General features: G+C 59.1%; 108 protein-coding genes, 10 tRNA genes and 3 pseudogenes (2 of these 121 running past the window's edge). 90 read left to right on the top strand and 31 right to left on the bottom strand.

Features of this window, described 5'->3' with window-relative positions; all coding sequences use genetic code 11:
• The 12 genes from AC3WMV_RS09260 to AC3WMV_RS09205 form a co-directional block, all read left to right on the top strand.
• Positions 1–268: the 3' portion of a phage tail assembly chaperone gene (locus AC3WMV_RS09260; RefSeq protein ID WP_103368785.1), read on the top strand. 161 nt of this gene lie to the left of the window's left edge; the window shows 268 of its 429 coding nt (coding positions 162–429); the start codon falls outside the window, past its left edge; its stop codon occupies positions 266–268.
• Between the two features lie 102 nt (positions 269–370).
• On the top strand, positions 371–1,537 hold the full coding sequence (locus AC3WMV_RS09255; RefSeq protein WP_103368784.1) for a phage tail sheath subtilisin-like domain-containing protein: 1,167 nt from the start codon (positions 371–373) through the stop codon (positions 1,535–1,537).
• A 12-nt stretch (positions 1,538–1,549) separates the two neighbouring features.
• Positions 1,550–2,053, top strand: coding sequence for a phage major tail tube protein (locus tag AC3WMV_RS09250; RefSeq protein ID WP_103368783.1), 504 nt, complete (start codon positions 1,550–1,552; stop codon positions 2,051–2,053).
• Positions 2,054–2,064: 11 nt separating this feature from the next.
• Positions 2,065–2,379 (top strand): phage tail assembly protein, encoded by a 315-nt coding sequence (locus AC3WMV_RS09245; protein ID WP_103368782.1) that lies wholly within the window; start codon positions 2,065–2,067, stop codon positions 2,377–2,379.
• A 155-nt stretch (positions 2,380–2,534) separates the two neighbouring features.
• On the top strand, positions 2,535–4,982 hold the full coding sequence (locus AC3WMV_RS09240; protein ID WP_103368781.1) for a phage tail tape measure protein: 2,448 nt from the start codon (positions 2,535–2,537) through the stop codon (positions 4,980–4,982).
• A gap of 9 nt (positions 4,983–4,991) precedes the next feature.
• Positions 4,992–5,837 carry a phage tail protein gene (locus AC3WMV_RS09235; RefSeq protein ID WP_103368780.1) on the top strand — a complete coding sequence of 282 codons (846 nt, stop codon included), beginning with the start codon at positions 4,992–4,994 and terminating at the stop codon, positions 5,835–5,837.
• Positions 5,812–6,018, top strand: a complete 207-nt coding sequence (locus AC3WMV_RS09230) for a tail protein X (RefSeq protein ID WP_103368779.1) — start codon at positions 5,812–5,814, stop codon at positions 6,016–6,018. Before AC3WMV_RS09235 ends, AC3WMV_RS09230 begins: the two co-directional genes overlap by 26 nt.
• A gap of 90 nt (positions 6,019–6,108) precedes the next feature.
• Positions 6,109–7,155: a phage late control D family protein gene (locus AC3WMV_RS09225; RefSeq protein WP_103368778.1), complete on the top strand. Its 1,047-nt coding sequence runs from the start codon at positions 6,109–6,111 to the stop codon at positions 7,153–7,155.
• 34 nt (positions 7,156–7,189) lie between these two features.
• A complete protein-coding gene (locus AC3WMV_RS09220) occupies positions 7,190–7,753 on the top strand; it encodes a glycoside hydrolase family 19 protein (protein ID WP_103368777.1) in 564 nt (187 codons plus the stop codon).
• On the top strand, positions 7,735–8,277 hold the full coding sequence (locus AC3WMV_RS09215) for a lysis system spanin subunit (RefSeq protein ID WP_103368776.1): 543 nt from the start codon (positions 7,735–7,737) through the stop codon (positions 8,275–8,277). Before AC3WMV_RS09220 ends, AC3WMV_RS09215 begins: the two co-directional genes overlap by 19 nt.
• A gap of 152 nt (positions 8,278–8,429) precedes the next feature.
• Complete coding sequence (locus AC3WMV_RS09210; protein WP_103368775.1) at positions 8,430–9,224, top strand: DNA adenine methylase; 795 nt, start codon at positions 8,430–8,432, stop codon at positions 9,222–9,224.
• Between the two features lie 122 nt (positions 9,225–9,346).
• A complete protein-coding gene (locus tag AC3WMV_RS09205; RefSeq protein WP_103368774.1) occupies positions 9,347–11,167 on the top strand; it encodes a DUF4365 domain-containing protein in 1,821 nt (606 codons plus the stop codon).
• Positions 11,168–11,238: 71 nt separating this feature from the next.
• Here AC3WMV_RS09205 and AC3WMV_RS09200 read toward each other — a convergent pair.
• Positions 11,239–11,921: pseudogene (locus AC3WMV_RS09200) on the bottom strand (SOS response-associated peptidase family protein).
• A 95-nt stretch (positions 11,922–12,016) separates the two neighbouring features.
• Between AC3WMV_RS09200 and AC3WMV_RS09195 the strand changes: the two are divergent.
• The 3 genes from AC3WMV_RS09195 (at position 12,017) to AC3WMV_RS09185 (ending at position 15,283) form a co-directional block, all read left to right on the top strand.
• Positions 12,017–12,442, top strand: a complete 426-nt coding sequence (locus AC3WMV_RS09195; RefSeq protein ID WP_103368773.1) for a LexA family protein — start codon at positions 12,017–12,019, stop codon at positions 12,440–12,442.
• Complete coding sequence (umuC, locus tag AC3WMV_RS09190; RefSeq protein WP_103368772.1) at positions 12,435–13,712, top strand: translesion error-prone DNA polymerase V subunit UmuC; 1,278 nt, start codon at positions 12,435–12,437, stop codon at positions 13,710–13,712. Before AC3WMV_RS09195 ends, umuC begins: the two co-directional genes overlap by 8 nt.
• A 119-nt stretch (positions 13,713–13,831) precedes the next feature.
• The gene (locus AC3WMV_RS09185) at positions 13,832–15,283 is read left to right on the top strand and encodes an SEFIR domain-containing protein (RefSeq protein WP_103368771.1); all 1,452 of its coding nucleotides are present in this window, start codon (positions 13,832–13,834) and stop codon (positions 15,281–15,283) included.
• Between the two features lie 1,101 nt (positions 15,284–16,384).
• Here the strand turns inward: AC3WMV_RS09185 and AC3WMV_RS09180 are convergent.
• The gene (locus AC3WMV_RS09180; RefSeq protein WP_103369846.1) at positions 16,385–16,597 is read right to left on the bottom strand and encodes a hypothetical protein; all 213 of its coding nucleotides are present in this window, start codon (positions 16,595–16,597) and stop codon (positions 16,385–16,387) included.
• Positions 16,598–17,009: 412 nt separating this feature from the next.
• Complete coding sequence (locus AC3WMV_RS09175) at positions 17,010–18,698, bottom strand: hypothetical protein (protein WP_178085272.1); 1,689 nt, start codon at positions 18,696–18,698, stop codon at positions 17,010–17,012.
• Positions 18,699–19,199: 501 nt separating this feature from the next.
• Here AC3WMV_RS09175 and AC3WMV_RS09170 point away from each other — a divergent pair.
• The 5 genes and pseudogenes from AC3WMV_RS09170 to AC3WMV_RS09150 all read left to right on the top strand — a co-directional run bounded on the left by AC3WMV_RS09170 (position 19,200) and on the right by AC3WMV_RS09150 (position 23,177).
• The gene (locus AC3WMV_RS09170; protein ID WP_103369557.1) at positions 19,200–19,562 is read left to right on the top strand and encodes a DUF6124 family protein; all 363 of its coding nucleotides are present in this window, start codon (positions 19,200–19,202) and stop codon (positions 19,560–19,562) included.
• A 447-nt stretch (positions 19,563–20,009) separates the two neighbouring features.
• Positions 20,010–21,086, top strand: a pseudogene (locus tag AC3WMV_RS09165) (methyl-accepting chemotaxis protein); the annotation flags it as partial.
• Positions 21,072–21,944 carry a methyl-accepting chemotaxis protein gene (locus AC3WMV_RS09160; protein ID WP_409077692.1) on the top strand — a complete coding sequence of 291 codons (873 nt, stop codon included), beginning with the start codon at positions 21,072–21,074 and terminating at the stop codon, positions 21,942–21,944. The pseudogene AC3WMV_RS09165 and the gene AC3WMV_RS09160, both read left to right, overlap by 15 nt.
• A 136-nt stretch (positions 21,945–22,080) precedes the next feature.
• Entirely contained in the window at positions 22,081–22,860 is a 780-nt protein-coding gene (gene rimA, locus AC3WMV_RS09155; protein ID WP_103369559.1) for a S6 modification regulatory phosphodiesterase RimA, read from the top strand.
• Positions 22,861–22,961: 101 nt separating this feature from the next.
• Positions 22,962–23,177 (top strand): hypothetical protein, encoded by a 216-nt coding sequence (locus AC3WMV_RS09150; protein ID WP_027611503.1) that lies wholly within the window; start codon positions 22,962–22,964, stop codon positions 23,175–23,177.
• A 259-nt stretch (positions 23,178–23,436) separates the two neighbouring features.
• Here AC3WMV_RS09150 and AC3WMV_RS09145 read toward each other — a convergent pair whose 3' ends face one another.
• A complete protein-coding gene (locus AC3WMV_RS09145) occupies positions 23,437–24,348 on the bottom strand; it encodes an alpha/beta hydrolase (RefSeq protein WP_103369560.1) in 912 nt (303 codons plus the stop codon).
• Positions 24,349–24,509: 161 nt separating this feature from the next.
• Between AC3WMV_RS09145 and AC3WMV_RS09140 the strand changes: the two genes are divergently transcribed.
• Positions 24,510–25,361, top strand: coding sequence for a helix-turn-helix domain-containing protein (locus AC3WMV_RS09140; protein ID WP_103369561.1), 852 nt, complete (start codon positions 24,510–24,512; stop codon positions 25,359–25,361).
• On the opposite strand, the gene AC3WMV_RS09135 is transcribed toward AC3WMV_RS09140, so the two are convergent.
• The 6 genes from AC3WMV_RS09135 to AC3WMV_RS09110 all read right to left on the bottom strand — a co-directional run bounded on the left by AC3WMV_RS09135 (position 25,330) and on the right by AC3WMV_RS09110 (position 30,611).
• Positions 25,330–26,115, bottom strand: a complete 786-nt coding sequence (locus tag AC3WMV_RS09135) for a transporter substrate-binding domain-containing protein (protein ID WP_097088620.1) — start codon at positions 26,113–26,115, stop codon at positions 25,330–25,332. The two genes, AC3WMV_RS09140 and AC3WMV_RS09135, sit on opposite strands and share 32 nt — an antisense overlap.
• 58 nt (positions 26,116–26,173) lie before the next feature.
• Positions 26,174–27,043: a copper homeostasis membrane protein CopD gene (copD, locus tag AC3WMV_RS09130; protein ID WP_103369562.1), complete on the bottom strand. Its 870-nt coding sequence runs from the start codon at positions 27,041–27,043 to the stop codon at positions 26,174–26,176.
• Between the two features lie 3 nt (positions 27,044–27,046).
• Positions 27,047–27,421, bottom strand: a complete 375-nt coding sequence (copC, locus tag AC3WMV_RS09125) for a copper homeostasis periplasmic binding protein CopC (RefSeq protein ID WP_027611506.1) — start codon at positions 27,419–27,421, stop codon at positions 27,047–27,049.
• A gap of 32 nt (positions 27,422–27,453) precedes the next feature.
• Entirely contained in the window at positions 27,454–28,320 is an 867-nt protein-coding gene (locus tag AC3WMV_RS09120; RefSeq protein ID WP_103369576.1) for a copper resistance protein B, read from the bottom strand.
• An 11-nt stretch (positions 28,321–28,331) separates the two neighbouring features.
• Positions 28,332–30,038 carry a copper resistance system multicopper oxidase gene (locus AC3WMV_RS09115; RefSeq protein WP_103369563.1) on the bottom strand — a complete coding sequence of 569 codons (1,707 nt, stop codon included), beginning with the start codon at positions 30,036–30,038 and terminating at the stop codon, positions 28,332–28,334.
• A 102-nt stretch (positions 30,039–30,140) separates the two neighbouring features.
• Positions 30,141–30,611 (bottom strand): hypothetical protein, encoded by a 471-nt coding sequence (locus AC3WMV_RS09110; protein WP_103369564.1) that lies wholly within the window; start codon positions 30,609–30,611, stop codon positions 30,141–30,143.
• A gap of 165 nt (positions 30,612–30,776) precedes the next feature.
• Between AC3WMV_RS09110 and AC3WMV_RS09105 the strand changes: the two genes are divergently transcribed.
• The 4 genes and pseudogenes from AC3WMV_RS09105 to AC3WMV_RS09090 all read left to right on the top strand — a co-directional run bounded on the left by AC3WMV_RS09105 (position 30,777) and on the right by AC3WMV_RS09090 (position 34,154).
• Positions 30,777–31,442 (top strand): ribonuclease T2, encoded by a 666-nt coding sequence (locus tag AC3WMV_RS09105; protein ID WP_103369565.1) that lies wholly within the window; start codon positions 30,777–30,779, stop codon positions 31,440–31,442.
• Positions 31,443–31,578: 136 nt separating this feature from the next.
• A pseudogene (locus AC3WMV_RS09100) lies at positions 31,579–31,689 on the top strand (PAAR domain-containing protein); the annotation flags it as partial.
• A gap of 148 nt (positions 31,690–31,837) precedes the next feature.
• Complete coding sequence (locus tag AC3WMV_RS09095) at positions 31,838–32,362, top strand: hypothetical protein (RefSeq protein WP_103369566.1); 525 nt, start codon at positions 31,838–31,840, stop codon at positions 32,360–32,362.
• A 223-nt stretch (positions 32,363–32,585) separates the two neighbouring features.
• A complete protein-coding gene (locus AC3WMV_RS09090) occupies positions 32,586–34,154 on the top strand; it encodes a sensor domain-containing diguanylate cyclase (protein WP_103369567.1) in 1,569 nt (522 codons plus the stop codon).
• Positions 34,155–34,246: 92 nt separating this feature from the next.
• Here AC3WMV_RS09090 and AC3WMV_RS09085 read toward each other — a convergent pair whose 3' ends face one another.
• Together AC3WMV_RS09085 and AC3WMV_RS09080 are read right to left on the bottom strand one after the other, a co-directional pair.
• Complete coding sequence (locus AC3WMV_RS09085; protein WP_103369568.1) at positions 34,247–34,546, bottom strand: hypothetical protein; 300 nt, start codon at positions 34,544–34,546, stop codon at positions 34,247–34,249.
• Positions 34,547–34,636: 90 nt separating this feature from the next.
• Positions 34,637–35,221: a GNAT family N-acetyltransferase gene (locus AC3WMV_RS09080; protein ID WP_103369569.1), complete on the bottom strand. Its 585-nt coding sequence runs from the start codon at positions 35,219–35,221 to the stop codon at positions 34,637–34,639.
• 127 nt (positions 35,222–35,348) lie between these two features.
• Between AC3WMV_RS09080 and xth the strand changes: the two genes are divergently transcribed.
• Positions 35,349–36,143 (top strand): exodeoxyribonuclease III, encoded by a 795-nt coding sequence (gene xth / locus AC3WMV_RS09075; protein ID WP_103369570.1) that lies wholly within the window; start codon positions 35,349–35,351, stop codon positions 36,141–36,143.
• A 100-nt stretch (positions 36,144–36,243) separates the two neighbouring features.
• The gene (locus AC3WMV_RS09070; protein WP_103369571.1) at positions 36,244–37,071 is read left to right on the top strand and encodes an arylamine N-acetyltransferase family protein; all 828 of its coding nucleotides are present in this window, start codon (positions 36,244–36,246) and stop codon (positions 37,069–37,071) included.
• Between the two features lie 2 nt (positions 37,072–37,073).
• On the opposite strand, the gene AC3WMV_RS09065 is transcribed toward AC3WMV_RS09070, so the two are convergent.
• On the bottom strand, positions 37,074–37,406 hold the full coding sequence (locus tag AC3WMV_RS09065; protein WP_103369572.1) for a BrnA antitoxin family protein: 333 nt from the start codon (positions 37,404–37,406) through the stop codon (positions 37,074–37,076).
• Positions 37,407–37,409: 3 nt separating this feature from the next.
• Positions 37,410–37,694 (bottom strand): BrnT family toxin, encoded by a 285-nt coding sequence (locus tag AC3WMV_RS09060; protein ID WP_103369573.1) that lies wholly within the window; start codon positions 37,692–37,694, stop codon positions 37,410–37,412.
• A gap of 252 nt (positions 37,695–37,946) precedes the next feature.
• Between AC3WMV_RS09060 and AC3WMV_RS09055 the strand changes: the two genes are divergently transcribed.
• On the top strand, positions 37,947–39,470 hold the full coding sequence (locus AC3WMV_RS09055) for a nucleobase:cation symporter-2 family protein (protein WP_103369574.1): 1,524 nt from the start codon (positions 37,947–37,949) through the stop codon (positions 39,468–39,470).
• A 186-nt stretch (positions 39,471–39,656) separates the two neighbouring features.
• On the opposite strand, the gene AC3WMV_RS09050 is transcribed toward AC3WMV_RS09055, so the two are convergent.
• A tRNA-Asn gene (locus AC3WMV_RS09050) sits at positions 39,657–39,732 on the bottom strand.
• 228 nt (positions 39,733–39,960) lie between these two features.
• Here AC3WMV_RS09050 and AC3WMV_RS09045 point away from each other — a divergent pair.
• Complete coding sequence (locus tag AC3WMV_RS09045) at positions 39,961–40,191, top strand: hypothetical protein (protein WP_003226459.1); 231 nt, start codon at positions 39,961–39,963, stop codon at positions 40,189–40,191.
• Here the strand turns inward: AC3WMV_RS09045 and AC3WMV_RS09040 are convergent.
• Both AC3WMV_RS09040 and AC3WMV_RS09035 read right to left on the bottom strand, forming a co-directional pair.
• Positions 40,188–40,388 (bottom strand): hypothetical protein, encoded by a 201-nt coding sequence (locus AC3WMV_RS09040; RefSeq protein ID WP_097088650.1) that lies wholly within the window; start codon positions 40,386–40,388, stop codon positions 40,188–40,190. The genes AC3WMV_RS09045 and AC3WMV_RS09040 overlap by 4 nt on opposite strands.
• 225 nt (positions 40,389–40,613) lie before the next feature.
• Entirely contained in the window at positions 40,614–41,810 is a 1,197-nt protein-coding gene (locus AC3WMV_RS09035) for an amino acid aminotransferase (protein WP_027611521.1), read from the bottom strand.
• 337 nt (positions 41,811–42,147) lie between these two features.
• Here AC3WMV_RS09035 and uvrB point away from each other — a divergent pair, with 337 nt between their 5' ends.
• The gene (uvrB, locus tag AC3WMV_RS09030; protein WP_007969222.1) at positions 42,148–44,163 is read left to right on the top strand and encodes an excinuclease ABC subunit UvrB; all 2,016 of its coding nucleotides are present in this window, start codon (positions 42,148–42,150) and stop codon (positions 44,161–44,163) included.
• A gap of 114 nt (positions 44,164–44,277) precedes the next feature.
• Here the strand turns inward: uvrB and AC3WMV_RS09025 are convergent, their stop codons facing one another.
• Together AC3WMV_RS09025 and AC3WMV_RS09020 are read right to left on the bottom strand one after the other, a co-directional pair.
• Positions 44,278–45,828: an MDR family MFS transporter gene (locus AC3WMV_RS09025; protein ID WP_097088653.1), complete on the bottom strand. Its 1,551-nt coding sequence runs from the start codon at positions 45,826–45,828 to the stop codon at positions 44,278–44,280.
• Entirely contained in the window at positions 45,818–46,867 is a 1,050-nt protein-coding gene (locus tag AC3WMV_RS09020) for an HlyD family secretion protein (RefSeq protein ID WP_103369575.1), read from the bottom strand. The genes AC3WMV_RS09025 and AC3WMV_RS09020 overlap by 11 nt, the downstream gene beginning before the upstream one ends.
• A 229-nt stretch (positions 46,868–47,096) precedes the next feature.
• Here AC3WMV_RS09020 and gltX point away from each other — a divergent pair, with 229 nt between their 5' ends.
• From gltX to AC3WMV_RS08970, 10 genes are all read left to right on the top strand, one after another.
• The gene (gltX, locus tag AC3WMV_RS09015) at positions 47,097–48,578 is read left to right on the top strand and encodes a glutamate--tRNA ligase (protein ID WP_097088657.1); all 1,482 of its coding nucleotides are present in this window, start codon (positions 47,097–47,099) and stop codon (positions 48,576–48,578) included.
• 203 nt (positions 48,579–48,781) lie between these two features.
• Positions 48,782–48,857, top strand: a tRNA-Ala gene (locus AC3WMV_RS09010).
• A gap of 79 nt (positions 48,858–48,936) precedes the next feature.
• A tRNA-Glu gene (locus AC3WMV_RS09005) sits at positions 48,937–49,012 on the top strand.
• 53 nt (positions 49,013–49,065) lie between these two features.
• Positions 49,066–49,141: transfer RNA gene (locus tag AC3WMV_RS09000), tRNA-Ala, on the top strand.
• 81 nt (positions 49,142–49,222) lie between these two features.
• Positions 49,223–49,298: transfer RNA gene (locus AC3WMV_RS08995), tRNA-Glu, on the top strand.
• A 180-nt stretch (positions 49,299–49,478) separates the two neighbouring features.
• The gene (locus AC3WMV_RS08990; protein ID WP_007969225.1) at positions 49,479–50,018 is read left to right on the top strand and encodes a TetR/AcrR family transcriptional regulator; all 540 of its coding nucleotides are present in this window, start codon (positions 49,479–49,481) and stop codon (positions 50,016–50,018) included.
• 30 nt (positions 50,019–50,048) lie between these two features.
• A complete protein-coding gene (locus AC3WMV_RS08985) occupies positions 50,049–50,882 on the top strand; it encodes an alpha/beta fold hydrolase (protein ID WP_096796149.1) in 834 nt (277 codons plus the stop codon).
• 46 nt (positions 50,883–50,928) lie between these two features.
• Complete coding sequence (locus AC3WMV_RS08980) at positions 50,929–51,378, top strand: acyl-CoA thioesterase (RefSeq protein ID WP_096796150.1); 450 nt, start codon at positions 50,929–50,931, stop codon at positions 51,376–51,378.
• Positions 51,379–51,475: 97 nt separating this feature from the next.
• Positions 51,476–52,435 (top strand): tRNA dihydrouridine synthase, encoded by a 960-nt coding sequence (locus AC3WMV_RS08975; protein ID WP_003226441.1) that lies wholly within the window; start codon positions 51,476–51,478, stop codon positions 52,433–52,435.
• A 121-nt stretch (positions 52,436–52,556) separates the two neighbouring features.
• Positions 52,557–53,000, top strand: a complete 444-nt coding sequence (locus AC3WMV_RS08970) for an Hsp20 family protein (protein ID WP_007969230.1) — start codon at positions 52,557–52,559, stop codon at positions 52,998–53,000.
• Positions 53,001–53,048: 48 nt separating this feature from the next.
• Here AC3WMV_RS08970 and AC3WMV_RS08965 read toward each other — a convergent pair whose 3' ends face one another.
• Positions 53,049–56,327, bottom strand: coding sequence for a sensor domain-containing protein (locus AC3WMV_RS08965; protein WP_098964655.1), 3,279 nt, complete (start codon positions 56,325–56,327; stop codon positions 53,049–53,051).
• Positions 56,328–56,395: 68 nt separating this feature from the next.
• Complete coding sequence (locus AC3WMV_RS08960) at positions 56,396–57,286, bottom strand: LysR family transcriptional regulator (protein ID WP_103367614.1); 891 nt, start codon at positions 57,284–57,286, stop codon at positions 56,396–56,398.
• Between the two features lie 141 nt (positions 57,287–57,427).
• On the opposite strand from AC3WMV_RS08960, the gene leuC reads away from it, so the two are divergent.
• From leuC to AC3WMV_RS08845, 23 genes are all read left to right on the top strand, one after another.
• Complete coding sequence (leuC, locus tag AC3WMV_RS08955; protein ID WP_027611528.1) at positions 57,428–58,846, top strand: 3-isopropylmalate dehydratase large subunit; 1,419 nt, start codon at positions 57,428–57,430, stop codon at positions 58,844–58,846.
• Between the two features lie 13 nt (positions 58,847–58,859).
• Positions 58,860–59,504: a 3-isopropylmalate dehydratase small subunit gene (leuD, locus tag AC3WMV_RS08950; protein WP_096796154.1), complete on the top strand. Its 645-nt coding sequence runs from the start codon at positions 58,860–58,862 to the stop codon at positions 59,502–59,504.
• Between the two features lie 136 nt (positions 59,505–59,640).
• Positions 59,641–60,408, top strand: a complete 768-nt coding sequence (locus AC3WMV_RS08945) for a class I SAM-dependent methyltransferase (protein WP_103367615.1) — start codon at positions 59,641–59,643, stop codon at positions 60,406–60,408.
• A gap of 54 nt (positions 60,409–60,462) precedes the next feature.
• Entirely contained in the window at positions 60,463–61,545 is a 1,083-nt protein-coding gene (leuB, locus tag AC3WMV_RS08940; protein WP_027611530.1) for a 3-isopropylmalate dehydrogenase, read from the top strand.
• Between the two features lie 66 nt (positions 61,546–61,611).
• Complete coding sequence (gene asd / locus AC3WMV_RS08935; protein WP_003226428.1) at positions 61,612–62,724, top strand: aspartate-semialdehyde dehydrogenase; 1,113 nt, start codon at positions 61,612–61,614, stop codon at positions 62,722–62,724.
• Positions 62,725–62,994: 270 nt separating this feature from the next.
• A complete protein-coding gene (locus tag AC3WMV_RS08930) occupies positions 62,995–64,005 on the top strand; it encodes an aspartate-semialdehyde dehydrogenase (protein WP_027611531.1) in 1,011 nt (336 codons plus the stop codon).
• A 209-nt stretch (positions 64,006–64,214) separates the two neighbouring features.
• Positions 64,215–66,851: a motility hub landmark protein FimV gene (locus AC3WMV_RS08925; RefSeq protein ID WP_103367616.1), complete on the top strand. Its 2,637-nt coding sequence runs from the start codon at positions 64,215–64,217 to the stop codon at positions 66,849–66,851.
• A gap of 264 nt (positions 66,852–67,115) precedes the next feature.
• A complete protein-coding gene (truA, locus tag AC3WMV_RS08920; protein WP_027611533.1) occupies positions 67,116–67,940 on the top strand; it encodes a tRNA pseudouridine(38-40) synthase TruA in 825 nt (274 codons plus the stop codon).
• A 64-nt stretch (positions 67,941–68,004) separates the two neighbouring features.
• Positions 68,005–68,649 carry a phosphoribosylanthranilate isomerase gene (locus AC3WMV_RS08915; protein ID WP_027611534.1) on the top strand — a complete coding sequence of 215 codons (645 nt, stop codon included), beginning with the start codon at positions 68,005–68,007 and terminating at the stop codon, positions 68,647–68,649.
• A gap of 200 nt (positions 68,650–68,849) precedes the next feature.
• Complete coding sequence (gene accD, locus AC3WMV_RS08910) at positions 68,850–69,770, top strand: acetyl-CoA carboxylase, carboxyltransferase subunit beta (RefSeq protein ID WP_027611535.1); 921 nt, start codon at positions 68,850–68,852, stop codon at positions 69,768–69,770.
• Complete coding sequence (gene folC, locus AC3WMV_RS08905) at positions 69,767–71,074, top strand: bifunctional tetrahydrofolate synthase/dihydrofolate synthase (protein WP_103367617.1); 1,308 nt, start codon at positions 69,767–69,769, stop codon at positions 71,072–71,074. The genes accD and folC overlap by 4 nt, the downstream gene beginning before the upstream one ends.
• Positions 71,058–71,723: an SPOR domain-containing protein gene (locus AC3WMV_RS08900; protein WP_097088670.1), complete on the top strand. Its 666-nt coding sequence runs from the start codon at positions 71,058–71,060 to the stop codon at positions 71,721–71,723. Before folC ends, AC3WMV_RS08900 begins: the two co-directional genes overlap by 17 nt.
• A gap of 98 nt (positions 71,724–71,821) precedes the next feature.
• Positions 71,822–72,382, top strand: a complete 561-nt coding sequence (locus AC3WMV_RS08895) for a CvpA family protein (protein ID WP_007961197.1) — start codon at positions 71,822–71,824, stop codon at positions 72,380–72,382.
• Between the two features lie 41 nt (positions 72,383–72,423).
• Positions 72,424–73,929, top strand: a complete 1,506-nt coding sequence (gene purF / locus AC3WMV_RS08890; RefSeq protein ID WP_003226416.1) for an amidophosphoribosyltransferase — start codon at positions 72,424–72,426, stop codon at positions 73,927–73,929.
• A gap of 73 nt (positions 73,930–74,002) precedes the next feature.
• On the top strand, positions 74,003–75,214 hold the full coding sequence (locus AC3WMV_RS08885) for an O-succinylhomoserine sulfhydrylase (RefSeq protein WP_027611539.1): 1,212 nt from the start codon (positions 74,003–74,005) through the stop codon (positions 75,212–75,214).
• The gene (locus AC3WMV_RS08880) at positions 75,211–75,987 is read left to right on the top strand and encodes an SDR family oxidoreductase (protein WP_027611540.1); all 777 of its coding nucleotides are present in this window, start codon (positions 75,211–75,213) and stop codon (positions 75,985–75,987) included. The genes AC3WMV_RS08885 and AC3WMV_RS08880 overlap by 4 nt, the downstream gene beginning before the upstream one ends.
• 168 nt (positions 75,988–76,155) lie before the next feature.
• Positions 76,156–76,231: transfer RNA gene (locus AC3WMV_RS08875), tRNA-Val, on the top strand.
• A 55-nt stretch (positions 76,232–76,286) separates the two neighbouring features.
• Positions 76,287–76,363: transfer RNA gene (locus AC3WMV_RS08870), tRNA-Asp, on the top strand.
• A 94-nt stretch (positions 76,364–76,457) separates the two neighbouring features.
• Positions 76,458–76,534: transfer RNA gene (locus tag AC3WMV_RS08865), tRNA-Asp, on the top strand.
• A gap of 487 nt (positions 76,535–77,021) precedes the next feature.
• The gene (locus AC3WMV_RS08860) at positions 77,022–79,853 is read left to right on the top strand and encodes a xanthine dehydrogenase family protein molybdopterin-binding subunit (protein WP_103367618.1); all 2,832 of its coding nucleotides are present in this window, start codon (positions 77,022–77,024) and stop codon (positions 79,851–79,853) included.
• Complete coding sequence (locus tag AC3WMV_RS08855) at positions 79,846–80,385, top strand: (2Fe-2S)-binding protein (RefSeq protein WP_003226408.1); 540 nt, start codon at positions 79,846–79,848, stop codon at positions 80,383–80,385. Before AC3WMV_RS08860 ends, AC3WMV_RS08855 begins: the two co-directional genes overlap by 8 nt.
• Positions 80,386–80,387: 2 nt before the next feature.
• Positions 80,388–81,623, top strand: coding sequence for a c-type cytochrome (locus tag AC3WMV_RS08850; RefSeq protein WP_103367619.1), 1,236 nt, complete (start codon positions 80,388–80,390; stop codon positions 81,621–81,623).
• 1 nt (position 81,624) lies between these two features.
• Positions 81,625–82,596 (top strand): XdhC family protein, encoded by a 972-nt coding sequence (locus AC3WMV_RS08845; RefSeq protein ID WP_103367620.1) that lies wholly within the window; start codon positions 81,625–81,627, stop codon positions 82,594–82,596.
• A 145-nt stretch (positions 82,597–82,741) separates the two neighbouring features.
• On the opposite strand, the gene AC3WMV_RS08840 is transcribed toward AC3WMV_RS08845, so the two are convergent.
• Entirely contained in the window at positions 82,742–84,025 is a 1,284-nt protein-coding gene (locus AC3WMV_RS08840; protein WP_103367621.1) for an NAD(P)/FAD-dependent oxidoreductase, read from the bottom strand.
• 184 nt (positions 84,026–84,209) lie between these two features.
• Between AC3WMV_RS08840 and AC3WMV_RS08835 the strand changes: the two genes are divergently transcribed.
• From AC3WMV_RS08835 to AC3WMV_RS08825, 3 genes are all read left to right on the top strand, one after another.
• Positions 84,210–84,286 (top strand) — tRNA-Val (locus AC3WMV_RS08835).
• Between the two features lie 224 nt (positions 84,287–84,510).
• Positions 84,511–84,774, top strand: a complete 264-nt coding sequence (locus tag AC3WMV_RS08830; protein WP_146038490.1) for a hypothetical protein — start codon at positions 84,511–84,513, stop codon at positions 84,772–84,774.
• A 37-nt stretch (positions 84,775–84,811) separates the two neighbouring features.
• The gene (locus AC3WMV_RS08825) at positions 84,812–85,267 is read left to right on the top strand and encodes a DUF2214 family protein (RefSeq protein WP_097088679.1); all 456 of its coding nucleotides are present in this window, start codon (positions 84,812–84,814) and stop codon (positions 85,265–85,267) included.
• A gap of 225 nt (positions 85,268–85,492) precedes the next feature.
• Here AC3WMV_RS08825 and csrA read toward each other — a convergent pair whose 3' ends face one another.
• Positions 85,493–85,687, bottom strand: coding sequence for a carbon storage regulator CsrA (gene csrA, locus AC3WMV_RS08820; RefSeq protein ID WP_003179932.1), 195 nt, complete (start codon positions 85,685–85,687; stop codon positions 85,493–85,495).
• Between the two features lie 250 nt (positions 85,688–85,937).
• Between csrA and AC3WMV_RS08815 the strand changes: the two genes are divergently transcribed.
• Positions 85,938–86,306: a hypothetical protein gene (locus tag AC3WMV_RS08815; protein ID WP_027611545.1), complete on the top strand. Its 369-nt coding sequence runs from the start codon at positions 85,938–85,940 to the stop codon at positions 86,304–86,306.
• A gap of 86 nt (positions 86,307–86,392) precedes the next feature.
• Complete coding sequence (locus tag AC3WMV_RS08810) at positions 86,393–87,304, top strand: siderophore-interacting protein (RefSeq protein WP_103367622.1); 912 nt, start codon at positions 86,393–86,395, stop codon at positions 87,302–87,304.
• A gap of 55 nt (positions 87,305–87,359) precedes the next feature.
• On the opposite strand, the gene AC3WMV_RS08805 is transcribed toward AC3WMV_RS08810, so the two are convergent.
• From AC3WMV_RS08805 to AC3WMV_RS08795, 3 genes are all read right to left on the bottom strand, one after another.
• The gene (locus AC3WMV_RS08805; protein WP_003226397.1) at positions 87,360–88,049 is read right to left on the bottom strand and encodes an endonuclease; all 690 of its coding nucleotides are present in this window, start codon (positions 88,047–88,049) and stop codon (positions 87,360–87,362) included.
• A 4-nt stretch (positions 88,050–88,053) separates the two neighbouring features.
• Complete coding sequence (locus tag AC3WMV_RS08800; protein WP_003226395.1) at positions 88,054–88,344, bottom strand: DUF1654 domain-containing protein; 291 nt, start codon at positions 88,342–88,344, stop codon at positions 88,054–88,056.
• A gap of 177 nt (positions 88,345–88,521) precedes the next feature.
• A complete protein-coding gene (locus AC3WMV_RS08795) occupies positions 88,522–89,610 on the bottom strand; it encodes an asparaginase (RefSeq protein WP_027611548.1) in 1,089 nt (362 codons plus the stop codon).
• 348 nt (positions 89,611–89,958) lie between these two features.
• Here AC3WMV_RS08795 and AC3WMV_RS08790 point away from each other — a divergent pair, with 348 nt between their 5' ends.
• The 8 genes from AC3WMV_RS08790 (at position 89,959) to AC3WMV_RS08755 (ending at position 97,597) form a co-directional block, all read left to right on the top strand.
• Positions 89,959–90,414, top strand: coding sequence for a hypothetical protein (locus AC3WMV_RS08790; RefSeq protein ID WP_103367623.1), 456 nt, complete (start codon positions 89,959–89,961; stop codon positions 90,412–90,414).
• A 202-nt stretch (positions 90,415–90,616) separates the two neighbouring features.
• Positions 90,617–91,573: a sugar ABC transporter substrate-binding protein gene (locus AC3WMV_RS08785; protein WP_003226388.1), complete on the top strand. Its 957-nt coding sequence runs from the start codon at positions 90,617–90,619 to the stop codon at positions 91,571–91,573.
• 57 nt (positions 91,574–91,630) lie between these two features.
• Positions 91,631–93,184 (top strand): sugar ABC transporter ATP-binding protein, encoded by a 1,554-nt coding sequence (locus AC3WMV_RS08780; RefSeq protein ID WP_027611550.1) that lies wholly within the window; start codon positions 91,631–91,633, stop codon positions 93,182–93,184.
• Positions 93,181–94,158 carry an ABC transporter permease gene (locus AC3WMV_RS08775; protein WP_007961238.1) on the top strand — a complete coding sequence of 326 codons (978 nt, stop codon included), beginning with the start codon at positions 93,181–93,183 and terminating at the stop codon, positions 94,156–94,158. The genes AC3WMV_RS08780 and AC3WMV_RS08775 overlap by 4 nt, the downstream gene beginning before the upstream one ends.
• Before the next feature lie 3 nt (positions 94,159–94,161).
• The gene (locus AC3WMV_RS08770) at positions 94,162–95,181 is read left to right on the top strand and encodes a LacI family DNA-binding transcriptional regulator (RefSeq protein WP_027611551.1); all 1,020 of its coding nucleotides are present in this window, start codon (positions 94,162–94,164) and stop codon (positions 95,179–95,181) included.
• A gap of 24 nt (positions 95,182–95,205) precedes the next feature.
• Positions 95,206–96,123: a ribokinase gene (gene rbsK, locus AC3WMV_RS08765; RefSeq protein ID WP_103367624.1), complete on the top strand. Its 918-nt coding sequence runs from the start codon at positions 95,206–95,208 to the stop codon at positions 96,121–96,123.
• The gene (gene rbsD / locus AC3WMV_RS08760) at positions 96,120–96,524 is read left to right on the top strand and encodes a D-ribose pyranase (RefSeq protein ID WP_027611553.1); all 405 of its coding nucleotides are present in this window, start codon (positions 96,120–96,122) and stop codon (positions 96,522–96,524) included. Before rbsK ends, rbsD begins: the two co-directional genes overlap by 4 nt.
• Before the next feature lie 44 nt (positions 96,525–96,568).
• Positions 96,569–97,597 (top strand): nucleoside hydrolase, encoded by a 1,029-nt coding sequence (locus AC3WMV_RS08755; RefSeq protein ID WP_096796176.1) that lies wholly within the window; start codon positions 96,569–96,571, stop codon positions 97,595–97,597.
• 33 nt (positions 97,598–97,630) lie between these two features.
• Here the strand turns inward: AC3WMV_RS08755 and AC3WMV_RS08750 are convergent, their stop codons facing one another.
• A complete protein-coding gene (locus AC3WMV_RS08750; RefSeq protein WP_096796226.1) occupies positions 97,631–97,843 on the bottom strand; it encodes a hypothetical protein in 213 nt (70 codons plus the stop codon).
• 132 nt (positions 97,844–97,975) lie between these two features.
• On the opposite strand from AC3WMV_RS08750, the gene AC3WMV_RS08745 reads away from it, so the two are divergent.
• Positions 97,976–98,281: a hypothetical protein gene (locus tag AC3WMV_RS08745; protein ID WP_103367625.1), complete on the top strand. Its 306-nt coding sequence runs from the start codon at positions 97,976–97,978 to the stop codon at positions 98,279–98,281.
• 168 nt (positions 98,282–98,449) lie between these two features.
• A complete protein-coding gene (locus tag AC3WMV_RS08740) occupies positions 98,450–98,767 on the top strand; it encodes an I78 family peptidase inhibitor (protein WP_007961248.1) in 318 nt (105 codons plus the stop codon).
• Between the two features lie 72 nt (positions 98,768–98,839).
• Here the strand turns inward: AC3WMV_RS08740 and AC3WMV_RS08735 are convergent, their stop codons facing one another.
• Together AC3WMV_RS08735 and AC3WMV_RS08730 are read right to left on the bottom strand one after the other, a co-directional pair.
• Positions 98,840–99,052 (bottom strand): cold-shock protein, encoded by a 213-nt coding sequence (locus tag AC3WMV_RS08735; RefSeq protein ID WP_003179963.1) that lies wholly within the window; start codon positions 99,050–99,052, stop codon positions 98,840–98,842.
• Between the two features lie 292 nt (positions 99,053–99,344).
• Positions 99,345–99,644, bottom strand: a complete 300-nt coding sequence (locus tag AC3WMV_RS08730; RefSeq protein ID WP_003226370.1) for a hypothetical protein — start codon at positions 99,642–99,644, stop codon at positions 99,345–99,347.
• 382 nt (positions 99,645–100,026) lie between these two features.
• Here AC3WMV_RS08730 and thrS point away from each other — a divergent pair, with 382 nt between their 5' ends.
• From thrS to AC3WMV_RS08675, 11 genes are all read left to right on the top strand, one after another.
• Positions 100,027–101,949 (top strand): threonine--tRNA ligase, encoded by a 1,923-nt coding sequence (gene thrS, locus AC3WMV_RS08725; RefSeq protein ID WP_007961251.1) that lies wholly within the window; start codon positions 100,027–100,029, stop codon positions 101,947–101,949.
• Entirely contained in the window at positions 101,949–102,500 is a 552-nt protein-coding gene (gene infC, locus AC3WMV_RS08720; RefSeq protein ID WP_170929410.1) for a translation initiation factor IF-3, read from the top strand. The genes thrS and infC overlap by 1 nt, the downstream gene beginning before the upstream one ends.
• 60 nt (positions 102,501–102,560) lie before the next feature.
• Positions 102,561–102,755 carry a 50S ribosomal protein L35 gene (rpmI, locus tag AC3WMV_RS08715; protein WP_002553160.1) on the top strand — a complete coding sequence of 65 codons (195 nt, stop codon included), beginning with the start codon at positions 102,561–102,563 and terminating at the stop codon, positions 102,753–102,755.
• A gap of 28 nt (positions 102,756–102,783) precedes the next feature.
• Positions 102,784–103,140, top strand: a complete 357-nt coding sequence (gene rplT, locus AC3WMV_RS08710; RefSeq protein ID WP_002553161.1) for a 50S ribosomal protein L20 — start codon at positions 102,784–102,786, stop codon at positions 103,138–103,140.
• A gap of 109 nt (positions 103,141–103,249) precedes the next feature.
• Positions 103,250–104,266, top strand: a complete 1,017-nt coding sequence (gene pheS / locus AC3WMV_RS08705; protein WP_003226365.1) for a phenylalanine--tRNA ligase subunit alpha — start codon at positions 103,250–103,252, stop codon at positions 104,264–104,266.
• A gap of 26 nt (positions 104,267–104,292) precedes the next feature.
• Positions 104,293–106,671: a phenylalanine--tRNA ligase subunit beta gene (gene pheT / locus AC3WMV_RS08700; RefSeq protein ID WP_103367626.1), complete on the top strand. Its 2,379-nt coding sequence runs from the start codon at positions 104,293–104,295 to the stop codon at positions 106,669–106,671.
• A gap of 3 nt (positions 106,672–106,674) precedes the next feature.
• Positions 106,675–106,977: an integration host factor subunit alpha gene (ihfA, locus tag AC3WMV_RS08695; RefSeq protein ID WP_002553164.1), complete on the top strand. Its 303-nt coding sequence runs from the start codon at positions 106,675–106,677 to the stop codon at positions 106,975–106,977.
• Positions 106,958–107,314, top strand: a complete 357-nt coding sequence (locus AC3WMV_RS08690) for a MerR family transcriptional regulator (protein ID WP_003179985.1) — start codon at positions 106,958–106,960, stop codon at positions 107,312–107,314. The genes ihfA and AC3WMV_RS08690 overlap by 20 nt, the downstream gene beginning before the upstream one ends.
• A gap of 88 nt (positions 107,315–107,402) precedes the next feature.
• Positions 107,403–107,479 (top strand) — tRNA-Pro (locus tag AC3WMV_RS08685).
• A 90-nt stretch (positions 107,480–107,569) separates the two neighbouring features.
• The gene (locus AC3WMV_RS08680) at positions 107,570–108,232 is read left to right on the top strand and encodes a DUF2625 family protein (RefSeq protein ID WP_103367627.1); all 663 of its coding nucleotides are present in this window, start codon (positions 107,570–107,572) and stop codon (positions 108,230–108,232) included.
• A gap of 193 nt (positions 108,233–108,425) precedes the next feature.
• The gene (locus AC3WMV_RS08675) at positions 108,426–108,848 is read left to right on the top strand and encodes an RDD family protein (RefSeq protein WP_097088693.1); all 423 of its coding nucleotides are present in this window, start codon (positions 108,426–108,428) and stop codon (positions 108,846–108,848) included.
• A 30-nt stretch (positions 108,849–108,878) separates the two neighbouring features.
• Here AC3WMV_RS08675 and AC3WMV_RS08670 read toward each other — a convergent pair whose 3' ends face one another.
• Together AC3WMV_RS08670 and rtcR are read right to left on the bottom strand one after the other, a co-directional pair.
• Positions 108,879–109,139, bottom strand: a complete 261-nt coding sequence (locus AC3WMV_RS08670; RefSeq protein ID WP_027611570.1) for a hypothetical protein — start codon at positions 109,137–109,139, stop codon at positions 108,879–108,881.
• A 351-nt stretch (positions 109,140–109,490) separates the two neighbouring features.
• Positions 109,491–111,098, bottom strand: a complete 1,608-nt coding sequence (gene rtcR, locus AC3WMV_RS08665; RefSeq protein WP_103367628.1) for an RNA repair transcriptional activator RtcR — start codon at positions 111,096–111,098, stop codon at positions 109,491–109,493.
• 204 nt (positions 111,099–111,302) lie between these two features.
• Between rtcR and AC3WMV_RS08660 the strand changes: the two genes are divergently transcribed.
• On the top strand, positions 111,303–112,237 hold the 5' portion of the coding sequence (locus AC3WMV_RS08660) for a TROVE domain-containing protein (RefSeq protein ID WP_103367629.1). It continues 613 nt past the right edge of the window; only the first 935 of its 1,548 coding nucleotides appear in the window; it begins with the start codon at positions 111,303–111,305; its stop codon lies beyond the right edge, outside the window.

The following is a 112,237-nucleotide window of genomic DNA, read 5'->3' as shown; positions in this document are numbered from 1 at the left end:
CCTTGTCGAGCGGCCGGCGCCTAGCGCTGAGGTGCTGGCCGCCGCTGAGCGTGTTTGGCGTGATCGGCAATTGGCGGCTACTGACCCTCTGGTTTCACGCCATCGCGACGAGGTCGAGGAAGGCGGGTCGACCTCGATCACGCCTGAGCAATATACCGAGCTGCAAGGTTATCGTCGGCTGTTGCGCGACTGGCCGCAAGGGGGGCAATTCCCACTGATCGATCACCGCCCGGTCGCACCGCAGTGGCTGTCCGGTCAGCTTCAATAAGCGCTCCGCACTGACGGGGCGTTTTCTTTCCGTTACGCGTAACACGAACACCCTCACAGCCTCGCTTATGCGGGGCTTTTTCGTTTCTGGAGATTGACCTCTATGAGTTTCTTTCACGGCGTCACGACCACTTCGGTCGATACCGGCGCACGCACTATCTCGTTGCCGTCCTCGTCGATCATCGGCTTGTGCGACACCTTCAGTCCCGGGCAGCTCGGTGGTGGTACCGCCAAGGCCGGCGAACTCAAACTGATCACTACCGAGCGTGAAGCCATTGCCGCGTTCGGCGCCGAGTCGGCGATCACCAAAGCCTGCCAGGCGATCTACGCCAAAGCCAAGGCGGTGATCGTCGCCATCGGTGTGCCAAAGATGGACGACCCGGCGCTGCAGACCTCGGCCATCATCGGCGGCGTGTTAGCTTCGGGTCAGCGTACTGGCCTGAAGGCGCTGCTTGATGGCAAAAGCCTGTTCAATGCCCAGCCGCGATTGCTGATCGCGCCCGGTCATTCGGCCACGCAAGCGGTGGCCACAGAGATGGATAGCCTGGCGCAGAAGCTGCGGGCCATCGGCATCATCGACGGGCCATGCACCACCGACGAGGCCGCGATGGCCTACGCGAAAAACTTCGGCAGTCGCAACCTGTTCATGGTCGACCCGGGCGTGCAGTACTGGGATACCGGTGAAAGCAAAACCGTGGATGCACCGGGCTCGGCCTGGACGGCGGGTCTGTTTGCCTGGACGGATGCTACCTACGGTTTCTGGGCCTCGCCTTCGAACAAGGAACTCACCGGCATCACCGGTACCACCCGCGCCGTCGAGTACCTGGACGGCGATGAAACCTGCCGGGCCAACCTGCTCAACAACGCGAACATCACCACGATCATTCGCGACGACGGTTATCGCCTCTGGGGCAACCGTACTCTGTCGAGCGATCCGAAATGGGCTTTCGTCACCCGCGTGCGCACGCTGTTCATTCTCATGGACGCGGTGCAGGCCGGGCACAAATGGGCGGTCGACCGCTCGATCACCAAGACCTACGTCAAGGACGTCACCGACGGCTTGGAAGCATTCATGCGCGACCTGAAAAATCAGGGAGCGGTGATCAACTTCGAGGTGTACGCCGACCAGGAGCTGAACACGGCCAGCCAGATCGAGCAGGGCAAGGTGTACTGGCGGATCCGCTTCACCGACGTGCCGCCGGCCGAGAACCCGAATTTCCTCTTCGAAGTCACCAACGAGTGGATGACCGAAGTGCTTGAAGCCGCCTAAGGAGGCCACCTGATGATTCCTGAAGTTCTGTCCAACTGCGCCGGGTTTATCGACGGCGTGAGTTTTGCCGGCGAGATGCCGAGCCTGACCCTGCCCAAGGTCGTGCTGAAAACCGAAACCTACCGGGGCGGCGGCATGGCCGGCGAGATCGAGATCCCGACCGGTGTCGAGAAACTCGAAGCCGGATTCACCACTAATGGTGTGCGCCGCGAGGCGCTGAAATGGTTCGGCCTGTCCGACCGCACCGCGTGTACGGCGGTGTTCCGAGCCACGTTCAAAGGCCTCAAGGGCAAGGTCACTCCGGTCATCGTGACCATGCGCGGCGGCCTCAAAGAGGTCGACATGGGCGACTGGAAGGCCGGTGAAAAAGCCGAGAGTAAACACAACATGGCGTTGACCTACTACAAGCTCGAAGTCGGTGGTCGGTTGATCTACGAGATCGACATGGTCGGCATGGTGCTGGTGGTCGACGGCGTTGATCAACTGGCAGAAGAACGTTCGGCCCTGGGCCTTTAAGGACAAACGCAATGACTCAAGCAATTCAAGTTACACCCGAACAGTCGCTCCCTAAGTGGATGGAACTGACCGAGGAAGGGTTTCGTATCAGCCTCAAATACCCGACCGAACTCAATGGCGTGCAGGTCGACCGCCTGACGATGCGCGCACCTTGCGTGCGGGATGTGCGGGCCGCGCAAGCGGCCTCCAACGGTGATGCCGAGCAGCGGGAATTGTCGCTTTTTTCCTCGCTGACCCAGACCTCCGAGGCGGATCTGGTGGGACTCAAGATGGTGGATTACATGCGCTTGCAGGCCGGCTACTTTCGTCTGGTCACGGACGACTAAGTGCGACGGTTCTACGTTGAAGATCCTGGCCAAGCGTATGGCGAAAGAGACCGGATTCTCGGCGGCCGAGATCCTGGCCATGTCCTTCAACGAACTGGTGTGGTGGCTCTCTGACTGAGCCACCGCCTAACCAACCTTGAGCATAAGGTCCGCACATGGCGAAGAACCTCGCACTCGGCTTTGTCATTGGCGGCGCCGTCGATCCGACGGTAGGCAAAGCGTTCAAGGACGTCGAAAGCAAGATCAAACATTTAGACACCGTGGGCAGCAAGGCCCGCGTGTTGCAGAACACCATTGGCGACACCATGCGTCTGCGCGATGAATGGCGCAAGGCGCACACCACCGGCGCCGAAGGCGCAGACAAGCTGCTGGCGAAATACGAAAAGAACCTCGCGCTGCTCAAGAAACAGGGCGTCGAGGTGGGGCGGCTCAGCAAGGCCTACGCCACCATGGGCCGCGTGGCCGCCGGCGCCGAACTGAAAGCGTTGGGCCACCGGCAGATCGAGGAGGGCCGGTCCGGCCTGAAAAGCACCCTCGGTCAAGCCGGTGCGCTGACCGCTGCAGCGGCCATCCCGACCAAGGTCAGTGCGGACTATGGCGCGATCATCCGGGACATTGCGATCAAGGCCAACATTGCCAACACGCCGGAAGAGGCGCAGCTGTCCAAGACTGTGATCGACACGTCACGCGATACAGGCATGGCGCGTAATCAGGTGGCCGAAGTCGTCAACGCCCTGGTCGGCGCCGGTATGGAGTTGGACAAGGCGCTGTCCTATGCACCGACCGCAGCCAAGTTTGCGGTGGGCCAAGGATCGGAAGGCACTGAAACGGCGAAGATGATCAACGCATTGGGTCAGAACGCCAAGATTACCGATCCCAAAGTGATGCAGCAGGCGCTGGAGGCCATCGCCTACCAAGGCCAGGCGGGCAGTTTTGAAGCGGTCGACATGGCCAAGTGGTTTCCTGAGTTGCTGGCTGGCATGGGCAAACTGGGTATCACCGGCATGGATTCGGTGACGCAGTTGGGCGCGATGCTGCAGGTGCAAATGAAAACGGCCGGTGGTTCGGACGAAGCGGCTAACAACCTCAAAAACTGGATGGAGAAAATCGGCTCCGGTGAGACGGTCAAGGCCTACCAGAAGGCCGGGATCGACTATAAGGGGTCGATGCAGACCGGTTTGCAGAATGGCAAATCCACACTGGAATCCAGTTTTGCCCTGGCCCAGAAATACATCGAAGCGACTGATCCGAAGCGAGCCGCCGAGATGGCCAAGGCCACAGCGGCGATCAGTAAGGAGGCTGACCCCGAGAAAGCCAAGGCCATGATGAAGTCTCTGGAGGAGGCTTTGCGCACCGGTGACCTGTTCGCCGATATGCAGGTCAAGGCTGCGCTGACTGCGTACATGCAGAACAAGGATCTGTATGAACAGCTGAAAAAGGATTCCGGCGGGGCGACCGGGATCCTCGATAAGAACCTAGCCGAGCGCCGGCAAACCTCGGCGCAGAAATGGTCCGAAATGGCCCAGTCGATGGACGATGCCATGCGCAGCATCGGCGATGCGATCCGGCCGGTCACCGATTCCGTGGCCGACGGCATCAACAACGTTAGTCGCAAGCTGTCGGGCTTTGCCGACGAGTTCCCGCGGGTCACGCTCGGCATCGGCACGGCCGTGGCTGGATTGGTTGCGCTCAAGGGGGCCGTCAGCGCCTTCAAGATTGGCAAGGGGCTGATGAACCTCGGGCGCGGCACGCTGATGGGCAATCCGAACATCCCGCAAAAGGTGATCGTTACCAACCTTCCGGGTGCTGGTGGCGGGCTGAGTGGCGGTGATCTCGATGCCGGCGGCGAGGGCAAGAAAGGCAAAGGGGGGAAAGGCGGCGGGAGAGGAGGTGGTGGTCGTGGTGCCAAGATTGTTGGCGGCATGAAAGGTCCAGCGCTGCTGGCGGTGGTGGATGCTGGTTTTAAAGCCTACGACACCTATGAAAATGCCGAGACCCAGGATGAAAAGGCGGAAGGCTACGGACAAGCGGCCGGCGGTTTGGCAGGTACCCTGGCCGGCGCGGCTGCGGGAGCCGCTATCGGTTCGGCAGTGCCCATTATCGGCAACATCGTCGGCGGCCTGATTGGTGGCTATCTCGGCTACATGGGCGGCGATGCGCTCGGTGGAGTCATGGGTAAAAAGCTGTTCGGCGCTGGTGAGTCGCTGAAAAAAGTACCAGATGCCGGGCCGTTGATGATGGCCGATGCCGGGAAAAACCTGTCGCCAGTAATGGGCGATATTGCTCGGTCATTCGAACCCAAGCCAGCTGGTCCTTTGGCACCTTCTGCAGCAATGGGCGATGTGGCCAGGTCGTTGACCGCACCTATCAGTGCACCAGTGCCACCGGCTCTATTGGCTGCACCGGTTCCTGCTGCGAAAGCCGAGTCGCCGAAAATCGAGCAACAGGTCCAAATCTCGGCGCCGCTGCACATCACCGTCCAGGGCGATGCCAAGGATCCGGCGCAAATGGCGCGTGAGCTGCAGCCCTTCATCGCGCAGCAGATGCAGCAGGCCACGCAGCAGTTGCAGAACCGCAAGCTGTATGACGAACCACATGTGTAAGGAGGGCCAATGGCCTACATGGAACAGCTGCAGTCGGGTCTGAAGAATCTGGCTGCAGCGGGGGAGACTGGACGACGTAGCCTGGACGGCATGATGGGGCCGGTTAACGGTGCCATCAGCGAAATCAGCGGCGCGGCCTCGGAGTTGGAAGGTATTCCAATCGTGGGGCCGGCGGTCGGGGCAAAGCTGCAGCGTGTCATGCGCGGCGTCAACGCCGCGCAGGCCAAGGTCGGCCAGGTGGTGGCCACCTACAACAAGGCCACCCGCGCCGTGTCGCAGATTGATGAGCGGATGGGCGAACTCAAGGAACAGGCAGCGCGGGCGTCCACCGCGATCAACAAGATCGCCGGCAAGGTCAGTCCATCACTGGGGAACATTCTGCCGACCGGATCACTGGCGGGTGACGCGACACCGATGCCGGAAGCGGTGAAGCCGTTTCCGCACCTGTTAGTCGTACAGCCGCTGGATCCCAAGGCGGTCCCGTATTACTTCAACCTGGACACCGCCGCCTTCGACGAGCTGCGGCGCTCGACTGAGTACCGCTGGGCATCGCAAGAACGGTTGACCCGCCGTCCGGCGCAGCAAGCGGTGGGCATCGGCGAGGAAAAAATCACCCTCAAGGGCGCGATCTTCCCGGGCTTCAAGGGCGGAATCAAGCAGCTGGACACCCTGCGCAGCCTCGGTGCCCAGCTCCTGCCTCTGACCCTTACCACCGGTTATGGCGACGTGCTCGGCACCTGGTGCTTGAAGAACGTCGAAGAAGAACAGAGCGCGCTCCTGCAGGGCGGTATCCCGCGCAAGCAGGCATTTACATTGGAGTTCACGCGTTATGGCGATGACCTGCAGAACGTCTGACGGGGATCTGCTGGACACCCTGTGCTACCACGCCTATGGGCATTTGAGTGGAACGGTCGAGGCGGTGCTTGATGCCAATCAGGGGCTGGCCGATCAGCCGCAGCCGTATCGCGCCGGCATCGTGATCGAGCTGCCGGATCTGCCTGGTCCCATTGAAGAAGGCCTAGCGCTTTGGAGTTGATGGTCTACAGTCATAGCGTAGCCCTTGTTGTACCTGCAGCTACACCCCTTCAAAACCCGCCTCGTGCGGGTTTTTTTATGGAAAAAATAAATGACTCCTGCCTTTCGTATCGTCGCCGACGGCGCCGACATTACCGCGCTGATCAATGATCGACTGCTGCAACTCAAAACCACTGATAAGCCTGGAATGGAGTCCGACGAATTCGAACTGCGCATCGACGACCGTGATGGCGCGGTGGTGCTGCCTCCACGCGGTGCCAGCATCGAGATTTACCTGGGCTACGCAGAAACTAAACTGACGCGGATCGGCCGTTACGTCGTCGATGAGATCGAGCTGTCCGGCCCGCCGGATACGCTGGTGATCACCGGCAAGGCCAGCGACATGCGCGGCAGCGGCAAAACGATCCGCAGCGGCAGTTGGGAAAATGTGCCGCTGTCTCGGATCGTGGCTGATATCGCTGCACGTAATGGCTGGCAGCCGGTGTGCCCAGTGCAAACCAAGGTGCCGCGTGCCGATCAGTTGAATGAATCGGACTTCAACTTCATCACGCGTCTGGCCAAGCAGTACGACTGCACTGCCAAGGTCGCCGACGGAAGACTGCTGGTGATGTCACGTCAGGGCGGGCAGAGCGCCTCGGGCAAGTCTTTCGGTGTGGTTCTGATCCAACGGCGCGACCTCAGTCGCTTTCAGTTTCGTCTCGGGGATCGCAACACGCACAAGGCGGTATCGACCAAACACCAGGATAAAAAGACGGGAAAGCTCGCAGTGGTCACTTTAGACAACGACGAATCGCCGGACGGCTTACCGCCAGTGCATACCGACCGCCACATCTACCCGAACAAGTCAGCCGCCGAAGCGGCAGCCCAGGCACGTCTCACTGCGTTCAACCGCTCCACTGCCGGCGTCCGGCTGGAAATGCCTGGGCGCACCGATCTGTTTGCCGAACGATCGATCAACGCTCAAGGCTTCAAGGTCGGCCTCGATGGCGAGTACCTGGTCGACTCTGTGGAGCAGGTGTTTACCCAGTCCGGTTGGAGCACAACGGTCGAGTGCAACGGCGGCAAGAAGGGCAAGGCGAAAGCCGAAGGCAAGAAGAAAAAAGCGGCGAGGGATCTGAAGGTCGTTCAGCTCAACTAAAAGCGTCGCATCCCCACACCTCAAGGAGACATCGATGTCACTGACAGAACAGCAACTGCAACGCATCATGCCCAACGCCCGCCGCCAAGCGGGCGTTTTTGTATCCGCCCTCAACGCAGCCATGGCTCACCGGCAGATCAACACGCCGAAACGCCAAGCCGCTTTTCTGGCGCAAGTCGGTCACGAGTCGGGTCAGCTGCAGTACGTCCGGGAGCTGGGCGGCGATCAGTACCTGAGCAAATACGACACCGGCAACCTGGCTGCGAAACTGGGCAACACCCCGGCAGCGGATGGTGATGGCCAGCGCTATCGCGGTCGCGGTCTGATCCAGGTCACCGGTCACGACAACTACCTGCGCTGCAGCCTGGCACTGTTCGGTGACGAGCGATTGCTGCGTACCCCAGAGCTGCTGGAGTTGCCGCAATGGGCTGCTGAATCGGCGGCATGGTTCTGGTCGGTAAGTGGGTTGAACACGCTTGCGGATCGAAATGAATTCAACGCGATCACCCGCCGGATCAACGGCGGTCTCAATGGTCTGCAGGATCGGCTCGAACTTTGGGGGCGGGCGAGGGCGGTTTTATGCGTCTCAGCGACCTGATACCTGCTCCTTATCGGCTGCTGGGCAAGGTGGTGCTGCTGATCGCCTTGGTCGGCATACCCGCCGCCATTACCTGGCAGGTGCAGGACTGGCGCTACGGTAGTCGGCTCAGCGAGCAGTCCCGGCAGCACACCGAAACCCTAAATCAGTTGGCCCAGGCTGCGGTCGTGCAACAGCGTGCCGAACAAGACAAGCGCCTCGCGCTCGAGCAGCGTCTGGCAGCCAGCGAACAAACCCATTATAGAGCCTTGAGCGATGTCCAACGTGATCAAGGTCGCCTGCGCGACCGCCTTGCCACTGCTGATCTGCGCCTGTCAGTCCTACTCGACGCCACCTCCGACGCCGGCGACAGATCGGTGTCAGCCACCACCGCCACCGGCGGCGTGGTTCATGGCCCCACAAGAGCCGAACTTGACCCGGCGCATGCTCAACGAATTATCGGCGTCACCGATGACGGCGACCGGGGGCTGATTGCCCTCGCGGCCTGTCAGGCATACGCCAAAGAAGTCTCAACACCGAAGTGAAAAAAAGAGCGGCCGGTCCGGATGCGTCAACATCCGGATCGACCGCCGTCCCTGCAGATGGTCCCTGCAAGTCCAGCCAAGGCTCTTGCTCCGTGCACAAAGCGCGGCGAGCCTAGCACCTGTTTATCCATACAGTAAAGGTCTTGCTATCAATGTCTACACCCATCATCCCTTGGATGGGCGGCAAACGCCGCCTGGCCAACCGCCTCATTCCGCTTTTTCCGCCACACGAATGCTACGTTGAAGTCTTTGCCGGCGGTGCCGCGCTCTACTTCATGAAGCCCCAGCCATCGCCGATCGAAGTCCTGAACGATATCAACGGCGACCTGGTCACGCTTTACCGCGTTGTGCAGAACCACCTCGAAGAATTTGTGCGCCAATTCAAGTGGGCACTCAGCTCGCGGCAGGTGTTCGAATGGCAGAAAATGACCCGCCCCGAAACCCTCACCGACATCCAGCGCGCCGCCCGATTCTTCTACCTGCAGCACCATGCCTTTGCCGGCAAGGTCTCCGGTCAGACTTTCGGGACGGCGACGACTGCCCCGGCTATCAACCTGCTGCGCATCGAGGAGAACCTCTCGGCCGCGTGGCAGCGCCTATCCGGCACCTACGTCGAAAACCTCCCCTGGCTTGAATGCGCTGAACGCTACGACCGTGCCCACACGTTCCATTACATGGACCCGCCTTACTGGCAGACCGCCGGCTATGGCGTGGACTTCCCGTTCGAAAACTATGAGCGGATCGCCGACTTCATGCGCCGCTGCAAAGGCAAAGTGATGGTCAGCATCAACGATCACCCGGACATCCGTCGCGTGTTCGAAGGCTTCCATTTTGAAACTTTGGACATCCGATACAGCAACACTAATCAAAGGCAAGGCAAAGCAGGGATGAGTGGGGAACTGGTCATCATGAACTGGACGCACTACGATTTCGGTGGGCTATTCTGAGAGTTGTTTGTGCCTAAGAAATACGGGTAATCTGTCTTGATTCGAAGGTTAAATACCGCTTCGTGATTTTATAAAAAGGTTTGGGCGTAACCAGCCCGCATCGATGTACATAGGGAGGCAATATGAATGCGGGCGAAATAGGAGCAGTTGCTGGTAGGGTTTTTTTATACAAGTTGCCATCTAGTTGGATATTTAGATCTCAAGAAGATCAAAATGACCACGGGATTGATGGGGAGATTGAGTTAAAAGATGCTGCCGGCAAAGCGCTAGGGGAAAATTCAATTTTCAAAGTGCAGATAAAAGGTCAGGAGTTTTCGAGTTTTATAAATGGTGGGTCGACTGTTTCTTTTGGTTTGGGTTTGGAACGGTTAAAATACTATTTTTCATTTGGTATTCCTGTTGTCCTAGTCGTTGTCGAAGTTTCAAGCGAGCGCATTTTTTGGGTGCCGGTGACAGGAAATGAAGATTTGATTGCAAAGGCCGAAAGGTCGGCATTGAATGAAACAGTTCAAATCCACTTGCCCGTCGTGAATGAGATTCTCAAAGGTTCGCCTCAGTCTACTGATGCGCTTTTAAATGCCGTAAGTATCTGTTGGGATTATCTCGCATTCAAAGGTTTGAAATCATCGATTTCAAATCTTCATGTCATCAGTCCGGATGCACTGCAAAAACGTATTGAAGATGTCGGGGGTGCGCTTTTCAAAGCTTATCATCAACAGCTTGATAACTTGCTCAGAGGCAAAGAGTTTGGGCATGTCTATGAACTATCAAAGCAGTTGATAAGTTCGGAAATAGTTCCTTCCTCAGACCGTTTCGTTGCAGCTCTCTATTATGATCAGGCCTTTGCTGTTGCGCCTTTTACCAATATCAAAAGAGAACAGCTGCAGCAAAAACTGCTGATTTGTGATTTGCTGCTTGCATTAGCTAGGGAGAAGCAAAGCCAAGCATACCGATTGCTAGCTATAGGTAAATCGCGAGTCTTGATGTTTAGGATTCGAGCTGAGCAGCTTTATGCGATGCACAATACTAATAAAGCGCTTCCTGAAAACAGCATAGAAAAATATATGTTTAATATCGAGGAGCATAAGCTATACAGTATTTGCTGTGATAATCTGCAAAAACTTGCAGTGTTGTGTCAGCGCCTTACTAAGCTCGATCAGTTCGGGATTTTGTGTGACGTCTTCGTCAGTGCTGTAGTGTCAATTTTACTGTTTAGGGCAGTGCATGGTGATCGAGGTGATGTCACCGCTGTTTCTATATTCGATGCATGGTTTCGTAGTGTTTATTTACTTGTGTTTGCGTCCTGCTCGCTAACAGGAGAGCTGGAAAAAGCAGTGGCGCTTTATAGGTTTTTGGTTCGCTCGGAAATTACCTTGGAACAGACTACGGAAATCAAGAAATTAGTAAGGTTCAATGCTGAGTTGATTGGCCGTTTTGAAGATTTTGACGGCGAATGTGCAAGCGCTGAAAGTGGGCCGGAAAGCTTTTTTGATTTAAGTGTGTTGGAGCAAAAAAAATACTTCACATCTATTGCAAAAGATTTAGGAATGGACCCCGATGACCCGAAATGCATGTTGGGAGGGATAGTCGCTCGCGGGCTCGTTAACTATGATCCAAGTGAGATCCTAAATAAGTGCGAACATCTGTTCGTCAGTTACCGTCCCGCCGGTATGGTGGCCGAAACACTCCGTATGCACTCAGCCGGGGGGATGCACTTGTTGGTATGTTTGAAGCATGATTATGCTGCAGGGACTGGTGGGCTGTTATTTCCTTTGTACGACAACGAGTCGGAGCAAGAGTTTTTGAGAGGTTTCAAACAAAACCATTGTGATACCTGTAAAGATTGCAAACCGAGGGAGGATGAATGGAGCTGGAGTTTGCGGTGGCAGCACGATAGTGAGTCTGAACATAAAGACGCGTTAGCTAAGTTCGGATCTTGGTAAGTCAATAAATTGCAGTTTGCTATGAAGCAAAGGTGATTTTTCTCAAATTGGCGCTTGGCCACGCTCTCCAGTCAGTCTCCTGATGGCTTCAGCAGACCAGCACCCTGGTTGCGAACATTGCCTACTGCTTTATTCACCTGAAACCACTCAAAGGACTCCGTGCATTCACCTTGGTGTAGCACCATCTGTTCGGCGCGTTCTTTTGGCGTGTGGGGGTCAAGCCATTCGCGGGCTAATTTGGGTGAAAATGTCACTGGACGACGATCATGAATGTCCACCATTCCGCCGGCGCTATCGGCTGTGATGATCACAAAGCCGTCGTGCTCGCCTGGTGGATGTTCGGCACTGGGATATTGTCCAATTGCTGCGCATAGAATCGGCTCCCTGTCTCCTCGGCGAATCAAGTAGGGCTGCTTTTGGCTCCGCCTTCATTCACTTATTCAAACCAGTTGTTGATCGCGATGATAGCCCGGTGCGGCCATATTGCTCGGAAGAGAGGGCCATGCGCGACTTTCTCTACTAGGGCGTTGATCGGTGCGGCGCGATCCTTCGCCCAGTGTGGACGCCATCCCCAACGGACCATGTCGGCGTGCAGGTACTCACCTTCCTTATGAAAAATCGCCAACTGGGTGGTGGGGGCCGCATTGTAGCGCTCGAAAGGCTGGTCACCGGTGTTGTTGACAAGGGCGTTTGGCATGCTCACCGCCGCTTCAAAGTCGTGGATGCCATCATAGTGTGAAAGTCGTCCGCACATATGCTGTCCGCCTATCAGATATTTCCCACAGAAATTGACCGCGAGCGCTTCTGAAAGTTAACTGTGCATTCGTACAGTGTTGGAAGTCGTGCGTCATGAGCTATTCAATTTTAGGACCAATTGCCGAGGTAGGCCTGAAGCTGCCTCTTTGTTTATTCCAGGTGCCCGCTGGTTTTCCTTCGCCGGCCGCGGATCACATTGAGGCACACATCTCTTTAGATGAGGTGCTCAACATCCGCGCTCCGCACGTCTACCTGGTGAAAATAACCGGGGAAAGCATGCAGGGCGCTGGCATCTTTGACGGAGACTTGGCGGTTGTAGACCGTTCGCTGGAGCCGGTCCATGGCCACATCGTCGTGGCGCTGCTGAACAATGACCCGCTGTGCAAGCGACTATGCATTCGGGGAAAGGACGTGATCCTTTTGTCTGAAAACCCCAAGTATCCGCCTCGCTATGTGTTGGAAGGTGATGAGCTGGCTATCTGGGGCGTAATAATCGGCAGCGTGCGCAGCCATGTCTAAAGTAACGCCAGTATTCGGCCTGATCGATTGCAATAGCTTCTACGCCAGTTGCGAACGCGTATTCCGCCCTGACCTAGCCAAGGTGCCCATCGTGGTGCTGTCGAACAACGACGGCTGCGTCATCGCTCGGAGCTACGATGCCAAGCCCTACGTGAAAATGGGCGAGCCGTACTTCCAGATCAAGCACAAGCTCAAGCAGCACGGCATCATCCCGTTCTCATCGAACTACGCGCTGTACGGCGATATGAGCGAACGCGTCATGACTCTGATCGAGTCGATGGTACCGGCCGTTGAGGTGTACAGCATCGACGAAGCCTTCGTCGACCTCACCGGCATCAACGACTTGGACGGTCTCGGCCGCAAGATCCGCAGCCAGGTACTGCGCTGCGCGGGTATACCTGTCGGTGTCGGTATCGCGCACACCAAGACCTTGGCCAAGCTGGCCAACCACACTGCCAAACGCCTGCAGGCGCAAACCGGAGGCGTCGTGAACATCTGCGACCCAATCAAGCGCGACTGGGTGTTGCGTAACACGGACGTAGCGGAGGTGTGGGGAGTGGGACGGCGCATGAAAGTGCACCTTGACGGCATGGGTATCAGAACCGCCATGGATCTGGCCAAAGCAGACCCGTGGACGTTGAGAAAAAACTTCAGTGTAGTGATCGAGAAAACTGCCCGGGAATTGGCCGGCAAAGCGTGCTTGGAGCTGGACGAGCCAGATCCGCCCAAGCAGGAGATCTGCTGTAGTCGGATGTTCGGCAAAAGGCTGAAGGAGCTGCCACCGATTAGGGAGGCAGTGGCGACCTACATGATGCGGGCATCGGAAAAGCTCCGGGCGCAGCGGTCGCTGTGCAAGAAGATTCGAGTCAGCATCCGCACCGGCATGTTCAACCCCGATGAGGCTAAATACGCAAACGGTGTCGCAATCGATTTACCCTATCCAACGGATGACGTTCGGCTGCTAACGACGGCGGCCGTCGATGCTCTTGATCGCGTGTTCCGTCCTGGTTTCAGTTACAGCAAAGCAGAGGTCATGCTGCTGGATCTGTGTCAGCCGGGTGAATACACGGACGATTTGTTCACGATTTCCCAGCCGACTGAGGCGACAAGGGTGATGGCGGTTCTGGACGATATCAATGGACGGTGGGGCAGGGGGACGCTTCGTGCTGCAAGTGTGCCCGCCAACCCGGGCTGGGGGATGCGTCGCGAAATGATGAGCCAGAGTTATACGACCAAGCTTGATCAGCTGTGGGTGGTGGCGTGCAAATAGCGACAGGGTGATCATACGCCTTGGTTTTAATGGATTTTCATCACTATCATCAGTGTTCGTTCGCCAAGCTCAACGGTAGCCCAAACCTATACTTAAATGCGTTCATAGGAGAACTCGGAATGGATGCAACTGACACTCCCAAGCTATTTATATCCTATAGCTGGACTTCCCCAGAGCATGAGACCTGGGTGGAGGAACTTGCTCAAGAACTGGCCGCGGGTGGCGTGCATGTGATCCTAGACAAGTGGGATCTGAGGGAGGGGCAAGAATCAGCAGCTTTCATGGAACAGATGGTTACCGATCCCGGGGTGGGGAAAGTTATTCTCATTTGCGATAAAACATATGCGGACAAGGCTAATAGCCGTACAGGTGGCGTAGGTACGGAGGCACAAATCATTTCAGCAGAGATCTATCAGGCCGCCAGCACTACGAAATTCGTTGCTGTAGTGAGGGAATACGATGAACACGGTAAAGCGTGTGTTCCAAAATATTACTCATCCCGTATCTACATTGACCTGTCCGACTCACCACGATATGCCAGCGAGTTTGACCGACTGATTCGGTGGGCACACGACCAGCCGCTACATGTACGACCACCCACTGGAAAGAAGCCTTCATACCTTGAGCGCGAGAATAGGGCTATCACGCTTGTGACAAGCGCGGAGCATCGTCGAGCAGTTGATGCGATCAAAAATGATCGAACCTACGCAGATGCCGCTATTGGTGACTATTTTAAGGTTTTGGCGGATGGCGTCGAACAATTCAGAATACCAAAGCCGAGTCCAGTCGAGTACGACGAGCTGGTCATCAAAAGTATCGAAGATTTTCTTCCATATCGGAACGAAGCCATTGAGTTAATTTTGACCATCGGGCGTTACCGCGACAATTCGGATACCCGCCGGCACGTTCATCGCTTTTTTGAGCGCCTGCTGCCCTATCAAGAGCGCCCTCAAAGCGTGACGCAGTGGAACGACTCTGATTTCGACAATTTCCGCTTCATCGTACACGAGCTCTTTCTTTATGGAGTTGCTGCCCTACTGAAGGAAGAGAGGTTCGAGTTCGCAGCAAACCTTCTGACAACACCGTTTTACGTTCCCGGCCGATCTGAATACGGCCGAGATGTTACGGTCGGTTTTGAGGCATTCCGCACCTATGCCGCGATGTTTGATCATCGAAACAAGCGACTCAGCTTGCGCAGAATTTCGTTGCGAGCAGATTTGTTGGAGCAGCGGTGTCATTCGAGCGGGTTTACTATGCAGGAGCTCATGCAGGCCGACTTCGTATTGTTTTTAAGAAGTAATACGGTGCAGGTTAATCAGACGTTTCCTTGGTACCCGGAAACGCTTCTTTACGTCGGCCGTCACTCTGGGCCTTTCGAGATTTTTGCGCGTTCACGCTCTGAGCAGTATTTTGAGTCCGTAAGAAAGCTTTTGGGAATAACCACGAAGGCTCAGCTTGGAGAGCTATTGACCGATTTCGAAGAAGAGAGAAGGCGGTTGCCGCGTTGGGACTACCAATCACTTTCTCCAAGGCCGCTTACTGGTTTCGACGACCTCGGAGTCGTACCTTAAGTACACTACGATCCTCGTCTTTTTAGGGCGCCTGCCTGGCGAGTTCTTAGATGGTGCAGCGTAAGGACTATCGGTGGTCTCCAGGCATGAGGACTCCATCACTGCCAGGTTCGCTGGTGCGGGAGATATTAGGGCAAAATTAGGGCATATTCAGGACCGGTAAGGATCGCAATACGCCATGTGCCAAGGCTGAAAGCATAGATTTTTATGGTCTAGAGCGGTCCTGTTAAGGGACTGAAGGGGTTCGAATCCCTATCTAATACTTTACGGATTGATAGAGAAATAATGCAGGTTGGCTTGATGGGCGCTGGGTATGACTCACCTATCCTTTAGACGGTGAGCCAAATATATTGAGGAAATTGCAGCGTCTAAACAGGGTAAGGCAAATGCGCTCTAATCATCTGAGCGTACTGGTGAAGACCGCGTTTCTCTAGTTCGCGCACGAACACAGGCCACGGCGGAATGTTGCTCATATAAGGTTCCGGCCCGGTAGACAATCCGCCGCCCGGTCCAATTGAGAGACCGCCACCGGGCCCGATTGAGAGACCGCCCCTTGGCCCAATGGATAACCCGCCGCCGGGTCCAATCGAAAGACCTCCCCCTGGCCCAATTGATAGCCCACCGCCTGGACCAATCGACATGCCACCGCCTGGGCCAATTGACATACCACCGCCTGGGCCAATCGAAGCCCCCCCGCCCGGCCCGATTGACATTCCACCGCCCGGCCCAGTCGACAGTCCGCCTCTACGGCCAGAATTTTGATTTCTGTTCCACATACTTGGCTCTCCCATGCAGGTTGATAGAAAGTGATGTTAGCTGCAATTGAGCCTCATCACATTCGCATAGAGTGGCTGTGTAGCAATCCGCTCGGTAAGTCACGAAAAAGGTTCCCGTATGTCCAGCGAGCGTTCCAGCTATAGCCATCGTCCCCGAATTGGAAGAATCGATGGGGTAGAAATGGGGCAACTCAAATGCCAAAAAATGCCATTTAATGCCTAATACACTAACTGCCTGAGATTTAAAAAAACCGTTAAACCCTTTGTTTTCGGCACTTATGGGCCTTGCAGCGTTAGTACTCCAACACGATCGGAGTGTGGCGGTTTAGAGGCGTTTGCTTCGGAGCTTTGCCAAGCCCTGCTTTATGTGTCCGGCGTTCTCTCCAATCGCCCACAAGGCCCCCCGGACGTTGTCGCCGACCTCGGCCAAACCTTGCTGTTCAGCATGAAGCGTGAGCTCCATCAAAGCTGCTTCCAGACCGAGCTGATTCTGGTACATCCTCTCCAGCACATCCGATAACGAATATTCGTCTGCCATAGCATCGACTCCTGTCGAAAAAGAAAGAGCATAGTACCGGTAGTGCGCTTTGTGGGCGGTAAACGATGCATGCTTAGAAATTGCTACAAAGCATTGTGGTTTCGAGGGATGAGCCAGCGTGGCCGAGGGGCAAACGAGGGGCTATGCCCAATCCATCATCGGGGCGACGGAGAAGCGGCGGGAGAGTGGGGCGGGTGTGGCGGAGATAGGGGACATTGGCGGTTCTGGATTGGGTGGGGCTGGGAGGTGGGGGAGTTTATCAGGAATGGTGAGGTGGGGCTCGGGCGGCATCTGGGTGGTGTGCTGCCGAGGGCTGCAGCTTGAAAAAGGGGCGCTAAATAAATCAGGCCCCATTTCCCCCGGCTTCAAACGAGCGAAATGGAGTCTTAAATAAATCTGACCCATTTTGGGCTCAGGTGACAGGCGTGGGCTCCAGTTGTAAGCGTTCATAACTCGGCTCACGTCGAAGCGCATTTGTGGGATATGTTTTCACTAATTGAAGGTTTTCAATATCATAGGTGATTCCGTCGACTAGGCAGAATTCACCTACTTCGGGGTAGTCCTGGTGCAGCCAGACATAATGCTTTTTTGTCCAAGCCAAAATTGCTCTGTGCAAGGGTCGATTGTTTTTGTCGAAGTCACCGGTGCTTATTTTCAATCCCATGACGTTCAAGCAAAATCTTAAAATCCTTGCGCCTTTAAAATTTGGAAAGCTGTTCATGTTTATGACCTCGTTGTACAACAGTCGGCGCAATTTAAACTGAATCACTTTGCCAGCTGGCCCCTTTAGATAAAGTCTAATATGTCCCCAGATTGAGTTGTGCTGTATTGACCAGCATTCCCACTGCGGCGAGCTAACAGCAGAAGCGTGCACTATTATTTCGAAAATCATGTTGGCAAAGTGGTCGTAAAAAGATTCACTTGTGTAGCTGTGCACTTTTATCACGCGGAGTCGGATATAGTCGGGAACGCCTTTCTTATCGAGAATCTCGACCGCATTACTAATGAATTCCATGGTTGTCCGGAGACAGCTAACTTCGTCTCTGTCCCAAGAGTTGGATAAGCCATTCACTTTGTACAAATTTGATACGGCATTCTTAATGTAATCCATTGCTCGATACAGAGCCGTAGAGTGATTCCAGTATGGGCTATCTGTATAGTCGTCAAGAGTGATCAGCACTAATCCGCAGTATGCCTCCCACTGTACATTCGTCCACTTCAATTTGCCTACAATGTCAGGGTCAAGAAGTGTCCCAATTTTCTCGACCATTATGTGGCTTCCGAACATTGCTTGGCTTAGAGGTTTGTGGAATCCGAGTAACCCAGACTCATAACCTTCCGCTTCGTGGTAAAGAAACGAATTTGTGTTTAGCAGCGCTTCTCTCACGATATTTTTTGCGAAAATTTCAATCTGAATTCCATACTTTTTTGATTCGCTTATCTCTTGGAAAAATGCCAAGGCAGTACCCGGTGAGGATTCTACGATTACCTTACAGAAGCGTTTGTCGGCGATAAGTAAAATTAACTCGTTGGCGTACCCCTCCACCTTGGGGAGAGGCGATTGCGATTCGTCCTCATCTTGATTCAGGCGGTTACCATTTCGGTTTGTCGCATGGTGCACTAGAGCACGGGCTGAATATGAAAGTTCGTCAGCGATCACGGCTAACTCTGTCGCATCACCTTTCAAAATTGTTCGATACAAGGTCACCGCATAGCGCTTGGCATTCCGTTTTCCGTATGTCGGCCGCTTAATAAATGCGAACCATGCCCAAGCAAGAAATGTAAAAAAGAAGAGGCTTGCAAGCAGGGCCTGCCACAAAGGTGGCGTGAGTATTCTGCCTTGGGGAACGAGCCATCCTTCAGCGCGCCACAGATCGGTCAGCAATGTAAGTACGCCCACAGCGGCGACGACTGAAAAGGTTATGGTTTGCAAAGGGATTGGGGCGGTACGTACTCGGAAACGATAGCGGGCGTCACCAATTGTCCATGCAAGAACCATAAGAGCGAGACCTGCTAAAAACTCGGAGAAGCCGAAAATCTTGGATCCGGCGGAATCTAGCGGGATGAAGCACAATGCACCAAAGCAATTCTCGATTGCCATAGATCTTCCTTCTTCAGGTTAAGCTCACTCAAATGATTACAGGTGGTGGGCCGAGGCCCCTCCAGCTTCAATACACTGTCCATATTAAGGGGATCTACTCGATAAATAAGACTGAATATCCTCGTAATCGAGAGTATTTGGCACTCTAAATACGCCTGTTTAATTGAAGTCAATTGTCGCAGTCCCGCTCCTACACCACCTTGCGCCTCCCCCTACACCTAAGACAGAATCCGCCGGCTTGTGCGTCTAGCTCGCGGGTTCTATCGTCCCTACGTCACTGAAAACCAGTGATCGGGTTTGGTAGCCCGCCTCCGTCAGAAGCACAAGACTACTGTCTTGCGAGGGCGTTTCTCGTCTTCGTTTTATGGTGGTCATGCGCGGGGCGTCTTCGGATGCGCCGGGGTTCCTGACGACCGGTCTACCAACCTGCGTATGGCCTCCACCCTTCGTTTGGTAGCGAGAGTGATGGCTCCTTTTCGTTTATCCGTCAGGAGTTACACCATGTTCAAACCAACACCGAATCCCCCAGAAACCAACCCCGCATCCCCCTACGAATCCCTCGATTCCCGCAAACTCCACGAAGCCGCCGAGCGCGCCCTCGATCACTACCTCACCCCAACCAGCCAGATCATGGCCAGCCGTGATCAATCCAGACCAATGTTCCTCGCCAACCCGGCCTACGACACCGAATCCCTGCTCGCCAATGCCAGCGAATCCCTGGGTTCCGCCACGACCATGCTCAACGATTTCGCCGCGTTGCTGGATGTCTCGCACCGCAAGACGCTGCTCGGCATTGCGCAGGTGGTGATGTTGGGGGAGTTGGCGGTGAATCAGGCGTTGGATAACGTCGAGCTCAAGGCGTAGATCGCTGCCCTCCGTGGCGAGCGGCGAGCTTGTGATCGCGGAGGGCGTTCTGTCGATGCGCAAAACAACCGGCCAAAATGGCGTGTTTCAGCCAGTTTTCGCAGCAATAGCGATGTGCCACAAAAAATGATGGCAATGCGTCATCACGCGCTCAAAAAAGTTCAACGATTATACAAAAATATAAAGTTGTACAACTTTTCCCAAAATTTATAGCATCCGTTCCAACACCTTTGCTGAAACGATAAATCCAGCGTCAGTCCTGGATTTGTCCGCTGGTGCGTGGGCCGTCGGTACGGCTTTTCGCGTCAGGTTGTTGCAGCCGGGTCAGTGGAAGCTGCCCGTATTTCGCCCAGGACGACGACCCCGAATATGAGCGGTAACTCCGGTTATCAGAGATCTACTTTTTGTGCCTGACGCTGAATCGCGTCAGGGCGTTAGAGGCTGAACATGGCAGAAGCATCGAATTTCCTGGGCAACATCAAGGTTTCCCGAAAGTTGGGGGCCGGGTTTGGCGTTCTTTTGCTGGCGGTGGGGGCGGTGGCCTTCATTGGCTATAACAGCAGCAATGTGCTGGTTGATCGCCTGGGCACGACGCGTCTGATCGGCACGCTCAACGATGCGACGCAGGACATGCGTCTGTCGGAGAAGCAGTACGAAGCGGCGGCGGATGTCGCTTATGCCGAGGCTTATCAGTCGCAGCTGACGGTGTTGCAGGGCCTGATCGCCAAGGCGTTGCAGACCCTGACGCGGGCGGAAAACCAGCAGGCCTTGAAGCGTTTGCAGGACACCACGCTGGCTTACGATCAGCAGGTCAAGCGCTTGGTCGAGGCGGACAAGGCGACCAGCGATGCGCTGAAACCATTGGGAGCGATGTCGGACAAGTACGCCGAGACCTTCAACAGCATGTTCGAGAGCACCACGGCCAGCGCGTTGGCGTCTGCTGATAGCGCGCGGGTGGCGGATTTGCGCACGGTGGCGGATTTGCGCAATGGCATGACGATGTTTCGTCTGATGTTGCGGCGTTATATCGCGGTGCCGAGCGAGGCCAACAAGCAGGTGCTGCTGGACACCACCGATGCGTTTCTGGCCGACATGAGCAAGGCGCGCAGCGGTTTGCCGGCGGCCCTGGCGAGTCAGCTTGAAGAGGCGCAGGCCGGCATGCGCCGTTATCGTGAGGTGCTGGTCGAGGTCGCCGCGCTGTTCGAGCAGAAGCAGAGCCTGCGTCAGCAGGTGGATCAACAGAGCCAGGCGATGGACAGCATCATGACCGGCCTGATGGACACACAGCAGCGTCTGGCGCGGGACGATCAACAGCGTGCGTTTATCCAGATTGCCGTGCTGACGGTGCTGGCACTGGTGGTCGGTCTGTTGGCTGCGGTGCTGATCTCGCGGCAGATCACCGGGCCGCTGGCGCTGACGGTGGAGCTGGCGCGGCGGATTGCCAAGGGCGATCTGACGGTGCAAGCCAAATCCAGCCGCAAGGATGAGTTGGGCGATCTGCAAAACGCGATGCAGGACATGGCGCAAAGTCTGAACACGTTGGTGCAGGGGATCGGTAACGGCGTGACACATATTTCGACATCGGCCGAGAAGCTCTCGGCGATGAGCGAGCAGACCAGCGCCGGTGTGCGTCAGCAGAAAGTCGAGGTGGATCAGGTCGCCACGGCGATGCACGAAATGGCCTCGACCGTGCAGGAGGTGGCGCGCAACACCACCGACGCATCCGCCGCCGCGACCCTGGCCGATCAGCAGGCACGACACGGCAGTGCGGTGGTCAAGCAGGCGACCGTGCAGATCAGCGAGCTGTCGGTGGCGATCGAGGATCTGGGCGCGGCGATGAGCGTGCTGTCCCAGGACAGTGAGCAGATCGGCAAGGTCATCGATGTGATCAAGGCTGTCGCCGAGCAGACCAACTTGCTGGCGCTGAACGCGGCGATTGAAGCGGCGCGGGCGGGGGAGCAGGGGCGTGGTTTTGCCGTGGTTGCCGATGAAGTGCGCTCGCTGGCGCAGCGCACCCAGGATTCGACCAAGGAAATCGAAGCGCTGATTGTCACTCTGCAGCAGGGCACGCAAGCGGCATCTACGCTGATGACATCCAGCCGCGAGCGCACGCTGGACACCGTGGTGCTGGCGCAGAAGGCCGAACAGGCGATTACCGAGATCAACCATTCGATCGGCACGATCCAGCAAATGAGCCTGCAGATTTCCGCCGCCGCCGAGCAGCAAAGTGCGGTGGCCGATGAGATCAATCGCAGCATCGTCAGTGTGCGCGATGTGGCCGATCAGTCGGCCGTCGCCAGCGAAGAAAGTGCTGCTGCGACCATTGAGCTGGCGTCGCTGGGGCAGGACCTGCAACGCATGACGGCGCATTTCCGCACCTGATGGCATTTCGCAATGAACTTGGCCGGAATTGACCGGTCAGCCTGTATAAGCGGGGGCCGCCAAGCGGCGCCACCCGGTCCGTGCAGTGATTTTTTTCTGGGCCATGGATGGTTGCAACCCGCTCTCAGGGGGCGTCATGACCAATACACCAATTTTCCCCCAGCCCAGCGGGGGGTGCCAAGGATGCCGGCAAAAAGGCGAGGCCGATATGGCGTTCTCCTTCGCGTTCCAGCCGATTGTCGATGTGCGTGATCAATCGACCTTCGCCCACGAGGCACTGGTACGGGGCGTGCAGGGCGAAGGTGCACTGTCGGTTCTGCAGCAGGTCGATGACCAGAACCGCTATCGCTTCGATCAACTGTGCCGTGTGCGGGCGATCTCTACGGCAGCGCAGTTGGGGCTCACCGGGTTCCTTTCGATCAACTTCCTGCCGAACGCCGTTTATCGTCCGGACCTGTGCATTCGCAGCACGCTGGAGGCGGCCCGCGCACACGCGTTTCCGCTTGATCGACTGATCTTCGAAGCGGTCGAGGGCGAGCACGTTGAAAGCAATAAGCACTTGATGAACATCCTGCGCGAGTATCGCGAGTTTGGTTTCAAGACGGCCATTGATGACTTCGGTGCGGGGTATTCCGGGCTGAATCTGCTGGCGGACTTTCAGCCGGATCTGATCAAACTGGACATGGCGCTGATCCGCAATATCCACCGTGATCGAGTGCGTCAGGCGATTGTGCGGGGCGTGGTGGGCATGTGTACCGAACTGGGGATCGAGGTGATTGCCGAGGGCATCGAGCACCCGGAGGAGCGGGATTTTCTCGCCGATTGCGGGATTTATCTGATGCAGGGTTTCTGGTTCGCCAAACCGGCGTTTGAGGCGATGGCGCAGATTCCTGCGCAGGCGTGGCAGCCGATTTGAGGCGAACCTGAACGCGTGCTGTCGATCAGCAAAGTTTCATTTTGCCGGGTGCGGCGAACGCCTAGGATGCTTGCACAAGATCATCCCAAGGGAGCTGTACCATGCGCACCAATGTCGTCAAAGTGCTGTTGATCGCCGCAGCTGTCTCGGTATTGAGTGCCTGTTCGGGCGCCGGTGGGCTGACCACCACCAGTTGTTTCTCCTCGGATTGCCAATCGCCGGAGGGGCGCAGTCATGCGACGACCCTGAAGTTTGGCGGCAACAGCATTGGCAGCAGCTTGAATCAGTACAGCTCAGGGATGTTGCATGACGATTGATCAAAATCGAGGCTGACCCTGACCCTGTGGCGAGGGGATTTATCCCCGATGGGTCGCGAAGCGACCCCACTTTTAAAACAGCAGGACTGCTACGCAGTCCATCGGGGATAAATCCCCTCGCCACAGGTGTAATTGCCTCCACAGGTTTACTTGGCTCTACAGGTGCAATTAGCTCCATAGCTTCAATTAGATCCTCAGGTTCAGTGTACAGGCCAATAAAAAGGCGCCCATGTCGGGCGCCTTTTTTTGTGCCTGTCGCTTACAGATACTGCTTGAAGAACCCCACCATTTTCTCCACCGCCGGCCCGACGAACTGTTCCTTGTCGTACAGGTCGATGTGGCTTGCGCCCTCGATCAGCACCAATTCCTTCGGCTCCAGCGCCTTCTCGATCGCCATTTCGCTGAAGTAACGGGTGTCGGCTTCCGAGCCGGCAATCATCAGCAGCGGATGCGGCGAGATCAGTTCGATGTGCTCGTAGGACGAGTACGCCGCGATCCGGCCGATGCTGGTGAACACGTACTTGTTCGGCGAGTTGGGATGTTGCGCACGCGGGGTGCGGTAGTAGTCGCTGCCTTCGCGGAACAGGGTCGGGGTGTCGGCGTTGATATCGGCGGTTTCCGGAACGATCGGGTCGATGCACACCGGTTCGCCACGGGCTTCGCGAGTGCGTTGTTCGCTGACTTGTTCCAGCAGTTGTTTGAGCTGTTCCGGGCTGACGCTGCCGCCAAGGCCTTCGCGGTAAAGCAGGCCGATGTCGGCGGCGCTCACGGTGGCGACGGCGCGGATGCGGCGGTCGGTCTGGGCGGCGAAGGGCACGTAACCACCGGAAGCGCAGATGCCGAGGGCGCCGATGCGTTGTGAGTTGACCGAGGCGTGGTTGGCGAGGAAGTCCACCGCGCTCTTGATGTCTTCGGCGCGGACGAACGGGTCTTCGAGGTAGCGCGGTTCACCTGCGCTTTCACCCTGGTAGCTGGCGTCGTAGGCGAGGGCGATCAGGCCTTTGGCCGCGAGTTTGGCGGCGTAGAGGCCGGCGGTCTGCTCCTTGACGCCGCCGAACGGGTGGGCGACGACGATGGCCGGGCGTTGTTCACCGGGTTGCAGGTCGTCCGGGGTGTAGAGGTGGCCGGCGAGTTTGAGGCCGTTACTGAGGAAGCTGACGTTGGTTTTCATAGGTGCACTCCACGGGTTGCTGCGATGCCGCAGGTGGCGGCTGACGAGGCACAGATTGCCGCCGTGGGTGGGAGGCAAAAAGAGAGCGCGGATCCTGGGAAAAACTTTCCTATGATAAGGATTGCCTTCCCCCGGACGCGCTCGCGCGCAATGATCGCCCCATGAATACACACACCAGCCCCAACGACCTCGGCGAATTCCTCCGCGCCCGTCGTTCCGAACTCGAACCGACGCAAGTCGGTTTACCCGCCGACGCCGGTCGGGCACGCCGCGTCGCCGGTTTGCGCCGCGAAGAGGTGGCGATGCTGGCCGGCATCAGTGTCGATTACTACACACGCCTGGAGCAGGGGCGCTTGTCGCCGTCTAAATCCGCATTGGCGGCGGTCGCCCGCACGTTGCGCCTGCGCGAGGATGATCTGGATTACCTCTATCGACTGGCGCGTCTGGGGCGAACCACGGTCGATCAGCATCGCCGGCAAACCGTCGGCCCGCAGACCCAACGATTGCTGGACAATCTGCAGGGCATTCCGGCGATGGTCATCGGGCGCTACATGGATGTGTTGGCGTGGAACCCGTTGGCTGCCGCACTTTACGTCGACTTCGCCGAGATACCGATCGAGCAGCGCAACCTGATTCGGTTGTCATTTCTCGACCCGAGGTTTCGCAGTCTGTACATCGATTGGGAGAACAACGGGCGCAACTGCGTGGCGTTTTTGCGCATGGACACCGCGCGGTTTCCCGATGACCCGAGGCTGGCTTCGCTGATTGGCGAACTGTCGCTGCGTGACGAAGATTTTCGCCGCTGGTGGGCGACGCATCTGGTGGCCAGCCCGACCTGCGGCAGCAAAACCTTTTTGCATCCGCAGGTGGGTAAACTCAGCCTCGACTGGCAGATGGTGTCATGCGCCGAGAGCCCGGATCAGGCGCTCATCGTCATGACCGCCGCGCCGGGCAGCGAGGCCAGCGAAGCGCTGGAAACGCTTATTGCGGCACTGCCAGCCACTCACCAATGACCTTCTGATAACTGCCAGTGACTTTACTCAGATGCAGCCACTGATCAACGTACAGTTTCCAGCTGATGTCATCGCGCGGCAGCAGGTACGCCTTCTCGCCGTACTGCATGTATTGGTGCGGATTCACCGCGCACAACCCCGGTTTGAGTTTCTGCTGATACAGCGCTTCCGAGGCGTCGGTGATCATCACGTCGGCCTTGTTGTCGAGCAGTTGCTGGAAGATCGTCACGTTGTCGTGCAGCGCCAGTTGCGCCTTGGGCAGGAAGGCGTGGACGAAGGCTTCGTTGGTGCCGCCGGCGGGTTCGACCAGACGCACGTTGGGCTGGTTGATCTGCTCGATGGTCTGGTACTTGGCCTGCTCGGCACAGCGCACCAGCGGGATCTTGCCGTCGCTGTCGAGGGTGTCGCTGAAGTAGGCTTTTTTCTGCCGGTCCAGCGTCACCGAAATCCCGCCCATGCCGATGTCGCACTTCCCGGCCTGCATGTCCGGCATCAGGGTTTTCCAGGTGGTTTGCACCCACTCGACTTTCACTCCGAGGCTGTCGGCCAGCGAGCGCGCCATGGCGATGTCGATGCCCTCGAAGTCGCCGTCGGTGCGCTTGAAGGTGTAGGGCTTGTAGTCGCCGGTGGTGCAGACGCGCAGTTGGCCTTGTTGCTGGATGCTGTCGAGGTGCGAAGGGCTTTCCTGCGCCTGAACGCCAGCGGCCAGGGTCAGCGCGCCGCAAAGGATCATCGTGCTTTTTAGAATGGTCATGGACATCGGGCTTCTGCAGAGGACGGTAAGCCAGTGTAGTGAAAGGCCTTCGCGGGTGTCATCCCGAGTCCGGACTCAACGTGCCGAGCCACGCCACCAACGCCACGATCAGCAGGGCCAGGCCCAGTTCCAGCAGCACGCTGCGCCTGAGTGCATTCGCCGCGATCCCGTGCTGTCCATCGCGTATGGATCGCTCCAGCGCAGGCCCAAGGTGAAAGCGGTTCAGCGCCGCCAGCACCAGCATCGCGGCAAACAGCAAAACCTTGATCGCCAGCAACATCCCATAGGTGCCGAGCAGCACGTCGTCCAGCCTCGGGCCGACGATGAACAGGTAATTGACCACGCCGCTCACCGACAGCGTCAGCACAATCGCCGCGCCGATCCATTCGAAGCGTTTCACCGCCTCTGCCAGCAGGCGAATCCGTGCTTCATCCACATGACCCCGCACCAGCAGCACCAGCGCCAGCATACCGCCCAACCATGCCCCCGCCGCCAGCAGATGCAGGATGTCGCTGAGGAAATGCCAGACCCGCAGCGAGCCCTCGTCCATTGCTCCGTGCCCACTCCACGCAAGGGAGGTGAGGGCGACCGCGCCGGTCATCGACGCGAGCCACTTCCCCGGCTGAGCCAGCACCACGATCAGTGCAATCATGCGCAGCGCCCACGCCAGCCCGACGTCCGTTTCCAGCAGCATCATCTGCAGGTGCGGCCAGAGTGCGGCGAATTCGGTTTCGCCACTCATGGCGCTCGTCATCAGCAGCAATCCAGCCACCGACAGCAGCGCACCGAGCAACGCCAATCCACGCAACAGCGGCCTGAACCGCAGCGGCGCGTTCACGCTGTACAGCGCAAACAACGCCACCCCGAACAACAGCAGCAAATCCACATACAACGCCAGGCGCAGAATGATGTTGATCAGTTCAGCCATCGCTCACTGCACTTTGAACGTGACGTTGCCGGTGATCGGGTGCGTGTCGGACGACACCGCGCGCCACTCGACCTTGTAGGTGCCGGCGGGCAACGGCGTGAGCGGGGTGACGAGCATGGATTTCGGGTCGCTGCCGGCGCTGACTCTGGCCTTCATCGGCATCGGCGAATGGGCCATGCCGGGCATCTCGGTCATCACCAGTTTGGCGCCGGAGAACTGAGTCAGCAGGCTCTCGGAAAAGTGCAGTTCGATCTTGTCGGGAGCCGCGCCGTCGGCACCTTCGGCCGGGGTTGATGACAGCAGTTTCGGGTGAGCCTGAGCGAGGCTGCTCAAGAGCAATCCGCTGGCGAGTACAAGGGTGATATTCAACGTGCGCATGCAAGACCTCTGGGGTGTTTTTCAGTGGGAATTCAGAACCACAGCCGCACACCAAGCACGAGCCGTGCTTCGCTGCGACTTTCGCCTTCTTCGCGGACGTAATCGGCGGTGTTGCCGTAGGTGCGGTGCCACGTCACGCCGAGGTACGGCGCAAATTCGCGGCGGATTTCGTAGCGCAGGCGCAGGCCGGCTTCAGTGTTCGACAGGCCGGAGCCGAGGCCTCGTTGCGGGTCGTTTTTGCCGTAGACGTTGAGCTCGGCGGTGGGCTGCAGGATCAGCCGATTGGTCAGCAGAATGTCGTAATCGCCCTCCAGCCGCAGCGCGCTTTGTCCGCCCTCACCGAGAAACGCCGTGGCCTCGGCTTCGAAGTTGTACAGCGCCATGCCCTGCACGCCGAACGCGGCCCAGGTTTGCGGCGCGCCGGGTTTGAAGTCCTGACGCACGCCGCTGACCACGTCCCACCACGGCGAAATCGCGTGGCCCCACAATGCCTGGAGCTCGGCGTCCTCGGTTTTGCCGTTGTTGCGTTCGCCTTCGGAGCGCAGCCACAGGCGATCAATGTCGCCGCCGATCCAGCCGGACAGATCCCAGGCCAAAGCGCTGCCGTCATCGGCGTTTTGCCATTCGAGTTTGTCGGCGAGGAAGTAGCTGTTGATCGCGCTGTCGTGCACCTGATGGCCGGCGGGGCTGACAAACACGGCGGCGCGGTCGGCGTCGGTCAGCACCGGGATCGGCGTGCGACTTTCAGTCGGCGCGGCGGGCTGCATCATGCCGTCGTCCATGCTCTGCATCGAGTGATCCATGCCGGGCATCTGACTGTGATCCATGCCTTGCATGTCGTCGGCGGCCATGACGGAGCTGCCGAGGATTAACAAGGAGAACGCTGCGAATCGAGTCATGTTCGGCCCCTTCATTCTTCCACCCGCACTTCGCGGAACATGCCGGTTTCCATGTGATAAAGCAGATGGCAGTGATAGGCCCAGCGGCCCAATGCATCGGCCGTCACCCGGTAGCTGCGACGGGTACCGGGGGGCATGTCGATGGTGTGTTTGCGCACCTGAAAGTTGCCGTTCTCGTCTTCCAGATCGCTCCACATGCCGTGCAGGTGGATGGGGTGGGTCATCATGGTGTCGTTGACCAGCACCAGACGAATGCGCTCGCCGTACTTGAGGCGCAGCGGCTCGGCGTCGGAGAATTTGATGCCGTTGAACGACCAGGCGAATTTCTCCATGTGCCCGGTCAGGTGCAGCTCGATCGTGCGCCCGGGATCGCGGCCGTCCGGGTCTTCGAAAGTGCTGCGCAGGTCGGCGTAGGTCAGCACGCGACGGCCGTTGTTGCGCAGGCCGAGGCCAGGGTCGTCGAGTTTCGGCGCGGTGCTCATGGCTTGCATGTCCACCAGCGGATTGTCCTGTTCGCTGGCGGGGTGCGATTGCATCGGGCCCATCGCCGAGTGATCCATGCCCGCCATGGCGCTCATGTCCATCGAGCCGTGATCCATGCCGGCCATGCCCATGTCATCCATGGTCACCAACGGGCGCGAGTCCAGCGCAGGCACCGGTGCTACCAGACCGGCGCGGGTGGCGAGGGTGGCGCGGGCGTAACCGCTGCGATCCATGGCCTGGGCAAACAGGGTGCAGGCCTCGCTGTCAGGCTCGACGATCACGTCGTAGGTTTCCGCCACGGCGATGCGCAGCTCGTCGACGCTGACCGGTTTGACGTGCAAACCGTCCGCCGCGACCACGGTCATTTTCAGCCCCGGAATGCGCACGTCGAAGTAAGTCATGGCCGAGCCGTTGATCAGCCGCAGACGCAGTTTCTCGCCGGGGCGAAACAGCCCGGTCCAGTTGCTGTCGGGCGTATGGCCGTTGATCAGGAAGGTGTAGGTGGCGCCACTGACGTCGGCGATGTCGGTGGGGTTCATCTTCATTTGCGCCCACATCGTGCGGTCGGCGACGGTGGCGCCCCAGCCTTTGTCGCTGACGTCGTCGATGAAATCGCCAACGGTGCGCTTGTGGTCGTTGTAGTAGTCGGACTGCTTTTTCAGGGTCTTCATCAGGCTGGCCGGGTCTTCGTCGGTCCAGTCGCTGAGCATCACCACGTAGTCGCGGTGGTACTGGAACGGCTCCGGCTCTTTCGCGTCGATCACCAGCGGCCCGTAAACCCCGGCCTGCTCCTGCAAGCCGGAATGGCTGTGATACCAGTAAGTGCCGTGCTGCCGCACCTTGAACTGGTAGACGTATACGCCGCCGGGTTCGATGCCGTGAAAACTCAGACCCGGCACGCCGTCCATGTTGGCCGGCAGCAGGATCCCGTGCCAATGAATCGAGGTGCTGTCCTTGAGCCGATTGCGCACCCGCAGCGTCACCGTGTCACCCTCGCGCCAGCGCAACAACGGGCCGGGCAGACTGCCATTGATGGTCAGCGCAGTGCGCGGGCTGCCGGTGAAGTTGACCGGGGTTTCGCCGATGAACAGCTCGAATTCGCTGCCGCTCAGTTCGTTGATCTGCCCAGGCGGGGGCAACGCCCAGACCGGCGCGCGCCACAGACCGAGGCCGCCGAGCAGGCCGCTGGCGGCCAGGCCTTTGACGAAGGTGCGTCTTGAGGTGTTGGAAGGCATGCGCTGGAAGTCCCCGTTTGATTCATGACGGGGAGGCTACCCAGCGCTGGCTTTCAGTTGGCTGAGAGGGGGATTACAGTTTTGACAGTTTGGCCACTCGCGTTATAGGCCGAGCCCTTCCTGCACCACCTGCAACAGATTGTTCTCGGTCAGCGCAATCGCATCCAGTTCTTGCCCGGTTTCCACCGTTTGCAACCACCAATGGCTCTCATGATGTTCATCGACGGTGCGCAACAGGTAGGTGTTGCGATCCGGCAGGGTGATCTGCACGCGGCCGGCGCCGTCCTCGGTAAACCGGGCGACGGGATCAAATGTCAGGGTTTGTTGATTGGCTTCGATCACCAGTTGGTCGATCGCGTAATCGTGGCTTTCACCATCGGGTGAGCTTTCGCAAACGTGGGTCGGGTTGCGACGGATTTTCAGGCCGACTTCGGTGACGGGTTGCAGCCAGGCCTCGATGCGGTGGTACAGATCGTAGACCTGCGCCGGCCAGCAATCGATCTCCAGCGCGGCATCCGCATGGGTGTGCCGGGTTTGCTTGAGTTTGGCGGCCAGTTCGTCTGCTTTACTCATTTCGGATCCCTTGGTTTGATGTCTGCCTGTTAATCGTAGACCGTTCAACGGCGTACGGCCTTGCCTTGCGTCATGCGCTTGCAACACAAGCATGGCGAAATCCGCGCTGGCCAAGTCTGGTCAGCATCGAAAACCACGGACGCAGGCGTCCCAAGGAGCGGGTACATGAAAAAGCTGTTTACAATTCTGGCGCTGATCGCGCTGACGGCCGGTAGCATCGGCCTGAGTTCGGCGCGTCAGTCGAACGCCAGCAAGGTGCAAACGGAAGCGGTAGCGGGGCAGTTCGATTACTACCTGCTGACGCTGTCCTGGTCGCCAACCTTCTGCCTCACCCACAAAGATGACGTGCAATGCTCCGGCAAGGGCTACGGCTTCGTGCTGCACGGCTTGTGGCCGCAATACGCCAACGGCGGCTGGCCGGAATCCTGCCCACCGCTGACCACGCTGTCGGCGGCGGAAACCACCAAGGGCCTGACGCTGTTCCCGACCAAGAAACTGCTCGATCACGAATGGTCCAAGCACGGCACCTGCAGCGGTCTGGGCGCAATCGGTTATCTGGACGAAGCGGACAAAGCCGTCGGCGCGGTGAAAATTCCGCAGGAGCTGCAACCGTTCAGCTCCTCGTATTACTTCGAAGCCCAGGAAATCGCCGACCTGTTCCGCAAGGCCAACCCGGGGATCCCGGCCAATGGCATCGCGGTGATCTGCAGCGGCCCGGAACTCTCGGAAGTGCGCGTGTGCATGGGCAAAGATCTGCAGTTTGGTGCGTGCGGCAAGGGCGTGAAGACCCAGTGCCGGGCGGGGGATATTCGGGTGCCGCCATCGCGTTGATGTGAGTGGTTTGCACGAATAAAAAAGGCGCCTCGATCGGGCGCCTTTTTTTGCCTGAAGGTTTGAAGCAACCGGAAAATTCACGCATGCTTGCGCCCCCAAAAAGGATGACCCGCAACACTGCAAGGAGCTGTTCATGAGCAGAAAACCCGCCGCCCGCGTCACCGACCCAACCGCCTGCCCACTCCCGGGACATGGCACCAATCCGATTGCCAGTGGCTCGCCGAATGTGAATTTCGACGGATTGGTGAAAAGTGGCTTATCTCCTTTGGCCCTTCATTAAACGTCAATGTAGACACAAATCATGCAAATGCTTTGGGGTTGTTTACTGCCCGTATCGCCGGGGGCAAGCCGGCAGGCGATATGCTTTTTGACTCAATCATGAAGGAGTTTCCATGATGTACAGGCTACTCCTTTGCGTTTTACTCGCTATTTGCTCTGGTTGTGCGAAGAACCACGTAAAGCCTCCCGCAAACCTGAACTTCGAATCTGTGGAAAGAGAAAAGTCGCTGCTATACATCATCCGGTATCAGTCGGACGTTGATGTGTTGGATCTTTTTGATCGCGGGGAGCGAGTTGGGATGATTTCGGGCATGCTTCATTGCGCATTGGCGGATGATCATGATTTCTCAGTAGGCAAAGCCATACAGTTCTCCGCATCCGGTTTGATACGATCGGAAAAAAATGAAAACAACAAGGGAAAGTTTTCCTACCTTACTCGCGCATTCCTCAGTGAAACTTCCAGCAACCGAAGTTCTGAGAGAAATCTTTCAGTAACAGAACTGAATCAACTCCTCGCGAACAAACAACAAATCCCCTGCAAAGTCGTCGTCACCGCGTACGGCTACAAACCCTACTACTCAAAAACCATGAACCTGCCGGTCGCGGATCTGCTGCGCGAAATCAACAAACCCCGATAGGCGTCATCGGTGCCCTGCGCAGATACGCGAGGGCGATCGCCCGCAAAACCACCACTGAAAATAAATCGACGTGCGGAGGTCATCCAAATCCCTTGCGCGCCGATACAGCGGGGCAGGCGTGTGTTGGCGGGGCGGGTTTGCTGTGCGCACCCCGCTGGGCTACGCTCATGAAAAGTAAGGGTTTCGGGCTGCGGCCCCTGTCGTACCTGCCCAGGACACGTTTTTGCCAATCCCCATTCACGACCCCCATCAGACTCCCGGCACGCTTAAACGCCTGCCACTGCGCAAGGCGGCAGCGCTGTTCATCGTTGCGGTGTGCCTGTGCCTGTCTGGCTTGCTCTATCTGCAACTGGAGCAGACACGGCGTCAGGACCTGGCGAACGCGCAGATCGCGTCGACCAACCTGACCCGAGCCATGGCGCAGCAGGCCGAGGACACGTTTCTGGCCGCTGACCTGGTGCTCACCAGTCTCGCTGATTGGGTCGAGGACGATGGTTATGGCGCCGCGCAGCGACCACGTCTGCAAAAAACCTTCGCGCGTCGGGTGCAACAACTGGAGCAGTTGCACGGCATGTTCCTCTTCGATCGCGAGGGCCAGTGGGTGATCACCTCGTTCCCGGACCTGCCCCGTGGCAAGGGTGTGGCCGACCGCGAGTACTTCAGGTTTCACCAGCAAAACGCTTCTACCGTGGCGCACATCGGCCCGGCGATTCGCAGCCGCGAGAATGGCCAGTGGATCATCCCGATCTCGAAACGCATCAACGACCGCGCCGGCAACTTCCAGGGCGTGCTGATGGCCGGGATCAAGATGGCGTACTTCGACCGGTTCTTCAAAAGCTTCAGCCTCGATGACAACGGCATCATGTTTCTCGGACTCAAGGACGGCACGTTGCTGGCGCGGCGACCGTTCGACGAAGGCCTGATCGGCTCGTCGCTGGCGCAAGGCAGGATCTACCAGAAGCTGCTGCCCGAGGCCCCGGCCGGCACTGCGATGATCAAGTCGGTGGTCGACGGCGTGGTGCGCTTGTACGGCTACCGCCAGTTGGCGGCTTACCCGCTGGTGGTAGCGTCCGCCTCTTCGCGCGACACGATTCTCAAGGGTTGGTACGAGCGAGCCTTTCAGTCCAGCGTGATTGTGGCGCTGGTGATTCTTGGCGTCGGCCTGTTCGGCTGGGTGTTCATTCATCAGGTGCGCGACGGTGAGCGAATCGAGAAAAACCTGCGTAAGGCACAGCGCACACTGGAGCAGATCGCTACCCATGACAGCCTGACGGGGCTGGCGAATCGGCGGCTGTTCGAACGCTCGCTGGAAGTCGAATTTGCCCGCGGTGCACGGCAGTCGAGTCCGGTCGGCCTGATCATGCTCGATATCGATTTCTTCAAGCGCTACAACGATGCCTACGGGCATGTGGCAGGGGATCACTGCCTGACTGAGGTGGCCCAGGTGCTGAAGAACTGCTCGCAACGCAAGTCTGACCTGGCGGTGCGCTACGGTGGCGAGGAGTTCGCGGTGTTGCTGCCGGGCAACGACATCAACGGCACGCTGGCGATTGCCGGGCAGATCCGTCGCAGCGTGATGGATAAACGCATTACTCACAGCGGTTCGCCCACCGGTTACCTGACGGTGAGTCTGGGTTGCTACTCATTTATTCCGAGCGGCAATGACAGCCTCGAAGTGTTTATCCAGCGTGCTGATGCGGCGCTGTATCAGGCAAAAAATGCCGGGCGCAATCGCGCGGCGGTGTTGTCGCTGGAGGAGGGTGTTGCCGAGCTGATGCGTTCGGATCGCTAAAGCCTCCGCGCTGGATCTGTGGCGAGGAATCAGATTCCAGCGCCACAGATTCATGCCTTCATGCCGGATCACCAGCGGTCACGCTTGTTCGTTCAGCTGCCTGTGCCACCACCGGCACCGCCAGTTCCGCCGCCGGCCGAACCGGTGCCGCCCCCCGCTCCCGATCCAGAACCCATGGTGCCGCTGTTAGTGCCGGTACCCTTGCCGGCGCCATCAGTACTGTCACCGTTTTTCGGTGCTCCGGGATTAGTGTTGGGTGGCATGTTGGTGCCGCTTGTAGCACCGGATTTGGTGCCTGAGGCATCTGCCCCGTCATTGGCGGCAAAAGCGCCGACAGAGGCGGTGGCCAGCAGCCCGGTGAGCAACAGGGAAGTCAGTTTGCGCGTTGTCATGGTTACGTCTCCAGAAAGGGTCGGTTACCTGACTTTGGTCTGACGGCAGCAGCCGTTGGTGCCGATTGGCTGACGAGCGGTTGTCGAGCCTCAGCCTCGATCCTCAGCCAGCTTCTGCTCCAGCGCCTGCCGCACCTGCGGCCATTCGTCATCGATAATGCTGAAACGCACCGAGTTACGCTTGCGGCCGTCCGGCATGAGCCGCTCGTGGCGCACAATGCCTTCCTGTTGCGCACCGAGGCGCAGAATCGCGTTGCGCGACTTCTGGTTGTTCTCGTCGGTGGTGAACTGCACTCGCACGCAGTCGAGCACCTCGAAGGCATGGCGCAACATCAGGTATTTGGCTTCGGTGTTGACGAAGGATTTCTGCCAGCGTGCCGAGATCCAGCTGCTGCCGATTTCCAGTTTGCGATTGAGCGGGTCGATCTTCCAGAACCGGGTCGAGCCGATCACTTCGCCGCTATCCTTCAACACGATCACAAACGGCATGACCGTGCCGGCATCACGGCCGTCGAGGGCTTTTTTCAGATAGCTGTCGATGGTGCTCGCCGACGGCACCACAGTGACGGTGAGGTTCCACAGTTCGCCGTCGGCGGCAGCGCGGAGCAGGGCGTCGGCGTCGCTGTACTGAAGTGGACGCAGGAGGATGCGCGGGCCTTGCAGCGTGGTGAGCATGGAGGCGAGTCTCGGCAGTTTGGGGCAGTGACGAGCGCCTATTACGCCGCAGCCGGTTGATCCGATGCAACCACCGCCTTTAGCAAAGGGTCACAAATTTCACACCTTGTTCGCCGGAGCCTGGACGATGAAAAACCTGCGGATCGCCACGTTCAACGTCAACGGCCTGCGCGCACGCTTGCCGAACCTGCTGGCGTGGCTCAAGCGCGAGCAACCGGACATCGCTTGTCTGCAGGAACTCAAGTTGGTCGACAGTGCATTCCCCGCCGCCGAACTGGAGGCAGCGGGGTACGGCGCGATCTGGCACGGGCAGGCGTCGTGGAACGGCGTGGCGATTCTCGCTCGCGATGCGCAGCCGCTGGAGAGTCGCCGCGGTCTGCCGGGCGATCCCGAGGACAAGCACAGCCGTTATCTGGAGGCGGCGGTGCACGGTGTGTTGGTCGGCTGCCTGTACCTGCCCAATGGCAATCCGCAGCCGGGGCCGAAGTTCGACTACAAACTGGCCTGGTTCGAACGCTTGATCCGCTACGCCAAGGATTTGCAAAGCAGCGATCATCCGGTGGTGCTTGCCGGCGATTACAACGTGGTACCCACTGACATGGACATCTACAACACCCGCTCCTGGCTCAAGGATGCGCTGCTGCAACCCGAAAGCCGCGAGTGTTATCAGCGGCTGCTTGATCAAGGCTGGACTGATTCGCTGCGCCATCTGTATCCCGACGATCGCCTCTACACCTTCTGGGATTACTTCCGCCAGCATTGGCAAACCAACTCCGGTCTGCGCATCGATCATCTGCTGCTCAACCCGGCACTCAGCCCGTATCTGCACGAGGCCGGCGTCGACGCCTGGGTGCGCAACGAACCGCACGCCAGCGACCATGCGCCGACCTGGATTCGCATCGGTTCGCGCAAGCGTCCGTAGCGCTGATTGGCGAAATCAATTGTCGGAGTCCGGGGGCGATCCCGTATACATGTCGGCCATCGGCGCAGCAATGCGCGGCCACATGCAAAAGGACTGAGCAATGAGCGAGCCACGTCTGGCGAATCCGACGTTGTACCTGCAACACCTGGGGTTCGACGCTCCACCGGCACCGACCCTGGAAACCCTGCGGCAGTTGCAGTTGCGCCATACCGGCGTCTTTCCCTTCGAGAACCTGTCGACGATCACTGGCGCGCCGGTGCTGATCGATCTGGCGTCGGTCGAACAAAAGGTTCTCCACGGTGGCCGGGGTGGTTACTGCTACGAACTGAACAATCTGTTTCTGGCGTTGCTGCAGGAGTTGGGCTTCGAGGCCCGTGGCATCTCCGGGCGCGTGGTGCTGGCGCAACCCGAGGGCACCTGGACGGCCCGTACGCATCGCTTGAGCCTGGTGATCATCGACGGCGAGCGTTACATCACCGATGTCGGCTTCGGTGGTATGGTGCCGACCGCGCCGCTGCTGCTCGATACCGAGGCTGAACAGGCGACGCCGCACGAGTCCTATCGCATCGAGAAACAGGCCGATGGTTACATGCTGCGCGCCAATGTCGCCGGCGAATGGCGCGCGATGTACCTGTTTGATCTGCAACGCCAGGAAGACATCGATTACACCCTTGGCAACTGGTACGTCTCGACCCATCCCGAGTCACCGTTCGCCAAACGGCTGATGGTTGCGCGCACTGGCGATGGCTGGCGGCGGACCCTGAACAACGGCAGCTTCGCGATTCACCACATGGGCGCCGACAGCGAGCGACGCGAGGTGGCGGATGTCGATGAGTTGATCAAGGTGCTGGAGCAGGAGTTCGGCTTGCGCGTGCCTGACCAGCCGCATGTGCGTCAGTCGCTGGCGCGGATGCTTGTACCAGCCTGATCTCAGGGCTTGGCCTCCGGTTCCAGTACCCGGCGGATTTCCCCGACCGCCGCCGACAGCTTTTTTTCCAGGCTCTTGAGGTCGGCGGCGGTGATGCCTTTCTTGAATTGCCCGGAGTGGTGCGGCTCGACGTCTTGCGTTTTGCTGCCAGCCTCCAGCAGGGCATGGCGCAGAGTGTTGTTGATCACCGTCTGATAACCGAAGCCTTCGTTTTCCGCCACGCTGCGGGCGGCTTCGATGACCGCGTCATCGAGCATGATGGTGATGCGAGTCTTGCCCTTGGTGGACGCCAAGGCACCGCGCTTGCCCTGCGAGAAATCGTATTCGTCTTTCATTGATCAAGCCTCCAGAAAATATGCGCGACGTTCGCTCGGTGTGGCGACACGTGCAGAAATGATTCGTACGACGTTGGCTTCGCGATAACTGTACGCAACCACCAGCAAGCGCCCTTTGCCGTCGAGGCCGAGGGTGATCCAGCGCTGTTCGTCATGGTCGTTGTCCTCGATCGTCAGCGCGCGTTCGTCATGAAAGACCGGCTCGGTCTCGGCAAGGCTGACGCCCCTGTGCTTGAGTTTGTTGGCTGCGTTCTCGCTTTTGTCGTACTGAATTTCGAATGACTTCATTATGCATACTTTATATGTATAAAAAGAGCGCCGGTGCACCGCTGGTCGCCATGAACAATTCAGCCTAGTGCGATAAAAACCGGGGGCAGGAGGGGATGTGTTGCCGGATTTGTGGGAGATGGAGGTGGCGAGATAGAAGCTTGGGTGGCTACCTATCCATTATGTGACTGACAAGTTGTATACAACTCTATGGACATTTGTCCCGAGTATTGAATACAGTGTGCGCATAACAAAAACCAGGGAACCCCCCACATGAAAACGCCCCATGTTTCACACCAACGGCCCGAGGACGAAAATCTCGGGGTCGGCGCGAATATGGCTTACGGCCTGCAACATGTTCTGACCATGTACGGCGGTATCGTTGCGGTGCCACTGATCATCGGCCAGGCGGCCGGGCTGTCGCCGGCGGACATTGGTTTGTTGATTGCTGCTTCATTGTTTGCGGGGGGGCTGGCGACACTGCTGCAAACCCTGGGTCTACCGTTTTTTGGCTGTCAGTTGCCGCTGGTGCAGGGCGTGTCGTTTTCCGGTGTGGCGACCATGGTCGCGATTGTCAGCAGTGGCGGGGAGGGCGGCTTCCAGTCGGTGCTGGGCGCGGTGATTGCCGCATCGTTGATCGGCTTGCTGATCACCCCGGTGTTCTCGCGAATCACCAAGTTTTTCCCTCCACTGGTCACCGGTATCGTGATCACCACCATCGGCCTCACGCTGATGCCGGTGGCCGCGCGCTGGGCCATGGGTGGCAATAGCCACGCGCCGGACTTCGGCAGCATGCAGAACATCGGTCTGGCGGCGGTGACGCTGGTGCTGGTGTTGCTGCTGAGCAAGGTCGGCAGCTCGACCATCTCACGTCTGTCGATCCTGTTGGCCATGGTGATCGGCACGATTCTGGCGGTGTTCCTCGGCATGGCGGATTTCTCCGGTGTCACCCAAGGGCCGATGTTCGGCTTCCCGACGCCGTTCCACTTCGGCATGCCGACCTTCCACTTCGCCGCGATCCTGTCGATGTGCATCGTGGTCATGGTGACCCTGGTGGAAACCTCGGCGGACATTCTGGCGGTCGGTGAGATCATCGGCACCAAGGTCGACTCCAAACGCCTGGGCAACGGTCTGCGCGCGGACATGCTGTCGAGCATGTTTGCCCCTATCTTCGGTTCGTTCACCCAGAGCGCCTTCGCGCAGAACGTCGGGCTGGTGGCGGTGACCGGGATCAAGAGCCGTTTCGTGGTGGCCACAGGCGGTATCTTCCTGGTGATTCTCGGTCTGCTGCCGTTCATGGGCCGGGTGATCGCAGCAGTGCCGACGTCGGTGCTGGGCGGCGCCGGTATCGTGCTGTTCGGTACGGTGGCGGCGAGCGGGATTCGCACGCTGTCGAAGGTCGATTACCGCAATAATGTCAACCTGATCATCGTCGCCACCTCGATCGGCTTCGGCATGATCCCGATTGCCGCGCCGAACTTCTACGATCATTTCCCGAGCTGGTTCGCGACCATTTTCCACTCGGGCATCAGCTCCTCTGCGATCATGGCGATCGTGCTGAATCTGACTTTCAACCACTTCACTGCCGGCAACTCGGATCAGCAGTCGGTTTTCGCCGCCGCGGAAGAGCGCACCCTGCGTTATCGCGACCTGGCGGCGCTGCGTGAGGGCGATTACTTCAGCGACGGCAAGCTGCACGATTGCGATGGCAAGGAAGTGCCGGTGATCGAGCCTGATGAACACGATCATGGGCATGGTGCGCCGAAGACCCAGATGAAGAGCAGCGAGCATGTTTGAGCGCTGAATGGATGAAAGAGGCCGATCTGTTGTGAGACAGATCGGCCTTTTTGGTTTGAAGAGCAAAAGATCGCAGCCTGCGGCAGCTCCTACAGGGGATCGGAGCTGCAGCAGGTTGCGATCTTTTGACTTTTCGAGCGCCCACAAAAAAGCCCCTGAATCTTTCGATTCAGGGGCTTTGCTATTTGGCTCCACAACCTGGACTCGAACCAGGGACCCAATGATTAACAGTCATTTGCTCTACCAACTGAGCTATTGCGGAATTGGTGCGTATGTTACTGATTCAAAAAGAGAAGTCAAGCGTCGGGTGTAAATTTTCTGCGTTCGGCAGGACGGACGGTGTTTTGTCAGCGATTGGCGGTTACCAGAACCGCCTCACAGGTCTACCATGGTTGCCCGGAAGTGGTGACACGCGCTGCCGGCCATTCGCCGAAAAGGTACGCGCCATGACTCGAACCGTTATTGTTTCCCTTTCACGCGAGGTGCTCGTATGAGCGTCACGCAAATCAGTCTGCCCAAGGGCGTTGGCCCGCACGCCGAGAAACTCTTCGACGCGATCACCCAGGCCAGCACCGCTGAAGAGCTGAACCGTGCTGGCGGCAAGGCCGAAGGGTTCGTGCTCGGTCTGGAAAGCACCAAGGCGATCAAGAGCCAGATCGCCGAATCGCTCTACGTCGCGTATGACGATGCGGCCAGTCAACGGGCGACGGAACTCGCCTAACCGCCGAAGGTGATCGTACCGAGCATCAGTTTGGCGTAAGCGGCGGTGGCGGCCAGTTGCACCAGCCACAGGGCCAGGCCGCCGAGGAAGACGCCCGCTGCGACTTGCAGCACCAGGCTTTTGTCGCGTTTGGCCGGGGTGCGGGGGATGAAGTCATCCAGGTCGTCTCGGTCAGCGCGCAGGTTGTCGTTTTTCATAGGTGTTCTCGCAGAACTCTGAGGTGTACACAAAACCTGTGGGAGCGGGCTTGCTCGCGAAGGCGTCGGCCCAGCCAGTATTTTTGTCGCCTGATGCACCGCTTTCGCGAGCAAGCCCGCTCCCACAATGGAATCTGTGTGCAGTCTAGAGGGTTCGGATAGTTTTCCGGGACAAATAAAAAACGGGAAGCCCCAAGGCTTCCCGTTTTTCATTGCCAGGCGAAATCAGATGACCTGAACGATCGCATCCGTGACCGCTTTGATATTGCTCTGGTTCAGTGCCGCGACGCAGATGCGGCCGGTGTCCAGCGCATAGATGCCGAACTCGTTGCGCAGGCGGTGCACCTGTTCGGTGGTCAGGCCGGAGTAGGAGAACATGCCGCGCTGACGACCGACGAAGCTGAAGTCACGCTGCGGGGCTTTTTCCGCCAGCAGGGCAACCATCTGCTCGCGCATGCCGCGAATGCGCAGGCGCATTTCTGCCAGTTCGGCTTCCCACTGGGCGCGCAGTTCCGGGCTGTTCAACACGGCGGCGACGATGCTTGCACCGTGGGTCGGCGGGTTGGAGTAGTTGGTGCGGATCACACGCTTGACCTGCGACAGCACGCGCGCGCTTTCTTCTTTCGATTCGCTGACGATCGACAGGGCGCCAACGCGCTCGCCGTACAGCGAGAACGACTTGGAGAACGAGCTCGAAACGAAGAAAGTCAGGCCCGATTCAGCGAACAGACGCACAGCCGCGGCGTCTTCGTCGATGCCGTCGCCGAAACCCTGGTAAGCCATGTCGAGGAACGGTACGTGACCTTTGGCCTTGACCACATCCAGCACGTTCTTCCAGTCAGCCGGGGTCAGGTCGACGCCGGTCGGGTTATGGCAGCAGGCGTGCAGCACAACGATCGAGCCGTTCGGCAGGGCGTTGAGGTCGTCGAGCATGCCGGCACGGTTCACGTCGTGGGTGGCAGCGTCGTAGTAACGGTAGTTCTGCACTGGGAAACCAGCGGTTTCGAACAGCGCGCGGTGGTTTTCCCAGCTTGGGTCGCTGATTGCCACAACGGCGTTCGGCAGCAGTTGCTTGAGGAAGTCGGCACCGATTTTCAGCGCGCCGGTACCGCCGACCGCCTGAGTGGTGACGATGCGACCGGCAGCGATCAGCGGCGAGTCGTTACCGAACAGCAGCTTTTGCACCGCCTGGTCGTAGGCCGCGATGCCGTCGATCGGCAGGTAGCCACGGGAAGCGTGCTGCGCAGCGCGAATGGTTTCGGCTTCGATCACCGCGCGCAGCAGGGGAATTCGCCCCTCTTCGTTGCAGTAAACACCTACACCCAGGTTGACCTTGGTGGTTCGGGTATCGGCGTTGAATGCTTCGTTGAGGCCCAGGATTGGATCGCGGGGTGCCATTTCGACAGCGGAGAACAGGCTCATTATTACGGCGGCTCTGAATGGAGAGTGGAGGGACGTGTCGCGCTCCAGCCGAATGCACTAGAGCGGTGCACAAACGGGGAGCTAGTATAGAGGCCATCACTGAGCAATGGCGACAGGCGATTCAGCTTTTCAGGCAAGTTTTTCCGATTATTTCTTGACCGTTAGTCGATTGACTCTGTCAGAGACTTTACCGGATGTAGGACGTTTGCCTTGAAAGGCGAGGCAATCGGCTCCACATTGAGCACAATCTTCGTTTTTCCTTGGGCGACAACGGTCGTTTGCGGTCATCCCCGCGGCTCGGCTGTTTTCTGCGTGAGCCGCGATCCCAGAGGTGTGTATGTCCGAATTCCAGCTAGTCACCCGCTTCGAGCCCGCCGGCGATCAGCCTGAAGCCATCCGCCAATTAGTCGAGGGCATCGAGGCTGGGCTGGCGCACCAGACGCTGCTCGGTGTGACCGGCTCGGGCAAGACCTTCAGCATCGCCAATGTCATCTCGCAGGTACAGCGCCCGACGCTGGTGCTGGCGCCGAACAAGACCCTCGCCGCGCAGCTGTATGGTGAGTTCAAGGCGTTCTTCCCGAACAACGCGGTCGAGTATTTCGTTTCCTACTACGACTACTACCAGCCCGAAGCCTATGTGCCGTCGTCCGATACCTTCATCGAGAAGGACGCGTCGATCAACGACCACATCGAGCAGATGCGTTTGTCCGCAACCAAGGCGTTGCTCGAACGCAAGGACGCGATCATCGTCACCACGGTGTCGTGCATCTACGGTCTCGGTAGTCCGGAAACCTATTTGAAGATGGTGCTGCACGTCGATCGCGGCGACAAACTCGATCAGCGCGCCTTGCTGCGGCGTCTGGCCGACCTGCAGTACACCCGCAACGACATGGATTTTGCCCGGGCGACTTTCCGCGTGCGCGGTGATGTGATCGATATCTATCCGGCGGAATCCGATCTGGAAGCGATCCGCATCGAACTGTTCGATGACGAGGTCGAGAGCATCTCCGCGTTCGACCCGCTGACCGGCGAAGTCATCCGCAAGATGCCGCGCTTCACCTTCTATCCGAAGAGTCACTACGTGACGCCCCGCGAGACCCTGCTCGACGCCATCGAACACATCAAAGTCGAATTGCAGGAACGCCTCGAATACCTGCGCAGCAACAACAAACTGGTGGAGGCGCAGCGCCTCGAACAGCGCACCCGTTTCGACCTGGAAATGATCCTCGAACTGGGTTACTGCAACGGCATCGAAAACTACTCGCGCTACTTGTCCGGACGTCCGGCCGGTGCCGCGCCGCCGACGCTGTATGACTATCTGCCGGCCGACGCCTTGCTGGTGATCGACGAGTCTCACGTCAGCGTGCCGCAAGTCGGCGCGATGTATAAGGGCGACCGTTCGCGTAAAGAAACCCTGGTGGAATACGGCTTCCGCTTGCCGTCGGCGCTGGACAACCGGCCGATGCGTTTTGACGAGTGGGAAGGGGTGAGCCCGCAGACCATTTTCGTCTCGGCGACGCCGGGCAACTACGAGGCCGAGCATGCCGGGCGCGTGGTCGAGCAAGTGGTGCGTCCGACCGGTCTGGTCGACCCGCAGGTTGAAGTGCGTCCGGCGCTGACTCAGGTTGATGACTTGCTCTCGGAAATCACCAAGCGCGTGGCGGTCGAGGAGCGGGTGCTGGTCACCACGCTGACCAAACGCATGGCCGAAGACCTCACCGATTACCTCGCCGACCACGGCGTGCGCGTGCGTTATCTGCACTCGGACATCGACACCGTCGAGCGGGTCGAGATTATCCGCGACCTGCGTCTGGGTACCTTCGATGTGTTGGTGGGGATCAACCTGCTGCGCGAAGGTCTGGACATGCCGGAAGTGTCGCTGGTGGCGATTCTCGATGCGGACAAGGAGGGCTTCTTGCGTTCCGAGCGCTCGCTGATCCAGACCATTGGCCGGGCCGCGCGGAACCTCAACGGCCGGGCGATTCTCTACGCCGACCGCATCACCGGCTCGATGGAACGGGCGATTGGCGAGACCGAGCGTCGTCGCGACAAGCAGATCGCCTTCAACCTGGAAAACGGCATCACCCCGAAGGGGGTGTTCAAGGACGTCGCCGACATCATGGAAGGCGCCACCGTGCCCGGCTCGCGCAGCAAGAAGCGCAAGGGCATGGCCAAGGCTGCCGAAGAAAATGCCAAGTACGAAGCCGAACTGCGCTCGCCGAGCGAAATCACCAAACGCATTCGCGCGCTGGAAGAGAAGATGTACCAGTTGGCGCGGGATCTTGAGTTCGAAGCGGCGGCGCAGATGCGCGATGAGATTGCCAAACTGCGCGAGCGGCTTTTGGCTGTCTGAGCTTCATCGCCTGACCGGGCCTCTTCGCGAGCAGGCTCGCTCCCACATTGGATCTGTGTCGTTCACAAATCCCCTGTGGGAGCGAGCCTGCTCGCGAATGGCGGCAACGCGGTCTTAATGAGACTCCCCAGCCTTCAGCCCTTGCGGCAATTTTCTGGTCAGCAAAATCGCCAGCATGCTGATCCCCAACGCAATCCCGACAAAATGAAACGCGTCGTTGTAGGCCATGATCAGCGCCTGCTGATGCACGATCTCACTCAACTTGCCGAGCGCCGCCGTGTCACTGCCAAACCGGTCTGTCATCGACGCCAGCCGCTCGGCCACTTGCGGATTGGTCGGCACCACCGCTTCACGCAAATAATCGAAGTAGGTTTTGGTGCGTGCATCCAATAGCGTGGCGAGCAGGGCGATGCCGATCGCGCCGCCGAGGTTGCGCAGGATGTTGAACAGGCTCGATGCCGACCCCGCGTCCTGCGGCAGGATGTACGCCGTAGCGATCAGCGAAATGGTGACCATGATCAGCGGCTGACCCAGCGCGCGGATGATCTGGATCTGATTGAACTGCGGCCCGGCGAAATCCGGGTTGAGCACCCCCGACGAAAAACTCGCCAGCCCGAACAGCCCGAAGCCCAGGGTGCACAGCCATTTCGGCGAAACGAACTTCATCAGCTTCGGCACCAGCGGAATCAGGAACAGCTGCGGCACGCCCATCCACATGATCACTTCGCCGATTTGCAGGGCGTTGTAATTCTGGATCTGCGCCAGGTACAGCGGCAGCAGATAGATCGAGCCGTATAAACCGACGCCCATGCCCAGGCTGGAAATGCTCGACAAACCGAAGTTGCGATTGCGCAGGATGCCGAGGTTGATCAGCGGATTGGGTTTGGAGATCTGCACGATGACGAAGGTGATCAGGCTCAGCAGGGCAATGCTGCCCAGGGTCACGATCAGGTTCGATTCCAGCCAGTCCTTGCGGTGGCCTTCTTCGAGAAAGACTTGCAGGCAGCCGAGGCCGACACCCAGCGTGAGAATTCCGGTGTAGTCGGTGCTTTTCAGCACTTCCCAGTGCGCTTCCTTCTTCTCCAGCCCGTACATCAGCCCGGCGATCATGATCAGCCCCGGAGGAATGTTGATGTAGAAGATGTATTCCCAGCCCCAGTTTTCCGTGAGCCAGCCGCCAAGGGTTGGGCCGATGGAGGGGGCGAAGGTCGCGGTCATGGCGAACATCGCCATGCCTTTGGCGCGGTGGTGTTCGGGGAGTTTGATCAGGGTCAGGGTGAACGCCAGCGGGATCAGCGCGCCGCCGGTGAAGCCCTGCATGGCGCGAAAGACGATCATGCTTTCGAGGCTCCAGGCCATCGAACACAGCAAGGACGAAATCAGAAAACCCAGCGACACCCACACCGCCAGGCGTCGCGCCGAGAGCAACTGCACCAGCCACGCGGTCAGCGGAATCATGATGATTTCCGCGACCAGATACGAGGTGGAAATCCACGAGCCTTCTTCCAGCGTCGCCGACAGCGCGCCTTGAATGTCTTTGAGCGAGGAGTTGGTGATCTGAATGTCGAGCACTGCCATGAACGCGCCAAGCATCACGCTCATCACCGCAATCCAGTCCCGCCGCGTCGGTTCGCCAACGGGGCGGATCAGCGAATCACCGGCCATTGTCTGGAGCGTCTTTGATGTTCACGGTGGCGGTGACCGACATGCCCGGGCGGATCTTGCCATGCAGCGGGTTGTCGGCCTTGAAGGTGAGTTTTACCGGAATCCGCTGCACGACTTTGGTGAAGTTGCCGGTGGCGTTATCCGGCGGCAGCAGGCTGAACTGTGCGCCCGAGGCGGCGAACAGGCTGTCGACCCGCGCGTCGATCGGCGTGTCGCTGTAGGCATCGAAGGTCAGCTCGGCTTTCTGTCCGGGCTGCATGTGGCCGATCTGGGTTTCCTTGAAGTTGGCCTGCACCCAGATGTCTTCGTCCGGGACGATCGACAGCAGATACGCGCCGGCCTGCACCACTTGGCCATTGCGTGCGGCGCGCTGGCCGACCAGGCCGCTGATCGGCGCGTGGATTTCGCTGCGAGTCAGGTTGAGTTCGGCCTGGGCGATGTCTGCACGGGCGTTGGCAATCTGCGCGTCGAGGCGTTTGATCTCGGCCGTCAGTGCGTTGACCTGCTGGCGCTGGCTCTGTGCATCTGCTTGGGCCTTGGCTACCTGTGAGCGGGCGATATGGGCGTCAGCGGAGAGGGTGGTCACCCGCTCCTCGGAAACGTAACCGGGTTTGCGCAGGGTTTCAGCACGCGATAAGTCCATCTGCGAGCGGCCAAGCGTGGCCTGGGTGGTCGCCACTTGCGCGTCACTGGCGGCGATCAGGCTCGATTGCTGAGTCAATTTGCTTTGTGCCTGCAAACGCTCGGCTTCGCGGGTGGCGAGGGCGGCATTGGCGCGGTCAACGGCCAGGCGGAAATCATTGGGTTCGAGGCGCACCAGCAACTGGCCTTTTTCCACATGCTGGTTGTCCTGCACCAGCACTTCGTCGATGCGTGCGCTCAATTGGCTGGAAACGCGGGTGATCTCGCCCTGGACATAGGCGTTATCGGTGCTTTCATAAAAGCGCCCCTTGAAAAACCAATAGGCGAAGAAGCCCCCGGCAATCAACAGCACCAGGAGCAGGAAAATAAACAGGCGACGCTTGAGTTGGGCAGGCATGAGGCAAACTGTAGTCGAGGAATTGTAAGGAAAGTTATCTGCGGCTGAATCTGGCATACCGCCGATAAACGGTAAATGCCGATGGCTGATATTCGGCCCGTCACCACGGTCTATGGGCGTTACAGACGCAAACTTGGCTTAAATGCCCTGCCCGCTGGAGCGGGGCGGGTGTCGCCTGTTACCATTCGCCGCTTGATTGTTTTGCTTTTCATTCTTTTCGAGACATGCCATGACCACCGTCCGCACTCGCATCGCGCCATCGCCTACCGGGGATCCCCACGTAGGTACCGCTTACATCGCATTGTTCAACTACTGCTTTGCCAAGCAGCATGGCGGTGAGTTCATCCTGCGCATCGAAGACACCGACCAGTTGCGTTCGACCCGCGAGTCCGAACAGCAGATCTTCGACGCCCTGCGCTGGCTGGGGATCGACTGGAGCGAAGGCCCGGACGTTGGCGGCCCGCACGGCCCGTACCGGCAGAGCGAGCGTGGCGATATCTATCAGAAGTATTGCCAGCAACTGGTCGACATGGGCCATGCGTTCCCATGCTTCTGCACCGCTGAAGAACTGGATGAGATGCGCGCCGAACAAATGGCGCGCGGCGAGACCCCGCGCTACGACGGCCGCGCGCTGCTGCTGTCGAAGGAAGAAGTCGCCGCCCGTCTGGCCGCCGGCGAACCGCACGTGATCCGCATGAAAGTGCCGACCGAAGGCGTCTGCGTGGTGCCGGACATGCTGCGTGGCGATGTCGAGATCCCGTGGGATCGCATGGACATGCAAGTGCTGATGAAGACCGACGGCCTGCCGACGTACTTCCTCGCCAACGTGGTCGACGACCACCTGATGGGCATCACCCACGTGCTGCGCGGCGAAGAATGGCTGCCATCGGCGCCGAAACTGATTCTGCTTTACGAATATTTCGGCTGGGAACAACCGGAGCTGTGCTACATGCCGCTGCTGCGTAACCCGGACAAGAGCAAGCTGTCCAAGCGCAAGAACCCGACCTCGGTGACCTTCTACGAGCGCATGGGCTTCATGCCCGAAGCGATGCTCAACTACCTCGGTCGCATGGGCTGGTCGATGCCCGACGAACGCGAGAAGTTCTCGCTGCAGGAAATGGTCGACAACTTCGACCTCAAGCGTGTGTCCCTCGGCGGGCCGATCTTCGACATCGAGAAACTGTCGTGGCTCAACGGCCAGTGGCTGCGTGACCTGCCGGTGGAAGAGTTCGCCGCACGCGTGCAGAAGTGGGCGTTCAATTCCGAGTACATGATGAAGATCGCACCGCTGGTGCAGGGGCGCGTGGAAACCTTCAGCCAGGTTGCACCGCTGGGCGGCTTCTTCTTTGCCGGTGGCGTGAACCCGGATGCCAAGCTGTTCGAATCGAAAAAGCTTTCCGGTGATCAGGTGCGTCAGTTGATGCAATTGATCCTGTGGAAGCTGGAAAGCCTGCGTCAGTGGGAGAAGGACAGCATTACCGCGACGATTCAGGCGGTGGTCGAATCTCTTGAGCTGAAGCTGCGTGACGCGATGCCGTTGATGTTTGCCGCGATTACCGGGCAGGCCAGTTCGGTATCGGTGCTCGATGCGATGGAAATCCTCGGCCCGGATCTGACCCGTTTCCGTCTGCGCCAGGCGATTGACCTGCTGGGTGGCGTGTCGAAGAAAGAAAACAAAGAGTGGGAAAAGCTGCTGGGCGCGATTGCTTAAGCACGTCTGACTCTGCGGTTACCGCCGAAGGCCGGGATCGTTTGATTCCGGCCTTCGGCGTTTTTCCCCCGGATTTTCGGGGGGAGGGCGGTAAGTGATTGTTATGCCGACAAAAAACTTTGAAATTTTTCAAAAATAAGTTTGACAGGCTTTCGATACGCCCTTAAGATTCGCCCCGTCCTCAGCGATGACATCAACGATGAGGGGCTATAGCTCAGCTGGGAGAGCGCTTGCATGGCATGCAAGAGGTCGACGGTTCGATCCCGTCTAGCTCCACCAATTTACACTTCGAAGCCTGGCCACACCGGCTCCGAAGCGATCAACACTCAGCGTTGATCAGTTGTATAGAAGGGTTTGCGTCCCCTTCGTCTAGTGGCCTAGGACACCGCCCTTTCACGGCGGTAACAGGGGTTCGAGTCCCCTAGGGGACGCCAGTTTTACAGAAGCGATGTTGCAAGATGTCGCTCCGCCGCGAGGCGAAAAATCCGGGGCTATAGCTCAGCTGGGAGAGCGCCTGCATGGCATGCAGGAGGTCAGCGGTTCGATCCCGCTTAGCTCCACCAATTTTACAGTTCAAGGTCTGGCCACACCGGCCTTGAATCAGATCAGATCTCAGCACTGATCAGCTGTATAGAAGGGTTTGTGTCCCCTTCGTCTAGTGGCCTAGGACACCGCCCTTTCACGGCGGTAACAGGGGTTCGAGTCCCCTAGGGGACGCCACGATTACCCGCTCTGCGGGATTTATAAGGGTCATTCAATTATTGAATGGCCCTTTTGTTTGTCTGGCGTTTGGCCAACTCTCCTTTTCCTTACACTGTGCTTCAGACCAGCGGTCATATCCTCGACTTGCGGAATATTATTATGCGAATAATATTCTAGTCGTAATATTCGGAGGCAACGATGAACGATAAAAAAGCTCAAACCCGCGAACGCATCCTCAAGGCGGCCAGCGCCGCGCTGATGCAGCGTGGCCCGGCGGATCCAAGCGTGGGCGAAGTGATGGGCGCCGCCGGCCTGACCGTCGGTGGTTTCTATGCGCACTTCGAAAGCAAGGACGCGATGATGCTTGAGGCGTTCAAGCAACTGCTCAGCCGTCGACGCGACCTGATTGCCGACATGGACTCCGAGCTGACCGGCGAAGAGCGTCGCGCCTTGGTCGCTGCGTTCTATCTGTCACGCAAGCACCGTGATTCCAGCGATGCCGCGTGCCCGATTCCGGCTTCCATCGGCGAACTGGGGCGTCTGCCGGAATCCTTCCGCATCGCGCTGAACGAACACTTGGAACTGATGATTGCGCAGTTGGCGTCCAGCCCCGAGGACACCGACAAAGCATTGGCTGATGTGGCGTTGATGGTGGGTGGTCTGGCGCTGGCACGCGCGCTGGGCCCGGGCGATTTATCCGATCGATTGCTGCGCGCTGCCAAGTCGGCGGTGCGTTGACCTGAAGGCAACACGCCTGAGGAGAAAGCGATGAACACGTTGAAGTGGGTTCGTGGCGTTAATGGCACCTTGGGCTGGATTGCACCGCAACGAGTAGCAAGCAAAATGCGTCAGGCGTTCATGACGCCGCGCACGTTGCCGTTGCGTGATTGGGAGCTGCCGCTGCTGGCGAGTGCCGAACGCATCACGCTGCGCTTCGGCCTGTCGGCGCTGCGTTGGGGGCAGGGGCCGGCGGTGCTGTTGATGCACGGTTGGGAAGGGCGGCCCACCCAGTTTGCGGCGTTGATCACGGCGCTGGTCGAGGCCGGTTACACCGTCGTTGCCCTCGATGGCCCGGCCCATGGTCGTTCGCCGGGGCGTGAAGCCAACGTCGTACTGTTCGCCCGCGCCATGCTCGAAGCGGCCGCCGAATTGCCTCCTCTTCAAGCCGTCATCGGCCACTCCATGGGCGGCGCCAGTGCCATGCTCGCGGTGCAACTGGGCCTGCGCACCGAAACCCTGGTCAGCATCGCAGCCCCCGCACGGATCCTCGGCGTACTGCGCGGTTTTGCCCGCTATGTCGGCATGCCACCGCGGGCGCGCTCGGCGTTCATCCGCCAGGTCGAGCAGGACGTCGGCATGCGCGCCGCGACCCTCGATGTCGCGCACTATCAACTGGATATGCCGGGCCTGATCGTGCATGCCGAGGACGACACCTTTGTCTCGGTCAAGGAATCGCAATTGATCCACGAGTCATGGTTCGACAGTCGCCTGCTGCGCCTGGAAAGCGGCGGCCACCAGCGGGTGCTGGCCGACCCTCGAGTGGTTGATGGCGTGTTATCACTGTTGGCGGGGCGCAGCCTTCAAGCGCGGCAATCGGCCTGACATCCGTTACACTGCCCCGGTTGAATCATCTGACCGGGAGTGGGGCATGGGCTGGGATCGGGCAACGCCGTTCACCATTGATCTGCAAGTAGGCGCCGAGGACATCGACGGGCTGGGCCACGCGAACAACGCGGTGTACGTGACCTGGCTCGAGCGCTGCGCCTGGCGCCACTCGCAGCGTCTGGGGCTGGATCTGGTCGAATACCGGCGCCTGGATCGGGCGATGGCCGTGGTGCGTCACGAAATCGATTATCTGGCGGCGGCCTACGAAGGCGACGAACTGCAACTGGCGACCTGGATCGTCGATTGGGATCAGCGCCTGAAAATGACCCGGCACTTCCAGCTGATCCGCCCCAGCGACAACGCCACCCTGCTGCGCGCCCAGACCACTTTCGTCTGCATCGAACTGTCCAGCGGCAAACCCAAGCGCATGCCGGCGGAGTTCATCGAGGGTTACGGCCCGGCAATCCAGACTTCAGGGGTAGCGAAAATCTAACCTGTGGGAGCAGGCTCACTCCTGCAAGGGATCTGCGGTTTTTCTCGTAATCCAGTAAACTGCCGCACGTTTTTTCTTCCTGAGTAGTGTTTTCCCCATGCAAATTGCCCTGGCGCCCATGGAGGGGTTGGTCGACGACATCCTGCGCGACGTGCTGACCCGCGTTGGCGGCATCGACTGGTGCGTGACCGAGTTCATTCGGATCAACGATCAGTTGCTCACTCCGGCCTACTTCCACAAGTTCGGCCCGGAGCTGCTCAACGGCGCCCGCACCCGTTCCGGTGTGCCGTTGCGCGTGCAATTGTTGGGCTCCGATCCGGTGTGCCTGGCGGAAAACGCGGCGCTGGCCTGCGAGCTCGGCTCGGAAGTGATCGACCTGAACTTCGGCTGCCCGGCCAAGACCGTCAACAAATCCCGGGGCGGGGCGGTGCTGCTTAAGGAGCCGGAGCTGCTCAACAGCATCGTCGAACACGTGCGTCGCGCCGTGCCGGCGCACATCCCGGTCACCGCGAAGATGCGCCTGGGTTTCGACAGCCCGGACGGCTCGCTGGTCTGCGCCACTGCGCTGGCCGAGGGCGGCGCCGAGCACATCGTGGTGCATGCCCGGACCAAGGTTGATGGCTACAAGCCGCCGGCGCATTGGGAGTGGATTCCGCGGGTGCAGGACGTGGTCAAGGTGCCGGTGTTCGCCAACGGTGATATCTGGAGCGTCGAGGACTGGCGTCGTTGCCGCGAGATCAGCGGCGTCGAAGACATCATGCTCGGACGCGGTCTGGTATCGCGCCCGGATCTGGCCCGGCAGATCGCTGCCGCGCGCGCCGGTGAGGAGGTGGTCGAGATGAGCTGGGCCGAGCTGCTGCCGCTGATTCAGGACTTCTGGCTGCAAGCCAAGGCGCAGATGACCGCACGTCAATCGCCGGGTCGCTTGAAGCAATGGCTGGCGATGCTGACGCGCAATTATCCCGAGGCGACCGAGCTGTTTACCGTGCTGCGTCGCGAGACAGAACCGGATCAAGTCTCGCGTTTGCTGGGTTTGCCGGTCGCCGAAGCAGCCTGAAAAAAATCTGCAAATACTCTCTTGAAATCATTTTGGCGGTCCCTATCTAAGGGTTACGCGATGCCGAATTCGGGTCGCGGAGTCAAAAAAACTTGCTGATTGTTTTCAGGAGATTTGAACCATGAGTACTGCATTTTCCCTGGCACCACTGTTCCGTTCCTCGGTGGGTTTCGATCGTTTCAACGACCTGTTCGAAACCGCGTTGCGCAACGAGCCAGGCAGCACCTACCCACCCTACAACGTGGAAAAACACGGTGACGATCAATACCGTATCGTCGTAGCGGCCGCCGGTTTCCAGGAAGAAGACCTGGAGCTGCAAGTCGAGAAGGGTGTGCTGACCATCAGTGGCGGCAAGCGTGATGCCAACGAAGGCGTGACCTTCCTGCATCAAGGCATTGCCCAGCGTGCTTTCAAGCTGTCCTTCCGCCTGGCCGATCACATCGAGATCAAGGCCGCCGATCTGAGCAACGGTCTGCTGAGCATCGACCTGTTGCGCGTGATCCCGGAAGAAGCGAAAGCCAAGCGCATCCCGATCAACGGAGCGCAGAAGCCGGTTCTGCAATAAGGCCGAGCAAAAAAGAAGGGCGCCACTGGCGCCCTTTTTTTGTGCTCGTCATTCGAGCATCTTTTTCAACGCCTCCAACGCCACCGGCCGACTGTGCAGATAGCCCTGATACAAATGGCAGCCCAGCCCTTGCAGGAACGCCAGTTGCTCCGGCGTCTCCACGCCTTCGGCAATCACCTCCAGTTCCAGGCTGCGGGCCATGGCGACGATGGCGCGGATGATCTCGGCGTCGTTGGGGTCGGTGGTCGCGTCGCGGATGAATGACTGGTCGATTTTCAGGGTGTCCACCGGCAGGCGCTTGAGGTAGGTCAGCGATGAATAGCCGGTGCCGAAATCGTCCATGGCGAAGCTCACGCCGAGTTTTTTCAGGCGACGCATCTTGCTGATGGTGTCTTCCAGGTTCTGGATGACGATGCCTTCGGTGATCTCCAGTTTCAGCAGCGAGCAGGGCAGGCCGTGGCTGCTCATGCTGTGTTCGATGCGTTCGACGAAGTCGTTCTGGCGGAACTGCCGTGGGCTGATGTTTACGCACAGGCTGAAGTTGAGCGGGTCGACCAGTTTCAGCGCGATCAATTGTTTGAACGCCTCACAGGCCTCATCGAGGATCCAGGTACCGACCTCCAGAATCAGCCCGCTGTCTTCCAGCACCTTGATGAATTCAGTGGGCGATTGCGCGCCGAGTTCCGGGTGATTCCAGCGCACCAGCGCCTCGGCGCCAATGATGCGGTTGTCCCGCGCATCGACCTGCGGCTGGTAGTGCACGTTGAATTCACCGCGCGACAACGCCAGACGTAAGTCAGTCTCCATGCGCAGCCGTTCGCTGGCCGCCTTCTGCATGGTGTTGTGGTACATCTGCGTGGTGTTGCGCCCGGAATCCTTGGCTCGGTACAGCGCAATGTCGGCGCGCTTGAGCAGGTCGGTCGGGGTCGAGCCGTGATCGGGAATCAGTGCCACGCCGATGCTCGGTGTCACTTGCAGGCGCTGGCCGTCGAGGAACATCGGCTCCGAGAGCAGTTCGCGAATGGTGTCGGCCAGTTCCCGCACTTGTGCACTGACCTCGTTGCGCGTGCCTTCGAGGCCACTGAGCAGCACCACGAATTCATCGCCGCCGAGACGCGCCACCGTGTCCTCCATGCGCACGCTGGCTTCAAGCCGCGCGGTGATGATTTTCAGCACCGTGTCGCCGACCGGATGACCCAGCGAGTCGTTGATGTGCTTGAAGTGATCGAGGTCGAGGAACAGCAGCGCACCACGCAGGTTGTGGCGCTTGAGCAGGGCGATCTGCTGGCTCAGGCGATCCATCAGCAAAGCGCGGTTGGGCAGATTGGTCAGCGGATCGTGATAGGCCAGATGGCGGATCTGCGCTTCGGCGTTTTTCAGCAGGCTGACATCTCGCGCCGTCAGCAGCAGGCACGCCGTTTCGTTGAGGGTGATCGGTTCGATCGACACTTCAACGGTCAGCAACTCACCGCGCTTGTTGCGCCCGAGCATCTCCTGATGATGAACGCGGCCCTTGATCTGCAGTTCGGCAAGCAGCGCCGAGCGTTGTTTCTCTTCGGCCCAGATGCCGATCTGGTACACGGTTTTGCCCACCACTTCTTCGGCACGATAGCCGGTGAGGCGGCAGAAACCGTCGTTGACCTCCAGATAGCGCCCGGTGTCACGTTCGGTGATGGTGATCGCGTCGGGGCTGGAGTGAAATGCTTTGGCGAATTTCTCTTCGCTGGCCTTGAGTGCGGCCTCGGAGCGCTGTTGTTGGGTGATGTCGCGCAGGGTGGTGACGATGCACGGCTGATTGCCGACGCTGATCTGCCGGCTGGAAATCACGCACGTCAGCGACTGGCCGTCCTTGTGCTGGACGATGATCGCGACATTGCTCAGACCCTGTTCGCGAATCACCCGCTCGATGCGTTGCAGACTCTTCGCCGAGGCGTCCCACAGGCCGATGTCCTCGGCGGTGCGCCCGATCACGTCGGCGGCGCTCCAGCCGAAGGTCTGGGTGAAGCTGTTGTTGATCTCGATGAACTCGCCGCTGTCCTGGCGGGTGACGCAGATCGGGTCGGGGCTGACCTGGAACAGCGTGGCAAATTTCTCTTCGGAGGCGACCAGACGTTGCTCGCGCTCGACCTGATCGGTGATGTCCAGCAAGGTCCCGGCCATGCGCAGTGGCGCGCCATTTTCGTCGCGGTAGAGGCGGGCGCGGCTTTCCAGATAACGTGAGCTGCCATCCGCCAGTTGCACGCGATAGGTCAGTTGATAGTTGCCGGCCGGGCCTTCGCGCAGGCTGCGGTAGGCGTCGCGCATGCTGTCGCGCTCCTCGCCGGGCACGCCTTCGAAGAACTCCTCGAATGATTCGTGAAACGGGATCGGCTCCAGCCCGTGCAGTTGCGCGGCCCGCGCCGAGCCGTAGAGCATGCCGCTGGGAATGTGCCAGTCCCAGGTGCCGAGTTGCGCCGAGTCCAGCGCCAGATCAAGGCGTTCCTGACTGTCTTTCAAGGCGTGTTCGGCGGCTTTGCGTTCGGTGGTGTCGAGAAACGTGCTGAGCAGATACGGCTGGCCTTCGAGTTCGACCTTTTGCGCACTGAGGATACCGTCATGAATCTGCCCGTTGCTGGCGCGGAACTGCACTTCCATGCTGATCAATTCACCTTTGGCCTTGGTCTTTTTCACCAGCTCTGCGCGTTGTTCGGGGTGCACCCATAGGCCCAGTTCCAGTGTGGTGCGACCAATGGCGTCCTGGACCGGCCAGCCGAACAGACTTTCGAAATACTGGTTGGCTTCGGTGATCAGGCCGTCTTCCTGGCGCGTCAGCAGCACCATGTTCGGGCACAGGTGAAAAAGTGTGGCGAAACGTTTCTCCGAGCTGCTCAGAGCCTGTTCGCGCTGGCGCTGGTGGGTGATTTCGCGAATCACCCCGATCATTCGGGGCCGGCCGTTTTTGTCCGGCAGCAGGCTGCCGCTGATTTCCAGCCAATGCAGGCTGCCGTCGGGCCAGCGGATGCGGTGGTGCATCGCCTGTTCCAGCGGGGCGCCGGCAATCACCGCGTGGAAGGCGCGCACGGTTTTCGCCCGGTCTTCGGGCGGCAGCAGATCCAGATATTCAAGATCCTGCGGCAACGGTTGACGTGGATCGAAGCCGAACAGCGCCTGAGTGCCCCGTGACCAGCTGATCTGCCCGCGCTCGATGTCCCAATACCAGGCGCCGAGCCGGGCGCCGTTGAGCGCGGCGAGCAATTGCGGCGCACTCTCCCAGCTCTGCTCGGAACGTCGCGGATCAATGGCCTGAATACGCGGCATCGGCGGAATTCGGTCAACAGATTTCGGCATTGTTAACGGGCCTTGAGCTGATGGTGGCGTTAGGCACAGGGACAGCGGCTCTATAGGAGTAGCACAAGTTAGCCGGGAGTCCCTGGCAGATCGATTTGCGCATCCAGCAAGGCCATGAAAGCCCTTGCCGCATTCGACAGCGTCCGTTCGGTGTGCACGATATAGCCTAGCTGGCGACTGAGCTGTATGCCCGGCAAAGGTATGCGCGCGACCTGTTCATCAAGCATGGTGCGGGGCAGAACACTCCAGGCCAGACCAATGGAGACCATCATCTTGATGGTTTCCAAGTAGTTGGTGCTCATGGCGATGTTCGGCGTCAGCCCTTGGGCTTCGAACAAGCGTTGGACAATGTGATGAGTAAAGGTGTTGCCTCCGGGAAAAACCGCCGGATGACCGGCAATGTCCGCCAGGCTCACCGCGCCATTGCTGATCAGCGAATGTTCCGGCGCCACCACGAAATCCAGCGGGTCGTCCCACACCGGCGCGGCTTTGACCAGCGTGTGCGGTTCCGGCGCCAGGGTGATCACCGCCAGTTCCGCACGGCCATGGAGAATCTCTTCGTAGGCCACTTCCGAATCAAGGAACTGAATATCCAGCGCCACCTGTGGGTAGCGGCGGGTGAATTCCCTTAACAGGGGCGGCAAGCGGTGCAGGCCGATGTGGTGACTGGTGGCCAGGGTCAGCCGACCGCTGACTTCGCCGGTCAGGTTGGTCAGGGCACGGCGGGTGTCGTCCAGCACGTTGAGAATCTGATAAGCCCGGGGCAACAGGGCGCGGCCGGCCTCGGTCAGGCCGACTTCACGACCGAGTCGGTCGAACAGCCGCACCTTCAATTGTTGCTCCAGTCCGGCGATGCGTTTGCTGATCGCCGGTTGCGTCAGGTGCAGGCGTTCACCGGCGCCGGAGAAGCTGCCGGTCTCGGCAATCGCGATAAAAGCGTTGAGGTTGGCCAGATCCATGAATCGTATTCCAGTTGGTTATCCAAAGCATAAAAAATATGAATTTGAGTTATTTAATCTAACCCCATAGGATCGGCCTCACAAGCCAAAGGGTTATTGATAAGCCCAGGGCATAGAAACAAGCTGATGAGGAACCGTCTGATGGCCGGCAAAACGCTCTACGACAAGCTCTGGGATTCGCATTTGGTCAAACAGCGCGACGATGGCTCGGCGCTGATCTATATCGATCGTCACATCATCCACGAAGTGACCTCGCCGCAAGCCTTCGAAGGCCTGCGTCTGGCCGGGCGCAAGCCTTGGCGAATCGATGCCAACATCGCGACCCCGGACCACAACGTACCGACCACACCGGAGCGCAAGGGCGGCATCGCCGCGATTGCCGACCAGGTCTCGCGTTTGCAGGTTCAGACCCTCGATGACAACTGTGATGAGTACGGCATTGTCGAGTTCAAGATGAACGACATCCGCCAAGGCATCGTCCACGTGATCAGCCCGGAGCAGGGCGCAACCTTGCCGGGCATGACCGTAGTCTGCGGCGACTCGCACACCTCGACCCACGGCGCGTTCGGTGCCTTGGCGCACGGGATCGGCACTTCCGAGGTCGAGCACGTGCTCGCCACCCAGTGCCTGGTCGCGAAGAAAATGAAGAACATGCTGGTGCGCGTCGAAGGTCAGTTGCCATTCGGCGTGACCGCCAAGGACATCGTCCTCGCGGTGATCGGCAAGATCGGCACCGCCGGCGGTAACGGCCATGCCATCGAATTCGCCGGCAGCGCGATCCGCGACCTGTCCGTCGAAGGCCGCATGACCATCTGCAACATGTCCATCGAAGCCGGCGCCCGTGTGGGCCTGGTGGCTGCGGACGAAAAGACTGTCGAATACGTCAAGGGCCGTCCGTTCGCACCGACAGGCGCGCAGTGGGATCAGGCGGTTGAAGCCTGGAAAGACCTGGTCTCCGACGCCGACGCCAAGTTCGACACCGTAGTTGAGTTGGACGCTGCACAGATCAAGCCGCAAGTCAGCTGGGGCACTTCGCCTGAAATGGTGCTGGCCGTTGATCAGAACGTGCCGGATCCGGCGAAGGAAATGGATCTGGTCAAGCGCGATTCGATCGTCCGCGCCCTGAAATACATGGGTTTGACCGCCAATCAGGCGATCACCGACATTCAACTGGATCGCGTGTTCATCGGCTCCTGCACCAACTCGCGCATCGAAGACTTGCGCGCTGCGGCCGTGATCGCCAAGGGGCGCAAAGTCGCTTCGACGATCAAGCAGGCAATCGTCGTACCGGGCTCGGGTCTGGTGAAGGCGCAGGCGGAAGCCGAAGGTCTCGACAAGATCTTCCTCGAAGCCGGTTTCGAATGGCGTGAGCCGGGTTGCTCGATGTGCCTGGCGATGAACCCGGACCGTTTGGAGTCCGGCGAGCATTGCGCCTCGACCTCCAACCGTAACTTCGAAGGCCGTCAGGGCGCCGGTGGTCGTACCCACCTCGTGAGCCCGGCCATGGCCGCTGCGGCGGCGGTGAACGGTCGTTTCATCGACGTTCGTGAATTGATCTGAAGGAGAGCGCAGCATGAAAGCTTTTACCCAGCACACTGGTCTTGTCGCGCCTCTGGATCGTGCCAACGTCGACACCGACCAGATTATCCCGAAGCAGTTTTTGAAGTCGATCAAGCGCACCGGTTTCGGCCCGAACCTGTTCGACGAGTGGCGTTACCTGGATGTCGGTCAGCCGTATCAGGACAACTCCAAGCGCCCGTTGAACAAGGAGTTCGTGCTCAACGCCGAGCGTTATCAGGGCGCCAGTGTGTTGCTGGCCCGTGAGAACTTCGGTTGCGGCTCCAGCCGTGAACACGCGCCGTGGGCGCTGGAAGAATACGGTTTCCGCAGCATCATCGCGCCGAGCTACGCCGACATCTTCTTCAACAACAGCTTCAAGAACGGCTTGCTGCCGATCATCCTGAGCGACGCTGAAGTCGATGAATTGTTCAAGCAGGTCGAGGCCGAGCCGGGCTATCAATTGCAGATCGATCTGCACGAGCAGACCGTGACCAGTCCGAGCGGCAAGGTGTACCGCTTCGAGATCGACGCGTTCCGCAAGCATTGCTTGTTGAATGGGCTGGACGATATCGGCCTGACTTTGCAGGACGGTGATGCGATTGCCGCGTTCGAGGCCAAGCATCGTGTGAGCCAGCCGTGGTTGTTCCGCGACGCGTGATTGATTCGAGATTGATGTAGTCAGGGCCGGCCTCTTCGCGAGCAGGCTCGCTCCCACACTTGAAATGCATTCCCCTGTGGGAGCGAGCCTGCTCGCGAAGACGGCCGCTCAAACAACACAAATGCAGGATGTGACCATGACCAGCACCGCCCAACACAGTCAGGTTGTACAAAAGCAATTCGGTGAACAGGCCGCCGCCTACCTGAGCAGCGCCGTTCACGCTCAAGGCACCGAATTCGCGCTGCTACAGGCTGAACTGGCCGGGCAGGGCGACGCCCGGCTGCTGGACCTGGGTTGTGGCGCCGGTCATGTGAGTTTTCATGTGGCGCCACTGGTCAAGGAGGTGGTGGCCTACGACCTGTCGCAGCAGATGCTCGATGTGGTCGCCGCTGCGGCGGTTGATCGCGGCATGAAGAACATTGCCACGGTCAACGGCGCCGCCGAGCGCCTGCCGTTTGCCGATGGCGAATTCGATTACGTGTTCAGTCGTTATTCGGCGCACCATTGGAGCGACCTCGGGGTGGCCCTGCGTGAAGTGCGTCGGGTGCTGAAACCGGGCGGTGTGGCAGCGTTCATCGACGTGTTGTCACCGGGCAGTCCGTTGTTCGACACTTACCTGCAAAGCGTCGAAGTGCTGCGCGACACCAGCCACGTGCGCGATTATTCTGCCGGCGAGTGGCTGCGGCAGGTCAGCGAGGCCGGGCTGCACACTCGCAGCACCACGCGTCAGCGCCTGCGTCTGGAATACAGCAGTTGGGTCGAGCGCATGCGCACGCCCGAGGTGATGCGCGCGGCGATCCGCCAGTTGCAGCAGTCGATGGGCAACGAAGTACGAGAATATTTTGAGATTGATGCCGACGGCTCGTTCAGTACAGATGTAATCGTACTGATGGCTGAGCGCTAAGAATTTTTCCGGGCGCGCCCTGAGTGGCGCACCGATTGAAGACACGAGGAAAGCATGAGCAAGCAGATTCTGATTCTCCCAGGTGACGGTATTGGTCCGGAAATCATGGCCGAAGCGGTCAAGGTGCTGGAGCTGGCCAACGACAAGTACAGCCTGGGCTTCGAGCTGAGCCATGACGTGATCGGTGGCGCGGCCATCGACAAGCATGGCGTGCCGTTGGCCGACGAAACCCTCGAGCGTGCCCGTGCTGCCGACGCCGTGCTGCTGGGCGCAGTGGGCGGCCCGAAATGGGACACCATCGAGCGTGATATCCGCCCTGAGCGCGGTCTGCTGAAGATTCGTGCGCAACTGGGCCTGTTCGGCAACCTGCGTCCGGCGATCCTCTACCCGCAACTGGCTGATGCATCGAGCCTGAAGCCGGAAATCGTTGCCGGGCTGGACATCCTGATCGTCCGTGAGCTGACCGGCGGCATCTACTTCGGCGCGCCACGCGGCACCCGCACCCTGGAAAACGGCGAGCGTCAGTCTTACGACACCCTGCCGTACAGCGAAAGCGAAATCCGCCGTATCGCCCGCGTCGGTTTCGACATGGCCATGGTTCGCGGCAAAAAGCTGTGCTCGGTGGACAAGGCCAACGTGCTGGCGTCCAGCCAACTGTGGCGTGAAGTGGTCGAGCAGGTCGCCAAGGATTACCCTGAAGTCGAACTGAGCCACATGTACGTCGACAACGCCGCCATGCAACTGGTGCGCGCGCCGAAGCAGTTCGACGTGATCGTCACCGACAACATGTTCGGCGACATCCTGTCCGACGAAGCCTCGATGCTCACCGGTTCCATCGGCATGCTGCCGTCGGCTTCGCTGGATTCGAACAACAAGGGCATGTACGAGCCTTGCCACGGTTCGGCCCCGGACATCGCGGGCAAAGGCATTGCCAACCCGTTGGCGACCATTCTGTCGGTGTCGATGATGCTGCGTTACAGCTTCAATCTGCACGATGCGGCCGATGCCATCGAGAAAGCCGTCAGCGTGGTGCTGGATCAAGGCTTGCGCACCGGTGACATTTATTCGGCCGGTTGCACTAAAGTCGGAACGCAGGAAATGGGTGACGCAGTAGTCGCCGCGCTGCGGAATCTGTAATCTCTCGGGCCCGCTGCGAAATTCAATACAAAGCAGCGGCCCACTTTTCAAGAAGGTGTAGTTGCGATGAAACGTGTAGGTCTGATCGGTTGGCGCGGCATGGTCGGTTCCGTGCTCATGCAGCGGATGCTGGAAGAGCAGGATTTCGATCTTATCGAGCCGGTGTTTTTCACCACTTCCAATGTCGGTGGCCAAGGCCCGTCCGTGGGCAAGGACATTGCTCCGCTCAAGGACGCTTACAGCATTGAAGAGCTGAAAACCCTCGACGTGATTCTGACCTGCCAGGGCGGCGACTACACCAGCGAAGTGTTCCCGAAGCTGCGCGAAGCCGGCTGGCAGGGTTACTGGATCGACGCGGCTTCCAGCCTGCGGATGAACGATGACGCCGTCATCATTCTCGACCCGGTCAACCGCAAGGTCATCGACCAGCAACTGGACGCGGGCACCAAGAACTACATCGGCGGCAACTGCACCGTCAGCCTGATGCTGATGGGCCTGGGCGGTCTGTTCGAGGCCGGTCTGGTCGAGTGGATGAGCGCCATGACGTATCAGGCGGCCTCCGGTGCCGGCGCGCAGAACATGCGTGAACTGATCAAGCAGATGGGCGCGACCCATGCTGCGGTGGCCGATCAGCTGGCCGATCCGGCGAGCGCGATCCTCGACATCGACCGTCGCGTGGCCGAAGCCATGCGCAGCGACGCGTACCCGACCGAAAACTTCGGCGTACCGCTGGCCGGCAGCCTGATCCCGTGGATCGACAAGGAACTGCCGAACGGCCAGAGCCGCGAAGAGTGGAAGGCCCAGGCCGAGACCAACAAGATCCTCGGCCGCTTCAAGAGCCCGATCCCGGTCGACGGCATCTGCGTGCGCATCGGCGCCATGCGTTGCCACAGCCAGGCGCTGACCATCAAGCTGAACAAAGACGTGCCGATCGCTGATATCGAAGGGCTGATCAGCCAGCACAACCCTTGGGTCAAACTGGTGCCGAACAACCGCGACATCAGCATGCAGGAGCTGAGCCCGACCAAGGTCACCGGCACACTGAACGTACCGGTGGGTCGTCTGCGCAAGCTGAACATGGGCTCGCAATTCGTCGGTGCCTTCACCGTCGGCGACCAACTGCTGTGGGGCGCGGCCGAACCGCTGCGTCGCATGCTGCGGATTTTGCTGGAGCGTTGATCGCTTGATGCAATGAAAGAACCCGTGCCTTGTGAGAGGTGCGGGTTTTTTTATGCCTCAGGTTTCCCGTTGTCTGGTCTGACGCCTTCGCGAGCAGGCTCACTCCTACAATGTTCGGTGTGAGGCGAACTTTTGTGTGCAACCACCCCTGTAGGAGTGAGCCTGCTCGCGATGAGGCCGGAACTGACAGCGCAAATGCCCGACAGAAATTGCCTGCATCTCACTCACCCGGTAAAGTGCCGCTCCCCCCGTTTCGCCAGAGGTAGAACCATGACCCAGACCCTTGATATTGCCGTCGTCGGCGCCACCGGTACTGTCGGCGAAACCCTCGTACAGATTCTCGAAGAGCGCGACTTTCCGGTCGGCAACCTGCACTTGCTGGCCAGCAGCGAATCCGCCGGCAGTTCGGTGCTGTTTCGCAACAAGAACGTGCGCGTGCGTGAAGTCGACGAGTTCGATTTCAGCAAGGTAAAACTGGTGTTCTTCGCCGCTGGCGCTGCCGTTTCCCTGAGTTACGCGGCGCGTGCCCACGCGGCCGGTTGCTCGCTGATCGATCTGTCCGGCGCATTGCCGGCCGAGCAGGCGCCGCAAGTGGTGCCGGAGGCCAACGCCGAGGTCATTGCCGGTCTGAAAGCACCGTTCCAGGTCAGCAGCCCAAGCCCTTCGGCGACGACGCTGGCCGTGGTGCTGGCACCGCTGCTCGATTTGCTCGAGCTGCAATACGTCAACGTCACCGCCAATCTGGCCGTGTCCGCCCAAGGTCGCGAAGCCGTGACCGAGCTGGCCCGGCAGACCGCCGAGCTGCTGAACATGCGTCCGCTGGAGCCGACTTTCTTTGATCGGCAGATGGCCTTCAACCTGTTGGCCCAGGTCGGCACGCCCGACGCTCAAGGCCACACGCTGCTGGAAAAACGTCTGGTGCGCGAGTTGCGTCAGGTGCTGAAGCAGCCTTTATTAAAGATTTCCGCCACTTGCGTTCAAGCCCCGGTGTTTTTTGGCGATAGCTATAGCGTGACCTTGCAGTCAGCGAGCGCGGTCGACCTGGCAAAGGTCAACGCTGCGCTTGAGGATGCGCCCGGCATCGAGCTGGTTGAGGCCGGCGATTATCCGACTGCGGTGGGTGACGCGGTGGGGCAGGACGTTGTCTATGTCGGTCGGGTGCGCAGCGGTGTCGACGACCCGGCGGAACTTAATCTGTGGCTGACGTCAGATAACGTACGCAAAGGCGCGGCCCTGAATGCTGTGCAGGTCGCTGAATTGTTGATAAAAGACCTGCTGTAAAAGATACTTGGCAACAATTTGTCGACTGATTCTAGGTGAGCGCTATGCTTGCCCGGAGCACTTGATAACGTGTCACCCTCCGGGACTTTCCGGGGCATCAAAGAAATGATCGCGCGCGGCAGTCTGTCGTCGTCGCGCGCAATGCCTTACGGCAGCGGCAATCAACATCTTCTCGCTGGCCGAGGAACGTTCAAACAAAGGATGAGGCTATGGTTCAAGTTCGCAAACTGGTGTTAGCAATAGCGGCCGCCTCGGCGCTGTCCTCCGGTATGGCGCATGCCCTCGGGCTCGGGGAGCTGACCCTGAAGTCGACCCTGAACCAGCCGCTGGTGGCCGAGATCGAGTTGCTCGACGTCAAGGATCTCACTGCTGCCGAAGTGGTGCCGAGTCTGGCTTCACCCGAAGATTTCGCCAAGGCCGGCGTCGATCGCCAGGCCTTCCTCAACGACCTGACGTTCACCCCGGTGCTCAACGCCAGCGGCAAAAGCGTGCTGCGCGTGACGTCGAGCAAGCCGCTGTCGGAACCGATGGTGAAATTCCTCGTGCAGGTGATGTGGCCGAATGGCCGTCTGCTGCGCGATTACAGTGTGCTCCTGGATCCGTCGAAATTCTCGCCACAGACCGCTGACGCCGCTGCGCAACCGGCACCGTCGCAGACCATCACCGCACCGACCACCGGCGCCACGCACCCGTCGCAATACACCACCACGCCGCGCGACACCCTGTGGGAAATTGCCGCGAAGGCGCGCACCGGCGGTTCGGTGCAGCAGACCATGCTGGCGATTCAGGCGCTCAACCCGGATGCGTTCATCGACGGTAACATCAACCGGCTGAAAACCGGTCAGGTGCTGCGCCTGCCGGACTCGGTGGAAAGCACCGCGCTGCCACAGTCCAAAGCGATTGCCGAAGTCGCCGCGCAGAACGAAGCCTGGCGTCAGGGCCGTCGTTATGTGGCCAAGCCGGGTACCGGCCAGCAGCAGCTCGATGCCACCAAGCGTGGTCGCAGCAATGTCGGCGCCGGCCAGAATGCCAAGGACAACCTGAGTCTGGTCTCTGCCGAAAACGCCAAAGGGCGTGGCAAAGGCCCGGCCGGCGATGCCAAGGCGTTGAGCAACAAGCTGGCGGTGACTCAGGAAAGCCTCGACACGACCCGTCGTGACAACGAGGAACTGAAAAGCCGCATGGCCGATCTGCAAAGTCAGCTGGACAAGCTGCAACGCCTGATCGAGCTGAAGAACAATCAACTGGCGAAGATGCAGGCCGAAGGCCCGGGCGCTGCGCCAGCCGCCACTGCTGCCGTACCGGCGATCACCGCCGAACTGGCTGCAACCCCTCCAGCCACCCCGGCAGAAGCGGCGCCAACACCTGAATCGGCGATTGCGCCACCGGTCGACACGCCTGCCGAGACGCCAGTGGTTGCGCCAAAACCGGTAGTCGATGAAGACAAAACCTTCAATGAACTGCTGACCAATCCGATCCTGCTGGGTCTGATCGGTGGCGGTGCGGTGGTGTTGCTGCTTCTGCTGTTGCTGCTGGCTCGTCGCCGCAAAGCCCAGCAGGAAGCCGAGAAACACCTGCGCATGGCCCGCGCTCTGGCAGAAGAGCAAGAGTTCTCCGCCGAGCAGGATCTGCCGGAAAGCAGCTTCGAAGGCCTGGAAACACCTGCTGCCAGCGTCAAGCTCAACACCCCGGCACCTGCGCCAGCGCCTGCTGCGGTAGTGGCTCCGGTGGTGATGGCCGAGCCGATTGCCGCGCCATTGGTCGCACCGTCCGCCGAGCGTTCCGATGACGTGCTGGACAAGGCTCAGTCGCACATCAATGCCGGTCGCCTGAATCAGGCCGCAGCGTTGCTGGAAGAGGGCGTCAGCCTCGAGCCGCAACGCAGTGATCTGCGTCTGAAGCTGATGGAAGTCTACGGTCAGCAGGGTGATCGCGATGCGTTCGTGGGTCAGGAGCGTCAGTTGGTGGCCAACGGTGATAACTTCGCCAAGGTCGAAGAGCTGAAAAAACGCTTCCCGGCCATGGCGGTCGTCGCTGTCGCGGGTCTGGCTGCAGCGGCAGCCGCCGCCGAACTCGATGCGCAATACGTCAAGGAGCTGCTGCTCGACGAGCCGGAGGCGCCTGCACCTGAGCCTGCGGCAGACGATCTCGATAGCGCGTTCGACCTGAGCCTGGACGATCTCGACAACATCACTCCGGTTGAGCCTGCACCTGTTGTTGAGCCTGACGCGCCGGTGGAGCTGGACGAGTTCCCGGCCGACGACGATCTGAGCTTTGAATCGGTGCTGCAACAGCAGACCGAGATCAAAGAGAACCTCGACGACCTGTCGGACTTCGACCTCGATCTGGATCTGGGTGCCGAGCCTGCGCCAGCCCCGGCGGCGGATCTGGCGGAGGATGACTTCCTGCTGGATCTGGACGAAGGCGTGAAAGATCTGTCGCCGGCCGAGCCTGTGGTCGCCAACGAAGTGCCACAGGACGATCTGGAGCTGCCGGCGGATTTCGATCTGTCGCTGGCTGATGAAATGGACAGCAACCCGGCGGCCGAGCCTGACGCATTCGCAGCGGAACTGAATGACGTCAACGCCGAGCTGGATCGCCTGTCGCAGAGCATCGCCGAGCCGACCTTCACCGAAGCCGATGCGGCCATGGGCGATGATCTGGGCGAGGACGATTTCGACTTCCTCGCCGGCACCGACGAAGCCGCGACCAAACTCGATCTGGCCCAGGCCTACATCGATATGGGCGACAGCGACGGCGCACGCGACATCCTCAACGAAGTGTTGACCGAGGGTGACGAGAAGCAGCGTGGCGAGGCCAAGGAAATGCTTTCGCACCTGGCGTGAGTCAGCGGTAAATAAAAACGGCAGCCCATTGAGGCTGCCGTTTTTGTTTGGGCTGGGTTTTGTAGCGGCAGTGCTATCGCCATCGCGAGCAGGCTCACTCCTACAGTTGGAATGCGTTCTCCTGTAGGAGTGAGCCTGCTCGCGATTGGGCCGGAACTACCCATAGAGAATTCTGGCATCCCCGACTCACAGCCTTATAATGCCCGCCTTTGTACATCAGCAGGCTGTCCCACCTTGGCAAACATAGATAACCCGGTCGCCGAAATGGCACCCGAAGGCTTTTACCGTGTGGCACTGGGCGTCGAGTACAAAGGCTCGCGCTACAGCGGCTGGCAGCGTCAGTTGACCGGCGTGGCCACGGTGCAGGAAGAGCTCGAAAAAGCCTTGTCGAAAGTCGCCAATTCGCCGATTTCGCTGCAGTGCGCCGGGCGTACCGATGCCGGGGTGCATGCTTGCGGACAAGTGGTTCATTTCGACACGCCAGTCGATCGTTCGCTGAAAGCCTGGGTGATGGGCGCCAATATCAATCTGCCCCACGACATCAGTGTCAGCTGGGCGCGGGTGATGCCGGCGCATTTCCATGCGCGGTTCAAAGCCATCGCCCGGCGTTATCGCTATGTGATCTACAACGATCAGATTCGTCCGGCGCATCTCAACGAAGAGATCACCTGGAACCACCGCCCACTCGACGTTGAGCGCATGGCGCAAGCTGCGCAATATCTGATTGGCACCCACGATTTCAGTGCGTTCCGCGCCGGCCAGTGTCAGGCCAAGTCGCCGATCAAGAAAATGCATCATCTGCGCGTGACCCGTCACGGCAAGATGATTGTGCTCGATATCCGCGCCAACGCCTTTTTGCACCACATGGTGCGCAACATTGCCGGTGTGTTGATGACCATCGGTGCCGGCGAGCGGCCGGTCGAGTGGATGAAGGAAGTGCTGGAAAGCCGCGAGCGCCGTTCCGGTGGTGTGACCGCGCACCCGTACGGGTTGTATCTGGTGCAGGTCGAGTATCACGATGAATTTCCGTTGCCCGAGCGTTTTATCGGGCCACATTTCCTTACGGGTTTCTCGGAACTTGACGGCTGACGCCCTCGAGCGCTTTTGTTACCATCCGGGACTTTCCCGAATTTGACGCGGAGTTTTTCTCGATATGTCAGCCGTTCGCAGCAAGATCTGCGGGATTGCCCGCATAGAAGATGCGTTGGCAGCGGTCGAGGCCGGGGCGGACGCGATCGGGTTCGTGTTCTACGCCAAGAGCCCGCGTGCAGTGAGCGTGCAGCAGGCAAGGGCGATCATCCAGGCCTTGCCACCGTTCGTGACGACGGTGGGCCTGTTCGTCAATGCCAGCCGCTGCGAGTTGGGGGAAATCCTCGATGCCGTGCCGCTGGATCTGTTGCAGTTCCATGGCGACGAAACCGCTGAACAGTGCGAAGGCTGGCATCGTCCGTACATCAAGGCATTGCGGGTCAAGGCCGGCGACGACATCGCGGCTGCCGTCGATGCCTATCCGAGTGCCAGTGGCGTGCTGCTCGACACTTACGTCGAAGGCGTGCCGGGCGGAACCGGCGAGGCGTTCGACTGGTCATTGATTCCGCAAGCGTTGAGCAAGCCGCTGATCCTGGCCGGTGGCCTCACCCCGGAAAACGTCGCCGACGCTGTGGCCCGGGTCAAACCGTACGCGGTCGATGTCAGCGGCGGGGTAGAAGCGAGCAAGGGCATCAAGGATCATGCGAAGATCCGCGCGTTCATCAATGCCGTACGTAGAAGCTCGCAGGGAGCGTCTACTTCGATGTGACGGCTGGCGAACTGCCGCCGTCCATCAATGCACTTGCACAAAGCAGGCGAGGCTGAGGGTTTCTGGAGTTGCACGCAGGTCATGTTCCGCGCTGACCGCGGCGTTCCATCAATCATCGCCACACACATGAATTTAGCTGAAGGGCATACGCGGGGCTGCGAACCAGAGCGTTCGGGCCGCCGGTACTGGAGAAAGAAAGCATGAGCAACTGGTTGGTAGACAAACTGATCCCTTCGATCATGCGTTCGGAGGTCAAGAAGAGCTCGGTGCCTGAAGGTCTGTGGCACAAATGCCCGTCCTGCGAGGCTGTGCTGTATCGCCCTGAGCTGGAAAAGACCCTGGACGTTTGCCCCAAGTGCAACCACCACATGCGCATCGGCGCACGGGCGCGCATCGACATCTTCCTGGATGCCGAAGGCCGCAACGAGCTGGGTGCAGATCTGGAGCCGGTTGACCGTCTGAAATTCCGCGACGGCAAGAAGTACAAGGACCGTCTGGTCGCTGCGCAGAAGCAGACCGGCGAAAAAGACGCGCTGATCTCCGTCAGCGGCACCCTGCTGGGTATGCCGGTGGTGGTTTCGGCGTTCGAATTCAGCTTCATGGGCGGCTCCATGGGCGCCATCGTCGGTGAGCGTTTCGTGCGCGCCGCCAACTACGCCCTGGAAAACCGTTGCCCAATGATCTGCTTCGCCGCCTCCGGTGGTGCGCGCATGCAGGAAGCGCTGATCTCGCTGATGCAGATGGCCAAGACGTCGGCCGTGCTGGCGCGTCTGCGTGAAGAAGGCATTCCGTTCATCTCGGTGCTGACCGATCCGGTCTACGGCGGCGTTTCCGCCAGTCTGGCAATGCTCGGCGACGTGATCGTCGGTGAGCCAAAGGCACTGATCGGCTTCGCCGGTCCGCGCGTGATCGAGCAGACCGTGCGTGAAAAACTGCCGGAAGGCTTCCAGCGCAGCGAGTTCCTGCTGGAGCATGGCGCGATCGATCTGATCATCGATCGTCGTGAACTGCGTCCACGCCTGGGCAATCTGCTGGCGCAACTGACCGGCCAGCCGACTCCGACCTACGTCGCCGCTCCTGTCGAGCCAATCGTCGTTCCACCGGTGCCTGCCAACGTATGACCGAGCGTACCCTTGGCGAGTGGCTCGCCTACCTTGAGCAGTTGCATCCATCGGCCATCGACATGGGGCTGGAGCGTTCGCAACAGGTAGCGTCCCGCATGGGACTGGGCCAGCCGGCGCCTCGGGTGATTACGGTCACCGGCACCAACGGCAAGGGTTCGACCTGCGCTTTCGTGGCTTCATTGCTGCGGGCGCAGGGCCTGAGCGTGGGTGTCTACAATTCTCCGCACCTGCTGCGTTACAACGAGCGGGTGCAGCTCAATGGCGTCGAAGCCACTGATGCTCAGCTGTGCGAAGCCTTCGCTGCGGTGGAGGCCGGGCGTGGCGACACTTCCCTGACTTACTTCGAAATGGGCACCCTGGCGGCGTTCTGGCTGTTTCAACAGGCAAAACTTGACGCTGTGGTGCTGGAAGTCGGGCTGGGCGGGCGTCTGGACACGGTCAATGTGGTGGACGCCGATATCGCGCTGGTCACCAGCATTGGCGTCGATCATGCCGAATACCTGGGCAATACCCGCGAATCCGTGGCCTTCGAGAAGGCCGGGATTTTCCGTCAGGGCAAACCAGCCTTGTGCGGCGACCTGAATCCTCCGCAACCGCTGCTCGACAAGGTCCGTGAACTCGCGTGCCCGTTCTCGCTGCGCGGACGCGACTTCGATCTGGGGATCACCGATCACAACTGGCAATGGCGCGGCACTGACGCGCAGGGTCAGGTGGTCGAATTGCATGATTTGCCGCTGCTCGATCTGCCGATGGAAAACGCCGCGCTGGCGTTGCAGGCGTATCTGCTGCTCGGCTTGCCGTGGAATCCGTCGCAAATTGTTGCTGCCTTGCAGGCCGCTCGCGTGGTCGGCCGGCTGGATCGCCGCTCGTTCGAATTCGATGGCAAGCGCCTGAACCTGCTGCTGGACGTGGGGCATAACCCGCACGCGGCGGAGTATCTGGCACGGCGCCTGGCCAGTCGGCCGCCGGTAGGCAAGCGCCTGGCGGTGTTCGGCTTGCTGGCCGACAAGGATCTGGATGGTGTTGTCGGCGAATTGAATGCTAGTGTCCAGCATTGGGCGGTCGCGCCGCTGGATTCGCCGCGTTCGCGTCCGGTCAGTGAATTGCACGCCGGATTGCAGAACCTTGGCGCGTCCGTCACGTCCTATGACAGTGTCGCGGCTGCGCTGGAAGGGCAGTGCGAGATCGCAACCAGCGACGACGAGATTCTGTTGTTCGGATCATTTTATTGTGTCGCCGAGGCCCTTGAATGGCTGGCCCGGCGCTCCACGGAGGAAGCGGCAAATGGCTTTGCTGGATAAAGCGTACAAGCAGCGCATGGTTGGCGCCCTGGTGCTGGTGGCACTGGCGGTGATTTTCCTGCCGATGCTGTTTTCCCGCCAGGACGAGCAACGTCAAGTGACGGTCGAGGCGCCTGCCGCGCCGCAAGCCCCTTCGATGCCGCAGGTGCAAATGGAGTCGGTGGCCGTGCCTGAGCCGCAAGCTTTGCCACAAGAACCGGTGCCAGCGGATGAAGAAGTCGCAGAAGACACTGCGCCTGCTGCTCCAGTCGCGGCGGCCTCGGCCCCAACCCCGGCCCCAACGGCGCCCATAGCAATCGCCAAACCGACTGCGCCGCCTGCGGTGGCCAAGCCGATTCCGGCGCCTGCTCAGCCAATTGCTGCTGCGTCGAAGCCTGACACCACGCAAAGTCGCGTCGATGCCAATGGCCTGTCGGTCAGCTGGTCGGTGCAACTGGCCAGTCTGTCGAGTCGCGCGAGCGCCGAAAGCCTGCAGAAAACCCTGCGCAGCCAAGGCTATAACGCTTATATCCGTTCCGCCGACGGCAAGAACCGGGTGTTCGTGGGTCCGCTGATCGAGCGTGCCGAGGCCGATCGTCTGCGTGATCTGTTGAGTCGCCAGCAGAACCTAAAGGGGTTTGTCGTGCGCTTCCAGCCCGAGCGCGGCTAGGATCTATCGATTCGATTGAAATGCACTGAAAATCGCAGCTTACCGACAGCGGTGCGCTCTGCTAAAATGCGCCGCCTTATCCGTCTGTAGGCTGCACTGTGCCATTTACCCTGGTTGACTGGGCGATCGTTGCAATCATCGCCATCTCCGCTTTGATCAGTTTGAGCCGCGGCTTCGTCAAGGAAGCATTATCGCTGGTGACCTGGATCATCGCAGGAGCGGTTGCCTGGATGTTCGGTGGCTCACTGTCCGAGTACCTCGCCGGATACATCGAAACCCCATCGGCTCGCGTGATCGCGGGCTGTGCCATCATGTTTGTCGCCACGCTGATCGTGGGCGCAATGATCAATTATCTTATCGGCGAGTTGGTGCGCGTGACCGGGTTGTCCGGCACCGATCGATTCCTGGGCATGGCCTTCGGCGCGGCGCGTGGCGTGTTGCTGGTGGTCGTGGCAGTCGGGCTTTTGAGCCTGGGGCCGGTACAGCAGGACGGGTGGTGGAAAGAATCACAGCTCGTGCCAAAGTTTCTATTGGTCGCCGACTGGTCCAAAAACCTGATTCTCGGGTGGAGCAGTCAGTGGCTTGCCAGCGGAATCAGCGTACCCGCTGATATTCCGTTCAAGGAGCAACTCTTGCCGTCGGCCAAAACGCCTCAGTGAGTGTTGTTCAGTTCAGATCCATTAAGTAGGGGTTGCGTCGCATGTGTGGCATCGTCGGTATCGTCGGTAAGTCGAACGTCAATCAGGCGCTGTATGACGCGCTAACCGTGCTCCAGCACCGCGGCCAGGACGCTGCCGGTATCGTGACCAGCCATGATGGCCGGTTGTTCTTGCGCAAGGACAATGGTCTGGTGCGTGACGTGTTTCAGCAGCGTCACATGCAGCGCCTGGTCGGCCACATGGGTATCGGCCACGTCCGTTACCCGACTGCCGGCAGCTCGACCTCGGCCGAAGCGCAACCGTTTTACGTCAACTCGCCTTACGGCATCACCCTGGCGCACAACGGCAACCTGACCAACGTTGAACAGTTGGCCAAGGAAATCTACGAATCCGACCTGCGTCACGTCAACACCAGTTCCGACTCGGAAGTGCTGCTTAACGTGTTCGCCCACGAGCTGGCCCAGCGCGGCAAGCTGCAACCGACTGAAGAAGACGTGTTTGCCGCCGTGACCGACGTGCACAACCGTTGCGTCGGCGGTTACGCGGTGGTGGCGATGATCACCGGTTACGGCATCGTCGGTTTCCGTGACCCGCACGGCATCCGTCCGATCGTGTTCGGCCAGCGTCACACCGACGAAGGCGTCGAGTACATGATCGCTTCCGAAAGCGTTTCTCTGGACGTGCTCGGTTTCACCCTGATCCGCGATCTGGCCCCGGGCGAAGCGGTCTATATCACTGAAGATGGCAAGCTGCACACCCGTCAGTGCGCGACCAACCCGTCCCTGACCCCCTGCATCTTCGAACACGTTTACCTGGCGCGTCCGGATTCGATCATCGACGGCGTGTCGGTGTACAAGGCGCGTCTGCGCATGGGCGAGAAACTCGCCGAGAAGATCCTGCGCGAGCGTCCGGAGCACGACATCGACGTGGTCATCCCGATTCCGGACACCAGCCGCACCGCCGCGCTGGAGCTGGCGAACCACCTGGGCGTGAAATTCCGCGAAGGCTTTGTCAAGAACCGTTACATCGGCCGGACCTTCATCATGCCGGGCCAGGCTGCCCGCAAGAAGTCGGTTCGCCAGAAGCTCAACGCGATCGAGCTGGAATTCCGCGGCAAGAACGTGATGCTGGTCGACGACTCGATCGTACGCGGCACCACCTGCAAGCAGATCATCCAGATGGCCCGCGAAGCCGGCGCGAAAAACGTCTACTTCTGCTCGGCGGCCCCGGCCGTACGCTTCCCGAACGTTTACGGCATCGACATGCCGAGCGCTCACGAACTGATCGCACACAATCGTTCGACTCAGGATGTGGCGGATCTGATCGGTGCAGACTGGCTGATCTATCAGGATCTGCCTGACTTGATCGAAGCAGTCGGTGGCGGCAAGATCAAGATCGAAAACTTCGATTGCGCGGTGTTCGACGGCAAGTACGTCACCGGCGACGTCGACGAGGCTTACCTGGACAAGATCGAGCAGGCACGCAACGATGCCTCCAAGGTCAAGACCCAGGCGGTCAGTGCGATCATCGATCTGTACAACAACTGAGTTTCTACCGGCCCTGAGGGGCCGGTTTTGTATCTGACTTTTAATTTTCAAGAACAGGGCAAGGAGTGACAGCATGAGTCAGGAATGGGATGCCGGTCGGCTGGACAGCGACCTCGAAGGCGTAGCGTTCGATACCCTGGCCGTACGTGCCGGTCAGCACCGTACGCCGGAAGGCGAACACGGTGATCCGATGTTCTTCACTTCCAGCTACGTGTTCCGCACCGCTGCCGACGCGGCCGCGCGGTTTGCCGGGGAAGTGCCGGGCAACGTTTACTCGCGCTACACCAACCCGACCGTGCGCGCGTTCGAAGAGCGTATCGCTGCGCTGGAAGGCGCTGAGCAAGCGGTCGCCACCGCCACGGGCATGGCCGCGATCATGGCGGTGGTGATGAGCCTGTGCAGTGCCGGCGATCACGTCCTGGTGTCGCGCAGCGTGTTCGGTTCGACCATCAGCCTGTTCGAGAAATACTTCAAGCGTTTCGGTGTGCAAGTTGACTACGTGCCGCTGGCCGATCTCTCGGCTTGGGATGCGGCGATCAAGCCGAACACCAAGCTGCTGTTCGTCGAGTCGCCGTCCAATCCGTTGGCCGAGCTGGTGGATATCACCGCACTGGCGGAAATCGCTCACGCCAAAGGCGCGATGCTGGTGGTCGACAACTGCTTCTGCACGCCAGCCTTGCAGCAGCCGCTGAAACTCGGCGCGGACATCGTCGTGCACTCGGCGACCAAGTTCATCGACGGTCAGGGCCGTTGCATGGGCGGTGTGGTGGCTGGTCGCAGCGAGCAGATGAAAGAAGTTGTCGGTTTCCTGCGCACCGCCGGGCCGACACTGAGTCCGTTCAACGCGTGGATCTTCCTCAAGGGCCTGGAAACCCTGAATCTGCGGATGAAGGCGCACTGCGCCAACGCCCAGCAACTGGCCGAATGGCTGGAGCAGCAGGACGGTATCGAGAAGGTTCATTACGCCGGTCTCAAGAGCCATCCGCAGCATGAACTGGCCCAGCGTCAGCAGAAGGGCTTCGGCGCGGTGGTGAGTTTCGAGGTCAAGGGCGGCAAAGAGGGCGCGTGGCGCTTTATCGATGCCACCCGGTTGATCTCGATCACCGCCAACCTTGGTGACAGCAAAACCACCATCACTCATCCGAGCACCACCTCCCATGGCCGTCTGGCGCCACAGGAGCGTGAAGCAGCAGGGATTCGTGACAGCCTGATCCGCATCGCGGTCGGTCTGGAAGACGTGGCGGACCTGCAGGCTGATCTGTCGCGCGGTCTGGCGGCGTTGTGATCGAGTTGTCTACTCCGAAGGCGGGCACCCATGGCCGCGTGGCGCTGGTTACCGGTGCTGCGCGCGGCATCGGTTTGGGTATCGCGGCCTGGTTGATCAGCGAAGGCTGGCAAGTGGTGTTGACTGATCTCGATCGTGTGCGCGGTTCGAAAGTGGCGAAGGTGCTGGGCGAGAATGCCTGGTTCATCGCCATGGACGTGGCGGATGAAAGTCAGGTCGCGCTCGGCGTTGCCGAAGTGCTGGGCCAATTCGGTCGTCTCGATGCATTGGTATGCAACGCGGCAGTCGCCGACCCGCACAACATCACCCTGGAAAGTCTCGATCTGGCGTACTGGAATCGGGTGCTGGCGGTGAATCTCAGCGGGCCGATGCTGCTGGCCAAGCACTGTGCGCCGTATCTGCGCGCGCACAACGGCTCGATCGTCAATCTGGCCTCGACCCGTGCGCGGCAGTCGGAGGCTGATTCCGAGGCGTATGCGGCGAGCAAGGGCGGGTTGTTGGCGCTGACCCACGCGCTGGCGATCAGCCTCGGGCCGGAAATTCGCGTCAATGCGGTCAGTCCTGGCTGGATTGATGCCCGGGATCCTTCTGCGCGGCGAGCCGAGCCTTTGGCCGATGCCGATCATGCTCAGCATCCGGCGGGCAGGGTAGGGACGGTCGAGGATGTGGCGGCGATGGTCGCGTGGCTGTTGTCGCGCAATGCCGGGTTTGTCACTGGGCAGGAATTCGTCGTGGATGGCGGCATGACCAAGAAGATGATTTACACGGACTAAGAAGCGAAGCCGCAAACCTGTGGGAGTGAGCCTGCTCGCGATAGCGGTTTCAGGGTTGTTGCTTTCTTCAGGGAATGAAGCAATTTCGTCTTTTTCAGAAAAACTTCAATCCTGCTATTGACTTAGGTTCGCTACCTGCGTAAATTTCGCGGCCTCGGAGATGCAAACGGGTGATTAGCTCAGCTGGGAGAGCGTCTGCCTTACAAGCAGAATGTCGGCGGTTCGATCCCGTCATCACCCACCACTCCCCGAGAAACTTGCGAAAGCAAGAGGTAGGCTGAAAGTGCCTCCACCGACGCGCAGCGGTAGTTCAGTCGGTTAGAATACCGGCCTGTCACGCCGGGGGTCGCGGGTTCGAGTCCCGTCCGCTGCGCCATATTTTACGAGTCAGACATTGTCTGGTTCGCGATTGCAAAGCACCGAAGCTTTCAGTCAAAACGAGTTACTTGAGCGCAAGCTCAAAGCGATACGCAGCGGTAGTTCAGTCGGTTAGAATACCGGCCTGTCACGCCGGGGGTCGCGGGTTCGAGTCCCGTCCGCTGCGCCATATCTGTTTCAAGGACCACTGAACGCCTTGAAACACCGAAAGCAACCGTTGGTTGTTTCGGAATCGATAGCAAAGACCCTGGTCGAAAGGCCGGGGTTTTTTGTGTCTGAAATTTGGCTTTCCTCTCTTCCTCCCTCCTCAATCCAGCGCAAATCCCTGTGGGAGCGAGCCTGCTCGCGAAAGCGGTGTGCCAGCTAATAATGTGCTGGCTGACAGTACGCCTTCGCGAGCAAGCCCGCTCCCACAGGGGGTTGTCGAATTGCCCGGCGATCTGCTGCGGTGCCACGTCGCATTGATTTTTTGATTCTTTAGTCAAATTTTTGTAACTGGTTGTTTGCCGGACGCTCAGAAACCTTTAAAGTTAACCTTTCGGTCAGCTTTGCACTGTCAACACGCCCTTTGTTTCGCCAAGAAGGGCTTCTGCAAGACTCGAGATTCCCAGTAGATAACCAGAAGGGCGGACACATAACCGCCCAGAGGATGATCCATGTCCAACCGTGATGTATCCCGGCGCTCGTTCCTCCAGGGCGGGCTGGTGGCGGGTGTGAGCGTCACGCTCACGCCGCTCAGCAGTCAGGCGCTGGCTGCCTTGATGGAAAACAGCGTCACCGTGCCGTCCGAGAAGTGGCTCGGCAACAACGGCAAGGCACGCCAACGTAACGACGCCCTGTCCAAGGTCTGCGGCGGCAAAGTATTTGCCCGCGACATTCGTTCCAAGGACATGCCGGGCTGGCCTGAACAGCAAGGCCACGCCATGCTGCTGAAAACCATCAAGGCCGACCGAATCTACGAAGGCTACGACCTGTCGTGGCTGGGCGCCGACTTGCAACCTGACCGTATCGTCACCGCTGCCGATCTGGACAAGGACGGCATCGTCTTCCCCGAAGAACACGCGCCAGACCCTTTGCTGCCGGAAGGCAAAGTGCCGATGTTCATCGGCCACCCGGTGGCGATCCTGATCTGGAACGATTTCGAGCGTTTCCGCCAGGCCAAGAACAAACTCAAATTCAATGACAAGGCGATTCGTTACGGTGCACAAGTGCCGTACTACGAAGGCGACCCTTATGGCAGCTTCCGCTACGTGCGCGTGGGCGGTGCGACCTCGGCCGACGAAGACGAATTCGCCAGCCTGAAAGACTCGATTCTGTTCCCGATGCTGAAAAACCGGCGTCCGGTGTGGAATTCCCAGCCGAACCTGCACGGCAACCTGACCGAGCGCGGCCTGTTCTACGCCGACCGCATGAAAAAAGAGATCGATACGCCGCCGGACAACTGGCTGGTGTTCGACGAGCGCTACAAGACCCCGTCGATCGAACCGGCCGCCATGGAGCCGGACAACGGCAACGGCTGGTACGACCCGAAAACCAAGACCCTGCACTTCGTGGTCGCCACTCAGTGCCCGCTGGAAGCGGCGACCGAGACCGCGAAAATGATCGCGCCATCGCGCTTCGGCCTGGCAAACCTGAACATGCACCCGGGTTACACCGTGGGCTACGGTTCCAAAGACCACAACATCTTCGTCTACTACGCGGCCCTCGCTGCGCTGTATGGCGCCGGTGTGCCAATCCGTTTGGCCAACGACCGCTACGAGCAGTTCCAGAGCGGCATCAAGCGCCACCCGTTCGACATCCGCTACCAGCTCGCAGTGGACAAGAATGACTACAGCTTCAAGATTTTCCGTGCCGAGATGAGCGTCGACGGTGGCGGTCGCATCAACTACAGCCCGTCGGTGGCGGCAGTCGGTGCCACGGCAGCGCAGTCGATCTACTACATGCCGCAGAACGATCTGCAGGTCACCGCTTATCACTCGCGTGGTGTTGAAGCGGGTTCGATGCGCGGTTACGGCACCCTGCAAAGCATGGCCTCGACCGAAATGATGGTCGACGAAATCGCCAACCGCCTCGGCGTTGACGCGATTGATCTGCGTCGCAAGAACGCCTTGCGTTCGGGCATGAAAAACACCCAGGGCGCGATTCCGGCCGGTGCCCTGCGCCTGCACGAGATTCTCGACAAGGCCTCGGTGCACGAAGTCTGGAAAAGCCGCGACGCGATCAAGAAACAGCGCGAAGCTGCCGACCCGGACAACTGGTACGGCGTGGGTTTCGCCATTTGCCAGAAAGATTTCGGCACCGGTTCCGAAGCGCCGATGGCCAGCATCGAATTCACCGCTGAAGGTCGCATCACCCTGCGCCACATCGGTATCGAAATCGGCACCGGCATGTCCACTTCGCAGGCGCTGGTCGTTGCTGATTTCCTTGGCAGCCCGGCGCACGACGTGAAGACCGGCGAAACCGAATGGAAGGAAATGCAGCTGATCACCAGCGGCAACCCTTACATCATGAGCCAGGCCGAACAGGACAACCTGCTGCGCAACCCGCGCTGGGTTGGCAAGCTGGCCTCGGCGTCGTCCGCGACCAACTCGGCCTACTACTTCAGTCACGCCACCCGTGAAGCGGCGCGCGTGCTGTTCAACAACGGTTTGTGGCCGGCGGCCATGGAAATCTGGCGTCAGGGCCCTTACGGCGGTCAAGCCAACCCTTACGTGGTGCGTCGTGAAGATGCGCATTGGGTCGATGGCAAGCTCACTGCCAATGGCATGCAGCCATTGAGCTTCGAAGAGCTGGCCAAACGCGCTCACGAACGTGGTCTGGTCACCGGCGCCACCGTGCACGCGTTCAACCGCTGGAGCTGGGCCGAGGCCGAATACAGCATCGACGGCGTGCGCGAGCGTCTGCCGCTCGACGGTCTCGCAGTGAAGTACGGTGATGGCGCGCCGAAGGCGAAGAAAGCGTTGATGATCACGGCGGGTTTCCACCTGCTGGATCGCCAGAACATCAACTATCCGGTGGTCCAGTTGAACAACGCGGCGGTGACTTACTACAGCCCGGTGGCCACGTTGGTCGAGCTGAAGGTCAATAAAGGCTCGGCGGAAGTCGAGGTGCTCAACCACCATTCGTGGGTCGAGTGCGGTCGGGTGCTGGTCGAAGAACTGGTCAAGGGCCAGCTCGAAGGCGGGATTGCCATGGGCATCGGTCACGCGCTGATGGAAGAGATGCCGCTGTACGAAGGCGGACCGGGGGAGGGTGACTGGAACTTCAACCGTTATCGCCTGCCGATGGCCCGCCACGTGGCGGTGTGGAAGCAGACCGCGGAGATTCTGCCGCCGCTGTCGCCTAGCGATCCGTCCAAAGGCATCGCCGAAGTGGTGATGATCCCGGTGGTCGGTGCCATCGGTAACGCCGTGGCGCATGCCATCGGTAAACGTGTTCGCGATCTGCCAATCACTGCTGCGCGCATCAAGGAGGCCCTCAATGGCTAACCGTCCGCTTCAACTGACCCTCAATGGTCAATCCGTCGGCCCGGTGGACATCCCTGATGACCTGCCGATGATCGACTACCTGCACGAATACAAGAATCTCACTGGTTCGCGCCTGGGCTGCGGCCAGGGTATCTGCCACGCCTGCGTGGTGATCGTCGACAACCCGGACGGCACCAGTGAAGAAGTGCGCACCTGCATCACCGGCGCGCATTACTTCGAAGGCAAGAAAGTCCGCACCATCGAAAGTCACGCCAAGCGTGATGAGAGTGGCCAGGTCACTGAGCTGAACCCGATCCAGCAGCGTTTCGTCGACGAATTCGCCTTCCAGTGCAGCTACTGCGCGCCGGGGTTCGTCAACGCCGCGACGGTGCTGGTGGAGAAGCTGCAGCGCCAGCCGATCGTCAAAAGCCAACTGGAAAAAGTCATCGAGGACAGCCTCGGCCACCACATCTGCCGTTGCACCGGGTACGTGCGTTACTACAACGCCACGCGCAACGTGCTGACCGATCTCGGCCTGGTCAAGGAGGGTTGAGCATGAAGCATCTATTGACCCGCCTGACCCTGGCGGTCGGGCTGGCTGCGCCGGTGTTGTTTGCTCACGCTGATGATCAGGTCAAGCGCGGCGGATATCTTGCTCGCGCTGCCGATTGCATGGCGTGCCACACCGCGCCGGGCGGCGCGCCATTTGCCGGCGGGCTGTCGATCGTTTCGCCGTTCGGCACTATCTACGGCACCAACATCACCCCGAGCAAAGAGCACGGCATCGGCCTGTACAGCGATGACGAATTCTTCGCTGCACTGACCGAAGGCAAGCGTCGCGACGGGGCGAATCTGTATCCGGCGATGCCGTACACCTCGTATCACCTGATGCCTCGGGAAGACTCGGATGCAATCCACGCGTACTTGAAAACCATCGAGCCGATCGAGCGCGCCGCGCCGGTCACCAGTTTGAGCTTTCCGTTCAGCGTGCGTCCGGGCCTGATCGGCTGGAACATGCTGTACGGCAAGGCCTTGAAGCTCGAGTCTGGCGAAGGCAAAAGCGCAGCCTGGAAGCGCGGCCAGTACATGGTCGAGGTGCTCGGTCACTGCGGCGAATGCCACACGCCACGCGGCCTGCCGGGTGCGATGCAATTGGAAAAGCGCCTGACCGGCGGCATCCTCAACGGGTATCTGGCACCGAGCCTGCTCGCCACCGATCTCGCGGCGCGCGGCTGGAATCAGCAGGACCTGAGCGCGTTCCTCAAGCACGGCATGAGCGCCCAAGGCACGATGTTCAACGAGATGTTCCCGGTGTTCCACAACAGCACTCAGGGTCTGAACGATCAGGATCTGGCGGCGATGGCGACGTTCCTGCTTGGCGACAAGCCGCCAGCGGCGAAAGAGCTGACTGAAGTGTCGCTGGACAAACTCAGCCCGAGTGCGCAACGCGGCCGTCAGGAATATTTGAACGTCTGCGCCGGTTGTCATGCCGCCGGTGGTGAAGGCAAACCGCACATCGCCGTGGCCATGCGTGGCAATACCACGCTGCGCCTGGAAGATCCGCGCAACCTGGTGCGGGTGATCGAGGACGGTATCGGTGAACAGAAATTCGCCGGGTTCGAACACATGCAACCGATGCCGGGTTTCGCCGACAAGCTCAAGCCTGAGCAACTGACCGATCTGCTGAACTACCTGCGTCAAGGCTGGGGCGGTCAATCGGCAGAGTTGGCAGTGAGCGACGTGCAGAAGCTGCAGGCTGACGCTCCGGCCGTCGAGCACAAGGCGCACTGACATGCAGCATCTCGATCTACAGGTTGTGCGGCGGGCACTGGAGTGGTCGGTGGCGGGGCAGCGCATTTGGCTCTCCACCGTGCTGACCACTTACGGCTCGGCGCCGCGTGCGCCGGGTTCGTTGCTGGCGGTGAACGATAGCGGCCAGTGGATCGGCTCGCTGTCCGGTGGCTGTGTCGAGGAAGACTTTCTCGAGCGCGTCGCTGAAGGCGCGTTTCTCGATGCGGTCAATGTCGTGCGTTACGGCGAAGGCGATGATCCGCGCTCGCGGGTCAGCTTGCCCTGTGGCGGCATTCTCGACGTACTGGTAGAGAAGTTTGACGCCGACTGCGAGGTGCAGGCGCATCTGCGTGAGCTTGAATCGGCGCTGCTCGGCCAGCGCCGTTTGATTCGCGAGGTCGATCTGGCCAGCGGTGCGCGCAGTCTGTTCACTGATCGCGAGCAGGGTGCGCGCATCGAGCGCGAGATTGATCGGGTGCGGATTCGCGTCGGTGCTGCTCAGCGTCTGTTGCTGGCGGGATACTCCAGCGTGGCGCAGGCCTGTGCCGAGTTCGCGGTGGGTCTGGGTTTCGAAGTGATTCTCTGCGATCCGCGCGATGAAGTGCTCGAAGGCGTGGTGCTGAATGGTGTGGAGATTCGTCGGCAACTGCCGTCAGTGTTCATCGCCGATGGTGGTTGTCATCGCGATACCGCGGTGGTGGCGCTGACCCATGATCCGCGCATCGACGATCTGGCGATGATGGAAGCGGTGCGCACCGAGGCGTTTTACATCGGCGTCATGGGTTCGCAGCAGACTTCGCAGAAACGCTTCGAGCGCCTGCGCAGGATTGGTGGGCTGGGGGAGGTCGAGTTGGCGCGGATTCATGCGCCGATCGGGCTTAACCTCGGCAGCAAGACACCGGCGGAGATCGCTTTGGCGGTGCTGGCGGATATCTTGCGGATTCGTAGCGGAATTGCCCGAGACCAGCTCTGATCTGGATTCTGCAAATTTGTGGCGAGGGAGCTTGCTCCCGCTGGACTGCGCAGCAGGCCTTCTTTTTAGATAAAAGAGAGTCCGCTGCGCGACCCGGCGGGAGCAAGCTCCCTCGCCACAGTTTCTTGTCAGTCAAGAAAACTGATCAGAACCCCAGCTTGTCACGCAACCCGTAATACCACGCACCCAATGCCGCAAAGGGCGTGCGCAGCAACTGCCCGCCCGGGAAGGGATAGTGCGGCAGATCGGCAAACGCATCAAAACGCTCGGCCTGACCGCGCAACGCCTCGGCCAGTACCTTGCCGGCCAGATGCGTGTAAGTCACGCCGTGGCCGCTGCAGCCTTGCGAATAGTAGATGTTATCGCCCAAGCGCCCAACCTGCGGCAGGCGCGACAGGGTCAGCAGGAAGTTGCCCGTCCACGCGTAGTCGATCTTCACGTCCTTCAGTTGCGGGAACGCCATGAGCATTTTCGGGCGGATGATCGCTTCGATGTTCGCCGGATCCCGCGCACCGTAAACCACGCCGCCGCCGAAGATCAGACGCTTGTCGCCGGTCAGTCGGTAGTAGTCGAGCAGATAGTTGCAGTCTTCGACGCAGTAATCCTGTGGCAGAAGAGATTTCGCCAGCTCATCGCCCAGCGGTTCGGTGGTGATTACCTGGGTGCCGCACGGCATCGATTTCGCCGCCAGTTCCGGTACCAGATTGCCGAGATAGGCGTTGCCGGCAACGATGATGAACTTGGCCCTGACCTTGCCTTGCGGCGTGTGCACCACCGGGTTGGCACCACGCTCGATGCGCACGGCTGGCGATTGCTCATAGATGGTGCCGCCGAGGGACTCGACCGCAGCAGCTTCACCGAGCGCCAGGTTCAGCGGATGAATGTGGCCGCCGCTCATGTCGAGCATGCCGCCGACGTATTGATCGCACGCCACCACTTCGCGAATGCGGCGCTGATCGAGCAGTTCCAGTTGCGTGTGGCCAAAGCGCTCCCACAGGCGCTTCTGCGATTCCAGGTGTCCCATCTGCTTGGCGGAGAGCGCGGCGAACACGCCGCCGTCCTTCAGGTCGCACTGGATGTCGTACTTGGCCACGCGCTCCCGAATGATCCGGCCGCCTTCGAAGGCCATCTGCCCGAGCAGTTGCGCCTGCTTTGGGCCAACCGTGCGCTCGATGACGTCGATGTCACGGCTATAGCTGTTGACGATCTGCCCGCCATTACGCCCCGACGCACCGAAGCCGACCTTGGCAGCTTCCAGGACTGTCACGCGAAAACCGTTCTCCAACAGAAACAACGCCGACGACAGCCCGGTATACCCGGCGCCGATCACACAGACATCCGTCTCCACATCATCCTGCAAGGCCGGACGTGGCGGTACGGCATTGGCCGACGCAGCGTAATAAGACTCTGGGTAAGGGGTGTTCGCCATCCTGCAGCCTCTGTTTAATATATTTTACGAGTGCGTCGATCCTACCCGAGTTGAAAAACCTCCGCCAGCCACCGGAAAAATCTTATCTGCCGGCCCGAAATTAAATATTTTGCATATTCATAGGGTTAGGTGAAAAAAAGGTGTTGACACCCCTCCGGAATTCCGTAGAATGCCGCCTCACAGCAGGCACGTAGCTCAGTTGGTTAGAGCACCACCTTGACATGGTGGGGGTCGTTGGTTCGAGTCCAATCGCGCCTACCAAACAAAATCCGCTCTGCTGGGCGGTCTAGAAGGGCTCACCGAAAGGTGGGCCCTTTTTTGTTGTCTGCGATTTGCAAAACTTTTGCAAAGCTTTTTCAAAACCCCCACCTCAGCGCACCTTCCAACACTGCATCTCTTCCGTTACCCAAGCGCTTAGCGTGTTTCGAAATAACACGATCTGTTGATATGGCGTTCTGTTCTTTTTTTGGATCCGTCGAAAAAGTGTGGATATTGAACGGGTTACCGGTATTTTTAACCGACCGGTTATCAAAAAAATGTTGTTGCTGATCGTGAAGTTCAGTAACATCTGCCCCGCGTTCACCACCACGGTTTATGCATTTTTAAATCCCAAGCTTCCATCAGCTGCTTGGGATTTTTTTTGCCTGCGATTTGGTGAATTGCGCTTTTTGTCTCCCGGCTTCCAGTGCGAAGCTTTCCAACCCCACGATCGTGTGCGGGCGAAACCGGTTTTTTTCGACTACTACTGACTGGCGTTTTCCAGGGCTTTCTCAAAGGAGTTCGTCGATGCTGGTTCACTGGTTTCTCGCCGCGATTCATCTCTTGGCTTTTGCACTGGGCTTCTGGGCCGTGTTGACCCGTGGCACGGCGTTCAGTCGTCTGGCCGCTGGCGTCGGTGAGGCCAGGCGGGTTTTGCTCGCTGATAATCTGTGGGGGATTGCTGCGCTGGTGCTACTGGTGACCGGTGGCATGCGCGCCTTCGGTGGCTTTGAAAAGGGCACTGACTATTATCTGCACCAGCCGCTGTTTCATTTGAAGATGACGTTGTTCGTGCTGATTCTGCTGACAGAGCTGGCGCCGATGATCACGCTGGTCAAATGGCGGATCGCATTGGCGCGGGGCAAGGCGCTCGATACCGGACGTGCAAAGCTGTTCGCACGGATCAGCCATGTCGAGGCGCTGCTGTTGGTACTGATGATGATTGCAGCTACCGGCATGGCGCGCGGCGTGACGTTCGGCTAGCAGGGAGCAATTCCCTGTGTCCTCTCGGAAATGTCTGACAGCCAGGCTTGGCAGTCGCAGGTAGTATCGCGCTGCTGGAGAAAGGAAGGGAAGCGAATGAAGCGGAGAAGGGATGTGTCAGGCGCCGTGCCAAGTGGACTGGGGAGCGGATGGCAGTACGGCGCGTGAATCTTTAGCCAGTCATTACGCAGAGGCAAACGGACTGGCTACTGACTGCAATGCGGCTCAGGGAGTTTGTGGCTTGTCCGGGGCGGTCAGGCCAGCCTGAATGCGCTGATAGATCTCTTCACGGTGCACGGCAACGTTTTTCGGGGCGTTGATGCCGATACGGACTTGCTGACCGCTTACGCCGAGGATGGTGATCGTAATGTCATCACCAATATTTATGCTTTCACCGACTTTGCGGGTGAGTATCAGCATGGTCTTCTCCTTGATTGCTTTGTAGGGCACCTGATTCAGACAGTGCAGAGGTCGGTGGTACGTATAGATTAGTGCGAAGTCTCACGGTTTGGGTGCCTCTTTCTGACGCGCAGATGCGGCATTAATTCCCAGGGCGTAACTATACAGAGGCTGCAATCATCAATCTCGTTGTTTTGTGCCCATTTTGCGGGCCTCGCGAAGTATTTATGAATGTTAAGATCGCCGCTTTGTGATTTTCGAGGAAAGCGTTGTGCGCAAATTGGTCTGGATGGTCGCGGCACTGGCATTGGCGGGATGTGGTGAAGGCAAGAGTGTAGACGTGCAGAAGCCGAAAACGGCCGTCGCGGCCGCACCTGCGGCAGCGTCCGCCCCGCAATGGGACCTCGAAGTACGCGGCGAAACGCCTCAGGCTGTCAGTGACCTGAGTGGCTGGTTGATCGAGCATGCGTTCGTGCCGACCGTGATCAAGGACAGCAGCGGCAAGACGCGGATCCTGATTGGCCCGTTCAACTCCCAGGCCGACGCGCAAGCGCGCAAGGTAGAGGTGGATGCGGCATTGGTGAAGGCCAAGAAGCAGAACGTCGAGTCGGTGCTCGTCGAGCATCCGCTCGCGCCGTAAGCAGCACTTTCAGCGGAGCGGCCTAAAGGACATCGCGGGCGATTCGTCTTATACGAGTCAATCACGATTTCTTGAAGGAGCTCCGCATGGCCTCCGCCGCTCCCTATAAACTCTTCAATGCGGTTTTGCACCGCAAGACGCTGGTGAGTCCGCACATGATGCGGATCACGCTCGCCGACCCTTCGATAGGTGGCATGGCCACTTGGGCGCCGGATCAGCGCGTCAAACTGTTCTTCCCTGCTGAAGATGGATCGCCTGCACGGCTTGCGCAGGAGGAGGGCTGGTACGCGCGTTTTCGTTCGATGCTGGCGAGCCGGCGGCCAGCAATGCGTACCTACACCATTCGTCATTTGCGCGCCGAGCAAGGCGAGGTCGACATCGACTTTGTTCTGCATGGCGAAACCGGTCCCGCGTCGCGCTGGGCGCTGCGTGCGCAGCCAGGAGCGTCGATGCAGATTCTCGCTCCTGACAGCGGTTTTTCCGCGCAGGACGCCGGAGGGTTCGAATGGAAACCGCCGCAGGTGCTCAAGGAGGTTTTGCTGGTGGCCGATGCCACGGCATTGCCGGCCGCCATGGGCATTCTTGACGAGTTGGCTGCCATGGCTGAACCGCCTCAGACTCAGGCTTACTTTGAAGTGGACAGCGCACCAGACATGCTCCCGGTGCCGGATTGGCCTGGGCTGTCGGTGCAGTGGCTGATTCGCGATCAGGCGCCAGAAGTAGTGGCTGGGGCGCTGATGGTAAAGGCAGTGCAGCAGGCGTTCCTGCCGGCAGAGGATTCATCGGTCGGGCAAGCTGCCGAACTCGCCGAAGTCGATATCGACAAAGACATACTCTGGGAGATCGCCAACACGGCCCCTGAAGGGTTTTATGGCTGGATTGCCGGAGAAAGCGCGGCGGTCATGCGTCTGCGCAAATACCTGATCAGGGAGTGCGGTATCCCCCGCGAGTCACTCAATCTGATGGGCTACTGGCGCTACAACAAGGCTGGCAGCTAAAAACAAAAAAGGCCTCGAACATCACGTTCGAGGCCTTTTCTTTTGCGCTGAAGAATCAGCCGCAGGCTTTCAGGTTTACCGGCCCGACAAATTCATTGCCGCGTCCCATCACGCAAGCCACGCTCTGATTGCGTTGACGTTCCCAGTCCTGCACTGGATAAGTTTTGTCCCACGCTTCGTACAGTTGCCGATCCTGTTTCGACAGGCGCAAGCCGTACTGCTTGCTCATGTAGAAATAGGTGCGCGCGATCATGCCGCGAATCGACGGGCGCGGCATGACCTTCTTGGCCTTGAAGTCGACCTGGGTCAGGCACGAGCCGTACTGCCCGGATTGCACCGGCAGCCAGCCATAACTGAAGTTGCTGCGGTCACCGTTGACCTCACCAATGCTCGGCACCAGGTTGTGCAGGTCGGCTTCGGCTTTCTGGTAACTCGGGTCATAGCGGGTGCAGTTCTTGCGCCCGCCCGACTGCCAGCATTGACGCTGGTGACCGAACTCCCACGCCGGGACGATGTGTTCCCATTCGATGCGTGAAGCACGCTTGGCATTCTTGCGCGGCACGTAACCGCATGCCTTCAAGTCCACCTTGTTGCCGGTGTACTTGCAGCCGCAGTAAAACTCGGTGGACTGCGGTGCATAGAGTTTCCAGGCGGCCTTTTTGGCCTCGGTAAAAGTGCGGGGCGCGCCAGCCTGGGCGCCAAAAGCGATGAACAGCAGCAGCAAAGCAAAACAGCGGACACTCATTGAATCAATCTTCCTTCGGCACAACCCAAAAAATCTGCACGCCGCCATCGTCGCGATAGGCGAGTGTGACGTTGTCGTTCTCGTCGATTTCCTCGAGCAGTTGCTCCCATGCATCCACAGGCTCGTCCGGCAGACGGAAGATCAGTGCGGCTTTGGCTTTTTGTGCGGTAGGGGAATTGATGATTTTCTGAACGCGCATGCCCATGCGTTCGTAAGCGTCAGGAGCATCAGGAGAGGTGGCCACGAGGTTATCCTTATTAAGCTGTACGTGCATACAGTATTTAACTGTAAGCATTTTCGCAACTGCTTAAAATTCAAGAAAATCCTCTGACAGCGCTTTTCCGCTTTTGGTGTAGGTCGGGTCGATTATTTTGTATGAAAAAGTCGCGCTCAGCGTAAGTGGCAGCACCACCCGCCGCACGGGCGAGTGGTGAGCAGGTTGCCCGACCCGAAAGGGTCAGGCGAGGGCCAATCAATATTCCCAGAACATCCGTTGCAGTTCTTTGCTGTCGTTGGTTTTGGTCAGGGCGACCATGGCCAGAATGCGGGCCTTTTGCGGGTTCAAGTCGTGAGCGACTACCCAGTCGTACTTGTCGTCAGGTTGTTCGGCGTTACGCAGAACGAAACCACCGGCGTTGACGTGGGACGAGCGGATGATCTGCACGCCGTCTTTACGCAGGGCTTGCAGGGATGGCACTACGCGCGAAGACACCGAACCGTTACCGGTACCGGCATGGATGATCGCTTTGGCGCCGGCCTGGGCCAGGGCCTTGTAAGCGGTGTCGTCGACGTTGCCGTAGGAGTAGGCGATTTCTACGTCAGGCAGGCTCTTGATGTTTTTGATGTCGAATTCCGAATCCATGGTGTGACGCTTGGCCGGCAAGCGGAACCAGTAGGATTTGCCTTCAACCACCATGCCCAGCGGACCCCAAGGGCTTTTGAACGCCTCGGTCTTGATGTTGATCATTTTGCTGACGTCGCGACCGGACTGGATCTCGTCGTTCATGGTCACCAGCACGCCTTTGCCGTGCGCTTCTTTGCTGCTGGCGACGGCGACGGCGTTGTACAGGTTGAGCATGCCGTCCGCCGACATGGCGGTGCCCGGACGCATCGAGCCGACCACGATGATCGGCTTGTCGGTTTTTTCCACCAGATTCAGGAAGTACGCGGTTTCTTCCAGGGTGTCGGTGCCGTGGGTGATGACGATGCCATCGACGTCTTTGCTGTCGGCCAGTTCCGATACGCGGCGACCCAGTTGCAGCAGGTTGTCGTTGGTGATGCTTTCCGAAGCGATCTGCATGACTTGTTCGCCACGCACGTTCGCCAGTTTGCTCAGTTCGGGGATGCCGGCGATCAGTTGTTCAATCCCGACTTTGGCCGCTTGATAGGTGGCGCTGTTGGCTGCGCTGGCGCCGGCACCGGCAATGGTGCCGCCCGTGGCAAGCACCACGACGTTGGCGAGTTTGGTCTGGGTTTCGACTTCTTTTGCCTGAAGGGCAGTGGGCAGGAGCAGGAGGAGGGCCAAAGCGCCCGGAACCAAGGTGTTGAAAGCAGATTTCATTATTTTTCTCTCTAGTAGTGAGACGGTGCTGATGCAGGTTCATCTAGATGCGCCCCGAGCCGATCTGAATGCCCGGGGTGCAGGCTAGGGAGCAGGATCTGTACCAGTGCTACTTTGCTTTAGAGAAATGTTTAACCTGATGATTTATATCAATATTTTGTAAGTTGGCGGATTCTTGAGTGAATGGCTTATCCGGGTTTCCGAACAAAGGAAGCTTTCGTGTTCGGTTCACCGAAAGGGACTGCACCTCCTGGCGACCGCAACGGCTTGCCGGTTCAGGTTTTCTGCTAAAGAAACCCGTCAGCAAGCCGATGGCTGTGGAAGGAAACGTTTATTTAGGGAGTTCACATGTCACTGACGATCGGTTTTTCAAATCCCGGCTCAGTCACCATTGGCGGTAAAACCGCAGCGACAATCAATGCAATGAACCAGGCGGAAGCAGATGCGGCCGACGAGGCGCTTGGCGTTGAAAAAGAACCGAGCAATCAAATCCGCACCGGTGGTCCGGCACAGGAAGCCGATAAGGCGAGTAGTACCGACAGCGGCGACAGTCTGAGCGTGACCGTAAAAATGTTGCTCAAGCGCATGCAGGAATTGCAGAAGCAACTGCAGGAGCAGCAACAGCAACTGGCGGCGGCTCAGGCGGCGAGCTATCCGACGCCCGAGGCCAAGTCACAGGCGGTGATGTCCGTTCAGGGGCAGATCGCGCAAACTAGCGGCGCGCTGATGGAAGTCGCAGCGGCACTGGTCAAGGAAATGTCCAAGGATTCCACCAGCGGCAACCTGGTCAGCACCACGGCTTAAGCGGTAAGGGGTGAATCAGACGATTGCGCCCCGCAATACAACGACGATTTCTGATTGTTGACAAATGTCGGCGGGATTCGCATAGTTCGGTCTACGCAAACGTTTGCGCGGCTTCCCCGGTGCACTATTATCCGGAAGAGAGCGCTGAAGCTTACGCCAGCGCGAGCGTTGCTCACAATAATCATAAGATCGGAGTGAACCCATGAAGCTGCCATTCGCTGGACGTCTTCTTGCTGTCGCTATGCTGGCTGCCGCAGCCGCCGCACTACCTGTCTCTTCGGCTTTCGCCGAGTCCCCGGAAAAACCCAAAGTCGCACTGGTCATGAAATCCCTGGCCAACGAATTCTTCCTGACCATGGAAGATGGCGCCAAGGCCTACCAGAAAGAACACTCCGCCGACTTCGACCTGATCTCCAACGGCATCAAGGACGAGACCGATACCGCCGGCCAGACCCGTATCGTCGAGCAGATGATTCTGGCCAAGGTCAACGCGCTCGTTATCGCACCGTCCGATTCCAAAGCCATGGTGCCGGTGATCAAGAAAGCCGTCGATGCCGGCATCACTGTGATCAACATTGACAACCAGCTTGATCCGCAGATCGTCAAAAGCAAAAACATCAGCGTGCCTTTCGTAGGCCCGGACAACCGCAAAGGTGCGCGTCTGGTCGGCGAATACCTGGCCAAGCAACTGAAGGCCGGTGACGAGGTCGGCATCATCGAAGGCGTGTCCACCACCACCAACGCCCAGCAACGCACCGCAGGCTTCAAGGATGCGATGGAGGCGGCGCAGATCAAGGTTGTCTCCTTGCAATCCGGTGACTGGGAGATCGACAAGGGCAACAAGGTTGCTGCGTCGATTCTCAGCGAATACCCGGATGTGAAGGCGCTGCTGGCGGGTAACGACAGCATGGCCGTTGGCGCTGTTTCCGCTGTGCGCGCTGCCGGTAAGGCGGGCAAGGTCCAAGTGGTCGGTTACGACAACATCAATGCGATCAAGCCGATGCTCAAGGACGGTCGTGTGCTGGCGACGGCCGATCAGTTCGCTGCCAAGCAGGCCGTGTTCGGTATCGAGACTGCGCTGAAAATCCTCAAGGGCGAAAAAGTCGACAGCGGCGTCAATGGCGTGATCGAAACGCCAGTCGAGTTGGTCACTAAGTAAGTCTTCCGGCGACACAACGGCGCTCGTCCGTCCGGACGAGCGCATGGAGAGTTTTTTATGTCAGTTTCCGCCCCGAACGCTGTCCTCTCGGTCAGCGGTATCGGTAAGACCTATGCGCAACCGGTGCTCACGGGCATCGACTTGACGCTGATGCGCGGTGAAGTGCTGGCGCTGACCGGTGAGAATGGCGCCGGTAAAAGCACGCTGTCGAAGATCATTGGGGGGCTGGTTACGCCCACCACCGGTCAGATGCAATTCCAGGGCAAGGACTACCGTCCGGGCAGTCGCACCCAGGCCGAAGAGCTCGGCGTGCGCATGGTCATGCAAGAACTCAATCTGCTGCCGACCCTCTCGGTGGCGGAAAACCTGTTTCTCGACAACCTGCCGAGCAACGGCGGCTGGATCAGTCGCAAGCAATTGCGCAAAGCCGCGATCGAGGCCATGGCGCAGGTTGGCCTCGATGCCATTGACCCGGACACCCTGGTCGGCGAACTGGGCATTGGCCATCAACAGATGGTCGAAATCGCACGCAACCTGATCGGCGATTGCCATGTGCTGATCCTTGATGAACCGACTGCGATGCTCACCGCCCGCGAGGTGGAAATGCTCTTCGAGCAGATCACTCGCTTGCAGGCGCGTGGCGTCTCCATCATCTATATCTCGCACCGCCTCGAAGAGCTGGCGCGCGTCGCGCAACGCATTGCCGTGCTGCGTGACGGCAATCTGGTCTGCGTCGAACCGATGGCCAACTACAACAGTGAGCAGTTGGTCACCTTGATGGTCGGTCGCGAACTGGGCGAACACATCGACATGGGCCCGCGCAAGATCGGCGCCCCGGCCCTGACGGTCAAGGGCCTGACCCGCTCCGACAAGGTGCGCGATGTATCCTTCGAAGTGCGTGCCGGCGAGATCTTCGGGATTTCCGGGCTGATCGGGGCAGGGCGCACCGAATTGCTGCGACTGATCTTCGGCGCCGATCTGGCCGACAGCGGCACGATTGCGCTGGGTTCGCCGGCACAGGTGGTCAGTGTGCGTTCGCCGGTTGATGCGGTGAACCATGGCATTGCCTTGATCACCGAAGACCGAAAGGGTGAAGGCTTGCTGCTCAGTCAGTCGATCAGCGCCAACATCGCCCTGGGCAACATGCCGGAGATTTCCAGGGCAGGAATCGTCAATGCCAGCGACGAAATTTCCCTGGCGCAGCGTCAGATCAACGCCATGCGCATCCGCAGTTCCAGCCCAACTCAGTTGGTGTCGGAATTGTCTGGCGGCAACCAGCAGAAAGTGGTGATCGGCCGCTGGCTGGAGCGCGATTGCTCGGTGCTGTTGTTCGACGAGCCGACCCGCGGCATCGATGTCGGTGCCAAGTTCGATATCTACGCCTTGCTGGGCGAGTTGACGCGTCAGGGCAAGGCGCTGGTGGTGGTGTCCAGTGACCTGCGCGAGCTGATGCTGATCTGCGACCGGATCGGTGTGCTGTCGGCAGGGCGTTTGATCGATACCTTCGAGCGCGACAGCTGGACCCAGGATGATTTGCTTGCCGCCGCGTTCGCCGGCTACCAAAAACGTGATGCGTTGCTCAATGAAGCGGCGCCTAGGGATCTCCCATGAAAACTGCATCTTCCGCCGGCAAACGTAGTGGCAATTTCTACGGTCTGGGCACCTATCTGGGCCTGGCCGGGGCCTTGTTGGCGATGGTGGCGCTGTTCTCGATGATGAGCAGCCACTTTCTGTCCTATGACACTTTCAGCACGCTGGCCAACCAGATTCCCGATCTGATGGTGCTGGCGGTGGGCATGACCTTTGTACTGATCATCGGCGGCATCGACCTGTCGGTCGGTTCGGTGCTGGCACTTGCCGCTTCGACAGTCAGCGTGGCGATTCTCGGCTGGGGCTGGAGCGTGTTGCCGGCCGCGTTGCTCGGTATGGCGGTGGCGGCACTGGCGGGAACGGTGACCGGTTCGATCACCGTGGCGTGGCGCATTCCGTCGTTCATCGTTTCGCTCGGTGTGCTGGAAATGGCCCGTGGCCTGGCGTACCAGATGACCGGTTCGCGCACCGCCTACATCGGTGATTCGTTTGCCTGGCTGTCGAACCCGATCGCGTTCGGCATTTCGCCGTCGTTCATCATTGCCTTGCTGGTGATATTTATTGCGCAAGCTGTGCTGACCCGCACCGTGTTTGGTCGTTACCTGATCGGTATCGGCACCAACGAGGAAGCGGTGCGGCTGGCCGGGATCAATCCAAAACCGTACAAGATTCTGGTGTTCAGCCTGATGGGGCTGCTGGCCGGGATTGCCGCACTGTTCCAGATTTCCCGTCTGGAAGCTGCAGACCCGAATGCCGGCTCCGGTCTCGAATTGCAAGTGATCGCCGCCGTGGTGATCGGTGGCACCAGTCTGATGGGTGGCCGTGGTTCGGTGATCAGTACCTTTTTCGGTGTGTTGATCATTTCGGTACTGGCCGCCGGTCTGGCGCAGATCGGCGCGACCGAGCCAACCAAACGCATCATCACCGGCGCGGTGATTGTCATCGCGGTAGTGCTCGATACCTATCGCAGCCAGCGCGCCAGTCGACGGGGCTAACAGATGGCAACGATCAAGGATGTGGCGGCGCTCGCGGGGATTTCCTACACCACGGTTTCTCACGTGGTGAACAAGACGCGCCCGGTCAGCCAGGAAGTGCGGTTGAAGGTCGAGGCGGCCATCAAAAGCCTCGACTATGTGCCGAGTGCGGTGGCGCGTTCGCTGAAAGCCAAGACCACTGCGACCATTGGCTTATTGGTGCCCAACAGTCTCAACCCGTATTTTGCCGAGTTGGCACGGGGCATCGAGGATTACTGCGAGCGTAACGGCTACTGCGTGATCCTCTGCAATTCTGACGACAACCCGGAAAAACAGCGCAGCTATTTGCGCGTGCTGCTGGAGAAGCGCATTGACGGCCTGATCGTCGCCTCCGCCGGTGGCGACATCGGGCTCGCGCAAGGGCTGGCCGGGGTGAAGACGCCGATGGTCATCGTCGACCGCGGGCTGGATGGCGTCGACGCCGACCTGGTGCGTATCGACCATGAATATGGCGCTTATCTGGCGACGCGGCATCTGCTGGAGCTGGGCCATCGCGATATCGCCACCATCGGTGGTCCGTCGAGCACCAGCGTGGCGCAAATGCGTCAGGCCGGTTTTTGTCGGGCGCTGCAGGAGGCGGGCATCAAGGTGCGGGCCGAGCGCATGCTGGAAAGCGATTTCACCAGCACTGGCGGTTACAACGCGGCGGCGATCCTGCTTGAAAGCAATCCGCCGAGTGCGATCTTCGCCGGTAACGACATGATCGGGATCGGTGTGCTGCGCGCGGCGGCCGAGCGCAATGTCCGCGTGCCAAGCGAGCTGTCGGTGATCGGCTTCGACGATATCCAGATGAGTCGCTACGTGTACCCGGCGCTGACCACGGTCGGCCAGTCGATCCTGCAGTTGGGCGAGATGGCTGCCGAAGTGTTGCTGCGAAGGATTGCTACCCCGAGTCTGGTCACCGATCAACGGATCGTGACCCCGAGTATTGTCTTGCGCGAATCGACTGCGCCGCTGTCCGGCGTATTCACCGAGTACCGCTGAAACCGAATTGACGAGTAGTGATGTATGCCAGCAAATGTAGTGGTAATAGGCAGCCTGAACATGGATCTGGTCACCCGGGCGCCACGGCTGCCCAAGGGCGGTGAAACGCTGATCGGTCATTCCTTTGCCACCGTGTCCGGCGGCAAGGGCGCCAATCAGGCAGTCGCTGCTGCGCGCCTGGGTGCGCGGGTGGCAATGGTCGGCTGTGTTGGCAACGATGACTACGGCGTGCAATTGCGTGAGGCATTGCTGGCCGAGCAGATCGATTGTCAGGCGGTGAGCACGGTCGAAGATTCCAGTGGCGTGGCGCTGATCGTGGTCGATGACAACAGTCAGAACGCGATCGTGATCGTTGCTGGCGCCAACGGTGCAATGACCCCGGCCGTGATCGACCGTTTTGATGCGGTGCTGCAGGCGGCCGACGTGATTATCTGCCAGCTCGAGATCCCCGATGCAACGGTGGGGCATGCGCTCAAGCGGGCACGTACGTTGGGCAAGACGGTAATCCTCAATCCGGCGCCGGCCAGTCGTCCGCTACCGGCAGACTGGTTTGCCGCCATCGACTACCTGATCCCCAACGAAAGTGAAGCATCCGCGTTGAGCGGGTTGCCGGTCGATTCGCTGCAAAGCGCAGAAAGCGCTGCCAACCAGTTGATCGCAATGGGCGCGGGCAAGGTCATCATTACCCTCGGTGCGCAAGGTTCACTGTTTGCCAATGGCAAAGGTTTCGAGCACTTCCCGGCGCCAAAGGTGCAGGCGGTCGATACCACCGCCGCGGGCGATACCTTCGTCGGCGGTTTTGCTGCGGCGCTCGCCAGTGGCAAATCCGAGGCCGAGGCGATCCGGTACGGGCAGATCGCGGCAGCGCTGTCTGTGACCCGGGCCGGCGCACAGCCTTCCATTCCAACCATGTCCGACGTACAGGCGTTCAAACCCGCATGAAAAAGACTCCTCTGCTCAACGTCGCGTTGTCGCGGCTGATCGCCTCCCTGGGCCATGGTGACATGGTGGTCATCGGTGACGCCGGACTGCCGGTGCCACCAGGTGTTGAATTGATTGATCTGGCGCTGACCCATGGTGTTCCGGATTTCGTCAGTACCCTGAAAGTCGTGCTCAGCGAGATGCAGGTGGAAAGCCATGTACTGGCCAACGAAATCCTCGACAAGCAGCCGACCGCCCTGGTCGCGCTGGACGAGTTGCAAGAAGAGGGTGCCCTCGGTCGGCGCGATCTGCTGACGCATGAGCAATTCAAGGTTCTCAGCCGACAGGCGCGGGCGATTGTTCGTACAGGCGAATGTCAGCCGTACTGCAACATCGTGCTGGTGGCCGGGGTAACGTTCTAATCGGGTTCCGACCCTTTCATTTTCATCAGCACAAGGAATGCGCCATGCACCGCTATGCTCAAAAACTCCACCAATTGCTTCGGAGTCTGCTGCTTTTGTCTTTTATTACCGCCACCGGCGCTCAGGCTGCTGAAAAGATCGACCTGATCATCGACACCGACCCGGGTGCCGACGACGTGGTCGCCTTGTTGTTCGCCCTGGCATCGCCGGATGAACTGAACATCCGCGCCTTGACTACCGTGGCCGGCAACGTGCGCCTCGACAAGACATCGCGCAACGCGCGCCTGGCTCGCGAATGGGCAGGGCGCGAAGACGTTCCGGTGTATGCCGGTGCGCCGAAACCGCTGATGCGTACGCCGATCTACGCCGAGAACATCCATGGCAAGGAAGGCCTGTCGGGTGTCACCGTGCATGAGCCGAAAAAAGGCTTGGCCGAAGGCAATGCGGTCAACTACCTCATCGACACCCTGAAAAAAGCCAAGCCGCACAGCATCACCATCGCCATGCTTGGCCCGCAGACCAACCTGGCGCTGGCGTTGATCCAGGAACCTGAGATCGTCAATGGCATCAAGGAAGTGGTGATCATGGGCGGCGCGCACTTCAATGGCGGCAACATCACCCCGGTGGCCGAATTCAACCTGTTCGCCGACCCGCAAGCGGCGGAAGTGGTACTCAAGAGCGGCGTGAAACTGACCTACCTGCCGCTGGACGTGACCCACAAGATCCTCACCAGCGACGCACGCCTGAAACAGATTGCCGCGCTGAACAACAACGCAAGCAAGATTGTTGGCGACATCCTCAACGAGTACATCAAGGGTGACATGGAGCACTACGGCATCCCGGGCGGCCCGGTGCACGACGCTACCGTTATCGCTTACCTGCTCAAGCCTGAGCTGTTCACCGGTCGTTCGGTGAACGTTGTGGTGGATAGTCGCGAAGGTCCGACTTTTGGCCAGACCATCGTTGACTGGTATGACGGTCTGAAGGCGCCGAAGAACGCCTTCTGGGTGGAAAATGGGGATGCTCAAGGCTTCTTCGATCTGCTGACCGAGCGTCTGAAGCGCTTGAAGTAAGGCATGAGCCCGCAGGTGCCAGCCTGCGGGTTTTTATTTTCTCTCGGTGTCCTGCGTGTTCTCGCCGTCATGCTGGTACCGCTCGAACACCTGGGCGATAAACGTTTGTGCGCCCTGGGTTCCCATCGTCTTGACCAGCAGATCGATGCTGATCAATGCCAACTCCTCCGCACTGCCCGGGCTGTACGAGCTGTGCCCCTTCGGCCAATGAACCTTGATGTCGGCGGAGATGCTTACGGTGTTCATGAGTGCGCTCGAAAAGTCGGAAATGTCTGAAAGCGAGTTAACCACTTTGGCGGGCGTTTGGCACTGCGACTTAGGCATGAGCGCGGCGCTATGCGACACTTGGTCTTTTCCGGCTGATCCAAGGAATGTGCTGTGCAGATCGATATGAACACCCCCGACGGCCTGACACTCGACGCTGTGCGCCAGTTGCTGGCGTCGGCCAGCGATGATGAGCACACGCAACTGCGTGTGACCAAGGGTGGGATTGCCTATATCTCTTCCGGTGTGACCGGCGGCCAGGATATTGATGGCCTGCTGTTTCGCCTGGAGACCTGGGCCAAGGGCTCGGGTTATGTCGGCAATGTTGCGGCCAGCGATGAAGTCTGGGTGATGCAGATTTTCAACGCGCTGAAAGACAACTGGCCGAATCCGCCGCTTGATTACATCGACGTCTATTGAGCGTCGTTAATATTCGGTGACGATTGCGTGAGGATGCGGTGCCCGCACTTCAGGCAGACTCAGCGTTTTTCCGGGTCGTGGGGCAGGGTGATGGCACCGGCTGTGAAACCAAACGCCGGATTGGCGGTCGCACGATCTCAGCTTAACCATTTGAAAGAAGGAGGCTTCATGCCTTTGAAGTTCGCGTCTCTGGGTGCACTTATGGCCGTTGCCATGTTGGCCGGTTGCAGCACAACCTCCAGCGAGTCGGCAAAGGATCCTGTGGCGACCGATGCCGGTCATAGCCGCTGTGAAGCAAAAGCCGCGGAATTTGCCATCGGGAAAAAGGCTTCGCCGGAACTGCTCGATCAGGCTCGTGCCAAGGCTGGCGCGCAAAACGCCCGCTTCCTCAAGCCAACCGACATGATCACTCTGGAGTACCGTTCCGATCGCCTGAATCTGAACACCGACAACAACCTGGTGGTCACTCGCGTCAACTGCGGCTGATCGCAGACCGCTTTTGTTGCAGGCATAAAAAACCCCGTCACATGGACGGGGTTTTTTTAGTGCGCCAGGAAATTACTCTGGGCGAACTTGTGCAGCTTGCATACCCTTTTGGCCTTTCTCAGCCACGAAAGAGACGGTCTGGCCTTCTTTCAGGCTTTTGAAACCGTCGGATTCGATAGCTTTGAAGTGTACGAACAGGTCGTCACCGCCACCTTGAGGAGTGATGAAGCCGAAGCCTTTTTCATCGTTGAACCATTTAACGGTGCCGGTTTGGCGATTAGACATGGTGTATCTCCAAGAAACATATATTTTCAGTAGTACTGTGCTGCTCAGGCCAACTGGGCACACCGGAGTATCATAGTCGAAATGTTCGCTTTGGTAGCCCCCCGGACGTGCTGTTTGCTTTCATATTGCATCGATTTCAACCTCTGAAATGTCTGCAAGCCCCGGTTTCAGTGGCTTTCAGGCGAGTGAAGAGGGTGTAAAAAAAGCTATAAAACCTGCGTAAATTATCGATTTCGGGGTCTTTTTGGCGGTTTTCAACCTGCTGGACGCCCGAAAAAACATTCGTCAGCGCTTATTTCTGCACGCGGCAAACCGAGATTTCTTTCAGTGCGCGCTGACCCAGTTCACCACTTGGCGGGGTGTTCTTGTCCATCAGTTGCGCGATCTCTTGCGTGGTGAATTTCTTTTCCAGAACGTCGGCACCGCAAGCGCAATGTTTATTGGCTTCGGCCGGATTGACGCTCTTGCTGGCTGCGGCGGTGCAGTCGTTCATGTATTGGGCTTTGACGCCGGCAGGCCAGGCCGCGTTGGCGCTCAGCGGCAGCAGCAGGGCCAGCGGGGCCGCGAAAGCAAAAAGTCGGATGAGGCGCATGTCGGAAACTCCTTGGGTTGATATCGGCGACGATTCTCAGCCTATTTGAGGCAAAGCGTATATCCCAAGTTCACTTCGCGCCGCAAAAATGCGCAAATCAGCAACACCTCAATTCGATGACGTCGATGACCGCTCATCTGTGCTAGCATGCCGGGCTCAAGCGTTCTCAGGCTCCGGTTGGCCTTCAGCCCCGGCAGCGGTCAGCGTGCGAAAAATTCTGATTTGAATCCCAGTCACTCTGGTTCGGTTTTCCGGTTGGCCGCAAGGCTCCTGCCGCTGTAAGGCAGGCGTTCGTCATTGAATGGCCTGGATCGGATCTTGTACTGGCTCATCCCAACCCACGTGACCTTTGGTAGGGGTCACCACTAGGAGAGGAGGCGCCATGCCAACTATTACTCTTCCCGACGGCAGTCAACGTTCATTCGATCACCCGGTTTCCGTAGCCGAGGTCGCCGCATCCATTGGTGCCGGTCTGGCCAAGGCCACCGTGGCCGGCAAGGTCAACGGCAAGCTGGTCGACGCCTGCGACATCATCGACAGCGACGCGACGCTGCAAATCATCACGCCAAAGGATGAAGAGGGGCTGGAGATCATTCGCCACTCTTGTGCGCACCTGGTTGGCCACGCGGTCAAGCAGCTGTACCCGACTGCGAAAATGGTCATCGGGCCGGTCATCGACGAAGGCTTCTATTACGACATCGCCTTCGAGCGTCCTTTTACCCCGGACGACATGGCCGCCATCGAACAGCGCATGCATCAGCTGATCGACAAGGATTACGACGTCATCAAGAAAGTCACTCCGCGCGCCGAAGTGATTGAAGTGTTCAAGGCCCGCGGCGAAGACTACAAGCTGCGTCTGGTCGAAGACATGCCGAACGAACAGGCCATGGGCCTGTACTACCACGAAGAATACGTCGACATGTGCCGCGGCCCGCACGTGCCGAACACGCGTTTTCTGAAATCCTTCAAGCTGACCAAGTTGTCCGGCGCCTACTGGCGCGGCGATGCCAAGAACGAGCAATTGCAGCGCGTTTACGGCACAGCCTGGGCTGACAAGAAGCAGCTGGCGGCTTACATCCAGCGCATCGAAGAAGCGGAAAAGCGCGATCACCGCAAGATCGGCAAGCGCCTGGGCCTGTTCCACACCCAGGAAGAAGCGCCGGGCATGGTGTTCTGGCACCCGAACGGCTGGACTCTGTATCAAGTGCTCGAGCAGTACATGCGCAAAGTGCAGCGTGACAACGGCTACCTTGAGATCAAGACCCCGCAAGTGGTTGACCGCAGCCTCTGGGAGAAATCCGGGCACTGGGCCAACTACGCCGACAACATGTTCACCACCGAGTCGGAAAGCCGCGACTACGCCATCAAGCCGATGAACTGCCCATGCCACGTGCAGGTGTTCAACCAGGGCCTGAAGAGCTACCGCGAGCTGCCGATGCGTCTGGCCGAGTTCGGTGCGTGCCACCGTAACGAGCCGTCGGGTGCGTTGCACGGCATCATGCGTGTGCGCGCGTTCACTCAGGACGACGCCCACATTTTCTGCACCGAAGAGCAGATGCAGGCCGAATCCGCGGCGTTCATCAAGCTGACCATGGACGTTTACCGCGATTTCGGCTTCACCGACGTCGAGATGAAACTGTCCACTCGTCCGGAAAAACGCGTAGGTTCCGACGAGCTGTGGGATCGCGCCGAAGCGGCACTGGCTGCAGCCCTTGATTCTGCGGGTCTGCCGTATGATCTGCAGCCGGGTGAAGGTGCGTTCTACGGTCCGAAAATCGAGTTCTCGCTGAAAGATTGCCTCGGTCGCGTCTGGCAGTGTGGTACCTTGCAGCTCGATTTCAACCTGCCTGTCCGTCTGGGCGCCGAATACGTCTCCGAAGACAACAGCCGCAAACACCCAGTGATGCTGCACCGGGCGATCCTCGGTTCGTTCGAGCGTTTCGTCGGGATTCTGATCGAGCATTACGAAGGTGCATTCCCTGCGTGGCTGGCGCCAACCCAGGCAGTGATCATGAATATCACTGATAAACAGGCAGATTTCGTCGCTCAGGTTGAAAAAACTCTCAACGAAAGCGGATTTCGTGCCAAGTCCGACTTGAGAAATGAAAAGATCGGCTTTAAAATCCGCGAGCATACTTTGCTCAAGGTTCCCTATCTTTTGGTTATCGGAGATAAGGAAGTCGAGATGCAGACTGTCGCTGTGCGTACTCGTGAAGGTGCTGACCTGGGCTCGATGCCCGTCGCCCAGTTCGCTGAGTTTCTCGCGCAAGCGGTTTCCCGGCGTGGTCGCCCAGATTCGGAGTAATTATTATTAAGCGTGAAATGAGACAAGATAAACGAGCTGCACCGAAAGCCCCGATCAACGAGAATATCTCGGCACGCGAGGTTCGGTTAATTGGCGCTGATGGCGAGCAGATTGGCATCGTCTCGATTGATGAAGCGCTTCGTATTGCTGAAGAAGCAAAGCTTGATCTGGTAGAAATCTCTGCTGACGCAGTCCCACCGGTTTGCCGGGTGATGGACTACGGCAAATCGATCTTCGAGAAGAAGAAGCAGATTGCAGCAGCGAAGAAAAACCAGAAGCAGATTCAGGTAAAAGAAATCAAGTTTCGTCCAGGGACGGAGGAAGGGGATTACCAGGTAAAACTGCGCAACCTGGTACGTTTCCTGAGTGACGGGGACAGGGCCAAGGTATCCTTGCGATTCCGCGGCCGTGAGATGGCCCACCAGGAGCTGGGGATGGAACTCCTCAAGCGGGTTGAAGCTGACCTGCTCGAGTACGGTTCGGTCGAACAGCATCCTAAGATGGAAGGACGCCAGCTGATCATGGTCATCGCCCCGAAAAAGAAGAAGTAATCAACAGGGCACGGCAGGCCTTCTGATTATGTTTATCAACTGAATGCGGAGTATCCGAACATGCCAAAAATGAAAACCAAAAGTGGTGCTGCTAAGCGGTTTCTGAAAACTGCTAACGGTATCAAGCACAAGCACGCTTTCAAGAGCCACATCCTGACCAAAATGTCGACCAAGCGTAAGCGTCAACTGCGCGGTAGCAGCTTGCTGCATCCGTCTGACGTGGCAAAAGTCGAGCGCATGCTGCGCCTTCGTTAATTTTAGTCAAGAATAGAGGAAGTAACTCATGGCTCGTGTAAAGCGTGGCGTCATTGCCCGTAAGCGTCACAAAAAAATTCTGAAACTTGCTAAAGGCTACTACGGCGCACGCTCCCGCGTATTCCGTGTTGCCAAGCAAGCGGTAATCAAGGCAGGCCAATACGCCTACCGTGACCGTCGTCAGAAAAAACGTCAGTTCCGCGCTCTGTGGATCGCTCGTATCAACGCTGGTGCTCGTGTTAACGGTCTGTCCTACAGCCGTTTCATCGCTGGCCTGAAAAAAGCGTCCATCGAGATCGACCGTAAGGTTCTGGCTGATCTGGCAGTGAACGAAAAAGCGGCGTTTGCTGCGATTGTCGAGAAAGCTAAAGCCACCTTGGCTTAAGTACCCCCGACAGTCACCCGGCCTCACCTCTGTGGGGCCAGGTGTTAAACGTCATAAATAGGGGAAGAGCCTTCAAGCTCTTCCCCTATTTTGTATCTGGAGTCTGTACATGGAAAACCTGGATGCGCTGGTCTCTCAAGCACTAGAGGCTGTGCAAAGCGCTGAAGATATCAATGCCCTGGAGCAAATCCGGGTTCAATACCTTGGCAAAAAGGGTGAATTGACTCAGGTGATGAAGACCCTGGGGAATTTGCCGGCAGAAGAGCGTCCGCAAGTCGGCGCCCTGATCAACGTTGCCAAGGAGCGTGTTACAGGCGTTCTCAATGCGCGCATGGCTCTGTTTGAAGAAGCCGAACTGGCTGCCAAACTGTCTGCCGAATCCATTGACGTGACGTTGCCGGGCCGTGGCCAGACCTCCGGTGGTCTGCATCCTGTGACCCGGACTCTGGAACGAGTCGAGCAGTTCTTCACCCGCATCGGCTACGGCATCGCCGAAGGCCCTGAGGTCGAAGACGACTATCACAACTTCGAAGCGCTCAACATCCCAGGCCACCACCCGGCCCGGTCGATGCATGACACTTTCTATTTCAATGCCAACATGTTGCTGCGCACCCATACCTCGCCGGTACAGGTCCGCACCATGGAGTCCAAGCAGCCGCCGATCCGCATCGTTTGCCCTGGCCGTGTGTATCGCAGCGACTCCGATATCACCCACTCGCCGATGTTCCACCAGGTCGAAGGCCTGCTGGTCGATCGCGACATCAATTTCGCCGACCTCAAAGGCACCATCGAAGAATTCCTGCGGGTGTTCTTTGAAAAAGAGCTGGCCGTCCGTTTCCGTCCTTCGTACTTCCCGTTCACCGAGCCATCCGCTGAAGTCGACATGGAATGCGTGATGTGCAGCGGTAAAGGCTGCCGCGTCTGCAAGCAGACCGGCTGGCTGGAAGTCATGGGCTGCGGCATGGTGCACCCGAACGTGCTGCGCATGTCCGGCATCGATCCGGAAGAGTTCTCCGGTTTTGCCTTCGGCATGGGTGTCGAGCGTCTGGCAATGCTCCGTTACGGCGTGAACGACTTGCGTCTGTTCTTCGACAACGACTTGCGGTTCCTCGCGCAATTTCGCTAGTCGTAACGAATTCTTAGGAGAGCAGGATGAAATTCAGTGAACAATGGCTGCGTGGCTGGGTTAGCCCGCAGGTAAGTCGCGACGAGCTGGTTGCTCGTCTGTCGATGGCGGGTCTGGAGGTCGATAGCGTGACCCCGGCCGCCGGTATATTCAGCGGCGTGGTCGTGGGCGAGGTGCTGAGCACCGAGCAGCACCCTGATGCCGACAAGTTGCGTGTGTGCCAGGTCAGCAATGGTGCGGAAACCTTCCAGGTCGTGTGCGGTGCGCCAAACGTGCGTCCGGGCCTGAAGATTCCGTTCGCCATGATCGGTGCCGAACTGCCGGGCGACTTCAAGATCAAGAAGGCCAAGCTGCGTGGCGTCGAGTCCAACGGCATGCTGTGCTCGCAAGCCGAGCTGCAGGTCGGTGAAGGCAACGACGGTCTGATGGAACTGCCGGCCGATGCGCCGGTGGGCGAAGATTTCCGTGTGTACCTGGATCTGGAAGATGCCAGCATCGAGGTCGACCTGACCCCGAACCGTGGCGACTGCCTGTCGCTGGCCGGTCTGGCCCGTGAAGTGGGTGCGCTGTACGACACGCCGGTCACTCGCCCGGTGGTCATGACCATTCCGGCTGTGCACGACGAAGTGCGTCCGGTAGAAGTGCTGGCGCCTGCCGCCTGCCCGCGTTACCTGGGTCGTGTCATCCGTAACGTTGATCTGTCCAAACCAACCCCGCTGTGGATGGTTGAACGTCTGCGCCGCGCCGATGTGCGCAGCATCGACGCTGTCGTCGACATCACCAACTACGTGATGCTTGAGCTGGGTCAGCCACTGCACGCTTTCGATCTCGCCGAAATCAATGGCGGCATCCGCGTGCGTATGGCGGAAGAGGGTGAGAAGCTGGTTTTGCTCGACGGTCAGGAAGTCAGCCTGCGTAGCGATACCCTGGTGATTGCCGACCACACCCGCGCTCTGGCGATTGCCGGCGTAATGGGTGGCGAGCACAGCGGTGTGTCCGCAACCACTCGCGACGTTTTCCTGGAAAGTGCCTTCTTCGATCAGATCGCTGTGGCGGGCAAGGCTCGTTCCTACGGCCTGCACACCGACGCCTCGCACCGTTACGAGCGTGGCGTGGACTGGCAACTGGCCCGTGAAGCCATGGAGCGCGCCACTGGCCTGCTGCTGGAAATTACCGGTGGTGAAGCCGGCCCGATCATCGAGACCGTCAGCGAACAGCACCTGCCGTCGATCGCGCCGATCACCCTGCGTGCGCAGCGCATCACCCAGATGCTGGGGATGGAAATGGATTCGGCGCAGGTCGAGCGTCTGCTCAGCGCCTTGGGTCTGAAGATTTCCGCTGACGGCGCAGAGCAGTGGCGCGTAGAAGTGCCAAGTCACCGCTTCGACATCAGTCTGGAAGTCGATCTGATCGAAGAGCTGGCGCGTCTGTACGGCTATAACCGTCTGCCGGTTCGTTATCCGCAAGCGCGTCTGGCGCCACAAGCCAAGGCTGAAGCACGCAGCGAATTGCCTGAACTGCGTCGTCTGCTGGTAGCCCGTGGTTATCAGGAAGCGATCACTTACAGCTTCATAGATCCGAAACAGTTCGAACTGTTCAACCCGGGCGTTGAGCCGCTGTTGCTGGCCAACCCGATTTCCAATGATATGGCTGCCATGCGTTCCTCGCTGTGGCCGGGCCTGGTCAAGGCGTTGCAGCACAACCTGAACCGCCAGCAGGATCGCGTGCGTCTGTTCGAAAGCGGTCTGCGCTTCGTCGGTCAGCTGGAAGGTCTGAAGCAAGAACCGATGCTGTCGGGTGTTGTTTGTGGCAGCCGTCTGCCGGAAGGTTGGGCGCAGGGTCGCGACACCGTCGATTTCTTCGACGTGAAGGCTGATGTTGAAGCGGTGTTGGGCTTTGCCGGTGCACTGGATACCTTCACTTTCACTCCGGGTAAACACCCGGCGCTGCACCCGGGTCAAACCGCGCGCATCGAACGGGACGGGCGTGAAGTCGGCTTTATCGGTGCGATTCACCCCGAGCTGTCCAAAGCCCTGGGCCTGGATCGTCCGGTCTTCGTCTTCGAGCTGGTTCTGGCTGAAGTCGCTTCCGGAAAAATGCCGCAATTCCACGAGTTGTCGCGTTTTCCTGAAGTGCGTCGTGACCTTGCACTGATCGCACACAAAGACGTCGCGGCCTCGGCTGTATTGGACGTAATTCGTGAAAATGCAGGCGAATGGCTCACGGATCTCAGGCTGTTTGACGTGTATCAGGGTAAAGGTATTGATCCTGATAGAAAAAGCCTTGCAGTTGGCTTGACCTGGCAGCATCCATCGCGCACTCTTAATGACGATGAGGTGAATTCGACGACGCAAAATATCCTCACCTCGCTCGAACAAAGGTTGAACGCCACGTTAAGGAAGTGACGTATGGGGGCTTTGACGAAAGCTGAGATGGCGGAACGTCTGTATGAAGAGCTGGGCCTGAACAAGCGGGAAGCCAAGGAATTGGTTGAACTGTTTTTCGAGGAAATCAGGCACGCTCTTGAAGACAACGAGCAGGTCAAATTGTCCGGTTTCGGCAATTTCGACCTTCGGGACAAACGCCAGCGGCCTGGCCGCAACCCGAAAACGGGGGAAGAAATCCCGATCACGGCTCGCCGTGTGGTCACCTTTCGTCCAGGGCAGAAGTTGAAGGCCCGAGTTGAGGCTTATGCTGGAACCAAGTCATAACGACGAACTACCCGTCATCCCGGGCAAACGCTACTTCACCATTGGTGAAGTCAGCGAGCTGTGTGCGGTAAAGCCACACGTGCTGCGCTACTGGGAGCAGGAGTTTCCTCAACTCAACCCCGTCAAACGCCGCGGAAACCGCCGGTATTATCAGCGCCAGGATGTGCTGATGATCCGGCAGATCCGCGCGCTCCTTTACGATCAGGGATTCACCATCGGCGGCGCACGCTTGCGTCTGTCCGGTGATGAAGCCAAAGACGACACCACCCAGTACAAGCAAATGATCCGCCAGATGATCGCTGAGCTTGAAGATGTACTGGTGGTGCTCAAGAAATAAAAAGCTGCGTTTGAATACTTCCAGTTTTCAAAAGCTTGCGATATATTCTTGAGCGCTCTTCGAGACGAGGGGCGGGTTTCAAACCAGTCGGGGCGTAGCGCAGTCCGGTAGCGCACTAGCATGGGGTGCTAGGGGTCGAGTGTTCGAATCACTCCGTCCCGACCATTATTCCTGAGTAAAATCAGACACTTAAGCCGATCATCTAGATCGGCTTTTTTGTGCCTGCGCAAAGCTCGCGCAAAAAAAGGTCGCTGGATGAAAAATTTGGATCACTTGATAGACAAGCGGGATCCGGCGCTGCCCATCATTGAAAAAATGCTGGGGGAAGCCGTACTCAACTATCAGTTACTCCCTCCCTCCACCGAAAATGGCAGAGTTCTTTCAGGTCTTCAGCTCACGACTAAATCGACTTTAGGTGCGATCGCCTTCGAAACGGGTGGGCTGTTGATTGATCACGGCTGGTTACGTGTGCTCGGCTCCGGGCATCTGCAATTACCGCGAAATCTTCTGGATTGGAATGGCGGCCGTGCTGATGCTTATATGTTGGTCGCCGACGATGCCGCTGGAGGTTTTTTTGCTCTCAATGGCGGTGGTTTGGGTGAAGAGGTTGGGGCGATGTATTACTGGGCGCCTGACACGCTCTTGTGGGAGCCATTGCACATTGCTTACACCGACTTCCTTGGTTGGGCGTTGAGCGATCGGCTTGCGACCTTCTACGACGGTTTGCGCTGGAACGGCTGGATTCGCGACCTGCAGGCGCTGGAAGCGGATCAGTGCTTTTCGTTTTTCCCATTTCTCTGGACTCGGGAAGGCTCAGTCGAAAAGAGTCGCCGTACGGCGATTGATGTTAGCGAACAGTTCGAAATGAATGTCGAGTTGGCACGCAAGCTCGGCAAAGGTTCTGCGCAGTTACTCTGATGTCGGGTTAATACTCTGCCTGTCAGGGCTGATTTCCTTCTACTTCTTTACCTTCAGTGAGCCGAGCCATGTGCAGCAGTATTGCGGGGTTTGATAGACCGTACTGTCAGTGCGCTCGCCTCTGAAGCGCCACTAAATATTGGCGATCGGGTGCCGATACTTAGTCATCTAAATTCCGATCGAGCGAAGGCGCATGGACATCAGCAATACCAGCAGTGAATATCAAAAGCCGAAAAATCTCGCAGGGCTGGGCCGTCGCTGGGGTGGGCAGATCATCGATACGTTGATCACCTACTTTTTGATCCTCTTCGTAGGACGGCTGGCGGAGTTTATTGGTTTGCCGCCAAATGTGGTGGCTGTCCTGGCTCTTGGTACGGGTGTGGCGTATTACCTGTTTTCCGACGCAATGCCCAACGGGCAAAGCCTGGGTAAAAAGCTGCTGGGGATGTCGGTGATTGATGAGCGTAGCTACTTGAACTGCAATCTGTATCAATCGTTCATACGCAATATCACAACGCCGTTTCTGAACATCCTCGACTGGATTTTCATTTTCTTTGGCTCGCGCAAACGCCTGGGCGACATGCTTGCGTCAACAATTGTGATTCGTGTCAGGTGAGTCAAGTGGGCGACGGCAGTCGCCCAAGTGTTAAGGTTTCGAATCTTGCTGAATATCCTCCGAGTCACTGGAGGTTGCGGCGTCCTTCTGCGTTTCTTGCGGTTCGGCGCCGGAGTTTGAGCCTGACGCTTCTTCGCCTTTTTTATTGGCCTTTTCCTCGTTGGACTCTGAGCTTTGCGCCTGATTTGTGCCGGAGGAGGCCGTCGGTGTTGCTGCCGAACTGGTCTGCGTGAAGAGCGAGCCAGTCAACAGCAGGCTTGCAAGCGTCAGGGTTGCAATCGACTTGTTCATGATCTGAGTCTTCCGCGCGATGTGGGTAACTCTTTGGAGGCATGAACAGGCCTAAGGTGCTGGCCGTTGGACGAGCGGTAAAGTCACAGATACCCGGCCCAATGTGAAAGTAGAAGGATTTCTACCAAGCCGACCACAAACATGACCGCGACAAAGCGGCGCGAAAACACACGATTACTGCGCCGCCTTGATCTGAAGTCATCGTAAGCGACGAGTGCTGCCAGGAAATCAAAAAGCTCGCTCAAGTTGTAGTGGCTCTCATGGGGCATTATTTTTCGGGTGGCCGGCAATGAATGTCGAGCTTATGAGTGCATCTGCTTTCGTGCAAGCTGTGTGCCTCAGTCGAGGGCGCTATGTTTTGCGGCCTTGCAAGTCGGCCCATTCAATCCCGAAGCGGCTCAGGTATTTTCTCAAGCGATCTGCATCATTCGGCTGCGCCTTGGCCTGGCGCGATACGCCGAACAGTCTGCGTCCGGCATCCGACAGTCTGTCCGCTTGCCGACATACGTCAATTACCGCTTTCAATTGCAGTCGATCAAACAGGTCGAGGCTAGCGGCGTCTCCCGGGAGGTCATCCGACACGCCGTCCGCTTGCGCCAGCCCCCACGCATAACGCAGTCGATCAATTTCTTCCTGCACTTGCGCCTCATCAATTCGTCCGCTGTCCGCCAGCGTGGCCATCCGGGTAATCGACGCTGACAATTCGCGAAAGTTGCCCAGCCATGCCGCTTCCCGAGAGCTGGCGAAGGCGAGGTAGCGTCGGCGCGCTTCGAGGTTGAAGCGCACCAGTTGGCCGTGATCGCGAGCGTGACGTTCGAGCTCGAAATCGATGTTGGGCTCGATGTCTTCGCGGCGGCCGGCCAGGCCGGGCAAATCAAATGTCCAGAGGTTGATGCGCGCGTACAGATCCTCGCGGAACAGGCCTTCGGCGACGCGGCTGCGCAGATCGCGGTGAGTGCCGGCGATGATCAGGAAGTCGCTGTCGACCTCCTTGTCGGAGCCAAGCGGAAAGAAGCGCTTTTCTTCGATCGCCTTGAGCAGCATCGCCTGTTCGTCCGCGCCCAGCTCCCCGATTTCATCGAGAAACAACATGCCGCCGTCCGCTGCCCGTAGCAGGCCGTCGCGGGCGTTCTGCGCTCCGGTGAATGCGCCTTTGACGTGACCGAACAGAGCCGACATCGCACCGTCGCCCCGCAGGGTGGCGCAGTTGACCTCAACAAACCGGCCCTGCATTTGATGGCGGCTGCGTTTGAGTTCATAGATGCGTCGGGCGAGAAACGATTTGCCGGCGCCGGTCGGGCCGATCAGCAGCATGGGCGCCTTGGAGCGCACGGCCACGCGTTCAATCTGTTCGATGGAGCGGTTGAACGCCGCGTTACGGGTGGCGATGCCGGACTTCAAGAACTCCAGGCCCTCGAGGCGTTTGTTGGCGAAACGCGAGGCAATGCGGTCATAACGCGACAGGTCGAGGTCGATCAGCGCGTGAGTGCCGGTGGCTTGTTCATCTTCGCTTTTGCGTCGGGCGGGGGAGGTCTGGATCAGGCGCGCCGGCAGATAGCGTGCTTCGGTCAGCAGGAACCAGCAAATCTGCGCGACGTGGGTGCCGGTGGTGATGTGAACCAGATAGTCCTCGTGCTCGGTATCGAAGCTGTAGGCCGTCGTGAAGTCATGCAGTGCGCCGTAGACCTCTTCGAAATCCCACGGATTGCGCAGTGCCATGGGGTGCAGGTGTACCTCGGTTTCCGGCGAGACCTGCTGGATATCGGCGCGAACCCGTTCAGCGAGGCTGATGTCGCGCGCGTCGATACCGTGAATCAGTTCCAGACGATGAATCAGCACGTCCGGTTGCTGGCACAGGCCAACGCTCGGTCGCCAGTGGCTCCAGCGATTGGCGCCTTTGCCAACGCGGTCCAGGGTGGCGCCGATAAAACCGATGGCGACGGTGCGTTTGTTGGGCATGGCTATCTCAAAAGATAAATGACGATATCAAATGATAGGTTTCTCACACTGGGTTTGTCTTCGGTTCAGCTCAAAGAAATCGATAAAAAATAAAAAAACTATATAAATCAATAAGATAAAAAATAAATTTTGCGCCTCTCAAAAACTGGCACAGCCGCTGCAATATCTATCGCAACGAACAGGACAACACAGCGAGACGCCACGATGGCCAACTTCAAACTCTTCAACACGCAATCGAAACAGCTGCCAGCCTGCGACACTTTGAATGCCTCCGGTGCCTCGGCATATGCCTACACGCCGAAGCATCAACTGGCCCAGCTGGCGGTCACCGGTTGCCTGAACCAGACGTTTTACGCCAGCGCTGAAAGCCAGCTGGATCAAGTATTGAAGCTGGTGGCTGAACTCGACAGCCGTTTCGTGGCGAAGGCTGCTGTCTACGCTCGCCAAAAGGGCCACATGAAAGACATGCCGGCATTGCTGCTCGCGGCGTTAACGGCAAACCGTTCGACGCTGGTGCCTGAGGTGTTTGAACAAGTGATCGACAGCGGCAAGATGTTGCGCAACTACGTGCAGATCCTGCGCAGTGGCGCCACCGGGCGCAAATCCCTTGGTTCGCAACCCAAGCGTCTGGTGCAGAACTGGCTGAACCGCGCGACCGAACGTCAACTGCTGCAAGCGTCGATTGGCAACCAGCCATCGCTGGCGGACGTGGTGAAGATGGTTCACCCAAAGCCGGCTGAGGCCTGGCGCGAAGCATTCTTCGCGTGGTTGATCGGTAAACCGGTGGATGTGCAGGCATTGCCTGAGTTGACCCGCGATCTGCTGGCATTTCGCAGCGGCGCGAGTCATCAAGTACCCGCGGTACCGTTCCAACTGCTCGGCAACGAAACCCTGAGCAAAGAGCAATGGGCTGCGCAGGCTTACAACATGGGCTGGCAGGGATTGCGCATCAACCTCAACACCCTGGAGCGGCATGGCGCGTTCGAGGTACCGGGTTGCGTCGAGTACGTGGCCGCGCGACTTGCAGATCCGCAAGAAGTGGCTAAGGCGCGGGTTTATCCATACCAGTTGCTGGCGGCCTATCGGATGGTTGGCGATAACGTACCGCTGCAGATCCGCGAGGCGTTGCAGGATGCACT

It is taken from the genome of Pseudomonas sp. FW305-3-2-15-E-TSA4 (assembly GCF_058787295.1).
Note: the sequence above shows the minus strand (reverse complement) of the source record. Positions and strands in the feature narration are given on the sequence as shown.

Coding starts and splice junctions, on each gene's coding strand:
- AC3WMV_RS09255 (WP_103368784.1), top strand. CDS start 371: ATGAGTTTCTTTCACGGCGTCACGACCACTTCGGTCGATACCGGCGCA.
- AC3WMV_RS09250 (WP_103368783.1), top strand. CDS start 1,550: ATGATTCCTGAAGTTCTGTCCAACTGCGCCGGGTTTATCGACGGCGTG.
- AC3WMV_RS09245 (WP_103368782.1), top strand. CDS start 2,065: ATGACTCAAGCAATTCAAGTTACACCCGAACAGTCGCTCCCTAAGTGG.
- AC3WMV_RS09240 (WP_103368781.1), top strand. CDS start 2,535: ATGGCGAAGAACCTCGCACTCGGCTTTGTCATTGGCGGCGCCGTCGAT.
- AC3WMV_RS09235 (WP_103368780.1), top strand. CDS start 4,992: ATGGCCTACATGGAACAGCTGCAGTCGGGTCTGAAGAATCTGGCTGCA.
- AC3WMV_RS09230 (WP_103368779.1), top strand. CDS start 5,812: ATGGCGATGACCTGCAGAACGTCTGACGGGGATCTGCTGGACACCCTG.
- AC3WMV_RS09225 (WP_103368778.1), top strand. CDS start 6,109: ATGACTCCTGCCTTTCGTATCGTCGCCGACGGCGCCGACATTACCGCG.
- AC3WMV_RS09220 (WP_103368777.1), top strand. CDS start 7,190: ATGTCACTGACAGAACAGCAACTGCAACGCATCATGCCCAACGCCCGC.
- AC3WMV_RS09215 (WP_103368776.1), top strand. CDS start 7,735: ATGCGTCTCAGCGACCTGATACCTGCTCCTTATCGGCTGCTGGGCAAG.
- AC3WMV_RS09210 (WP_103368775.1), top strand. CDS start 8,430: ATGTCTACACCCATCATCCCTTGGATGGGCGGCAAACGCCGCCTGGCC.
- AC3WMV_RS09205 (WP_103368774.1), top strand. CDS start 9,347: ATGAATGCGGGCGAAATAGGAGCAGTTGCTGGTAGGGTTTTTTTATAC.
- AC3WMV_RS09195 (WP_103368773.1), top strand. CDS start 12,017: ATGAGCTATTCAATTTTAGGACCAATTGCCGAGGTAGGCCTGAAGCTG.
- umuC (WP_103368772.1), top strand. CDS start 12,435: ATGTCTAAAGTAACGCCAGTATTCGGCCTGATCGATTGCAATAGCTTC.
- AC3WMV_RS09185 (WP_103368771.1), top strand. CDS start 13,832: ATGGATGCAACTGACACTCCCAAGCTATTTATATCCTATAGCTGGACT.
- AC3WMV_RS09180 (WP_103369846.1), bottom strand. CDS start 16,597: ATGGCAGACGAATATTCGTTATCGGATGTGCTGGAGAGGATGTACCAG.
- AC3WMV_RS09175 (WP_178085272.1), bottom strand. CDS start 18,698: ATGGCAATCGAGAATTGCTTTGGTGCATTGTGCTTCATCCCGCTAGAT.
- AC3WMV_RS09170 (WP_103369557.1), top strand. CDS start 19,200: ATGTTCAAACCAACACCGAATCCCCCAGAAACCAACCCCGCATCCCCC.
- AC3WMV_RS09160 (WP_409077692.1), top strand. CDS start 21,072: ATGCAGGACATGGCGCAAAGTCTGAACACGTTGGTGCAGGGGATCGGT.
- rimA (WP_103369559.1), top strand. CDS start 22,081: ATGACCAATACACCAATTTTCCCCCAGCCCAGCGGGGGGTGCCAAGGA.
- AC3WMV_RS09150 (WP_027611503.1), top strand. CDS start 22,962: ATGCGCACCAATGTCGTCAAAGTGCTGTTGATCGCCGCAGCTGTCTCG.
- AC3WMV_RS09145 (WP_103369560.1), bottom strand. CDS start 24,348: ATGAAAACCAACGTCAGCTTCCTCAGTAACGGCCTCAAACTCGCCGGC.
- AC3WMV_RS09140 (WP_103369561.1), top strand. CDS start 24,510: ATGAATACACACACCAGCCCCAACGACCTCGGCGAATTCCTCCGCGCC.
- AC3WMV_RS09135 (WP_097088620.1), bottom strand. CDS start 26,115: ATGACCATTCTAAAAAGCACGATGATCCTTTGCGGCGCGCTGACCCTG.
- copD (WP_103369562.1), bottom strand. CDS start 27,043: ATGGCTGAACTGATCAACATCATTCTGCGCCTGGCGTTGTATGTGGAT.
- copC (WP_027611506.1), bottom strand. CDS start 27,421: ATGCGCACGTTGAATATCACCCTTGTACTCGCCAGCGGATTGCTCTTG.
- AC3WMV_RS09120 (WP_103369576.1), bottom strand. CDS start 28,320: ATGACTCGATTCGCAGCGTTCTCCTTGTTAATCCTCGGCAGCTCCGTC.
- AC3WMV_RS09115 (WP_103369563.1), bottom strand. CDS start 30,038: ATGCCTTCCAACACCTCAAGACGCACCTTCGTCAAAGGCCTGGCCGCC.
- AC3WMV_RS09110 (WP_103369564.1), bottom strand. CDS start 30,611: ATGAGTAAAGCAGACGAACTGGCCGCCAAACTCAAGCAAACCCGGCAC.
- AC3WMV_RS09105 (WP_103369565.1), top strand. CDS start 30,777: ATGAAAAAGCTGTTTACAATTCTGGCGCTGATCGCGCTGACGGCCGGT.
- AC3WMV_RS09095 (WP_103369566.1), top strand. CDS start 31,838: ATGATGTACAGGCTACTCCTTTGCGTTTTACTCGCTATTTGCTCTGGT.
- AC3WMV_RS09085 (WP_103369568.1), bottom strand. CDS start 34,546: ATGACAACGCGCAAACTGACTTCCCTGTTGCTCACCGGGCTGCTGGCC.
- AC3WMV_RS09080 (WP_103369569.1), bottom strand. CDS start 35,221: ATGCTCACCACGCTGCAAGGCCCGCGCATCCTCCTGCGTCCACTTCAG.
- xth (WP_103369570.1), top strand. CDS start 35,349: ATGAAAAACCTGCGGATCGCCACGTTCAACGTCAACGGCCTGCGCGCA.
- AC3WMV_RS09070 (WP_103369571.1), top strand. CDS start 36,244: ATGAGCGAGCCACGTCTGGCGAATCCGACGTTGTACCTGCAACACCTG.
- AC3WMV_RS09065 (WP_103369572.1), bottom strand. CDS start 37,406: ATGAAAGACGAATACGATTTCTCGCAGGGCAAGCGCGGTGCCTTGGCG.
- AC3WMV_RS09060 (WP_103369573.1), bottom strand. CDS start 37,694: ATGAAGTCATTCGAAATTCAGTACGACAAAAGCGAGAACGCAGCCAAC.
- AC3WMV_RS09055 (WP_103369574.1), top strand. CDS start 37,947: ATGAAAACGCCCCATGTTTCACACCAACGGCCCGAGGACGAAAATCTC.
- AC3WMV_RS09045 (WP_003226459.1), top strand. CDS start 39,961: ATGAGCGTCACGCAAATCAGTCTGCCCAAGGGCGTTGGCCCGCACGCC.
- AC3WMV_RS09040 (WP_097088650.1), bottom strand. CDS start 40,388: ATGAAAAACGACAACCTGCGCGCTGACCGAGACGACCTGGATGACTTC.
- AC3WMV_RS09035 (WP_027611521.1), bottom strand. CDS start 41,810: ATGAGCCTGTTCTCCGCTGTCGAAATGGCACCCCGCGATCCAATCCTG.
- uvrB (WP_007969222.1), top strand. CDS start 42,148: ATGTCCGAATTCCAGCTAGTCACCCGCTTCGAGCCCGCCGGCGATCAG.
- AC3WMV_RS09025 (WP_097088653.1), bottom strand. CDS start 45,828: ATGGCCGGTGATTCGCTGATCCGCCCCGTTGGCGAACCGACGCGGCGG.
- AC3WMV_RS09020 (WP_103369575.1), bottom strand. CDS start 46,867: ATGCCTGCCCAACTCAAGCGTCGCCTGTTTATTTTCCTGCTCCTGGTG.
- gltX (WP_097088657.1), top strand. CDS start 47,097: ATGACCACCGTCCGCACTCGCATCGCGCCATCGCCTACCGGGGATCCC.
- AC3WMV_RS08990 (WP_007969225.1), top strand. CDS start 49,479: ATGAACGATAAAAAAGCTCAAACCCGCGAACGCATCCTCAAGGCGGCC.
- AC3WMV_RS08985 (WP_096796149.1), top strand. CDS start 50,049: ATGAACACGTTGAAGTGGGTTCGTGGCGTTAATGGCACCTTGGGCTGG.
- AC3WMV_RS08980 (WP_096796150.1), top strand. CDS start 50,929: ATGGGCTGGGATCGGGCAACGCCGTTCACCATTGATCTGCAAGTAGGC.
- AC3WMV_RS08975 (WP_003226441.1), top strand. CDS start 51,476: ATGCAAATTGCCCTGGCGCCCATGGAGGGGTTGGTCGACGACATCCTG.
- AC3WMV_RS08970 (WP_007969230.1), top strand. CDS start 52,557: ATGAGTACTGCATTTTCCCTGGCACCACTGTTCCGTTCCTCGGTGGGT.
- AC3WMV_RS08965 (WP_098964655.1), bottom strand. CDS start 56,327: ATGCCGAAATCTGTTGACCGAATTCCGCCGATGCCGCGTATTCAGGCC.
- AC3WMV_RS08960 (WP_103367614.1), bottom strand. CDS start 57,286: ATGGATCTGGCCAACCTCAACGCTTTTATCGCGATTGCCGAGACCGGC.
- leuC (WP_027611528.1), top strand. CDS start 57,428: ATGGCCGGCAAAACGCTCTACGACAAGCTCTGGGATTCGCATTTGGTC.
- leuD (WP_096796154.1), top strand. CDS start 58,860: ATGAAAGCTTTTACCCAGCACACTGGTCTTGTCGCGCCTCTGGATCGT.
- AC3WMV_RS08945 (WP_103367615.1), top strand. CDS start 59,641: ATGACCAGCACCGCCCAACACAGTCAGGTTGTACAAAAGCAATTCGGT.
- leuB (WP_027611530.1), top strand. CDS start 60,463: ATGAGCAAGCAGATTCTGATTCTCCCAGGTGACGGTATTGGTCCGGAA.
- asd (WP_003226428.1), top strand. CDS start 61,612: ATGAAACGTGTAGGTCTGATCGGTTGGCGCGGCATGGTCGGTTCCGTG.
- AC3WMV_RS08930 (WP_027611531.1), top strand. CDS start 62,995: ATGACCCAGACCCTTGATATTGCCGTCGTCGGCGCCACCGGTACTGTC.
- AC3WMV_RS08925 (WP_103367616.1), top strand. CDS start 64,215: ATGGTTCAAGTTCGCAAACTGGTGTTAGCAATAGCGGCCGCCTCGGCG.
- truA (WP_027611533.1), top strand. CDS start 67,116: ATGGCACCCGAAGGCTTTTACCGTGTGGCACTGGGCGTCGAGTACAAA.
- AC3WMV_RS08915 (WP_027611534.1), top strand. CDS start 68,005: ATGTCAGCCGTTCGCAGCAAGATCTGCGGGATTGCCCGCATAGAAGAT.
- accD (WP_027611535.1), top strand. CDS start 68,850: ATGAGCAACTGGTTGGTAGACAAACTGATCCCTTCGATCATGCGTTCG.
- folC (WP_103367617.1), top strand. CDS start 69,767: ATGACCGAGCGTACCCTTGGCGAGTGGCTCGCCTACCTTGAGCAGTTG.
- AC3WMV_RS08900 (WP_097088670.1), top strand. CDS start 71,058: ATGGCTTTGCTGGATAAAGCGTACAAGCAGCGCATGGTTGGCGCCCTG.
- purF (WP_003226416.1), top strand. CDS start 72,424: ATGTGTGGCATCGTCGGTATCGTCGGTAAGTCGAACGTCAATCAGGCG.
- AC3WMV_RS08885 (WP_027611539.1), top strand. CDS start 74,003: ATGAGTCAGGAATGGGATGCCGGTCGGCTGGACAGCGACCTCGAAGGC.
- AC3WMV_RS08860 (WP_103367618.1), top strand. CDS start 77,022: ATGTCCAACCGTGATGTATCCCGGCGCTCGTTCCTCCAGGGCGGGCTG.
- AC3WMV_RS08855 (WP_003226408.1), top strand. CDS start 79,846: ATGGCTAACCGTCCGCTTCAACTGACCCTCAATGGTCAATCCGTCGGC.
- AC3WMV_RS08850 (WP_103367619.1), top strand. CDS start 80,388: ATGAAGCATCTATTGACCCGCCTGACCCTGGCGGTCGGGCTGGCTGCG.
- AC3WMV_RS08845 (WP_103367620.1), top strand. CDS start 81,625: ATGCAGCATCTCGATCTACAGGTTGTGCGGCGGGCACTGGAGTGGTCG.
- AC3WMV_RS08840 (WP_103367621.1), bottom strand. CDS start 84,025: ATGGCGAACACCCCTTACCCAGAGTCTTATTACGCTGCGTCGGCCAAT.
- AC3WMV_RS08825 (WP_097088679.1), top strand. CDS start 84,812: ATGCTGGTTCACTGGTTTCTCGCCGCGATTCATCTCTTGGCTTTTGCA.
- csrA (WP_003179932.1), bottom strand. CDS start 85,687: ATGCTGATACTCACCCGCAAAGTCGGTGAAAGCATAAATATTGGTGAT.
- AC3WMV_RS08810 (WP_103367622.1), top strand. CDS start 86,393: ATGGCCTCCGCCGCTCCCTATAAACTCTTCAATGCGGTTTTGCACCGC.
- AC3WMV_RS08805 (WP_003226397.1), bottom strand. CDS start 88,049: ATGAGTGTCCGCTGTTTTGCTTTGCTGCTGCTGTTCATCGCTTTTGGC.
- AC3WMV_RS08800 (WP_003226395.1), bottom strand. CDS start 88,344: ATGCTTACAGTTAAATACTGTATGCACGTACAGCTTAATAAGGATAAC.
- AC3WMV_RS08795 (WP_027611548.1), bottom strand. CDS start 89,610: ATGAAATCTGCTTTCAACACCTTGGTTCCGGGCGCTTTGGCCCTCCTC.
- AC3WMV_RS08790 (WP_103367623.1), top strand. CDS start 89,959: ATGTCACTGACGATCGGTTTTTCAAATCCCGGCTCAGTCACCATTGGC.
- AC3WMV_RS08785 (WP_003226388.1), top strand. CDS start 90,617: ATGAAGCTGCCATTCGCTGGACGTCTTCTTGCTGTCGCTATGCTGGCT.
- AC3WMV_RS08780 (WP_027611550.1), top strand. CDS start 91,631: ATGTCAGTTTCCGCCCCGAACGCTGTCCTCTCGGTCAGCGGTATCGGT.
- AC3WMV_RS08775 (WP_007961238.1), top strand. CDS start 93,181: ATGAAAACTGCATCTTCCGCCGGCAAACGTAGTGGCAATTTCTACGGT.
- AC3WMV_RS08770 (WP_027611551.1), top strand. CDS start 94,162: ATGGCAACGATCAAGGATGTGGCGGCGCTCGCGGGGATTTCCTACACC.
- rbsK (WP_103367624.1), top strand. CDS start 95,206: ATGCCAGCAAATGTAGTGGTAATAGGCAGCCTGAACATGGATCTGGTC.
- rbsD (WP_027611553.1), top strand. CDS start 96,120: ATGAAAAAGACTCCTCTGCTCAACGTCGCGTTGTCGCGGCTGATCGCC.
- AC3WMV_RS08755 (WP_096796176.1), top strand. CDS start 96,569: ATGCACCGCTATGCTCAAAAACTCCACCAATTGCTTCGGAGTCTGCTG.
- AC3WMV_RS08750 (WP_096796226.1), bottom strand. CDS start 97,843: ATGAACACCGTAAGCATCTCCGCCGACATCAAGGTTCATTGGCCGAAG.
- AC3WMV_RS08740 (WP_007961248.1), top strand. CDS start 98,450: ATGCCTTTGAAGTTCGCGTCTCTGGGTGCACTTATGGCCGTTGCCATG.
- AC3WMV_RS08735 (WP_003179963.1), bottom strand. CDS start 99,052: ATGTCTAATCGCCAAACCGGCACCGTTAAATGGTTCAACGATGAAAAA.
- AC3WMV_RS08730 (WP_003226370.1), bottom strand. CDS start 99,644: ATGCGCCTCATCCGACTTTTTGCTTTCGCGGCCCCGCTGGCCCTGCTG.
- thrS (WP_007961251.1), top strand. CDS start 100,027: ATGCCAACTATTACTCTTCCCGACGGCAGTCAACGTTCATTCGATCAC.
- rpmI (WP_002553160.1), top strand. CDS start 102,561: ATGCCAAAAATGAAAACCAAAAGTGGTGCTGCTAAGCGGTTTCTGAAA.
- rplT (WP_002553161.1), top strand. CDS start 102,784: ATGGCTCGTGTAAAGCGTGGCGTCATTGCCCGTAAGCGTCACAAAAAA.
- pheS (WP_003226365.1), top strand. CDS start 103,250: ATGGAAAACCTGGATGCGCTGGTCTCTCAAGCACTAGAGGCTGTGCAA.
- pheT (WP_103367626.1), top strand. CDS start 104,293: ATGAAATTCAGTGAACAATGGCTGCGTGGCTGGGTTAGCCCGCAGGTA.
- ihfA (WP_002553164.1), top strand. CDS start 106,675: ATGGGGGCTTTGACGAAAGCTGAGATGGCGGAACGTCTGTATGAAGAG.
- AC3WMV_RS08690 (WP_003179985.1), top strand. CDS start 106,958: ATGCTGGAACCAAGTCATAACGACGAACTACCCGTCATCCCGGGCAAA.
- AC3WMV_RS08680 (WP_103367627.1), top strand. CDS start 107,570: ATGAAAAATTTGGATCACTTGATAGACAAGCGGGATCCGGCGCTGCCC.
- AC3WMV_RS08675 (WP_097088693.1), top strand. CDS start 108,426: ATGGACATCAGCAATACCAGCAGTGAATATCAAAAGCCGAAAAATCTC.
- AC3WMV_RS08670 (WP_027611570.1), bottom strand. CDS start 109,139: ATGAACAAGTCGATTGCAACCCTGACGCTTGCAAGCCTGCTGTTGACT.
- rtcR (WP_103367628.1), bottom strand. CDS start 111,098: ATGCCCAACAAACGCACCGTCGCCATCGGTTTTATCGGCGCCACCCTG.